Consider the following 115,343-nt stretch of genomic DNA (forward strand, 5'->3'; position numbering starts at 1 on the left):
CCAACGTCCTGGAGCCGGAACTCGACCAGAACTGACAAGGAAATCTACAATCGACACCGCGCAACGCCCAACCCCGCCGAATCGGTCACGTTCCCGAAATCGGCGGTCACGTTCGCCGAAATCCGCACCGACTGCTTGAGCGTGGCCGCGAGGGGCACCACGAAACTCTCCTTCAGATAACGGTTAAAGCGCTCGACCTTGCCCTTGGTCTTGGCTCGATAGGGTCGGCATACCTTCGGCGTGAAGCCGTAGGTCTCGGCCAGGGCGAGCAGGTGCGGGTTCCATCGATGCTGGCCGTCGCCGAATGCATCGCGCTCGATAACCACCGACTTCGCATTATCGAACAGTACCTGCTCGGGCGTACCGCCGAAGTAGACGAACGCTTCGCGCAGGCACTCGCACAACGTCGTGGCGTCTTCGCCGGCGGTGAAGCGCACGAAGCTCGCGCGGCTGTATCCGAGCGTCGCCACCAGCGCCAGCAGTGGCGCGCGGCCACGACGGATGACCGTGAAATCGGCTTGCATCTGTTTGCCCGGCGCCGTCTCGAACCGCACCACCGGCTCGGATTCGGCACGCTTGTACGGCACGAGAAACGCCTTGAGCTGGCTGACGCCGCCTTCGTAGCCGGCTTCCTGCAGTTCCCGAAGCAGCACCGTCGCCGGAATCCAGTGCGGCCGCGCAGCGGCGACACGCTCGAGCAGGTAATCCTTGAACGGGTCGAGCTTCGTCGGACGTGGTTCCCGTTGCTTGTAACGCCCCGCCTGCTCGTCGCGCAGATAGCGGCGCACCGTGTTGCGCGACAAGCCCGTTTGCCGCGCTATCTCCCGTACCGCCGTCCCCCGTCTTGCCAATACCTTGATTTCCACTGCTTGCTCCTGAGTCAGCATCGGCGGCAAAAGCCGCCATCCTCTCCCAGGTGGGTCAGGTTTACTTCGGCGGGTGGGTCAGTTTTACATCGGCGCTAACAGATTCATGCCGGCAATGCTGCTCTTGGTGTGTGGCTGGTTGGTCAGAGAGCAAATTTTGAAGCCGGTATTTTTGATTTCCGCGGCGCCCCGAGCTGCCTAGAGTGGCAGCCTTGCGCGCCCAAGCTCGCCGCTCAACAGCTCGCCGGCTCCTGCGCGATTCGACCTCTGGACGGAGAGACACTCGCGATTATTCATACGAGCGTCGATGAAGTTCGACGCGCGGACCTAGCAAAAGCCATCTACGCGACTACAGTTGAACCTATTGGAGGCAAAACCGAACGCAACTTCTACGAGAGCCTCAGGACGCGAAGCGGTATTGAAAGGGTCAATGCCGTTCTCGACCTGATGGGGACGGCCTACGTGGGTGTTGGCGCTTCAAACAAAAGAAAACGCGTCGAATCATTGCTGGCAAATCCTACGCGCATCAAGACGCCGGCCACCCCAGCGGAGCTCGCTTTGACCGCGGTGGCAGCAAGCGATTCGTTTGCAAACGTCTTGGACGCAATTCGATGCGTCGAGAACGAAACCGGCGTAACGATGGCACGCCCAGAATTAGTCTCTTGTATCAAGTCTGCATTACAGCTGTGTTCGGAAAATCCTACGTTGCAACTCGACGACGCGGCATTCCAGGTTGCAAATGCGCGTCGCGAAAAAGGCCGTGTTCTTAGAAACAGGGCAGTTGGTAGCACACTGCTCATGAAAGGCCTAGAGTTCGACCATGTGGTCATCACGCCAGACGCGTGCGAGAACCGCCAACATTGGTACGTGGCCCTGACGCGAGGAACAAAGTCAGTTCGCGTTTTGTCGCCAAGCGTGAGCTTCACCGTTTAACGATACGAGTTCGTTATGCAACAGTTTCTGAGCATCAAAAATATTCTTTATGACGAAAACGCTCCTCTCGCATAATGATTGACGTAAGGGAAGAGAATCGAGACGGCTTCGCTACGTCTGCTCGATTGTAAACACACTCGCGTGTCACTCCTCTATCAGCTCAAAGCCACCATTGCAGAAGTCATCGCTTTCCGCTAGGCATCGGTAAAGAACTGCCATCCATCCATTTAAGTTTGCCTCAGACCTAGTTTCGGCTACTTGCCGCAACTCCTCACGCAGAGCTTCCGGGCCAGAAGCGAAGTTGTTTCGAAAAGTTCGTTTGTTTTCTGCGAGTTCCGACGCAGCGTAGCTGACATAAAGCTCGTTAAGCTCAAGGAGGTCGAAGTGATTACGAGCGCGTTGCACATCGACAGCGGACATTGCCGGTGCGGTGAGAACCTGATACGAGACCGTTAGGCTCTCGCCAAATTCAAGCGATGCCCCGAGCACACAATATTCGCTCCAATCATCAAAGTACGGGTGGAAAGTCTCTTCGGCACGGCTTTCGGCGACGTGAGCGAGTTTCGATTTGTTGCAATCCGCGCAGGCGGGAACCAGATTTGCAGGAAACACAGCAAGTTCAGGAAATCTTGTTTGTGGCAAATAGTGGTCTAGGGTCTTCACAACACGGAGACCACAGAGGGGACAACGCTTGAATTTCGCACTGGCCTTGATTCGGTCGTAAATCGGTCGCCCGTATCCACCCACCAGCACGCGGTCGTACACGCCTGAGAGTTGGCCGCTGGTCACCCCGACCGGCTCCTCTCTATCGAAGGCTGAAAGGTCGCCCACTTCTGCAAGCCTTAAATATTCGCGAGCTCGGCGCTCCACACGTGGACCTTCAGCAACAAGTGCAGCACGCAATACCCGGTCTTGAGTGTGCTCAGCTAGCTCTTCAAATAATTCTCTCGGGTCGTCCCCCGGGCATTCCATACCAATCATGCGTCGCGCCCCCTCAAAAGTGAACGCGCCACCGAACGTCCCTCGGCGCCAAGTTGGTCGTTAAAGGCTGTAAGGACCTGCTCAAAGTCGTGCGATTGCCCCACCACCTTTGAAATCAAGGCATGGTGAGAACTTTCCGTCATTTCAACCCGGAAGATTTCCCGTGTGAGTGTTCCCAAGTTCTCCGCGAACGTCTCCGTTTCTGGACGCTCGAGTTCCACCTCATCCCCAGTCCTGAAGAAAAGGGTCACGCACGCAGCTGGAATTTCCTGGACAACAACCGGCGAATGAGTCGCCAATAGTGCCACGCCATTACGGGCAGCGAGAAGGTTCGAAAGCGCTCGCACAAACGCTGCGACAAGAGGAGGGTGGAGATGCGCCTCTGGCTCGTCAATTACCACCAACGTCCGTTCTGTAACCAACTCGACAAGTTTGGTCATCGTAAGCAAGACGACTTTATGCCCCGAACTCGCCCGGTCAAAAAGCTCTCCAGCTTCCTGCGCAAATCGATTCTGTTCTGAATCGGCTAACTTGACTAACCCGAGTGCTGCAAAAAGCGGGTCCGTCTCCAGGACCCGCATTGCGGCGCGCCAGCGCGGTACACGCGCACTGCGCAAACACGCAAGCGTACTATCTATGAATTCTTTCTTGAGCTCAGATGTTCTTTTGAGGCTGCTTGCCTCGCCGTCCTTTCTTCGCTCCTTCTTCAGCCCGACATACGTGTACCTTATCCCAGTGCCGGTTCCCTTATTTGAGACAGGAGGGTCAAATTCGTCGAATGCGCTGAAAGCAACGGCAACAAGGTTGGCGAAGCTTGTGCGTTCAGTACTCCCACTTGGCTTGCGCATTTGCAACTCGCCGCCTCGCGCGGTGCTCCCATCGCGCAAGGTCTGTACAAGCGACCTAAGCAGTGTCGTTTTGCCAACACCGTTCCGGCCAATGATGGCATGGATGTTTGTAGGGGGATTTGAATCCGGCTTGACATTGACTCGAAGGCGAGCATCACTATTCGCTGAAAGTGAATAGCTAAACCGGAATGCGGTCGGCGTGGCGCGTTCTAAAAGGATATCGCTCATCTTTTCGATGTCGTCTGGCCAATGCCCACGCATCAACGACTTTTGGAATGCTGGCTCGTGCTCCACGCGTGCTCGGATATCAGCGTCCCATATTACGTCCCGCATCGCGCGCAGGATGGCTACGCGCTCATCCTCGCCGAGACTAATGAGATTTTCATAGTATTCGGCACTTCCGCCCAACGAAGCATAGTCTTGCGGAAGTTCAGGGAATGAATCCTCGACGCTCACCCACCCTTCTTCCATGCCATCGCTCATGACTTTCACTGACCCAATGTCGTGCCTCGTCCCTTCTGAGTCGAAGTAGACAAGCCGGAAGGTAGTCTTTAATGTGTAGTCGTCCCAGTTATCGCGCAGCAGATAGCATTCGTTCATGCCCGCTAGGGTCCGGGACCTGCGAGGAACATCTTTGTACTGCACAACAGTAAAGAGCATAAACCTCTCCAACGAATACGGCCAAAGAAATAGGGTTTATCCGGCGTCTCCTGCTCGAAGCGCTTGCGATTGGAGGGTATTCTCGCCTGCGCCCGACACCATTGAGACTTCCGGGTATCTAAGCGCGGGAACTACGCTTGGTGAGCCAGAAGAAAGATTACCGTCCCGGCTCGTTCGACGAGCGTCAGCTTCAGACCGCCTAGCAGCCGCAACGGTGGTGGAGTATCACCGCAGCCTATTCATCCCTTGCTATGATTGCCACCCCTCTGGAATGAGCGCCTCCCCGTTACGGAATTCAGGAAGGATATGCACGTATGCCATGTCCTTGAACGTTTCGCTCGGCACGTGCTCGAACACAATCATCTGGAACTCGGTCTCGTAGTCCCTATTCATCCGTGCGATGAAATTGTTGAGCAGATTGAAGGCAATCGATACCTTCTCCGTATCGCTGTTCTTAAGCGCCACACTGTCGTCGGCCTTGTTGTCTGGATAGTAAGGCCTGCTGGGCTGGTCGATGATGAGGAAGCTAGGGATAAACATCGACTTGTGACTGATGGCAACCTCGTGCAATGCGAGGAAATGCAGCAGATGCAGGAACATGTGGTTCGAGCTGCTGCCCACGTTTTCAATCAGCTTCGAGCGAGGCTTCCGTAACCGTAAGCGCTTTTCCTTGTAGGCAAAGTCGGTCTGATAGGATGCGTAGTTCGCGAGCGCGTCTCCAGTTTCTTTGAGAAGGTCGAGCGCAATCTCGTTAATCATAGAGACGACGGCCTCCCGAGTTTCTTCCACATCGCGCACCTCGATGGCGTCCATCTGCCTCTGCAGGTCATCTTCGTCGGAGGCTGTAGTCTGCAGAACATTAGGAGCACGCGCTCCCTCATACGCTCTGAATCGCCCCATCGCCTCGCCCACAAACATCCATTTCTCGCGCTGAGAAGCGAAGGACTTGGGTTCTTGCGGAAGTCCGGAGAGGTCCCGTTGCAGCGCATCGCGCTCACCCTCGAGCGATTTGACCATTGCGCCAATCTGGCCATCCACCGGTTGCTTGCCAGTGATTGATTTCTTGACCGCCGACAGGTCTGATTTGAGGCTGCTGATGAGGTCGTCAAAAATCTCCGACTTGACTAGGCTCGGTGCCTGCTTCATCAACTGCTCGATTGGTCGCAGACTGTCTTCAGCGTTCTTGAAGATGTCTTTGTAGGACCGATATTCAGACGAGAACTGCCTGAGTTTTCGAAGGCGACGCTCCACAACGAACAGCTTGGCACTGGTCTCGACGTACCTGTTCAGGGCCTGCCCGGTCTCCGGCGACGCCGCGTCGCTGATAGCACGCCGAACGTTGTCCATGGACAGGCTCGCAAGGTCGCTATCTATGAGACCGTATTCGGCTGCCTTGACGGCAATATCGCGCACCTCTTCATCAAAGGTCTCCCTCCCTTGGCCAAGGTGTGCCTCCTTGCGCTGGAGCCTTGCAATCTCCTTCCTCAGAGCTTCCTTTTTCTCGCGCGCAGCGATGTTAGAGAGGTCATCAATACCGAGAGCCATGTCGAAGATGCGCGGCAAAGCTTCCTGGTATCGCTCCTCTGACTGCTTATCGAAGAACACCTTGCTATTGGTGATGATGTCTTCGGAGATAGTGTTAAACAGGAAGAAGTATCGGAACGACACCTTCGAACCAGTCTTCAGCGCGCGCCCACCATAAGCGACCGTAACCTTATCGGTGATATGAAACTCTGCTTCGAGTATCGTTCGGATGTCGTCTTCTTTCGTATTCGACTCGGGCATATCCGGCACCATCCCAGTGGTCGAAAAATAGTAGTCGCTCGAGACCTCGTTATCCCTGGGGCTCCTACGTGCAATCGTGTACGTTTTGTCGTTCACGTAGAACGTCAGTCCATACCAGCCGACGTTCTCATTGATGATACTATCCGGGAGCTTGTGGGAACTCGCCAGAAAGCAATAATCGATGATGTCGAGCAACGCGCTTTTGCCGGTGTGACTTTCGCCGGTAATTACGTTCAGGCGGTTGCGCTTGAAATTGAGACTGCGACGCTCGCCTGTGCGTGACCACAGCGTGATGGAATCAAAGCCGAAATTCAAAGCTGCACCCTGAAGTTTAAATACAGCTCCTCGACCGGACCAGTGAGGAGCGAAGCGATATGACCCGCCGCTTTGGCGATTTTTTGCGCTCGTTTGCCAAACGCGGAGTCTACCTCTAGTGACTTCAGCAACGCCAAACCGCCATCGAAGCGAACAAAGCCCACTTCGACGAGAAGCTGTATCGCGTTAACTGTCATGGCGAGACTGTCGTCATACCTCGTCGCGAAATTGGCAAACAAATCGGGCCGCTGCGCAACCAGCGCCGCCGCCTCTCGCCGTGCGACTCGTGAGTCGCCAAGATAACGCACAGTCGCATCGTGCATTACCAGAGGCATCACGAGGAGCGCTTTCGGGAGAGTCACACTTTTTGAGTGTTCAAGGACGCTCATCAACGCGATTGCGCATATCCCAACATTGTTATATCCCGACCATCTACTGCTCATTGGCACTCCAGTCTCTATGCCAGCCTATCTGACCGGCGTCTGACAGATAATAGAGCTCACCGTTGCTAAGCGTCGTCGATAACTCGGTATCGCCGAGCTTGAACTGCTCCCGCCGCAGCGTAATCAGCAAGGTCATCGCAGCGTCAATAATCTGATGTGGCGTATTACAGCCCCGAAACGCCGCCCGAAACTCGTTTCGCCAGCGCACGAATACCTCCTCGTGGAAAGCTTCAATCTCCTCGCTTACGAGGTCTCCCTCCTGGACCCACTGCTGGAGGTAACGAGAGATACGCAGTTTGTACGTGGTGTAATCGATGGCGAGTTCTTCGTCAGATTCGGAAATATCACCAATCTCCAATAGACGTCTGATAAATCTCTGAGCAAAGATATCGCTTGGCAGCTCCGGAGTAAATTTCGGATAGACCAACTTCTTCGTACGTCCATCGTCGAAAATACGGCGATAGCGCTTCATGAAGTCGTCGAAGCTGATGAGTATTGCCTCTCCGCGCTTAACAGCAATGAAATTATCGGTCCGGATACTCGAATCCAATCGACCAAAAACCGTGTCGACCTTATCCGGGTCGATAATCTTTTCAAGCAGCGAACGCTTCACTCGACCGACAATGTCATCAAGCCCCAGCTCGACCTTGATGTGGCGAAAGAACGCCTCTATAACCTCGGTCTCGAGCTTCAACACGCCGTCGATGTATCCTTTGATGCTCTGGTCGACGGTTTTGCTTTCAAGAGATTTTAGGTGGTCAAGCAGTGTCTGAAAATCGTCTCCGCCCAAATTAAACCTATCTAGAATCTGAAGAAATTCGTTGGTCTTAGACTCGGACTTATTCGATACCAGATGGAATTCTGTTTTCTCCACGAATCGAAGCTGCTGCGAGAGCTCCTCTCGCCCTTCTGCTTTGTCACCAATAACCTGCGACCAGTTAGAAATCGTCTTCCAGAGGTCTGAATCGAGTTCCGTCAACGCAACGGGGTCACCCTTCGCATTACTGCGAACGGTATGTTTGAGCTGAACAAGGATATTGAAGTCAGCGTCGAGCGTCGTGTGAACGTCATCTTCGACTTCCAAACCGACGGTTTGACCTGATTTCAAATTAAGAAGGCGGTCCAGAAAATAGTAATATTGATATTCAAACCCAATACTCTTATCGTCTGCACTGGTCTTCTCGGTGAAACTCTTTTCGTTTGACACGTGCTACGCCCAGTTCTTTTGCTGACTACGCACACACTCGCCATCGCACTTGAACGCTTAAAAGCGCAGAATGGCAGCATCCCCGGAATCGAAAGCCTACAAAGCCAACAACAGCTTTCCGATAGCGAATCATACTTCGTTCCTACGTCTTTTTGTTGACCGTGTAAGGGTTTGTCTGAGTAGCCTTGAAAAAAGGTACGTCTGACCCTGAACCGTAGGAATCAACGAACGCATTCGCACTGGACCCGTATCAAACGTCCACCTATTCGAAACGCGCGACAACTCTTCCTAATAATGCCTCTTCCCATTTGGTCCGTCAGAGCAGTGCCGATTCCCCGTGTGCACAACTCCGCTGTCCACACCACAAGGGTATGGACAGCCGCCCGATGGGCGGTTCCGGAGTTGCACACACTCGAAGACTGACGCGCCGGCGCCGCCGGCTTGCCCTAAAAATGAAAATTATTCGTATGCCCGTCTCTCCGGACAAACTGGGTTAGTGACAAGAAAAGCAGCAAAAAGATGTAACAGTGCTAACTGGGTCGCCGCACAGCCCGTCAGCAAGCTGCTTGTGCCGACCGAAGCCAGAAGAACTGCCGTAAGTGCAAGTTTGTTCAACTTCATAACTTCCCCTGTGTTTCTGCAGCAGATCACTACGGTCCTCTGCTGCACGCTGGCCAATCATTGGAATTTATTTCTTGTAGATGCCCGCCTCTCCTTTCATGTGAGGAAAGGAAGGGCATGTGAATGTCGGCTGCTGTTCGAGAAACTTGAGGGTAAGTCGAGAAATTATGCTGATTGAATGGGGGCATGGTCGATATAACCGCGCCTAGAACGCAAAAAGCCCGGTCGGTGACCGGGCTTTTTGCTTGAATCTGGTGGTGGGGCGTGAGTGACTCGAACACTCGACCTACGGATTAAGAGTCCGCTGCTCTACCAACTGAGCTAACGCCCCAACAGAAGCGAAATTATGCAGGATCTTTTTGAGATTGCCAAGCCCTATTCGCAGTTTTATTAAAAAAATATTGCCCCAACTTGAGCGTTCCCTCGACAAAGCCGCAGTCCAGAAAACATCGTCGCGTCCAACGCGGCCGGTATCATGTCGCGGACACTACGCCGCATGCAGCATTGAGGCTTTCGACCGGGATTCCCATGGACGACAAAGAGATTACCCAGTTGCTCGACCGAGTTCTCGCGCCATGGGTCCGGGCGCTCACGCTGACGCCGATCAAGGTCGACGAGGAGAGCGCCACGCTGCGTCTGCCGTTCTCTGGCGAGTGGCGTCACTCGGGCGGCATGATCAGCGGCCAGGTGTTCATGGCGGCCGCGGATACGGCGATGGTCGTCGCCATCACCGCCGCGCTCGGCGGCTTCAAGCCGATGAGCACGGTCTCGCTGAACATCAACTTCATGCGCGCGGTCCGCAAGGGCGATGTGCTGATCAAGGCGCGCGTGCTGCGCATGGGCCGCAATCTCGTGTTAGGCGAAGTCGAACTGTTCGACGAAGGCGGCAACATGGCCGTTCATGCCACCACGACTTACGCGCTGCTCGGGTGAACGCCTGCCGGACCGGAGCCGGCTGGCCACACAATCCGCCCGTAGCAAGAGCAAAGGAAAGCAAGGAAAAGCAGCATGTTCGATCAGGTCGTTTTCGCCGGTGGCGGCAACCGCTGTTGGTGGCAGGCGGGTTTCTGGGACGTCGTGCAGCCGCGGCTCGACATCCGTCCGCGCGTGATCACCGGCATTTCGGCCGGCGCGGCCACCGCGTGCATGATCTACACACGCGGCGATTCCGACTGGGTCATGCGCTATTACGAGGACGCGCTGCGCCACAACACGCGCAACGCCTACTGGGGCAACCTGTTGCGCGGCGAGTCGGTGTTCCCCCATTACCGGATCTACCGGCAGGCGCTGCTCGATATCTACGGCGACAAGTTTTCCAGGCTCGCACAGGCGCCGGAGATCCGCATCGGCGTGTCGCATCTGCCGCGCTGGCTCGGCGCGCGAAGCGCGGTCGCGGCGGGACTGGTCGCGTACAACATCGAAAAATATCTGCGCAAGACGCTGCATCCGACCCTCGGTCGGACGCTCGGCTTTCATCCTGAATTCGTGCGTGCGCAGGATTGCGCGAGCGTCGACGAGTTGGCGGACCTGATCCTGCAATCGTCGAGTACACCGCCGTTCACGCCGGTTCTGCGGCGCAACGGCCGGCCGGTGCTGGACGGCGGCATGGTCGATAACGTGCCGGTCGGCGCACTAGATGCCGACACCCCCGGCAACGTGCTCGTGATGGTGACGCGTCTTTATCCGCGGCCGCAGATGTTCGTCGTGCCGCACGGCGTGCAGCAACGGCTGTACGTGCAGCCGTCGCGCAAGGTGCCGATTTCGAGCTGGGATTACACGAGTCCATCGCAGATGGTGCACGCCTATAACCTTGGCCGAGCCGACGGCGAGGTCTTTCTTGAACGCATCCCTGCATTGATGGAGGCGGGAGCGCACGAAGCGCGGTGAGTGAATGCGGCAGGGCGGGGCGGGACACACCTGACCCGCCGGCCATCACCCAAGAATTACCGCCGACGCCCGCCCTGCAGGGCTTCCGGATTCGCGACACTGGCGGTATCGCCAGCGTCGAACGCGAGGATGTTCTTGAACGCCGCCGAAAAATACAGCTCGTAGCTCTCGCGCTCCACGTAGCCGATGTGCGGCGTGCAGATCACGTTTTCCATGCGCAGCAGGCTGTAGCCCTGCAGGATCGGCTCGCTCTCGTAGACGTCGATCGCGACCATCCCCGGACGGTTGTGCGACAGCGCGTTGACCAGCGCATTCTCTTCGAGCAGCTCGGCGCGGCTCGTGTTCACGAGCAGCGCGGTCGGCTTCATGCGCATCAGATCGTCCTGCTTGACGATGCCACGCGTGTCGTCGTGCAGACGCAGATGCAGCGACAACACATCGCTGGTCTCGAACAGTTCCTCACGACTCGCTGCGACGCCGTAGCCATCGGCGCGAGCGGCTTCGCGCGAATGCTCGCGGCCCCAGATCAGCACGTTCATGCCGAACGCCTTGCCGTACCCAGCGAGCAGCCGGCCGATCTTGCCGTAGCCCCAAATTCCCAGCGTCTGTCCGCGCAGCACTTGCCCCAAACCGAAGTTCGGCGGCAGCGCCGACGTCTTCAGCCCCGACTGCTGCCAGGCGCCCTGCTTAAGGTTTGCCACGTATTGCGGAATACGACGTTGGGCGGCCATGATGAGTGCCCACGTCAGTTCGGCTGGCGCGACCGGCGAACCAGTGCCTTCGAGCACGGCAATGCCGCGCTCGGTACAGGCCGCCAGATCGATGTGGCTCGCCACTTTGCCGGTCTGACTGATCATGCGCAAACGCGGCAGCTTATCGAGCAATTGCGACGTAATGCGCGTACGTTCGCGGATCAGGACGAGGGCGTCGACTTCCGCAAGACGGCTCGCAAGTTGTCCGAGACCGCGCACGGTATTGTTGAATACTTTGACTTCCTGGTCGGCCAGCAATTGAAAGCAGTCGAGCTTGCGAACGGCGTCCTGGTAATCGTCGAGGATGGCAATCTTCATGGTATGTAATTTGCGGCGCACCCGGCTGGTGCGAACCGAATGTTATGCTGACTGTCCCATCATGTGACTTAGGTCACACGCTGGTCTGGCTAGGTGCCCTACCGTAGAAGTTGCCGCACTAAAAAAGAACGGCAACGCTACGTGAAGGCGAATTGAGAACGTTTTTAGCAGTTTGTTGCGTGTTGAGGCAAGCCGCTTTACACAAGGTTGCAGAAGCCTTGTAGAAAGCGGGCCTCCGCCTGGCAAGCTGTGTGGCCCGGGACGATCTGCGCAATCATGCGCCGGCAGTCGGAAGTTGGCACGTCGGCGTGATGAATTCAATGCCTCTCGCATGCAGCGTCCCAGGGCTTGTACCGTTTTTCTTTGCTTCAAACGGAGACAAGTCGATGAATCTTCCCTCGTTCGAAGGGCACCCCACTATCGAGGCGCCCACATGGGTCAAACACCGTAAGCTGATCGACTGGGTCCAGCGCGTCGCAGCGCTGACCAAGCCCGAACAAGTGGTCTGGTGCGACGGCTCGCAGGAAGAATATGACCGCCTGTGCGCGCAGATGGTTGAAGCCGGAACCCTGAAGAAACTCAACCCCGCCAAGCGTCCCAATTCCTATCTCGCCTGGTCCGATCCGTCCGACGTCGCGCGCGTCGAAGATCGCACCTTCATCTGCTCGCAGCGCGCCGAGGACGCCGGCCCCACCAACAACTGGATCGCTCCGGCCGAAATGCGCGCCACGCTCGACGGCCTGTTCGACGGCGCGATGCGCGGCCGCACGATGTACGTGGTGCCGTTTTCGATGGGTCCGCTCGGCTCGCCGATCGCGCACATCGGCGTCGAGTTGAGCGACAGCCCGTACGTCGTGACCAACATGCGCATCATGACGCGCATGGGCCGCAAGGTGTATGACGTGCTCGGCGAGGACGGCCAGTTCGTGCCGTGCGTACATTCGGTCGGCGCACCGCTTGCGGCGGGCGAGCAGGACGTGTCTTGGCCTTGCAACAAGACCAAGTACATCGTGCATTTCCCCGAATCGCGCGAGATCTGGAGCTTTGGCTCGGGTTATGGCGGCAACGCGTTGCTCGGCAAGAAGTGCTTCGCGCTGCGCATCGCATCGACGATGGGCCGCGACGAAGGCTGGCTCGCCGAACACATGCTGATCCTCGGCGTCACGTCGCCCGAAGGGCGCAAGCATCACGTGGCGGCGGCGTTCCCGTCGGCGTGCGGCAAGACCAACTTTGCGATGCTGATCCCGCCGGCCGGCCTGAACGGCTGGAAAATTTCGACGATCGGCGACGATATCGCGTGGATCAAGCCGGGCAAGGACGGCCGCCTGTACGCGATCAATCCGGAAGCCGGCTACTTCGGCGTTGCGCCGGGCACGAGCGAAAAGACCAACTACAACGCGCTCGCCACGTTGAAGGAAAACGTGATCTTCACGAACGTCGCGCTGACCGACGACGGCGACGTCTGGTGGGAAGGCATGACGGACGAGCCGCCCGCGCACCTGATCGACTGGCAGGGTAAGGACTGGACGCCGGCCGACGCAAAGGAAACCGGCCGCAAGGCGGCGCATCCGAACGCGCGCTTCACGGCGCCGGCTTCGCAGTGCCCGTCGATCGATGCGGACTGGGAAAACCCGGCCGGCGTCGCCATCGACGCGTTCATCTTCGGCGGCCGTCGCTCGACCACCGTGCCGCTCGTGACCGAGGCGCGCAATTGGGTCGAGGGCGTCTACATGGCCGCGACGATGGGCTCCGAAACCACCGCCGCGGCCGCTGGCCAGCAGGGCGTGGTGCGCCGGGATCCGTTCGCGATGCTGCCGTTCTGCGGCTACAACATGAGCGACTATTTCAGCCATTGGCTGAAGACCGGCGAGCGTCTTCAGCAGTTGAGCGCGAAGCTGCCGAAAATCTTCTGCGTCAACTGGTTCCGCAAGGGTCCGGACGGCAAGTTCGTGTGGCCCGGCTTTGGCGAGAACATGCGCGTGCTGAGCTGGATGGTCGGTCGTATCGAAGGCACCGCGCAGGGCGAAGAGCATGCGTTCGGCATTTCGCCGCACTATGGGGACATCGACTGGAGCGGTCTGAACTTCACCCGCGAACAGTTCGAGCAGGTGATTTCCGTGGACGCCGCTGCATGGCGCGATGAGCTCGTGTTGCACACGAAGCTGTTTGACACACTGCAACACGGTCTGCCGCCGGCGCTAAGCGAAGCCAAGCGGGCGCTCGAGGAAAAGCTCACGACTTGACTATGTGAGTGCCCACTCAGCATGAAAAGCCGCCCTTGAGCGGCTTTTTCTTTTGGGCCACGCCAATTGCGATCCTTTCGATTTCCGCAACGCCGGAACGACCGTTGCATCTGTTCGAACAAAAAAGACAGTGCAAGCTGCAGCGCAGCAGATTGTTTTCGGTTTGGGAACAATCGCTGGTCCGGCCCGGTTTTATCGGCGCAGTCGTACCAGAATTGACAATATTTCCTGTTTTGCGGGCAACTTCTGCACGATATTGCGAGTCGTAGGAGAATTCCAAGTTCGCTTCACTGGTTTTCACCAATTGTCAGGAAGCAGTAACAAGGCAGGGAGTTGCTCTATGGATCATTTGCAGTCGATGCGAGTTTTCGTCAAGGTGGCGGATCTCGGCAGTTTTGCCCGCGCCGCGAGCGCGATGGATATTTCCAACGCGGTTGCCACCCGTCATGTTGCCGACCTCGAAGGCCGTCTTGGTACGCGGCTGCTCAATCGCACGACCCGCAGCTTGTCGCTGACCGAATCCGGCCAGGTCTATCTCGAGCGCGCCCGTCAGATTCTCGACGAACTGGAAGACGTCGAACAGATGGTGGTCGCTCGCAATCACGAACCCGTCGGCACGCTGCGCATCGTCGCGCCCGTCGTGTTCGGGCTGCACAACCTCGCGCCCGTGCTGCAAACGTACGCGGAGCGCTATCCGAAAGTCATTCCCGACGTGACGCTGGTCGATCGTCAGGTCGATCTCGTCGAGGAAGGCTTCGATGTCGGCATCGTGATCGCGCGGCAAATGCGCAGCGCGAGCATCGTCACGCGGCGTTTGACCACGGGCTGTATGACCGTCTGCGCGACGCCGGCGTATCTGGAAAAGCATGGCACGCCGACGCGTCCGGAGCACCTGCTCGAACACCCGTGCCTGAGCCTGCCGTCCGAATACTGGGGCGATGAACGCGTGTTCACGGGGCCGGAAGGCGAGGTGCGCGTGCGGCCGTCGAACGTGATCGTCGCGAACAACACTGAAATGCTGCGGCAGTTTGCGTTGCTGGGCATGGGCATCGCGATTCTGCCGAGCTATCTGATCGGTCGCGACATGACGCGTGGCCGGCTCGTGCGTTTGCTCGGCGATTACCGTTTGCCGCAAGTCGAGATCAACATTGCATACCCGAGCCGCCGTCACCTGCCGGCCAAGGTGCGCACGTTCATCGACCATCTGGTCGAGCACTTCAGCCAGACGCCGAACAGCGTGCTCGGCGAACAGTGGATCAAGGACGGTCTGGAGCGCCCGGCGACGTCGGCCGCGTTCGAGACTGCCGAGTCCCGCGCCCCGGAAGCGTTCGATGGCGCGGAACCGCTGTCGCGGCTGCTCGATAGCGAGCTGTCGCCTGCCGTGCCGAAGCCGATGACGAAGTCGTCTAACCGCAGCCGCCCGACGGCCTTGTCGCCGCTGTAAATCGCTGAATGTCCAAGCCCGCAGCGATGCGGGCGGACAATAAAAATAAAAAGGCGCAGTCACCTGAAGTGACTGCGCCTTTTCTATGGACAGATGCGGATGCGGAGCAAACCGCGGGCTATGCACGGATTGTCGACCCCGGCGGCGGAATGAAGCTATTTCCGCTACCCCCGCGAGCCGCCGATCCGAATCCCCGCCTTATTAGCCGATTTTTCGCGCCGCGGTCTTTTTCGCCGGTGCCTTCTTGGCCGCCGCGGTCTTGGCGGCGGGCGCCTTCTTCGCCGCCACCTTCTTTTCCGCCGGCTCGGCCTTCACTGCCACCGCGGTATCGCCTTCGTCCGCTTCCGGCATCGCCTTCGCCGCCGAGCGAGCACCTGAAGTCTTCGCCGCCGCGGTCTTCGCCGCCGCCGGCTCCTTCTTCTCGAATTCGAAGCCGATCTTGCCGTCGTTCTGCTTGACGAGGAACGCCTTGAAGTTGCGGCCGGTACGCGACGACTTGAAGTTCGTCAGCAGATCGGTGCGCCCTTCCTCGAGCAGCTTGGCCATCTGCTCGCGGGCGATTTCCTGCTGCAGGATCACCTTGCCGGAGCGGAAGTCGCACGACTTCGGGCTCGCCACCGAGTTTTCGCAGACGTAGCTCATGCCGTGCTCGAACACGCGGCCCTGACACTTCGGACACGCGCCGACCGGCTGCTGATCGGAGAAGTCGGGCGGTTCGCCGTCTTCGCCGGCAGCGTCCTGGCCAAAGTCGAACTCGAGCTTGTAATTCTTGATCTCGTCGTCGAGCGACAGTTTCAGGATCGCCGAGAACGGCCGCCCCATCTTGCTGCGGAAGCCAGACAGCGGTCCGATCGTCTTGTTCTGCAGCAGTTCCTCGACTTCGGCGATTTCGAACTGACGGCCGCCCGGAATCTTCGAGATCGAGAACTCGCACTTCGAGCACGCGAAGCGCCGGTAGTTTTCCTTCACCTGGCCACCGCAATTCGGGCAAGGCGTCTGCAACGTCGCGTAATCGCCCGGGATCGTATCCGAATCGTATTCCTTCGCGCGTTTGACGATAGTTTGCGTCATGCGCGCGATTTCCTGCATGAACGCGTCGCGCGGCAGGTTGCCACGCTCCATCTGCGACAGCTTGTATTCCCATTCCCCGGTCAGCTCCGGCGCGGTCAGCTCCTTCACGCCGAGGCCTCGCAGCAGCGTCATCAGCTGGAAGGCCTTGGCGGCCGGAATCAGATCGCGGCCTTCGCGGATCAGGTACTTTTCGGTCAACAGACCTTCGATGATTGCCGCGCGCGTCGCCGGCGTGCCGAGCCCCTTGGCAGCCATCGCTTCGCGCAATTCGTCGTCTTCGACGAGCTTGCCCGCGCCTTCCATCGCCGACAGCAGCGTCGCTTCGTTGTAGCGTGCGGGCGGTTTGGTGACCAGTTGCTGCGCGGCGATCTTGTCGGTCTTGACCTTTTCGTCCTTCTGCACCGGCACGAGGTTCGCATCTTCGCCGCTGGTTTCGCGGCCGTAGACCTGCAGCCAGCCCGGCTCGACGAGCACCTTGCCTTCGGTCTTGAAGTGATGGCCGACCACCTCGGTGATGCGCGTCGTCACACGGTATTCGGCGGCCGGGAAGAACACCGCGAGGAAGCGTTTGACGACGAGGTCATAGAGCTTCTGTTCCGGCTCGGACAGATTCTTCGGCGCCTGCAGCGTCGGGATGATGGCGAAGTGGTCGCTGATCTTCGAGTTGTCGAAGATGCGCTTGTTCGGCTTCACCCAGCCCTTGTCGAGCACCTGTTTTGCGAACGGCAGGTAGTTGTTGCTCTCCTTGAGCATGCCGAGCGTCTGCTTGACGGTGTCCAGGTAGTCTTCCGGCAGCGCGCGCGCGTCGGTTCGCGGATAGGTGAGCACCTTGTGCTTTTCGTACAGCGCCTGAGCGAGGCCCAGCGTATTCTTCGCCGAAAAGCCGAAGCGGCCGTTGGCTTCACGCTGCAGGCTGGTCAGGTCGAAGAGGGCAGGCGACAGCTGCGTCGACGGTTTCGACTCCTCGGTCACCACGCCCATCTGGCCACGGCAGGCCGCGACGATCGTCTCTGCCGCGGGCAGCGACCAGAGGCGCGAATCGCGCTTTTCCGGATCGAACTCGTCGCGCTTGAATTTCGGGTCGAACCAGCGGCCTTCGTAAAAGCCGGCCGCACAGACGAACTCCGCCTTCACTTCCCAGTAATCGCGCGGCACGAAGCGTCGAATCTTCTCTTCTCGCTCGACGACGATCGACAGCGTCGGCGTCTGCACGCGCCCGACCGTGGTCAGGAAAAAGCCGCCGCCCTTGCTGTTGAACGCGGTCATCGCGCGGGTGCCGTTGATACCGACGAGCCAGTCCGCTTCCGAGCGGCAGCGCGCCGCGTCGGCGAGCGGCTGCATCTCTTCGTCGCTGCGCAGGCGTGCGAAACCCTCGCGGATCGAGCCGGCCGTCATCGATTGCAGCCACAGCCGTTGCACCGGCTGTTTGGCCTTCGCGTGCTGCGCGATCAGGCGGAAAATCAGCTCGCCCTCGCGCCCCGCGTCGCATGCGTTGATCAGACGGTCGATATCCTTGCGCTTCATCAGCTTGGTCAGCACCTTCAGGCGCGACTCGCTCTTCGCGATCGGATTCAGATCGAAATGTGGAGGAATGACGGGTAGGTTGGCAAAGCTCCACTTGCCGCGCTTGACTTCGTATTCGTCGGGTGCGGCGATTTCCAGCAGATGGCCCACTGCCGACGAAAGAACGTAGTCGTCGCTTTCGTAGTACTCGTCATGCTTGGTAAAGCCGCCCAAAGCGCGCGCGATGTCGTTCGCGACAGAAGGCTTTTCGGCGATGATCAGTGCTTTGGACATGACTCGATGTGAGGTTGGTAGATCCGGGTTGGTGGCCTTGAGCGCCAACATGGCGCGCGACGCTCGCTTGAGACCTCTTTCGACCCAATAACGACCGCTTTATAGCACAAGGCGCGAACCCAACGGGTCAAGTGCGATAAAAGCGCGCAATCATAATTGCGCGTCCGGCGGTTGATCAACTGCGGCAAACGCCGCGTGCGGACAGCGATGCCAGCGGCGATGCTGTCCCAGAAATGGTCGGCGACGGCCCGTGCCGCAAGCCGCGCTTCGCGAGGCTTTCCGTCTGGCCGTGCGGCGCGCGAAGCCGCCTTCAGGCGACCGCCAGCGCCGGCCGCAGCTTCGGCGCACCGGTCACGCCGGGCAGTGCGGTCAGATCCGACAGCATCCGCTCGACGATCGACACCTGTGGCAAAACCGTACCGAAAAACCGTGTCGTCACCGAGTCTTCGATCAGGACGGTCGGGAAATTCTCGACGTCCAGATCGTCGAACCGATCCGCATGAGTTTCGATGTCGATCCATGCGAAACAGACTTCCGGGTGCCGCTCGGCCAGCTGGTTGAAGGCGTCCCGGTACTCGCGACACGTTCCGCACCACTCCGCGCACAGGCATGCAACGAACAGTGTGTCGGGTTCGTTGACGCGCTCGGCGATCCGGTCCTGGTCGGTGTCGAGGTTCAGCGCGGGCATGAAGTGATTTCCTTGTGTGCTTTGTCGGATGCTTTGGCGCGAATGTAGCATGGCCGCTCGCGAAAAGTTGCCAATCCGCGTTGATGCCGGTCAGTCTCGGCTCAGTCATGATGGGCTCGCATGAAGCGGCCGCCGGGCAGCAGCGTGACCTCGCCGGCGAGTTCGAGCCGGAGCAGGGCGGCGTGCAGGGCCGCGTCCTCCATCTCGGTGCGGGCGGCGAGAATTTCAAGCGTGGTCGGTGAATGGCCCAGCGCGGCGAGCAGACGTTGGGAGTCGGGCGCGAGCTCCGGCAGTGGTCCCGGCTCGGACGACCGTGTCTCGGCGAAGGCGGCGCTCGCAGCTTGCAAAGCGGTCCCGCTCGACGAAACGCGCGAACGCGCCCGATCCGGCGGAACGGCCTGCTTCGCCGCGCGTCCCGCGTTGCTCGCCGTCCGTCGGACAAAACCCAGTTCTTCCAGCACCTCGTCCGGCGTTTCCACGAGCCGCGCCCCCTGCTTGATCATTCGATGACAGCCGCGCGACAACGGCGCGTAAATCGATCCGGGCAACGCGAACACGTCGCGGCCCATCTCGTTGGCAAGGCGCGCGGTAATCAGCGAACCGGAGCGCATAGCTGCCTCGACGATCACGACTCCGCTGACGAGCCCGGCGATCAGCCGGTTGCGCTGCGGGAAGTTGGCGGCGCGCGCCGGCGTGCCGAGCGGCCACTCCGACAGAATCGCGCCCTGCGCCGCGATTTGCCGCGCGAGCGCCTGATGCGCGGCCGGATAGACCAGATCCGCGCCGGTGCCGACCACCGCGACCGTTCCGCCGACACCTTCCAGCCCGCCCCGATGCGCGGCGCCGTCGATGCCGAGCGCGAGTCCCGATACGACCGTCACGCCCGCCGCCGACAGCTCGCGCGCGAACCGCCGCGCATCCTCGATGCCCTGCGGCGTCGCGCTGCGGCTGCCCACCAGCGCGACCGCACGCGTATGGAGCAGGTCGAGCCGGCCCTTTATATATAGCAGCGGCGGCGGATCGGGCATCGTCAGCAGCGCGGGCGGATAAGCGGGGTCGTCGAGCGTGACGATCTGGTTGCCCGGCTGCTCTCGCCATGCGAGCACCGCGTCGAGTTGGCCGTCGAACGCCGGACCCGGCGGCGCCAGCACGGCGCGCGCCGCGGCCTCACCGGCGACCTCGGCGAGCGCATCCGGCGACTGCGCAAACAGCGCTTCCGGCAGCCCGAATGCGGCTAGCAACAGGCGCAACGCCGCGGGTTTGAGGCCCGGTGCAAGCGCCAACCGCAGCCAGGCGGTCAGTTCGATACGGGTTGCGGGCAACGTGTGCATGCGGGTCGCTCCTCTGGCGGGGCCTGCGGGCAGGCGGGCGCCATGCTAAAATTTTCATGATCTGAAATAAAACCGTGCATATAGAACGGCAATGAGCCGCGAATAGCCGCGGCGCCGCGCGTGAGCGCGGGTTCGTCGTCGGGCGCGCGAGGCGCGTTGAATCGAACCGGTTCGACACCATCTATCCTCTGCGTATTACGACGGGCTCACAACCTGGCCAAATGGCCAACGCGAGCCTCCAATGGTTAGCGGCGTCTGAAATCACACTCGAAATCATGGCTTTACTGAACATCCTCAATTACCCCGACAAACGGCTGCACAAGGTGGCGAAGCCAGTCGAGGAGGTCAACGACCGTATCCGCCGCCTCGTCGCCGACATGGCCGAAACGATGTACGCGGCGCCCGGCGTCGGCCTCGCCGCCACCCAGGTGGACGTGCACGAACGCGTGATCGTGATCGACGTGTCGGAAACGCACGACGAACTGCTCGCGTTCATCAACCCGGAAATCATCTGGTCGAGCGATGAGAGGAAGTTGTCGGAAGAGGGGTGCCTGTCGGTGCCCGGAATCTACGACAACGTCGAGCGTGCCGAGAAAGTGCGCGTGCGTGCGCTCAACGAGAAGGGCGAAACGTTCGAGCTCGATTGCGAGGGGCTTCTCGCCGTGTGCATCCAGCACGAGATGGATCACCTGATGGGCCGCGTGTTCGTCGAATATCTGTCGCCGCTGAAGCAAACGCGCATCAAGAGCAAGATGAAGAAGCTCGCCCACGCGATGTAACGCGCTTTCAACTTGCCCGCCGCTCATTCATGACTCATTCGTTGCGCGTCATCTTCGCCGGTACGCCGGAATTCGCCGCGGCCGCGCTGGCCGCGATTCATCGCGCCGGGTTTGCCGTGCCGCTCGTCTTGACGCAGCCGGACCGGCCCGCGGGACGCGGCATGAAGCTGCAGGCAAGCCCGGTCAAGCGTTACGCACAGGAACATGGCCTCGCAGTCGCGCAGCCCACATCGCTGCGCCGCGCCGGCAAGTACCCCGAGGAAGCCGCCGCCGGCATCGAGCAACTGCGCGCGACGCCGCACGACGTGATGGTGGTCGCCGCCTACGGGCTGATCCTGCCGCAGGAAGTGCTCGACATTCCGCGCTTCGGCTGCATCAACATTCACGCTTCGCTGCTGCCGCGCTGGCGCGGCGCGGCGCCGATTCATCGCGCGATCGAGGCGGGCGACGCCCAAACCGGCATCACGCTGATGCAGATGGACGCCGGCCTCGACACCGGCGCGATGATCTCCGAAGTCCGCACCCCGATCTCCGCCGACGACACCACCGCCACGCTGCACGACCGCCTCGCTGAGCACGGCGCACAACTGATCGTCGACGCGCTGATCGAGCTCGAGCGCAGCGGCAAGCTGGCCTCGACCCCGCAACCGGCCGACGGCGTGACCTACGCCGAGAAAATCGCCAAGCACGAAGCGGCGCTCGACTGGCGCCGCCCGGCCGAGGCGCTTGCGCGCCAGGTACGCGCGTTCGATCCGTTCCCCGGTGGCGCCGGCACGCTCGACGACGGCAACACCGTCAAGATCTGGGCCGCCACCGCCGTTGCCTCGCCGGCGTCGGGCAGCAGCAAGGCGCCGGGCACCATCACCGAGGTTTCTGCCGACGGCGTGCTGGTCGCTTGCGGCGAAGGCGCACTGCGTCTGACGCAATTGCAGAAGCCCGGTGGCAAGCGCCTGCCGGTGCGCGAATACCTTGCCGGTTCGCCGCTCGCCGCAGGCCAGCGCTTCGAGCTTCCCGAGGCGCAATAAGCGCGGCGCGCACGCCAGAGCATCGTCGATTCCGCCGGCGTTCCCGGCGCCCGCCGCGAGCCAGCCGCGCGTTAGAATCCTCATGCAGCAGACCAGGTTTTCGAGGGTTCATCACATGTTCGGCATCGTCCATTTCGAGTTTTTCATCGTCGCGGTTTTTCTCCTGAACATCACGCCGGGGCCGGATACCGCTTATATCGTCGGGCGCAGCGTCGCCCAGGGCCGCGGCGCGGGGCTGATGTCGGCGCTCGGCATTTCGGCGGGCTGCTGCATTCACTCGCTGGCCTGCGCGTTCGGCCTGACCGCGCTGCTGGCCGCGTCGGCCACCGCGTTCACCATCGTCAAATTCGTCGGCGCGATCTATCTGATCTATCTGGGTGTGCGCCTGATCTTCACGAAGCCGGCCGCGGGCGCACCCGCCAGCGACGCGCGTGCGCCGTCCACGCCGAAGTCACTGCGGCAGTTGTTCCTGCAAGGCTTCTGGACCAATGTGCTGAACCCGAAGGTCGTGCTGTTCTTCGTGTCGTTCTTCCCGCAGTTCGTCGCAACGGGCAGCGAACACAAGACCTTCGCGTTTTTGACGCTCGGCGCGGTCTTCGTGCTGATGAGCATGGTTTGGAACAGTTTCGTCGCGTGGATTGCGGGCAGTGTCACGCAGCGTTTCTCGGGCAAGCCGACGGTGAAGCGTTGGCTCGATCGCGGCGTCGGCAGCGCGTTCGTGGGCCTCGGCATCAAACTCGCGACCGCCTCGCGATGATTGAATTTTCCCGCATCGCCCATATCTAACATTTCTCTTACAATCTGGCGCCGCAATCGCGCGGCACGGAGATGAAGGCCACGCTCAGGGCAAGGAGTCGCAGACATGTTCAATTGGGTGAAAACCGCGATGTTGATGGCCGCGATTACGGCCCTTTTCATCGTGATCGGCGGGATGATCGGCGGGTCGCGCGGCATGATGCTCGCGCTCGTGATCGCCCTTGGGATGAATTTCTTTTCGTACTGGTTCTCCGACAAGATGGTCCTGCGCATGTACAACGCGCAGGAAGTCGACGAAAACAGTGCGCCGCAGTTCTATCGGATGGTGCGCGATCTCGCCACGCGCGCGAACCTGCCGATGCCGCGCGTCTACCTGATCAACGAAGACGCGCCGAACGCATTCGCCACCGGCCGCAATCCGGAGCACGCGGCGGTCGCGGCGACCACCGGCATTCTGCGCGTGCTGTCCGAGCGCGAAATGCGCGGCGTGATGGCGCACGAACTTTCGCACGTGAAGCACCGCGACATTCTGATCTCGACGATTTCTGCGACCATGGCCGGCGCGATTTCCGCATTGGCGAACTTCGCGATGTTCTTCGGCGGCCGCGACGAAAACGGGCGTCCCGCGAACCCGATCGCGAGCATCGCGGTTGCGCTGCTCGCGCCGATTGCGGGCGCGCTGATCCAGATGGCGATTTCGCGTGCGCGCGAATTCGAAGCCGACCGTGGCGGCGCGCAAATTTCGGGCGACCCGCAGGCCTTGGCGTCGGCGCTCGACAAGATCCATCGCTATGCGAGCGGCATCCCGTTCCCGACGGCCGAGGCGCATCCGGCCACCGCGCAGATGATGATCATGAATCCGCTCTCGGGCGGCGGTATCGCGAACCTGTTCTCGACACACCCTGCGACCGAAGAACGCATCGCGCGTCTGATGGAAATGGCGCGCACCGGGCGCTTCGACTGAGCCGCAGCCTCGTTCGGCGCGTCGAGTCTGAAGTATTGAAGAGCGGGCCCGCGAGGCTCGCTTTTTTTTCGCACCGTTCGTCGCCACCGCGCGACAGCGTCTGCCGCCGCCCCCGCACGGCGGCGCCCCACCGGCGCCACGCTACAATGTGCGCTGATTGCGCCGCGCGCACCGTGCGGCTGGCCCTTGCTCCCTTCATGACTTCAAAGCCTTCTTCGCGTTCTGCTTCCTCGTCGGCGCGCTCGCGCGAATCCCGTTTGTCGGCGCTGCATCTGTCGCCCGAATCGCTCGGGTTCGCGCTCGACTGCGCGGCTCAGGCCGTCGGCGCCGTGCGTCTCGGCGCGGCCTTGCCCGCGGCGCTGCAGAGCGTGCTCGTGTCGATGCCCGAGGGCAACGCCGCGGCGGCGCGCGGCGCGGTGCAGGACATCGCCTATCGCACGATGCGCCGTCTCGCGACCGCCGAGTGGCTGATTGCGAAGCTCGTGAAGAAAGCGCCGCCGCCGCACGTCGCGCATGTGCTGGCGTGCGCGTTCGCACTGCTCGTCGACGACGAAGCGAGCGCCGCTTACACGCCGTTTACGGTCGTCGATCAGGCGGTCAGGGCGATTGGCGCACGCCGCGAGTTCGGGTTCGCGAAGGGGCTCGTCAATGCGGTGCTGCGTAACTTCTTGCGCGAGCGCGACATGTTGCTCGCCGCCGTGCAAGCCGACGAAGCCGCGCGCTGGAACTATCCGGCGTGGTGGATCGACGCGGTGAAGCGCGCATGGCCGGAGGCATGGCAATCGGTGCTGGCCGTCGGCAACACGCAAGGTCCGCTGACGTTGCGCGTGAACGCACGCCATTCGACGGTCGACGCCTATCTGCAAGAGCTGCAACGCCAGCAGATCGCCGCGAGCAAGACGGGCGAGCACGCGGTCACCCTCGCCACGGCGATACCGGTCGAGCGCATTCCGGGCTTCAGCGAAGGGGTCGTGTCTGTACAGGACGCGGGCGCGCAACTCGCCGCGCAACTGCTCGGCGTGCGTGACGGCATGCGCGTGCTCGACGCATGCGCGGCCCCTGGCGGCAAGACCGGCCATCTGCTCGAACTCGCCAACATTCAACTCGTTGCGCTCGAAAGCGATGCGTCGCGCGCGCGCCGCATCGGCGAAAACCTGCGGCGTCTGAAGCTCGAAGCGGAAGTGCGCATCGGCGACGCGGGCAACCCCGCGCAGTGGCACGACGATCTTGATCAGCCGTTCGACCGCATTCTCGCCGACGTGCCGTGCTCTGCGTCGGGCATCGTGCGGCGTCATCCGGATATCCGCTGGCTGCGTCGCCAGTCGGATATCGCCGCGCTCGTCGCCGAACAGCGCCGCATTCTCGACGCGCTGTGGCCGCTCGTGAAACCCGGCGGTGAGCTGCTTTACGTTACCTGTTCGATCTTCCCCGAAGAAGGCGAGTTGCAGGCTCAGTGGTTTGGAAACCAGCATCAGGATGCGGTACGATTGGACGCGCCGGGGCAGCTTTTACCCTCAGTTGCCCGCGCGCCCGCCGACTCATCGGCCGGTTCTCATGCTGGACGACCCGCTGATTTCAGCGCCGGCACGAACTCAGACCACGACGGATTTTTCTACGCGCGCTTTCAGAAACGGTGACCATAAAACGCTTCTTCCCGCTTCGGCTCGCTGCCGTGCTCTGGATCGCGCTGGCCGTCTGGCTTGCAGCGCCGGGCGCGGCGCACGCTGACTCGATCGCGGTGCAGCGGGCGTCGCTGCAGGCCGACAGCGGCGGCTGGAGTCTCGATGCGCATTTCGAATTCGAGCTGAACAGCAATCTCGAAGACGCGGTCAACAAAGGCATCCCGCTTTATTTCACGACCGATTTCGAACTGAGCCGGCCCCGCTGGTACTGGTTCGACGAGCAGCCAGTCAGCGTATCGCAAAGCTTGCGGCTGTCGTTCCAGCCGCTCACGCGCGAATATCGCGTGTCGAGCGTGCAATCGGGCGGCTTGCAGCTCGGCTTTTCCACGCTGAAGGACGCGCTCGCGGTGATCAAGCACGTGACCTCGTGGCACGTGATTGACCGCAATGAGGTGCGTGTCGGCGAAACCTATAACGCGTCGGTGCGCATGCAACTCGATATCGGGCTGATGCCCAAGCCATTCCAGATCGACGCGGTGAACAACCGCGACTGGAACCTCGCCTCCGATTGGAAGCGCTTCACTTTCACGGCGGCAGATCGTGCTAAATAAAGTGCGCTCATCTTCCACCAGTGTCAGCAGCATCGTCGTGCGCGTGCTGGTGTCGACGGTCGCGGTCACGGCCGTGCTGCTGCTCGTATTGCTGGCCGCCGCGAGCGCGAACACCGAATTTTTCGACCGCTACTACCAGTGGCTGTACGCGGCCAACGTCGCGGTCGCGATGATCTTTCTGCTGGTGGTGGCGACGCTCGTCGTCATCATCGTCGTGCGATTACGCACGGGCAAATTCGGTACACGGCTGCTCGCGAAGCTTGCGTTCTTCATGGCGCTGGTCGGCGTGGTGCCGGGCGGCATCATCTACATCGTGTCGTATCAGTTCGTGTCGCGCAGCATCGAGTCATGGTTCGACGTGAACGTCGAAACCGCGCTCGCGTCCGGCCTCAATCTCGGGCGCGGCATGCTCGACGCGTCGCTGTCCGATTTGCAGACGAAGGCGCGTCTGATGTCCGAGCAGATCGCGAGCGCGGATGCGGCCGGCACCACGCTGACGTTGCTGCGTCTGCGCGACCAGTTCGGCGTGCAGGACGCGACGATCGTCGAGCCGACCCGCAGCATGTCGGGCGCGACGCCGGACATGCACGTGGTCGCGCAGGCGTCCAGCAATTACGCGATGCTGCTGCCGAACGATCTGCCGACACCGCTGATGATCGAGCAGGCGCGCGGCCACGGCTATGCGGCGATCGAAGGCGAGGTGGACGGCGACGCGCATGCGCAGGGCGGCAAGGGCGCGCTGCGTCTGCGCGTGGTGCAGCGTATTCCCGATGCGAACGCATCGCTATTGCAGCCCGCCGAACGCTTCCTGCAACTGACGCAGCCAGTTTCGACGACACTCGCGCGCAACGCCGACGCGGTGCAGCGCGCGTATCGCGAGTATCAGGAGAAGGCGCTCGGCCGTACGGGCCTGCGCAAGATGTACATCGGCACGCTGACGCTGTCGCTGTTTCTCGCGACCTTCATCGCGATGATGCTCGCGCTCGCGCTCGGCAATCAGCTCGCGCGGCCGCTGTTTCTGCTCGCGCAGGGCACGAAGGAAATCACCGAGGGCGACTACACGCCGAAGCGCGAGATCAAGTCGCGCGACGAACTGGGCTTCCTCACGCAGTCGTTCAACGCAATGACGCGGCAGTTGGCGGAAGCGCGCGGGGCGGTCGAGAAAAATCGTATCGCGCTCGAGCATTCGAAGGCGTATCTGGAGAGCATCCTCGCGAACCTGACCGCGGGCGTGTTCGTGTTCGACCGACAGTTCCGGCTGACCACTGCGAATCGCGGCGCCGAGCGGATTTTCCGTCAGCCGTTCCAGACGGTGCTCGGATCGTCGCTCGATCAGATCGGCGTGCTCGGCGAATTCGGCGCGATGGTGCGCAAGGCATTCGCCGATCGCGAAGCGGCGAGCGAAGACGGCCATGACGATAACGGCCATTGGCAGCAGCAGTTCTCGGTGCCTGTACCCGGCGAGACCGAGCCGCTCACGTTGCTCGTGCGGGGCGCGCGCCTCGTCGCGGCGAACGAGCGCGATGCCGAAGACATCCAGACCTCTGGCTACGTGGTCGTATTCGACGACATCTCCGACGTGATCTCCGCGCAGCGTTCGATTGCATGGGGCGAAGTCGCACGGCGCCTTGCGCACGAGATCAAGAATCCGCTCACGCCGATTCAATTGTCGGCCGAGCGTTTGCAGATGAAGCTCGCCGACAAGCTCGCGCCGTCGGATGCGGACGTGCTGAAGCGCGGTGCGACGACGATCGTCAATCAGGTCGCCGCGATGAAGCAGATGGTCGACGATTTCCGCGACTACGCGCGCACACCGCCCGCGGTGCTCGCGCATCTGCAATTGAACGATCTGGTCAGCGAGGTGCTCACGCTGTACGGTATCGAGGAAGGCAAGGGCGCGATCCAGATTGAGCTCGCGGCCCTGCCCGCGATACGCGGCGACGCGACGCAATTGCGTCAGGTGATCCACAACCTGCTGCAGAACGCGCAGGACGCGGTCGCCGAAGTCGCGCATCCGCGTGTTTTGCTCGAGACGAGGACAGTAGAATACGGAGACCCCGACGTGCAAGGCAAGGCGCGCGTCGCGGTGCGTCTGACCGTGTCGGATAACGGACCGGGCTTTCCCGCGCGTATCCTCACGCGCGCGTTCGAGCCGTACGTGACGACCAAGGCCAAAGGTACGGGTCTGGGACTTGCGATGGTCAAGAAGATCGTCGACGAACATGGCGCGCGCATCGACATTCGCAATCGCATGAAGGCTGGCGACGTGATCGAAGGCGCGCAGATTTCGATTCTCTTCCTTCAACTGGCGGACGACCCCGCGCAGCCGGGTGCACCTGGTTCGGGTGCGCATCCGGCGCATGGTGGAGCGTCGCAGGGAACGACAAAAGCAACAGTGCAGACAAGGGCAGCGTAAATGGCAACCATCCTGGTGGTAGATGATGAAATGGGCATCCGGGAACTGCTCTCGGAGATCCTCAGCGACGAAGGACACGTCGTGGAGGCCGCTGAAAACGCGCAGGAAGCGCGCGAGTTCCGGCTGCGTCAGGCGCCGGACCTCGTGCTGCTCGACATCTGGATGCCGGACACCGACGGCGTGACGCTGCTCAAGGAATGGGCCGCGCAAGGTCAATTGACGATGCCCGTCATCATGATGTCCGGTCACGCGACGATCGACACCGCGGTCGAGGCCACCAAGATCGGCGCGCTCAACTTCCTCGAAAAGCCGATCGCGTTGCAGAAGCTGCTGAAGGCGGTCGAGCAAGGACTCGCGCGCGGCAACTCGGCGGCCGTGCCAGGCGGTGTGGCCGCGAAGCCGGCGTTGCCCGTCAGCGCATCGTCGGTCGCGTCGGCGGCCGCGTTGCCGATGCTGTCGGCCGATGGCGTCGGCGGCGGCGCGCTCGCCGCGCAAACCGCGTCGATCTCGTTCGACATTCCGCTGCGCGATGCGCGCGACGCGTTCGAGCGCGCGTACTTCGAATATCACCTCGCGCGCGAGAACGGCAGCATGACGCGCGTCGCGGAGAAGACCGGTCTGGAGCGCACGCATCTTTATCGCAAGCTGAAGCAACTCGGCGTCGATCTCGGCAAGAACAAGGGCGAGTGAGCGCCACCTGTTGCATGCGAACGCGGCTAGGCAAAATTTTTTATGAAAGGGCTTGCTGAACTGCGGATCGCTTGATATAGTTTCGTTCTTCGTTGGCCCGGTAGCTCAGTTGGTAGAGCAGCGGATTGAAAATCCGCGTGTCGGTGGTTCGATTCCGCCCCAGGCCACCAGGATTCAGCCCCAGGAAATCGCAAGATTCCTGGGGCTTTTCCGTTTGGCGGACAAGTCGTCACTTTGGCTCGCCATGCTGTTGGAACCGCGCGTAGGACAGCAGGCGTCGGTGACATTCGGTGTCGCGTGATAAAATCGCGCCAGTTCAAGGACTTGCCTGCAGGCGTCGCACGCGGTCGTACACCGCGCGAATGCGGTGCCGAGCGTATCGCACCGAAGCACCCAACCCTTCGCCCGACGATCGGCGGTATAAGCGCCCAGCCACGTTCACGCGCAACGCGCGACCTATACTGCTTTGGGCCGGCACAATGCCGGCACACGTCGCGCCGCGTTGCTCGCATAGCGCACCTCGCGCAGCGCGACGTGGCACTCTCATTCACGGAGTATCACGGTGATCCGCAAAGACGCTAAGCGTAGCGCGCTCGTGCTGTTTTCCGGCGGCCAGGATTCCGCCACGTGTCTCGCGTGGGCGCTCGATCGTTACGACACGGTCGAAACGATCGGCTTCGATTATGGTCAGCGTCATCGCGTCGAGCTTGAATGCCGCGAGGGGTTCCGCCAGGCTGTCGTGCGTGCGTTTCCTGCATGGGCCGATCGTCTCGGCGACGATCACACGATCGACCTGTCGCTGCTCGGCGCGATCAGCGACACCGCGATGACGCGCGAGATCGAAATCGAAGCCACGGCCAATGGGTTGCCGAACACGTTCGTGCCGGGCCGCAATCTGATGTTCATGACGATTGCCGCGGCTATCGCATATCGGCGCGGTTTGCAGGTGCTGGTCGGCGGGATGTGCGAGACGGACTTCTCGGGCTACCCCGATTGCCGCGACGACACGATGAAGGCGCTGCAGGTCGCGCTGAATCTCGGCATGGACACGCGCTTCGCGCTTGAGACACCGCTGATGTGGCTCGACAAGGCCGACACATGGCGTCTCGCACACGAGCTCGGCGGCGACGCACTGGTCGAACTGGTGCGCGTCGAAACGCACACGTGCTACCTCGGCGAACGCGCCGAGCTGCATTCATGGGGCTTCGGCTGCGGCGAATGCCCGGCATGCCGGTTGCGCAAACGTGGCTATGAGGCTTACCTCGCCGGTGAAAAAGTCACCGAGCCAGTGTGACGGTTCGCGCAAGAGCGCGCATCATTGATTCAGGAACACAGGACAGATAGCAGCATGACGTACGCGGTCAAGGAAATCTTCTACACGTTGCAGGGCGAGGGCGCGAATGCCGGGCGGCCGGCCGTGTTCTGCCGTTTCGCGGGCTGCAATCTGTGGTCGGGCCGCGAAGAGGATCGCGCGGAAGCGGTCTGCCGTTTCTGCGACACCGATTTCGTCGGCACCGACGGCGAGAACGGCGGCAAGTACCGCACACCTGACGAACTCGTCGCGATGATCGCGTCGCAATGGCCGCAAGGCGAGGGCGAACGCTTCGTCGTGTGCACCGGTGGCGAGCCGATGCTGCAGATCGATCAGCCGCTCGTCGACGCGCTGCACGCGGCCGGCTTCGAGATCGCGATCGAGACCAACGGCTCGTTGCCGGTGCTCGACACGATCGACTGGATCTGCGTGAGCCCGAAGGCTGACGCGCCGCTCGTCGTGACCAAGGGCAACGAACTGAAGGTCGTGATCCCTCAGGACAACCAGCGCCTCGCCGACTACGCGAAGCTCGACTTCGAGTATTTCCTCGTCCAGCCGATGGACGGTCCGTCGCGCGATATCAACACGAAGCTCGCGATCGACTGGTGCAAGCGTCATCCGCAGTGGCGCCTGTCGATGCAGACTCACAAGTATCTGAACATTCCCTGATTTGCCGTGCTGACGATTACCCGAAAACTCGAATTCGACGCGGGCCACCGCATCCCCGATCACCGCAGCCAGTGCCGTAATCTGCACGGCCATCGCTATGTGCTCGAAATCACGCTGCAAGGCGATCTGGTCGACACCGAAGGCGCGCCCGACCGCGGCATGGTGATGGACTTCGCCGACGTGAAGTCGCTCGCAACCGAACACCTGGTCGACAAGTGGGACCACGCGTTTCTCGTCTACGAAGGCGACACGCAGGTGCGCGGCTTTCTCGACAGCATGGCGGGTCACAAGACGGTCGTGATCGATCGCATTCCCACGGTCGAAAACCTCGCCGCGATTGCGTTCGATATTCTCGCGAACGTCTACGACGCGCACTACGGCGTGAATCTGCGCCTGCATAAAGTGCGTCTGTACGAGACGCCGAACTGCTGGGCCGACGTGGTCCGCGACTAGCTTCCAGCCCGAAGCCACACCCCGGCGCGCGAGCAAACTCTAGCGTTATTGTCACGGTATGATCGTTCCGACCAACACACGGAGCGAGACATGCCGGTCACCGCATCGCGTCGCAGCAGGCATCGAGGCCGTCAGCGCCCCGGTGCCTGCCTGATTCGCTATCTGGCCCCGCTTCGAATTGCAACCCTGCGCGAGGCCAGCCGATGAGCACCTTCACCAACTCCCTCAAACAACGTCTGAAGGACAACGCGCCGCTATTCGGGCTGTGGTTGTCGCTCGGCAGCGAAGCCGGCGCCGAAGCGCTCGCGCACGCCGGCTTCGACTGGCTGCTGATCGACATGGAGCACGCGCCGAACGATAGCGGTGGTGTCGAGTCGCAACTGCGCGCGATCGCCGCCGCCCATCTGCCGAGCGAGCCGGTGGTGCGCGTGCCAGCGAGCGAGCTGTGGCTCGTCAAGCGCGTACTCGACGCCGGCGCGCGCACGCTGATGTTCCCGAACATCGAATCCGCTGAAGACGCGGCACGCGCCGTGCGGCTCACCCAATATCCGACCGCCGAGGCCCTCGACGGACTGCGCGGTGTCGCGGGCGTCGTGCGTGCGGCCGGCTACGGCATGCGACGCGACTACGTGCAGACGGCCAACGCACAGATCGCGACGATTGTGCAGATCGAATCGGCGCGCGGCTTGCGGGAGGTCGAGCAGATCGCGGCGACGCCGGGCGTCGACTGCGTGTTCGTCGGGCCGGCCGATCTCGCCGCGAGCCTCGGTCATCTGGGCGACGCGAAGCACGCGGACGTGCAGGCAGCGATGGCGCGTATCGTCAGCGCGGCGGACAAGGCCGGCATTGCCGCCGGCATCTTCGCGATGGACGTGGCCAGCGCGCGGCAGCATCGCGACGCGGGCTTTCGCTTCGTGGCGCTGGCCGCCGACGTGATCTGGATGTTGCGCGCGACGCGTCAGGCATTACAGGAGGTGAGGTCATGAACGGCAGAGTGCAGGGGGGCGCCGGGCCGAGGATTGCGCGGGTGACCGCGCAAGTGACCATTACGGCGGCAGCGCTGCTCGCGAGTACCGCATGGAGCGCCGCGTACGCACAGGATCACGTCGCAAGAGCGAACGATCCGCAGACGCAATCCGCAGTGGCCGATTACAACGCCGGCAACCTCGCCGCTGCGCTGACCGAATTCCGCGAGGCCGCCGAGCGTGGCAGCCGGCTCGCCCAATTCAACTACGCGATGATGCTGCTCAACGGCGAAGGCACGCCGGTCAACGTCGACGAAGGCAAGAAGTGGCTGCGCAAGGCCGCCGACGCGAACATGTCGCACGCGCAATATGTGTACGGCAAGATGTACGACGATGGCGAGTTCGTCGAGCGCGACCCGGTGGAGGCGCATCGCTGGTTCATGAAGGCGGCTGCGCAGGGTCATGTGCAGGCGGAGCTCGCGCTCGCGAACCAGTTCCTCGACGGACGCGGTACCGAGCGCGACAACAAGCAGGCGTTCGTCTGGTACAAGAAGGCGGCGCAGGGCGGCGACATGACCGCGCAGTATGTGACTGGCTCGTTCTACGAGCGCGGCGGCGATGGTGTCGACCGGAATCTGAATGTGGCACGCGCGTATTACGCGGCCGCGGCGGCGCAGGGCGATCCGGCCGCGCGCCTGAAGTATCAGCAGTTGAGCGCGCAGTTGCGCGATCAGAAGGAAGTGAAGCCGCAGTAATGAGGTAGCAATAAAGCAAAAGGGCGCTCGCAACGAGCGCCCTTTTGCATTTTCGATTGCTGCGTGCCGCTAGCGACGCTTAGCTCTGCATCAACCGCTTCTGTCGCGCGACACTCATGATCAGCCCGGTCGCGACACCCAATGTAGTCAGCGCGGTGCCACCGTAACTCATGAACGGCAACGGCACGCCGACCACCGGCAGAATCCCGCTCACCATGCCGATATTGACGAACGCGTACGTGAAGAACGCCATCGTCAAAGAGCCGGCCAATAATCGCCCGAACAAGGTCGCGCCGTTGGCCGCGATGTAGAGCCCGCGCGCGATCAATAGCATGTACAGCGTGAGCAGCACGATCCCGCCCGCCAAACCGAACTCTTCCGAAAACACCGCGAAGATGAAGTCGGTGTGCTTCTCGGGGATGAACTCCAGATGCGCTTGCGTGCCCTTCAGCCAGCCCTTGCCGAGCGGGCCGCCCGAACCGATCGCGATCACCGCCTGAATCGTGTGGAAGCCTTTGCCGAGTGGGTCCGAGGTCGGATCGAGCAGCGTGCAGATACGGTGCTTCTGATAGTCGTGCATCAGCGGCCACTGCACTTCGGGCTGACAGATCTTGTCCTGGAACGCCGCGATCGACGCAACCGCGATCACGCCTGCGATCAGCACCGGTACGATCAGCTTGAAGCTCAGCCCCGCGAAGTAAATCACGAACAGGCCGGCGGCGAACACGAGCACGGCCGTGCCGAGGTCGGGCTGTTTCGCGATCAGGCCGACCGGCACGATGAGGATCGCGAAGCCGACCAGGTAGTCGTACCAGCGCATCACACCTTCGCGGCGCTGGTAGTACCAGGCGAGCATCAGCGGTGTCGCGATCTTCAGTATTTCCGATGGCTGGATCACCACGCCGACGTTGATCCAGCGCTTCGCGCCCTTGCGCGTGAGACCGAACATCGCGACTGCGACCAGTAGCGCGATCCCGAACGTGTAAAGCGGGACCGCGAAGCGCATCAGCGTATTGGGCGGCACATTGGCGAGCCCCCACATCAGCACGAAGGTGAGCAGGATGTTGCGCAGCTGGTCTTCGACGCGGCCCGGCACGTCGAGGCTCGCGCTGTACAGCGTGACGATGCCGACGCACAGCAGCAGAAACACGATCAGTGCGAGCGGACGGTCGAAGCCCGCGAACATCCGCTTGATGCGGTCGAGCCAGGCGCGCTTGTCGAATTGCATGCCTTTCTCCTTATTCGTCGATACCGCCGGTGGCGGGCTGGCGCGGTGACGCGCCCTGGACGCTGTCCTCGCGCGAGGGGGCCGCGACGCTCGGCGCCGGCTCACTGGCCGGACGGGGTTTGTGCGGGGCGCCGGACGTACGCGACGCGGATTGCTTTGCCGCGGCCGAAGCCGATGCCGGCCTGGCCGCCGACGCCGCCCGCGCCGCGCCGGCCGAAGCCGCTGCCGGTGCGCTGGCCGGCACCGTTGCCGCCGCGCCAGCCGATGCCGCCACCGGCACGGACGCGCCATTCGCGTCCGAAGCCGCAACAGCCGCCGACGCACCCGAGGCCGCCACGGCAGCCGCCGCCCCCGGCACCGGCAGTGCCTTGAAGCCCGCCGCAATCCTCAGCGGCTGGGCGCCCTCATGCTGCGTCGGCGTCTCACCGACCTGTGGCGCGGACGCTTCGGCGGTGTTCGATGCCGCTGCCGCGACGGCGGCTTCCACCACGCCGGGCTTGTTCTTGCCGACCAGGTAATAGTCGAGCACCCGGCGCGCGATCGGACCGGCCGCCTCCGCGCCCCAGCCGCCGTTTTCGACGATCAGCGCGAGCGCGATCTTCGGTTGCTCGACTGGCGCGAACGCGATGAACAGCGCGTGATCGCGCAAATTCTCGGCGATCGCGTGACCCTTGTAGTTCGCGCCCTGCAGCGAGTACACCTGCGCGGTACCGGTCTTGCCCGCCGCCTGGTACGCGGCGCCCGCGAACACCTTGGCCGCCGTGCCGTTCGTGACCACGCCTTCCATCGCGTGCTTGATGAAGTCGATATCCTGCTGCTTGACCGCGATCTTGTCGCTCGGGTCGCGCACCACCGGCCGCGTGTCCTTCGTGATCGGATTCTCGATGTCGCGCACGAGGTGCGGCTTCATCACGACGCCGTTGTTCGCGAGCGTTGCGGTGGCATGCGCGAGCTGCAGGATCGTGAACGAGTTGTAGCCCTGACCGATGCCGAGGCTGACCGTTTCGCCTTCGTACCACTTCTGCTGCTCGGGGCGGCGATACGCATGGCGCTTCCAGTCGGTCGACGGCAGGATGCCTTTCGCTTCGCCGGCGATGTCGATGCCGGTGATCTGTCCGAAACCCCACGGCTTCATGAAGTTCGCGATGTTGTTGACGCCGAGATCGTGCGCGAGCATGTAGAAGTACGTGTCGTTCGACACGACGATCGCGCGATTCATGTCCACCCAACCCTGGCCCGAGCGCACGTCGTTGCGGAACGTGTGGCCGCCGAACGTGTAGTAGCCGGGGTCCTGGAAGCCCCAGCTCGGCGTGCGCTTGTGCAGCGACAGCGCGGCGAGCGCCATGAACGGCTTGTAGGTCGAGCCCGGTGGGTAGGTGCCGTGTAGCGGCCGGTTCAGCAGCGGATGGTCGGGCGAGTTGTTCAGCTCGTCCCAGGTCTGCTGGTCGATGCCGTCGACGAATGAATTCGGGTCGAAGCTCGGCGCCGACACGAACGCGAGCACGTCGCCGGTGGACGGCTCGATCGCGACGAGCGCGCCGCGACGTCCGGCGAACGCCTGCTCGGCGACCTGCTGAAGGCCGATGTCGAGCGACAGCACGAGGTTGTTGCCCGGCGTCGCCTGGGTGCGCGACAGCGTGCGCACCGGGCGGCCGCCCGCCGTCACCTCGACTTCCTCGAAGCCGGTCTGGCCGTGCAGCTCGGTTTCGTAGCTCTGCTCGACGCCGATCTTGCCGATGTAATCGGTGCCCTTGTAGTTGTTCGCGTCCAGACGCGGATCGTAGTGGTCCGGATCGCTGTCGTTCTGATCGCTGGCGTCGTCGATGCGGTCCTGGTCGCGCTGCGAAATCCGTCCGATGTAGCCGATCACGTGCGCGGCGGTCGGCCCGAGCGGGTACTGGCGGAACAGCCGCGCGCGCACTTCGACGCCGGGGAAGCGGAAGCGCTGCGCGGTGAAACGCGCGACTTCGTCGTCGGTCAGGCGCGTGCGGATCGGCAGACTTTCGAAATTCTTCGAGTCTTCCTGCAGCTTCTTGAAGCGGCGGCGGTCGCGCGCGTCGATCGAGACTACCGTGCCGAGGTTGTCGACCACGTTATCGAGCGTGTCGTTCAGCTTCGACGGTGTGATTTCGAGCGTGTAGGCCGAGTAGTTCTTCGCGAGCACGACGCCGTTGCGGTCGGTGATGATGCCGCGGTTCGGCACGATCGGCGCGACGGAGATGCGGTTTTCATCGGCCTGCAGCGAGTACTTGCTGTAGTGCCAGACCTGCAGGAACAGGAAGCGGAAGCCGATCAGCCCGAAGCAGACGAACACGAACAGGCCCGCCGCTGCGACGCGCAGGCGGAATTTCGTGAGCTGCTGTTGAGTGTCCTTGAATTCGGTCATGCGATTCTGCAAAAGGCCGGCGTGCGGCCATCAAGAGTGTGCGCCCAAACTGGCCGCGGGCGGCGGGCCCGATGCGGGATCAAATGGGGCGCGTATCGTCCGGGTCAGCCGGGCGGCGCTGCGGCATCAGCAGCAAGATGCTCGCGAGCGGCCACAGCGCGGCTTCGACGAAACCGTCGATCAGATAACTCCAGCCCGGAAACGCCGCACCGGTCAACAGGCGGATCACGAACGGCACCAGTTGCGCGACGACGAGCAGTGGCATCACCGCGAAGGTTTGCACGCCGAGCGACATCCACAACACGCGGCGGTGAATCGTGATCGCGCCGTACGACAGCAGCGTGTAGGCGAGCGCGTGTTCGCCGAGCAGGCTCGCGTTGTGCACGTCCATCAGCAGGCCGAGAAAAAACGCGATGCCCATGCCGACCTTGCGCGGCTGATGCACATTCCAGAACAGCAACACGAGCGCGACGAAATCGGGCACGCCGGCGAGACGCCCCCACGGCATCAGGTTCAGCAGGAACGCGGAGGCGAGGCTGAACGCGATGAAGTACGGGTTGACTGGCTGCAGGATGTATTGCGGGCGATTCATGGCTGAGCCCCCGGCTCGGCTTGCGGCTTCGCGTTCTTCGCGGCGGCCGGTTTTTCGGCTTTTCTGTCGGCTGCGGGCTTTTCGGGCTTCTTGTCGGCGGCGGGTTTTTCGGACTTCTTGTCGGCGCTGGGTTTGGCCGGCGCCTTCTCCGTGGATTTGGCTGGCGGCTTTTCGGCCGCGGCTTTATCGGCGGCGTTCTTGTCCGCCGACTTGCCGGTGGATTTGTCCGCCGCGCCCTTGCCTTCCGCGGCTTTGACGCCCTTCTTCGCTTTCGCCTCTTTCGCGACGGTTGCCGCGTCGGGTTCGTCGGCCGGGCGCGGCGGCGCGGTGTTTTGGACGTGCAGCACCAGCACCTGACGCGCGCCGCGCACCGCCGCGACCGGCAGACTGACCACGCGGGCAAACGCGGTGTCGGCCTGCTTGTCGACGCGTACGACCTTCGCGACCGGCAGCCCCGGCGGATACACGCCGTCGAGACCGCTGGTGACGAGCTCGTCGCCGGTTTGCACGTCCGCGCTGATCGGCACGAAGCGCAGATCGAGTGTGTCGCCCTTCGGCGTGCCGTAGATCACGCTGCGCAAGCCGGTGCGCAGAATTTCGACCGGCACCGCCTGGTCCTTGTCCGTCAGCAGCGTGACTTCGGCCTGCAGCGGGAACACGCGTGTGACCTGGCCGATCACGCCGTCCTCGTCGACGACCGGCGAGCCGTTCTGGATGCCTTGTTGAGCGCCCCGTCCGATCACGACCTTCTGCGTGAACGGATCGCGCGTGTCGTACTGGATTTCGGCGGGAAGCGATTGCGTGGTCAACTGCTGCGACAGTTGCATCAGCGCGCGCAGATGGCTGTTCTCGGCAGCGAGCGACGCGGCCGTGTTGGCCTGCTGCGACAGTTGCAGATCCTTCTCGCGCAGCTTCGCGTTTTCGTTGCGTAGCGTGGCGCTCGTTACGGCGAGATCGGCGGCGCCCACGAAGATGTCGCGCGGCACGAGCGCCGCGCGCTGCAACGGATAAAGACCCGCGCCGAGCACGCCGCGGACGATTTCGAGCGTCTGGAAGCGGGCGTCGGAGATCAGCAGGGCGAGCGCCAGCACGACGAAGAAAACCAGTCGCGCGAGAGCGGAGGGGCCTTGCTTGAACAGGGGCGGCGGACTGTATTCCATGGTCGGCGCCGGGGGCGTGAGCGGTTGGGTGAGACGGCGGCGCGCTAGGCAAGCGCGGTCAGCGCGCGGAGGCTGGTCGGCCCAGCCAACGACAAAGCGGCCCGCAAGGGGCCGTGTGCCAGATCCGCGCTACTGACATTGGAGGAAGGCTCGCTTACTCGTACGAGAAGATGCTGCCGAGCTTGTCCATGCGCTCGAGCGCCATGCCCGATCCGCGCACGACGCAAGTCAGCGGATCTTCGGCGACGAGCACCGGCAGGCCGGTTTCTTCGGCCAGCAGTCGGTCGAGATCGCGCAGCAGCGCGCCACCGCCGGTCAGCATCATGCCGCGCTCGGCGATGTCCGCGCCGAGTTCCGGCGGCGTTTGTTCCAGTGCGATCTTTACCGACGACACGATCTGGTTCAGCGGATCGGTCAGCGCTTCGAGGATTTCGTTGCTGGAGATCGTAAAGCTGCGCGGAATGCCTTCCGACAGATTGCGGCCCTTCACTTCCATTTCCTTGACTTCGGAGCCCGGGAACGCGGAGCCGATTTCCTTCTTGATGGCTTCGGCGGTCTGCTCGCCGATCAGCATTCCGTAGTTGCGGCGGATGTAGTTGACGATCGCTTCGTCGAATTTGTCACCGCCGACGCGCACCGAGCCCTTGTACACGATGCCGCCGAGCGAGATCACGCCGACTTCGGTCGTGCCGCCGCCGATGTCGACGACCATCGAACCCGTTGCTTCCGACACCGGCAGGCCCGCGCCGATCGCGGCGGCCATCGGCTCCTCGATCAGGTATACCTGCGAGGCGCCCGCGCCGTGCGCGGCTTCCTTGATCGCGCGACGCTCGACCTGGGTCGAACCGCACGGCACGCAGATGATGATGCGCGGCGACGGCGAGAACATGCGCGATTCGTGAGCAGTCTTGATGAACTGCTTGATCATCTGCTCGGTGACGGTGAAGTCGGCGATCACGCCGTCTTTCATCGGGCGGATCGCCTCGATGTTGCCCGGCACCTTGCCGAGCATCTGCTTGGCTTCCTTGCCGACTGCCTGAATGGTCTTCTTGCCGTTCGGGCCGCCTTCCTGGCGGATCGACACGACCGACGGTTCGTCGAGAACGATGCCCTTGCCGCGCATGTAGATAAGCGTGTTGGCGGTGCCGAGGTCAATGGCCAGGTCGTTGGAGAAGTAGCTGCGCAAAAAACCGAACATTCAAAATCCTGTCTCGCTGGGGGCCGGGCCTCGCACCGTATGCGTAGGACGGCAGCGGAATAAATAACAGCTTCAACCGGGCGGTAGCGACGCCACATGAACTTGAAGCCGCGGGGGAGTCTACCGGAGGCCGTTGCAAAGCCAGGGCGGAAAACGCCGGACGTTCTTTGAATTGTCCGTAAGGCCTTGGTAAGTCGGTCCGGGTTTGGGTCGAACGCGTAATGATACCTTATAATTTTGGATGTTTTGAAGGAAACGGAGCGTACATTTTTCCGTTGCCGCTTCTTTTTTCAGATTGCCTATCTTGTCGTAACCCGCTGTTACAGCGCGACTTTTTAACTGTTGTGGGATTCCACCCTTTCCGGTGACTGCATGGCTCTGACACTGACCGATGTAAAACGCATCGCGCATCTCGCGCGGCTCGAACTGGCCGATTCCGACGCAGAGCACACGCGTGCCCAGCTCAATGATTTTTTCGGCCTCGTCGAGCAGATGCAGGCGGTCGATACCACCGGCATCGCCCCGCTTGCCCACCCGATCGAGCAGATCGAAGACGTCGCGCTGCGTCTGCGTGACGACGCCGTCACCGAGACGGTCGAGCGCGAGGCTTTCCAGCGCCCCGCGCCGGCCGTTCAGGACGGCTTGTACCTCGTGCCGAAGGTGATCGAATAAGACCCGCCGGGCAGACCCTCGGCCCGGCGTCGGCGCGAGTCTTTCGTGCCGCAGCCGCGCGGCGTCGCCGCGTACCTTGCCGGGCCGTCTGCCGACGGGCAACCGAACGCCTCCACGGCAGCGTCACTACGCTGCCGCGCTTTCCAGGATAAAACGCAATGCATGAAAAAAGTTTGACCGAACTGCGCGCCGCGCTCGCGGCCAAGGAATGCTCCGCAGTCGAACTGGCGCAGTTGTACCTCAAGCGGATCGACGCGGCCAACAGCCTGAACGCGTTCATCCAGGTCGATCCCGAACTGACGCTCGCGCAGGCGAAAGCCGCCGACGCGCTGCTGCACACCGGCCACGCCGGCCCGCTCGTCGGCGTGCCGATCGCGCACAAGGACGTGTTCGTCACGAAGGGCTGGCGCTCCACGGCCGGCTCGAAGATGCTCGCGAACTACGAGAGCCCGTTCGATGCGACCGTGGTCGCGCGTCTGCAGAACGCCGGCATGGTGTGCGTGGGCAAGACCAACATGGACGAGTTCGCGATGGGCTCGTCCAACGAGAATTCGTATTTTGGCGCCGTGCAGAATCCGTGGGACCGCAAGGCCGTGCCGGGCGGTTCGTCGGGCGGCTCGGCGGCCGCCGTAGCCGCGCGTCTCGCGCCCGCCGCGACCGGCACCGACACTGGCGGCTCGATCCGTCAGCCGGCGTCGTTCTCGGGTATCACGGGCATCAAGCCGACGTATGGCCGCGTGTCGCGCTACGGCATGATCGCGTTCGCGTCGTCGCTCGATCAGGGCGGCCCGATGGCGCAAAGCGCCGCGGACTGCGCGACCCTGCTCAACGCGATGGCCGGCTTCGACGAGCGCGACTCGACGAGCCTGTCGCACGAGCACGAGGATTACACGCGCTACCTCGGCAAGTCGTGGCGGGACGGCGGCGCGGACAAGCCGCTCGCTGGCCTGCGCATCGGCCTGCCGAAGGAGTACTTCGGCGCCGGTCTCGCCGACGACGTGCGCGCGTCGATCGACGCCGCGTTGAAGCAGTACGAAGCGCTCGGCGCGACGCTCGTCGAGGTGTCGCTGCCGAAAACCGAACTGTCGATCCCGGTCTACTACGTGATCGCGCCGGCCGAAGCCTCGTCGAACCTGTCGCGTTTCGACGGCGTGCGCTTCGGCCACCGCGCGGCCGAGTACCGCGATCTGCTGGACATGTACAAGAAGTCGCGCGCCGAAGGCTTCGGCCCCGAAGTGAAGCGCCGCATTCTGGTCGGCACTTACGTGCTGTCGCACGGCTACTACGACGCGTACTACCTGCAGGCGCAGAAGATCCGCCGCATCATCGCGCAGGACTTCCAGGAAGCGTTCAAGCAGTGCGACGTGATCATGGGACCGGTCGCGCCGTCGGTGGCGTGGGACATCGGCGCGAAGGGCGACGATCCGGTGCAGATGTATCTGGCCGACATCTACACGCTGTCGGTGAGCCTCGCTGGCCTGCCGGGCATGAGCGTGCCGTGCGGTTTTGGCGCGGGCACGAATGCTCAGCGCCCGGTCGGTCTGCAGATCATCGGCAACTATTTCAATGAAGCCCGGATGCTGCAGGTGGCCGACGCGTTCCAGCGCGCGACCGACTGGCACCGTCAGGCACCGGCAGGAGTGTGAGCACCATGACGAAACAATGGGAAGTCGTGATCGGTCTGGAGACCCACACGCAGTTGTCGACGCATTCGAAAATCTTCTCGGGCACCGCGACCCAATTCGGCGCCGCGCCGAACACGCAGGCAAGCCCCGTCGATCTGGCCTTGCCGGGCACGCTGCCGGTGATGAACCGCGGCGCGGTCGAACGTGCGATTCAGTTCGGCCTCGCGATCGGCGCAACGGTCGCGCCGCGCAGCATCTTCGCGCGCAAGAATTACTTCTACCCGGATTTGCCGAAGGGCTACCAGATCAGCCAGTACGAAATTCCCGTCGTGCAGGGCGGTCAGGTGACGATCCAGGTGCCGGCCAATGAAAAGGCGGGCAAGGAAGCGTACGAGAAAACCATCAACCTGACGCGTGCCCACCTCGAGGAAGACGCGGGCAAGTCGCTGCACGAAGACTTCGCTGGCATGACCGGCATCGATCTGAATCGTGCCGGCACGCCGCTGCTCGAAATCGTCACCGAGCCGGAAATGCGCAGCGCGGCCGAGGCCGTTGCCTACGCGAAATCGCTGCACACGCTCGTCGTGTGGCTCGGGATTTGCGACGGCAACATGCAGGAAGGCTCGTTCCGCTGCGACGCGAACGTGTCGGTGCGTCCGCTCGGCCAGAAAGAATTCGGCACGCGCGCCGAGATCAAGAACCTGAACTCGTTCCGCTTCCTCGAAGAAGCGATCCAGTACGAAGTGCGTCGCCAGATCGAGCTGATCGAAGACGGCGGTACGGTGGTGCAGGAAACGCGTCTGTACGATCCGGACAAGCGCGAAACGCGGTCGATGCGCAGCAAGGAAGACGCGCACGACTATCGCTATTTCCCCGACCCCGACCTGATGCCGCTCGTGATCGACGCAGCATGGGTCGAGCGCGTGAAGAGCGAGATGCCGGAGCTACCCGAAGCGATCCAGCGGCGCTTCGTGTCGCAGTACGGCCTCACGCCGTACGACGCGAACGTGCTGACCTCGAGCAAGGCGACGGCCGCTTACTATGAAGCGGTGGTCGCGAAGGTCGGTCCGGCCAACGCGAAGGTCGCGGCGAACTGGGTGATGGGCGAAGTGTCGTCGCAGCTCAATCGCGAAGGCCTCGACATTGCCGCGTGCCCGGTCTCGGCCGCACAGCTCGCGCTGGTTCTGCAACGCATTGCCGACGGTACGATCTCGAACAAGATCGCGAAGGAAATCTTCCTCGCGATCTGGGAAGAGAAGGCCACCGACGAAGCCGCCGCCGATCGCATCATCGAGGCGAAGGGCCTGAAGCAGATTTCGGACACCGGCGCGCTCGAAGCGATCATCGACGAAGTGCTCGCCGCGAACCAGAAGTCGGTCGACGAATATCGCGCCGGCAAGGAAAAGGCGTTCAACGCGCTGATCGGCCAGGCGATGAAAGCAACCAAGGGTAAGGCCAACCCTGCTCAGGTCAATGAATTGCTAAAGAAGAAGTTGTCCTGAGTTGAAGTGCCGCGGCCGGGCGTGGTCACGCCCGAGTCATCACGGGCCGTTGCCGGATCGAAGCAGGGCAACGGCCCGTTTTATTTTGCGGACCCGCTTCAGCCGGTTAAGCGCAGACCACGGAGTGTGTGCATGACAAAGCATCCCGATCTCGACGATTTCCGCGTGCCGTACTTCGACGACGGCAAGAAGAAAAACCATTTCTCGCTAGACCATTTCGATCCTAAGGCCAAGCCGTTTTCGAGCGGCTCGAAAGACGCGGACCGCGCGCGTCTGTCGGAAGTGGGCCTGCTGCTCGACAACCTGCAGGAGCGGCTGCACGCGCAGCGCAAGCGTCGCGTTCTGCTGGTGCTGCAAGGCATGGACACGAGCGGCAAGGACGGCACGATTCGCGCGGTATTTCACGAAGTCGACCCGCTCGGCTTGCGCATCGTGCCGTTCAAGGCGCCGACGCCCGTCGAGCTCGCGCATGACTTCCTGTGGCGCGTGCATTCGCAGGCACCCGCGGCTGGCGAGCTGACGATCTTCAATCGCAGTCACTACGAAGACCTGCTCGTTCCGACCGTGCAGGGCGAACTCGACGCCGACGCCTTCCAGCAGCGCTGCTGCCACATCCGTCAGTTCGAGCAGTTGCTCGCCTACAGCGGCGCGACGATCCTCAAGTGCATGCTGCACATTTCGAAGGACGAGCAGCGTGTGCGTTTGCAGGAGCGCATCGACGATCCGCTGAAGCACTGGAAATTCGACGTGTCGGATCTCGAAGCGCGCAAGCAGTGGGACGCATATCAGTCCGCGTATCGCGACGCGCTGGCCGCGACGTCGACCGAATACGCGCCGTGGTACGTGATTCCGGCCGACTCGAAGACGCATCGCAACGTGATGGTCGCCGAACTGCTGCTGCGCACGCTCAATGCGCTGAGACTCGAATATCCGTCAGCGAAGGAATCGCTGAAGGGCGTCAAGGTCGAGTGAACGCGACCTCGCCCTTTGGCCCCAGAAACGAATCGAACAAAAGAGGAACGACATGTTGCGTGTGATTACCGCCAACCTCAATGGCATCCGCTCGGCGGCCAAGAAGGGCTTTTTCGAATGGTTCGGCGAACAAGGCGCCGATGTGCTGTGCGTGCAGGAAATCAAATGCTCGCAGGACGACATGACGCCGGAGTTCATGGCGCCGCACGATTTCACCGGCTATTTCCAGCACGCGGTGAAAAAGGGCTACAGCGGCGCGGGCGTCTATACGCGTCATGAGCCGGACGAAGTGGTGATCGGCTTCGGCAGCGAGGAGTTCGACCCGGAAGGGCGCTATGTCGAGCTGCGTTTCGGCAAGCTGTCGGTGGTTTCGGTGTATGTGCCGTCGGGGTCCAGCGGCGACGAGCGCCAGCAGGCCAAGTTCCGTTTCATGGACGAGTTCATGCCGCATCTCGCCGAGCTGGCGAAGGAGCGCGAGGTGATCGTATGCGGCGACGTGAACATCGTGCACAAGGAAATCGACATCAAGAACTGGAAGAGCAACCAGAAGAATTCGGGCTGCCTGCCCGAAGAGCGCGCGTGGCTCGATAAACTGTTCGACGAAGTCGGTTATGTGGACGTGTTCCGCACGCTCGACCCGCGGCCCGAGCAGTACACGTGGTGGAGCAATCGCGGTCAGGCGTATGCGAAGAACGTCGGGTGGCGGATCGATTACCAGATCGCGACGCCGGGCATCGCAAGCAAGGCGAAGCGCACCGATGTGTTCCGCGACATCAAGTTCAGCGACCATGCGCCGCTGACCGTCGACTACGACCACAAGGTCAGCAAGTAAGCCCATCGGCCGCCGGCGCGTGCAGCGCCGTCGACTGCCAGCAGCCGGTAGAAACGGCGTCTCAGTCGCGCGCCGTCTTGCGCGCCGGACGGCCGATGCCCGCGTAATCGGGCAACTCGTCGACGTTCTTACCGATTGCTTTCGCGTACAGCGACAGCATGTCCGGCAGCCGCTTGATGATGTCGTCGCGGCGCGCCGGTGTGAACGGGTGCACGTAGATGAAGCCCTGCTCGCGATTGCCGCGCGTCGCTTGCGCGAGCTTGTCCCAAAGCGTGACCGCCGCGCGCGGATCGAAGCCGGCGCGCGACGCGATATCGCTGCCGATCACGTCGGCTTCGGTTTCGTCGGTGCTCTCGTACTTCATTTCCAGCAGACGCGAACCGATGCCGAGCGGCGCCATGCCCAGGTCGGCGAGACCGAACAGTTGCGGGATCGTGCCGGACGAATCGAGCTGGCTCGCCTGCAACTGACCGAGCCGCATGCGCGCGTGCTCGCGCAACGCGTGCGCGATCTCGTGGCCGATCAGCATGCCGACCTCGTTGTCGTTCAGGCGCACGCGATCGAGTATCCCGCTATAGACGACGATCTTGCCGCCCGGCAGGCAATACATGCGGATGTCGTTCGAGCGCACCACCGCGACTTCCCACTTCCAGCCCTTGGCTCGCTCGTTCCATTTCAGCGAGTACGGAATCATCCGGTCGATGATCGAGCGCACGCGCGTCACGCGCGCGTCCGTGTCGCCATACAGGCGGTTCGCGTGGCTGGCGCCGTAGACGATCTGGTTGAACTCCTCTGCGGCCTGCGCCTCGAGCATCGACGACGGGATCAGGTTGCGGAACACCATGTAGCCGCCGTAGCGAAGCTGCGGGCTCACGTAGTAGGGCGGCGGGACGGCCGGGGGGGGCGACGCGCCGGCGCTCGGAGCGCTGCCGCTAGCGCCGGACGCGCCCGCGGCACCGGCGTTGGCGCCGGTGCTGTTATTCGCGCCAGGATTGGCGCCGCCGGTGCCGCTGTTGCCGGCCGCAGACGAGGTTGCGTTTTCTGCGCTGGCGCCGCTTGGCGCGGACTTGGCCGCAGGCGTCGGGGCCGGGTTGGCTGCTGCACCGCTCGTGGTCGCAGCGGCGGCAGCCGGCGCAGGCGCTTGCGCGCCGCTCACCGGGCTGGCGCCAGTCGCTGGGGCGCCGGTCGCATAGGCGCCCATCGGCATCGCCAGCGCGACGCTCGCACAGCCGAGCACACGTACCGCGCTGAGTGAGGCGCGGCGCGCGCGGGCCGGAAACGGTACCTTCACGACCGCTCCCTCCACGGCGCGATGCGCACCAGCAGCAGCATGCCAGGCACCGCGAGCGCGGTACAGAGGATGAAGTAGTCGAACCAGCCGATCCGGGCGACCACGAAGCCGCTCGCCGCCGACGCGAGCGTGCGCGGCACCGACGCGAGGCTCGTGAACAGCGCGAACTGCGTCGCGGTATAGCGCGGATCGGTGGTGCTCGCGATGTAAGCGGTGAACGCGGCCATCGTCAGACCGGTGGCGAAGGTCTCGAAGCCGTAGACGAGCGCGAGCGCGACCGAGCGCGGATCGAGCTGCACGCTCCAGTCGATGCCGATCAACGACAGCAGCTTCGTTGTTCCCTGGCTCAGCGCGACGGCGATGTTGTAAATCGCGGCAAGTCCGGGCGAATCGGGACCGAGATGCGCGAGCCACGCGAAGCCGAGCGTCGACACCATCTGCAGCAAACCGAAGATCCACAACCCACGGCCGATGCCGATCCTCATCAGCCAGATGCCGCCGACGATGCCGCCCGCGAGACTCGCGCCGAATGCCGTGGTCTTCGCGATCACGCCGATCTGCGTGCGCGAAAAGCCGATGTCGAGGAAAAACGACGTGGACAGCGTGGTCGCCATCGTATCGCCGAGCTTGTAGAGAAAGATGAAGCCGAGTACGAAGAGTGCACCGCGCCAGCCGTCGCGCTGAATGAATTCCCTGAACGGCTCGACGATCGCCTCGCGCAGATTCTTCGGCGGCTGGCCGTGCACCTCGGGCTCGCGCACGACCAGAGTCATCAGAACGCCAGGCAGCATGAACGCGGCCGTCACGATGAACACGGTGCTCCACGGCAGATGATCGGACAAAATCAGCGCGAGCGAACCGGGAACGAGCGCCGCGATCTTGTACGCGTTCACATGCACCGCGTTGCCGAGGCCCTGCTGCGTGTCGCTGAGCAATTCACGCCGGTACGCGTCGATCACGATGTCGGAGCTCGCGCCGAAGAACGCGACCAGCGCGGTCAGCGCGGCGACGCTCCAGATCGCTTCGCGCGGCGACACGAAACCGAGCGTCGCCATCGCGCCGGCCACGAGCAATTGTGTGACGAGCATCCAGCCGCGCCGTCTGCCGGGCCGCCAGCCGGGCACGCGCGGCACGTAACGGTCCATCAGCGGCGCCCACACGAATTTCCAGGTGTACGGAAACTGGATCAGCGCGAACAGGCCGATTTCCTTCAGATTGACGCCTTCCGAGCGCAGCCACGCCTGCACGAGGTAGACGAGCGTAAACAGCGGCAATCCCGACGTAAAGCCAAGAAAGACGCAAATCAGCATGCGCGTATTCAAAAACGCGCGCCAGCCGGGGTGTTCTTCGTGAGCGGTAAGTGCGGGCGCCTCGTGCGGCGGGTTCGACATGTGGATAACTGAGGTTAGCTTTTCTTGACGCGATAGACCGCAAGACTACCACGCCAGTTCACGCCCCACCGCACCACCTGTCCGTCGTGCAGCACGACACGATCGAGAATTTCGATGCCGACTTCGGGCGCGAGCGCTTCGAAGTCCTTGATCGTCAGCACGCGCACGTTCGGCGTGTTGTGCCATTGATAAGGCAGCGACTTCGACACCGGCATGCGCCCCTGGAGCACCGACAGCCGATGCGCCCAGTAGCCGAAATTCGGAAACGACACAATGCATTGCTTGCCGACCCGCACCGTCTCGCGCAGGATCGCCGCGGTCTGATGAATGGTCTGCAGCGTCTGCGACAGCACCGCGAAATCGAAGCTGCCGTCTTCGAACAGGCGCAGGCCGTCTTCGAGATTCTGCTGGATCACGTTGACGCCGTTCTGCGTCGCGGCGAGCACGCCGGCGTCGTTGATCTCGATGCCGTAACCCTGCACCTCCAGTTCCTCGTTCAGCAGCGACAGCAGCGAGCCGTCGCCGCAGCCGAGATCGAGCACCGTTGAATGCGGTTCGACCCAGCGGGCGATCGCGCGGAAGTCCGGGCGCGATGCCAGGTAATCAAGTGCTCGCTGGTTCATGCGTTGACCTCGTTTGCAATGCGTTCGTAGTAGGCGCGCAGCAGGTTGTGATAGCGCGCGTCGTCGAGCAGGAAGGCGTCGTGGCCATGCGGCGCGTCGATCTCCGCGTAGGTGACCGTGCGCTTGTGGTCGAGCAGCGCCTTCACCAGTTCACGTGAGCGAGCCGGCGCGAAACGCCAGTCGGTCGAGAAGCTCGCGATCAGATACTTCGCGGTGGTGTGCGCGAGCGCGGCGGTCAGATCGCCGTCGAAGGCCTTGGCGGGATCGAAGTAGTCGAGCGCGCGCGTGATCAGCAGGTAGGTGTTGGCGTCGAAGTAGTCGGCGAATTTGTCGCCCTGATAGCGCAGATACGATTCCACTTCGAACTCGACGTCGAAGCTGAAGTTGTAGTCATCGAGCGCGCCTTCCGCGCGACGCAGCGAGCGGCCGAATTTCTCGGCCATGTCGTCGTCCGACAGATAAGTGATGTGGCCGATCATCCGCGCGACGCGCAGGCCGCGCTTCGGCTTCACGCCGTGCGCGTAGTAGTTGCCGCCGTGGAAGTCGGGGTCCGACAGGATCGCCGAGCGCGCGACCTCGTTGAACGCGATGTTCTGCGCGGACAGCTTCGGCGTCGATGCGATCACGATGCAATGCGCGATCCGCTCGGGGTACATCATGCTCCATGCGAGCGCCTGCATGCCGCCGAGGCTGCCGCCCATCACGGCGGCGAAGCGCGTGATGCCGAACGCGTCGGCGACGCGCGCCTGCGCGTTGACCCAGTCTTCGACGGTGACGACCGGAAACGTCGCGCCATACGGCTTACCGGTGGCGGGGTCGATGCTCATCGGCCCGGTCGAGCCGAAGCACGAGCCGAGGTTGTTCACGCCGATCACGAAGAATTTGTCGGTATCGAGCGGCTTGCCGGGGCCCACCATGTTGTCCCACCAGCCGATGTCCTTCGGATTGTCGGCGTACACGCCCGCCACGTGATGCGATGCGTTTAGCGCGTGACACACGAGCACCGCATTGCTGCGCGCGGCATTGAGCGTGCCGTAGGTCTCGACCATCAGGTCGTAGCCCGCGAGCGAGCTGCCGTTGCGCAAGCGCAGCGGCTCGGTGAAATGCATTTTTTGGGGAGCGACGATGCCGATGGAGTCCATTCATTCCGCCATTGAGTCAACAGGGCGGCTAAACGGCGTCGGCGAAGCACGGAGAGAAGGGCGGTGTGCGCAGCTGACGACCTCTTTAGCCGCATTTATAGTGAACCGCGGGCCTGAGGCCCAAGGTTCGCGCGCCCGCAATCGAGTCAGCAAATCGGCGCGTGAAAGGGTGTGAAACCGGGTGCAACGTGTTCGTGATGCCTTGGCGCGGTCTGTTGTTCATCGTGGGACCGCGGCGGCGTCAGGCGCAAAGTATAGCGGAAAATTCCACGCGGCAGCGGCGCGGACGGCGCCGCGCGAAGGAGGGCGAGTCCTCGCGGACTACTGAAGAATCAGCAGCAGTTGCTCGTCCGCGTGTTCGGCGGGCGGCCGCGCGAAACCGCTGCGCACATAGCGATGCCAGCGGCCGATCACGTAGCTCACCAGCAGGCTCGCGCGAATCGCGGGATCGTAGCCGGCGGGCAGTGCGGCGGATGGCGGCGCGGTCTGCGGGTCGGTATGGCCTGTGGCGTGGTTATCAGCACGGGCAAGCGCTTCGGTTTGCGCGAGCCGCAAGCACTGCTTCAGCGATGCCTCGACCCGTTCGAGCATCTGGTTCACGCGCTCGGTCAGCCGTTCGTGCTCGCCGACCAGCGCCTCGCAGGTCAGCACGCGCGTCATGCCGGGATTTTTCGCGGGGAAGTTGAGCAGCATCAGCGCGATCGAGCGCGCCTGCAGCACGCCGTTGCTTTCGTGACCGGTGATCTGGTTGATGAGCCCGAACAGCGTCTGCTCGATGAACTCGATCAGCCCTTCGAACATCTGCGCCTTGCTGGCGAAATGGCGATACAGCGCGGCTTCCGACACACCGAGCCGGGCGGCGAGCGCGGCGGTGGTGACCTTTTCGCTCTTCGGCGCCTCGAGCATGCTGGCGAGCGTTTGCAGGATGTGCACGCGGCGCTCGCCCGGCTTCGGACGCGTTGCGCGTGTCGCGGCGGGCGCCGCGGGGGAGGCTGCGGCTGAGGCTTCGTCAGGCTTGTCGATCGGCTGCATGGCTGTCGTCCCCCGGCTGATGTCGTTGGCGGCTTTCGTCCCTACTGTCCAGGCTTGCGTCCCTTCCATCGAACCGAGCGCGTGCCCAGTCGTAGCGATTTTAGCGAACGAATGCTGCGGTCGACATAATGCGGCCGGCCGGTGCCCGGCAGGCGCGTCGGTACGCCGGCCGCGTGCGGCTTGCGCGGCAGGTGCCCGGTGATCCACACGGTGCGGATGCCGAGCCGCCGATAATTTTTCAGGTGCGAACGCGTGTCCTCGACGAGGATCGCGTCTTTCAGCGACACGTGCGCGTCGCGCATCGCGCGGCGCAGCATCGCGTGATCGGGCTTCGCGCGCCATTGGCGGCGATCGCGCATGTGCTCGATCGCGATCACCCGCTCGAACAGCCGCTCGATGCGCAGCTCGGCGAGCACGGCGCGCGCGTAGGTTTCGGGCGCATTGGTCAGCACGATCTTGCGGCCCGGCAGCGCCGCGACCAGCCGCGCGACGCCGCGCTCGTGGCGGATCATCGAACCGAGGTCGGGGAACGTGTGCACGACCTTCAGGAAGTCGTGCGCGTCGAGCGGATGGTGGCGCGTGAGCCCGAGCAGTGCCGCGCCGTAGCGCAGCGTGTAGCCGGTGCGCAGACGGTTGGCTTCGTCGATGTCGACTTGCAGCGCGTCGATGATGTACTGGGTCATGCCGCGATTGATCGCGGGAAAAATGGCATGCGACGCACGATGCAGCGTGTTGTCGAGGTCGAACAGCCAGACTGGCTTGCCGCTCGCGATGTCAGGACGGCGGCGCCGCGAAGTGGGGGTGCGCATGTTGGAGGTCTTCAGCCGCTGACGGGCGTTTCATGCTGCGGATGCGGATGCGGGAAGTGTGTCGCAGCGACGCTCGGCGGCGCGCATAGGCTGCCAGCCGCGAGGTGGAGCACAGGGGGCGCGCCACAGTGACGCAACCCCTGTGCCGGGGATGCCGCAACGCTCAATGCGAGCGGATCATCGTGCCGAACGGCTGTTCGGTCAGAATTTCGAGCAGCACCGAGTGCTCGATGCGACCGTCGATGATGTGCACCGAGCGCACGCCGCTCTTCGCTGCATCGAGCGCGGACGAAATTTTCGGCAGCATGCCGCCGGAGATCGTGCCGTCTTCGAACAGGCCGTCGATTTCGCGCGCTGACAGGTCGGTCAGCAGATTGCCTTCCTTGTCCATCACGCCGGGGATGTTGGTCATCATCACGAGCTTTTCGGCGTTCAGCACGACCGCCAGCTTGCCCGCGACGAGGTCCGCGTTGATGTTGTACGACAGACCGTCTTCGCCGAAGCCGATCGGCGAGATCACCGGAATGAACGCGTCGTCCTGCAGTGCCTTCACGACCGCCGGGTTGATCGCTTCGACTTCGCCGACCTGGCCGATGTCGACGTACTGGCCGGGCTTTTCCCGATCCGGCATCAGCATCTTGCGCGCGTGGATCAGGCCGCCATCCTTGCCGGTCAGGCCGACCGCGTGGCCGCCGAAGTGGTTGATCAGCATCACGATGTCCTGCTGCACCTCGCCGCCGAGCACCCATTCGACGACTTCCATCGTCTCTTCGTCGGTGACGCGCATGCCCTGGATGAACGTGCCCTGTTTACCGATTTTCTTAAGCGCCTGGTCGATTTGCGGACCACCGCCGTGCACGATGACCGGGTTGATGCCGACCAGCTTCAGCAGAATCACGTCGCGCGCGAAGCCCTGCTTCAGACGCTCTTCGGTCATGGCGTTGCCGCCGTATTTGATGACCACGGTCTTGCCGTGATACTGGCGGATGTAGGGCAGCGCCTCGGCCAGAATTTCGGCTTTCAGGGTGGGCGCAATCTGCGAGAGGTCGGGAAGCTCGGACATGGCGGCAGGCTCGGGCACGGAACAGTTAAAACAGCGCGAATTGTACAGGACTGGCGCGCTGCAACAGGGTTTTCGGCAGCAGCGCGAGCGACGGGCGGTGCAGGTTTGGCGTACCGCACCATGACGGGTCACGGGACGGGTAAACGGCAAGCGTAACGCACTTGCGTGACGGCCGTGCATTGGCCGAACGGACGGCTGCACCCAGGCGTATCAGTCATGGCATCATGATCTGACCGATGCCCCCGGCCTTTCGCGCCCATCCGCAATGAAACCGTCTTCTACCCGTTCCGGGCGCAGCGCGCGCTGTCCGCGCTGCGGCAATGCCTTCGACTGCGGCATGCAGGGCGAGACAACATCTCCGTGCTGGTGCCGTGCTCTGCCGCCGCTGCCGGCGGAGCGGCTGAAGCCGGGCGGCCCGTGCTTGTGCCCGGAATGTCTCGCCGCTGAGTTCGCCCAGGCGACACGCGAGGCAAGTGGCGTTGAACCCCCGTAAACGCTGCTTTTGCCAACAGCCGATCCGCACCCGGCTACGCGCCGCGATGCTGCGCCGCCAGCGCTCGCAGATCGCGCGCCACTGCTTCCAGCGCCGGCTCCCATTCGCCGAACCGCGGCTGCCGATACAACGTGGCGCTCGGATACCACGGGCTGTCGCCGCGCTCCAGCAACCAGACCCAATGCGGATTGACGTCGAGCAGCACCCACGTGCGCTGACCGAGCGCGCCGCTCAGATGCGCGACCGATGTGCATACGGTGATCACGAGGTCGAGCGCGCCGACGAAGGCGGCGGTGTCGTCGAAGGTCGCGAGGCTTGCAGTGTGATCGATGATGCGCAGGCCGGCCGCGCGGGCGGCGGCGACCTCGGCGGCCGCGCCCGGCTGCAGCGAGTAGAACGTGACGTCGTCGATGCCGGCGAAATGGGCGGCATAGCGCTGCCAGCCGACGCTGCGAAACGGGTTGCGCTGATGCCCGCGGCTACCCGTCCACGCGAGGCCGACCTTCAGGCGGCGCCCGTCGGCAACGCGCTCGCGCCACGCCGCAAACGCGGCCACATCGGCGAACAGGTAGGGCGCGGCTGGAATGGTCTCTTCGCGGGTGTCGAAGATCAGCGGCAAGCTCAGCAGCGGAATTTCATAGTCCATCGGCGGCAGCGACTCGATGCCGCCGCCGGACGAGAAACCGTCGACATGAGCGCCGAGGCTGCGCGCGAGCAGCGCGCCCATCTGCGGAAACGAATTCCACACGACGCGGCCGCTCTCGCGATGCACGCGCTCTGCCAGCATCGGGATATAGCGGCTGAACTGCAGCACGTCGGCCATCCCCTGTTCGCCCCATACGAGCAGCGTCTTGCCGGCGAGCGGCTCGCCGCGCCAGATCGGCGCCGGCATCAGGGGACGGCTGCCGGCGAGCTCCTTGGAGCCGTCCCAGCGCGACTCGTGTGACGCCCACCCTTCGGCGTATCGACCGCGCAGGAGTTGCAGCATGCCGAGGTTCGAGCGCATCGCCGGGTTCTGCGGGGCGAGCTCGCAGGCCGTCGCGGCGGCCTGTTCGGCGTTGTCCCAGCGTTGCGCTTCACGTAACGTCAGCGCATAGTTGTTGTAAGCCAGCGGACTGCGAGGCGCGCACTGCACGGCCTGCGCGCCGGCATCGAGCGCGTGCGGCAGGTCCAGACTCTGGCGATACGCGTTGGCGAGGTTGATCCATGCGTTGCCATCGTCGGGGGTATCGCGGATCGCGGCTTCGAGCAGCGCGAGCTGTTCGCTCAGATCGCCGTCGGTAATTGTCAGCGCGCTCGCGAGATTGTTGCGTAATTGCGGCAGTGCCGGATCGAGCGCCAGCGCGCGACGATACGGAGCGATCGCGTCGGCATGCCGGCCGGCCATCTGCAGCGTGTAGCCGGCGCGGAAGTGCGCGACGGCGCTCCCCGCATCGAGTTTGGCAATAATGGCGGCGAGTTCGATCGCCTCCGCATGGCGCTGCTTCGCGAGCCATGCGGCGATCAGCGCGTCGAGCGAGGCGCCGTCGAGCGGATGCAGCTTGGCCGCGGCGTCGAGGTAACGGGCTTCGTCCGCCGTGGCGCCACTGGCTCGGGCCGCGGCGGCATCGCGCAGTAAAGTCAGGTATGCGGAGGAAGCGTCGGCTTCTCGAATCGCGGTGGGCGGCATGAAGGGATGGCGCGGAACAGTCGTCGATGCAGCGCGGCGGCGTGCAATGCTATTTCGAACACAGTCATGTTACCGGCACTCGGCCGCGTGGTCAGCCATGCGGGTCCGAACGGGTAGACTAGGGTCATGCAACGTATAACCAACACCGGCCGCGTCAATCTCGGTCACCTGTTCTGGCTGCGCAGCCTCGCGATCATCGGTCAGCTGCTGACGATCGCGTTCGTGCAGATCTTCATCGGCGCCAATCTGCCCTTGCCCGCGATGCTGCTCGTGATCGGGCTCGAAGTGCTGTTCAATGCGCTCACATGGTTTCGCGTGTCGCAGCAGCGTCCCGAGTCCAACATCGAGCTGTTCGGGCAGATCTGGGTCGATCTCGGCGCGTTGTCGGCGCTGCTGTTCCTGTCCGGCGGCACCACCAACCCGTTCGTGTCGCTATACCTGCCATCGCTTGCGATCGCGGCCGCCGTGCTGCCGTGGTACCTGATGGCCTGGCTCGCGGCGTTCGCGGTCGCCTGCTACGCGATGCTCAGTTTCGATTCGGTGCCGCTCAATCTCGAGAATCCCGCCAACCTGTTCGACTACTATCGTTCGGGCATGTGGGTCAACTTCATGGTCAGCGTGGGGCTGATCGCGTGGTTCGTCGCGCGCATGTCACGGGCACTGCGGCTACGTGACGCAGCGCTTGGAGAAGCGCAGCAGCGCTTGCTCCAGGACGAACGGGCGGTCGCGCTCGGTGTTCAGGCGGCGACCGTGGCACACGAAATCGGCACCCCTCTGTCTACAATCGCGATGTTGTCAGAGGAATTGCGCGACGCGGCGCGCACCGACGCGGGACTCGCGCCCTACCGCGCCGATCTCGAACTGCTCGAGCAGCAGATGACGTTGTGCACGTCGGCACTCGCGCGCTTGCGCAGCCGCGCGACGACCACGACGAACCGTGAGCCGGTCGACGAATGGCTAGAGTCGTTTGCCGAGCAATGGCGCCTGCGCCATCCGCACGTGAAGTTCGAGCGGCTCGGCACGCCGCCCGCCGATGTCAGTCTCAACGACACGGTGGCCGTCAGCCAGATACTGACGATCCTGCTCGACAATGCCGCGCGCGCGAGCCGCGATCACGTGACGCTGTCCTGCATGCTCGCACCACGCGGCGACCAGATAGAGTTCGAAGTATGCGACCACGGTCCTGGCATTCCGGTCGCGCTACGCGGCTCGCTCGGCACGATGCCCGTGGAGAGCACGCAGGGCGGTCACGGCGTCGGCCTGTATCTGGCGTTTTCGGCGGCGGCGCGTCTGAAGGGATCGATTGAACTGACCGACGCCAACGGCGGGCGGCCGCGCGGCACGCGTGCGGTGCTGCGACTGCCGCTCGGCGCGCGCAAGATTTCCGGAGCGAGCCCGCAAGGCGCCGCGCCATCCAACACGGAGAAACAGGCATGAGCGAAAAGAATTTTCTGGTGATCGACGACGACGAAGTGTTCTCCGGCATCCTGGCGCGCGGCTTGACACGGCGCGGCTACACGGTGAGCGAAGCGCACAACGCGGACGAGGCGATCCGGCTCGCGAATCAGCAGAAGTTCAGCGAGATCACCGTGGACCTGCATCTGGGCAACGACTCCGGCCTGACGCTCGTCGCACCGTTACGCGATCTGCAGCCCGATGCGCGCATGCTGGTGCTGACCGGCTACGCGAGCATCGCCACCGCGGTGCAGGCGGTCAAGGACGGCGCCGACAACTATCTCGCGAAGCCCGCCAACGTCGAGACGATCCTGTCGGCGCTGCAAAGCGAGGCGAGCGCGTTGCAAGCCGAGGAGGCGATCGAGCATCCGCAGCCGCTGTCGGTGGCGCGGCTCGAATGGGAGCATATCCAGCGCGTGCTCGCCGAACACAACGGCAATATCTCGGCGACCGCGCGCGCGTTGAACATGCATCGGCGCACGTTGCAGCGCAAGCTGGCGAAGCGGCCGGTGAGGCAGTAGGCCGCGATCGAACAGCACAAAGCAAAACGGGCTGCCTATCCGATATCCGAAGGCAGCCCGTTTTTCATGCATCAGCGCTTGGCGCTGTGACCGCGCACATCACAGCACGTAGCGCGACAGATCCTCGTCTTGCGCGACCTCGTTCAACGCGCGATCGACATACGCCGCGTCGATCTGCACTGTACGGCCCGAATGATTGCCGGCCGAGAACGACACTTCCTCTAGCAGCTTTTCGATGACCGTATAAAGACGCCGCGCGCCGATGTTCTCGGTCTTCTCGTTGACCGAGTACGCGATCTCGGCAAGACGGCGGATGCCGTCGTCGGCGAATTCGAGGTGCACGTCTTCGGTCGCGAGCAGCGCCTGGTATTGCTTGACGAGGCTCGCATCCGTCGACACGAGAATCGATTCGAAGTCGTTGACCGACAGCGAATCGAGTTCGACGCGAATCGGGAAGCGCCCTTGCAGCTCGGGAATCAGATCGCTCGGCTTCGCGAGATGGAACGCGCCGCTCGCGATGAACAGGATGTGATCGGTTTTCACCATGCCGTACTTGGTGTTGATCGTCGTGCCTTCGACGAGCGGCAGCAGATCGCGCTGCACGCCCTGACGGGACACTTCACCGCCGCCCGCTTCGTTGCGCGACGCGATCTTGTCGATTTCGTCGAGAAACACGATGCCGTTCTGCTCGACGTTCTGCACCGCCTTGGACTTCACCTCTTCGTCGTTCAGCATCTTGCCGGCTTCTTCGTCGGTGAGCACCTTCAGCGCTTCCTTGACCTTCATCTTGCGGCGCGTCTTCTTGCCGCCGCCGATGTTGGCGAACATCGAGCGGATCTGCTCGGTCATGTCTTCCATGCCCGGCGGCCCCATGATGTCCATGCCGACCTGTGGCTGCTCGACGTCGAGCTCGATTTCCTTGTCGTCGAGCTGGCCTTCGCGCAGGCGCTTGCGGAACGTCTGACGCGTCGTGCTGCCTTCATCGGCAGTATCGGTCGAACTCGTGCTCGAACCGAAGCCGACCGGCCGTGCGGTCGGCAGCAGGATGTCGAGAATGCGGTCTTCGGCGAGATCGCCGGCCTTGGTCCGCACTTTGCGCATTTCGGTTTCGCGGGTCTGCTTGACCGAAATTTCGATCAGGTCGCGCACGATGCTGTCGACGTCGCGGCCCACGTAACCGACTTCGGTGAACTTGGTCGCTTCGATCTTGATGAACGGCGCGTCCGCGAGCTTCGCGAGACGCCGCGCGATTTCGGTCTTGCCGACGCCGGTCGGTCCGATCATCAGGATGTTCTTCGGGGTGATTTCCTGGCGCAGCGGTTCGTCGACCTGCTGACGGCGCCAGCGGTTGCGCAGCGCGACGGCCACGGCTTTCTTCGCGCGGCCTTGGCCGATGATGTGTTTGTCGAGCTCGGAGACGATCTCGGCGGGGGGCATGGTGCTCATCGATGGGTCCTTACTCGATCGTCTCAATGACGCGGTTATGGTTCGTGTAGATGCACATGTCGCCGGCGATTTCCAGCGATTTCTCCACGATGTCGCGCGGCGACAGCTCCGTGTTGTCGGCAAGCGCCTTCGCGGCCGCCTGCGCGTACGCACCGCCCGAACCGATCGCGCAGATGCCGCCTTCGGGATCGAGCACGTCGCCGTTGCCCGTGATGACGAGCGTGGTGGTCGCGTCCGCGGTGATCAGCATCGCTTCCAGACGACGCAGCATGCGGTCGGTGCGCCAGTCTTTCGCGAGCTCCACGGCCGCGCGCGTCAGATTGCCCTGATGCTTTTCGAGCTTCGCCTCGAAGCGGTCGAGCAGCGAGAAGGCATCCGCCGTGCCGCCAGCGAAGCCGACCAGCACCTTGCCGTTATAGATGCGCCGGACCTTCTTCGCGCCGCCTTTCATGACGATGTTGCCGAGCGTCACCTGGCCGTCACCGCCGAGCGCCACCTTGTTGCCGCGGCGCACGGAAACGATCGTCGTGCCGTGAAATTGCTCCATATGCGTTCCTCTTTGCAAAACGGGTAGGACGCGGCAGCGCTGCGCGCTACCGCATGAATCCAGTCAGCGGACGGCGCGCCGGCTGGCGCGCTCGTGAGCGCATGTCCGATCTATTTTAGGGCGGGCGCGGTCATATCAAGATCCGCCGGAAGGCCTAGGGAGAAAAACTGAAAATCCGCTCAGGAAGCCTGAGAAATGAGGCGGGAAGGCGTGGTGGGACAGGAGGGATGGCGGAGCTCGCGCGGATGTCGCGCAAAAAGAAAAGGCGCACGGTTCACCGTGCGCCTCTCGACGAAGCAGCGTTTTCAGGGCGCCAGGCCGGAGCCGCGCCTCAGCTCATCAGTCGCCGAACAGCTTCTGGCGCAATTCGCGGCGCTCTTGTGCTTCGAGCGACAGCGTGGCCGTGGGCCGTGCGAGCAGACGCGGAATGCCGATCGGCTCGCCGGTTTCTTCGCACCAGCCGTAGTCGCCCGCCTCGATGCGCGCGATCGATTGCTGCACCTTCTTCAGCAACTTGCGTTCGCGGTCGCGCGTGCGCAGTTCGAGCGCATGCTCTTCCTCGATCGTGGCGCGATCGGCCGGGTCCGGCACGATGACCGTTTCACGCAGGTTCTCGGTCGTCTGGCCGGCATTGCGGAGAATGTCCGCCTGCAACTGTTCGAGCCTGTTCTTGAAGAAGGCGAGCTGATCCTCATTCATGTAATCCTTGTCGCTCATCTTCAGGATTTCGGCTTCGGTCAAGAGTCGTTTCGTCGTCATCTGGCTTACTTCTTCAATGTGAGGCAAAACTCATAGTGCCCGCACTTTCGTATTGCCCGCAAACGCGTCGCGCGGACGCGCAGCGCAGGGGTGGTCACGAACGTTGGGCTGTCGTGACGCCGAAGCGCCTGGCGCCCACACACCGGGCGTTGCTAGCTACGCCACTGCGGGGCCGAACTCCTCTGGAAACCGATTCACACATGCTCCTGAGGCATCGCTCGCCGACCAGCGCGTGCCCTTTCAGGCCGTGCCCGCCGGCGTTTTCGGCGTGTCTCCGGACAAGATTTTCCGGCGCCGTTTCAGGCCCGTCGCGGGATACGCGCGACCGGGCAATTCGTTGTCATTCTCCAGTGGGCACGTATTGTAACTGAATCACAATCCGGCACCGCAACTGCCGAATTCTGCCTGCGGCGCAGCGATATCCCGAAAATATAACGCGCACAAAGCCAAAAAGCGATGGTCGTGCACGCTTTAATGCGGCAGGGTTTTCACGTGTTTTTCATATAGCCGGCAATCGCGCGGTTTTGGTGCCACGGCATCGCAGTTTCTGCAGAGGATTCACCCCCGCGCAGTCGACCTCGGGTGTCTCGGCGCAATAGCAGTAGCACGACGCATGCCGCGTTACGCGCGGCATGTCGTGGGACTTCTACGGGGCTTGCCTGTGTGACTGCGCTGCACCCGCTCAGGCGAGGCAGGCGTCTAGACCGTCGGTGATCAGGTCGCGCGGCAGTTCGATGCCGATGAACACCATCTTGTTGGTCTTCTTTTCGGCCGGTTGCCATTTGGCGGCGAGGTCGCTGCCCATCATTTGATGCACGCCCTGAAACACGACCTTGCGATCGACGCCCTTCATGTACAGCACGCCCTTGTAGCGCAGCAGGTGCTCGCCGTAGATCTGCAGAATGCCGCCGAGGAAGTCTTCGAGCTTGTTCGGATCGAACGGACGATCGCTGCGGTACACGAACGACTTGATCTTGTCGTCGTGATGCGCATGGTGGTGATGCCCATGATCGTGGCCTTCGTGATCGCAGTGGCCATGGTCGTGATCGCAATTCGCGTGATCATGATCATGGTCGCCATGCGTGTGGCCGTGTTTGTCGTGCGCATGCGCGTGGCTGTGCGCGTGTTCGTCTTCGGCGAGGAAGTCCGGGTCGATTTCGAGCTTCGAGTTCAGGTTGAAGCCGCGCAGATCGAAAATTTCCTTGATGTCCGCTTCGCCGAAATTGACGACCCTGATCGCCGCCTTCGGGTTCATGTGCAGCAGACGGTGGCGCAGATCGCCCAGTTGCCGCTCATCGACGAGATCGGCCTTGGTGATGAACAGGCGGTCGGCGAAACCGACCTGGCGCTGCACCACTTCATGCTCGTCGAGCTGACGGTCCGCGTGCTTTGCATCGACCAGCGTGATGATCGCGTCGAGCAGGAAGTCGCTCGCAATCTGATCGTCCATGAAGAAGGTTTGCGCGACCGGGCCCGGATTCGCGAGGCCGGTGGTTTCGATCACGACACGGTCGAAGTCCACTTCGCCCGCCTGCTTCTTCGCGGCCAGATCGTTGAGCACGCGCGACAGGTCGCCGCGAATCGTGCAGCAGATGCAGCCATTGCTCATCTGGATGATCTGCTCGGTCGTGTCCTGCACGAGGATCTCGTTGTCGATGTTCTCTTCGCCGAACTCGTTCTCGATGACGGCGATCTTCATGCCGTGCTTTTCGTTCAGGATGCGCTTGAGCAGGGTGGTTTTACCGCTGCCGAGGAAGCCGGTCAGGATGGTGACTGGAATCATGTGGGTCGCCTGTAAGTCGTGAAACGGTGCGTGATCGAACGCTAGCGCAAGGCTAGCCAGAAGCGTGAGGCCGGCCGCCGCAGCCAGATGGCGCGGCCCTGTCCAGCCGGTTATTGAAACATATTTGCCTGGCGGGCGCAGGGCGGCCGCCTTGCGGCCGGCCGATGGCGGGCTGCGCGGAGGGTGGCCGCTGCCGCCGCCGGCACGCGCAATTGCCCACGAAATATGGGCGATCAGGCGATTTGCAACAGCAGCCCCTTCAGATACTCCCCCTCGGGGAACGCCGTGAGCAGCGGATGATCGACGCCCGCGCCCAGCCGCTTCAGGATGCGAGCGTCGACGCGGGCATCGGCAGCAGCGCCGGACACGATCTTCTGGAACAGTTCGGGATCGATCGCGCCCGAGCACGAGTAGGTGAACAGCAGTCCGCCCGGACGCAGCAGCTTCAGGCCCGTCAGATTGATGTCCTTGTACGCGCGCGACGCGCGATCCACGTGCTCGCGCGATGGCGCGAACTTCGGCGGATCGAGCACGATCAGGTCGAAGCGCTCGCCTTCGTCGTAGAGGCGTCGCAGTGTCTTGAACGCGTCGGCGTCGAGCCAGCTCGCGCGATCGGCGTCGAAGCCGTTGGCCGCGACGTTCTGCTGCGCGAGCGCGAGCGCTTCCCCCGACGAATCGACCGACACCACGCGCTTCGCGCCACCCTTGAGCGCCGCGAGCGAAAAGCCGCCGGTGTAGCAGAAGCAGTTCAGTACGTCGCGATCTTTCGCGAACTGCTGCACGAGCAGTCGGTTATCGCGCTGGTCGACATAGAAGCCGGTCTTGTGGCCGTTGCGCACGTCGACGTGATAGCGCACGCCGTTTTCGCTCGCGATCAGCTGCTCCGAAGGCGGCTCGCCCGCGAGCACGCCGGTGATCTGTTCGAGCCCTTCCTTCTGACGGATCGACACGTCCGAGCGCTCGTAGACGTTCGAGCAGCCGGTCGCGCCGATCAGCGCCGCGACGATCGCGTCCTTCCACGCCTCGACGCCGGCCGCCATGAACTGACAGACGATCTGGCTGCGCTGACCCGCGTCCTCGGCGACGTAGTAATCGACGATCAGGCCCGGCAGACCGTCCGCCTCGCCGAAGATCAGCCGTACGGCGCCGGTGTCGCGCACCATCGCCTGACGATGCGCGAACGCGCGCTGCACGCGGCGCTTGAAGAACGCGTGATCGATCGGCTCGGCTTCGTCGAAGCTCCACACCCGTGCGCGGATCTGCGAGTGCGGGCTGTAGGCGGCGCGCGCGAGAAAGCGGCCATCGTGCGCGCGCACGAGCACGGTCGCGCCGGGCGCGGGGCGACCGTCGACATGTTCGATCGCATTGGCATAAACCCACGGATGGCGGCGCAGCAGCGATTTTTCTTTCGACGGTTTGAGCGTAACGGTATTCATCAGGTGTCGGTGAGGTACTAGCGATGGGGCGGCGCGTGGTGGCGCGCGGCGGCAGTCGCGTGATCAGTTGCGTTTCTTCGCGCGAGGATGCGCGCTGTCGTAGACGTGAGCGAGGTGCTGGAAATCGAGGCCCGTATACACCTGGGTCGCGGTGATGCTCGCGTGTCCTAGCAGCTCCTGCACGGCGCGCAGATCGCCGCTCGACTGCAGCACGTGCGTCGCGAACGAATGACGCAGCACGTGCGGATGCACGTTGGCAGGAATGCCGGCCACGAGCGCCGCGCGCTTTACGCGCTCGCGCACGACGTTCGGCGACAACCGGTTGCCGCGCGCCGACAGGAAGAGCGGATGCGGATCGTGGCGGACCATCCGTTCGCGCACCGCGAGCCATGCGTTCAGCGCCGCGATGGCCTTGCTGCCCACCGGCACGACGCGGCGCCGGTTGCCTTTGCCGAGTACTTCGACTTCGGCGGAATCGAGCTTCAGCCAGCCGGCCGAGCGATAGCCGTCGACGTCGGCGAAACGCACGTCGAGGCCGACCAGTTCGGCGAGGCGCAGGCCCGACGAGTAGAACAGTTCGAGCATCGCGTGATCGCGCAGGCCTTCGGGGGACTCGGCGGGCGGGTTGTCCATCAGGCGTGCGGTGTCGTCGACGGAAAGCGCCTTCGGCAGCATTTTTGCCTGCTTCGGCGCGCGCACCGCGGCGACCGGATTGGCCGGCAGCTCGACATGGCCCGCGAGCCAGCGATAAAACGCGCGCCACGCCGACAGCCGATGGCCGATCGAGCGCGCGGTGAGGCCGCCCGCATGCGCGCGCGCGACGGCGCCGCGGATGTCGACGGCGGTGAGGCTTTCCAGCGGTCGGCCTTTGGCGAGTTGCTTCAGTTCCGCGAGCTCATGCGTATAACCGCGCAGCGTATGCTCCGACAGCCGCCGCTCGTGCTCGAGATGCGACAGGTAGGCGGCGATCGGGTCGGCGGCGGTCACGGTGGGCGGTGATGTTGTATGGCGCGGCTCAGCGCGGCAGCAGCCGGCTCAGCGCGGCACTCGCGAGCGCGCCGATCTGCGTGAGGAAATCGGTGGCCATGCCTTCGTGGAAGCGGCGCGGGTCGGATGAGCCCATCACGAGCAGGCCGAACGTCGGCGCGTCTTCGGCGCCTTCGGGGTCGCGCAGCGAGAGCAGCGCGATCGATTCGGTGGTCTGCGCCGTTTCGCTCGATGCGGCGTTGGGGTCGTCGGTCGCGCTCATTGCCACGTTCGTCGCCGGGGTGGCCGCTCCGTTGGCAGCGCTCGCCGCTTGCGGGAGCCATTGCGCGGCCTCGAAGCCGGTGTTCGCGCCGCAGTACGGCGTGCTCAGGCTGCCCGCGAAAATCCGCACCTCCTCGCTGACGTGGCGCGCGAAGTCGGCTTGCGCATACGGCTCGGCGACGTCCCACACGCGCAGTGCCGCTTGCGGCACGTCGAAGATATCGCGCAGGCCGCCGGCGATCGTGCGCGGCAGCGCGTACGGATCGCGCTCGGCCATCACCCGGATGGTCCAGCGGTTGAACTTCGCCGCGATGCTGTCGTTCTCGTGACCGTAGCGCAGCAGTTCGGCCAGACGCCGCTCGAGATGCTTGTTCTTGTCGCGCAGCATTTCCATCTGCCGCTCCTGCAGCGACACCGCGGCTTTGCCGTGCGGGTTCGCGAGCCGGATGGTCGCGAGCGTTTCCGCGTGTTCGACGAAGAATTCGGGATTGGCGAGCAGGTATTCGGCGACTTCGCGATCGTTCATGGTTTCGGCTAGAGGACTACGGGAGGGCCGCCTCACGGCGGCGCGTCGGTCAATGAGTTAGACGGAGGGCGCCACGGCGGCCGGGCTGGACGGGTTGTGCTGCGGCGAGTCCGGCGACGCGCTCGCCGCCTCTTCTGCCAACTCGATCTCCCCTTCGAAGACGGTGGCCGCGGGGCCGGCCATCAGCAGCGGCGCGCCTGGTTGCGCAATGTCCCACGTGATCGTCAGATCGCCGCCGTGCGTGTGCACGAGCACCGGCGAATCCAGCAGCCCGCGCCGGATACCGGCCGCGACCGCCGCGCACGCGCCGGTGCCGCACGCGAGCGTTTCGCCCGCGCCGCGTTCGTAGACGCGCAGCCTGATCTCGTTGCGGGTGACGATCTGCATGAAGCCCGCATTGACCCGCTGCGGGAAGCGCGTGTGCCGCTCGATAGCCGGACCTTCGACCAGCACCGGGAACGCCTCGGCATCGTCGACGACCTGCACCGCGTGCGGATTGCCCATCGACACCACCGACATCCAGCGCGTCGTGCCGTTCACGTCGAGCGGCCAGAGCGTGTCCGCGCCTTCGCGGCGGCCTTGCAGGCCTTTGGTCGCGAATGGCACGAGTTCGGGATCGAACACGGGCGTGCCCATGTCGACGATCACCTCGCCGTTGTCCTGCATCGTCAGCGTGATCGTGCCGTTCTGGACTTGCACGCGCACACTGCGCTGGTCAGTGAGACCGCGCTCGCGCACGAACTTGACGAAGCAGCGCGCGCCGTTGCCGCAATGTTCGACCTCGCCGCCGTCGCAATTGAAGATGCGATATCTGAAATCGACGCCTTCGACGGTCGGCTTTTCGACCAGCAGCAACTGGTCGGCACCGACGCCGAAATGGCGATTCGCGAGCGCGCGAACCTGTGCCGTGGTCAGTTCAAGCGGTTGGGTATAGCCGTCGAGTACGACGAAGTCGTTACCCGCGCCGTGCATTTTGGTGAATTTGAGCTTCACGTTTTTCGTGTATCCGTTGCTGCGTAGGGCTTCGCGCGTGCGGGCGGAGCCGAAAATCCGGGCCTTGCCGGCCGTCGGGTGAATCACCCTTTCGAGCCGGGTTGGGCCAATAGCAGATGATACACGTTGGCCCATCGGAAACGGTATGGCGGGCAAGGGCCGAGATGCCGCCTCACGTGCACTGATCGACGTGCTCCGACTGCTGGGAGCCCGGTGCCAGCGCCATCTTCAATATACCCCCGGCACTCCCGGCGGCCGCGTCTTGAACCGCTTGTGCACCCAGTAATATTGCTCGGGCATCAGCGGAATCTGCTCTTCGAGAAATTCGTTCATGCGTCGCGCATCGGCGTCATCATCGCCGGTCGGATAGTTGTCCCAAGGTTTGAAGACCTTGAGCCGGTAGCCCTTGTAGTTCGGCAGCACTTCGCCGATGAACGGCACGACCTGCGCGTGCCCGACCTTCGCGAGACGGCCGACCGCGGTCAGCGTGCAGGTCGGCACGCCGAAGAACGGCACGAACGTCGAATTGCGCGCGCCGTAGTCCATGTCCGCGCCGAGCATCACCGGTTTGCGTTCGCGCAGCCAGCGCAGTACGACGCGCGCGCTGTCCGCGCGGCTCGCCATGTCGGCGCCGAAACGCGCACGCGCCGCTTTCGCGACTCCCTCGAGCTCCTGATTCGACATCGGCTGATACAGCGAGCCGCACCGGCGCTTCAGTGAGTAGTTCAGAAAAATCGAACCCGCCTCGATGCCGACAAAATGAAAGCCTAGAAAGAGCGTCGGCGGCAGGTTCGGGTCGGTCAGGTCGATCGCGCTGTCGAGTTGGATCAGCTTTTCGAGCTTCTTCGCCGGGCCGAACCACTGCACGCTGCGCTCGAGATAGCTGCGGATCGCATGACGGAAGTGCTTCTGCGCGACGTCCTCGCGGTGCTCGTCGCTCCAGTCGGGGAAGCACAGCTTCAGATTCGTATGAACGATGCGCTTGCGACGGCTCGGGATTTGATAGAGCAGCCAGCCGAGCCCATCACCGAGACGGGCGACGAATCCATACGGCAACAACGCAAAGAGTTTGAGCAGCCCGACCGCGAGCTTCGCGCCGTAGCGGCTCAGCATGCAGCCTCCGGGCGAGCGGCGCTGATGGGGGCGGAATTTTGGTGGGCGGAAAAATTGGCGTGATACCGCACTCGTGGACACTCTGTGACATTCAAAGGAAGTCGCTATAATAAGGGCTTCGCCGAGTTAATAGACAACTTGCGGGGCGAAGCCGGCGGGTGCGGTCCATGGATTCCATGGGTTGCGTCCATCGGTAAGGTAATCCGCTAAAGCGTCGCCGCTTCAGACTCCCGAAGTCGGCTACGTGGAACGCAACCGTAACCACTAACAGGAGTCTGCAACGTGGCAAACGACTATTTCTTCACTTCCGAATCCGTCTCCGAAGGCCATCCCGACAAAGTCGCGGACCAGATCTCGGACGCGATCCTTGACGCCATCCTCGCTCAGGACAAGTACTCGCGTGTCGCGGCCGAAACGCTGTGCAACACGGGTCTCGTCGTGCTGGCCGGTGAAATCACCACCACCGCGAACGTCGACTACATCCAGATCGCGCGCAACACGATCAAGCGCATCGGCTACGACAACACCGACTACGGCATCGACTACCGCGGCTGCGCGGTGCTCGTCGCCTACGACAAGCAGTCGCCGGACATCGCCCAAGGCGTGGACCGCGCGCACGACAATAACCTCGATCAAGGCGCAGGCGACCAGGGCCTGATGTTCGGTTACGCGTGCGAAGAAACGCCGGAACTGATGCCGCTGCCGATCCATCTGTCGCACCGCCTCGTCGAGCGTCAGGCGAATCTGCGCCGCGACGGCCGTCTGCCCTGGCTGCGTCCGGACGCGAAGTCGCAGGTCACCGTGCGCTACGTCGACGGCAAGCCACATTCGATCGACACCGTCGTGCTGTCCACCCAGCATGCGCCGGACATCGAGCTCGACACGCTGCGCGAAGCGGTGATCGAAGAAGTGATCAAGCCGACGCTTCCGGCCGAGCTGATCAAGGGTGACATCAAGTACCTCGTGAACCCGACCGGTCGCTTCGTGATCGGCGGTCCGCAAGGCGATTGCGGTCTGACGGGCCGCAAGATCATCGTCGATACGTACGGCGGCGCGGCACCGCACGGCGGCGGCGCATTCTCGGGCAAGGACCCGTCGAAGGTCGACCGCTCGGCAGCATACGCCGGCCGTTACGTCGCGAAGAACATCGTGGCCGCGGGCCTCGCGTCGCGCTGCCTGATCCAGGTGTCGTACGCGATCGGCGTCGCTCAGCCGACCTCGGTGATGGTCAACACGTTCGGCACCGGCCGCGTGTCGGATGCGACCATCACGGAACTCGTGCGTCAGCATTTCGACCTGCGTCCCAAGGGCATCATCCAGATGCTCGACCTGCTGCGCCCGGTCTACGAGAAGAGCGCAGCGTATGGCCACTTCGGCCGCGAAGAGCCGGAATTCACGTGGGAAGCCACCGACAAGGCGCTCGCACTCGCCGAAGCGGCAGGCACCGAGCCGGTCGCGGCGATCGCGTAACTAGCGCGGGTCGATCATTACCTGAAAGCAAAAAAACCCCGCCGGCGTGAGCCGGGCGGGGTTTTTTCTTTGTCCGTCGATGGCGCGGCGATGTCAGCAGATCAGCGGTCTAGCCACTCAACGCGCAACTGCAACTCACCGGTCCAGCAATCTCACCGGCTCGCAAACGCAAACGCGAACCACCCGCTGCTGCTCGTCGACAGCCGACGCGGTCGGCGGCTCGCAGGCGTGCGCACCTCCGGCGCGCGTTTCGCGACCGCGAGGTGCAACGGTGTCGGCTTGCGCAGCAACGTGCGCAGCGACAGGCGGCGCGTGCCGCTCTGCTGGCGCAGCGCCGAGAAGAACGTATGGAACCAGGTGCGAAAGCCGTCGACGGCCTTCGCGTCGCGCCACTGCTCGCCGAGCGCACGGGTGCGCGCGGCATGGTGGCGCAGCGCTCGCATCATATGACGGCGCGCGGGACGCGCCGCTTTCAGCGCGGCGCGGGTAAGACGGGTGCTCAAAAGAGTATGCATGGCTTCACATTTAGGCAATGAACCGCACGTCGGCGCGTGCATCGGATGTGCACGGACAAACAGCACCATATGTGCCAATGACGGGGTTGCGATGAACGGCCTGAAAGCCGGAAATTCGGTGCGCGTCGTGTCGCGGGAGATCGCGACGCGAAACAAGGCGCGCAGCGCTGCGAAGGTACAACGCGGAGAATCCGACGGCACGAGCCTTGACGGGCTGCGCACAATAGAAAACTGCGTAAGCGGCGATCGACATGCGAGCAGGCTACACGGGAATCGTGACGTCAGAAAGTCGGGTTAGTACCCTGCGAGGTCGAATCTCCTCTGGATCGAATCGTCGCCGACACCAATCTGGTCTCACTTTTGACGGGCGATTTACGTGCATAGTTGCCCTGCGAATGTGCGATGCGGATGTACTCCACGCCTGAAACCGGTGCATCGGCGCGCCGCGAAACAACGCACCCCGATCGCGCCCGTTTTACAATCGGACATCAGTTAGTCGACAGTAACGGAACGCCATGTCACTCCATTCGAAGAAAGAGCAGATTCAAACGTTGCGGGAGCAGGGTTTTGTCGTCGTGCCAGGACTCGTGTCGCCCGAACGTTGCGACGAGCTGAAGCGGATCGCACAGCGGCAGCTGCAGGAAGCGGCGGCGCCGATCGAATTCGAAGCGGATCTGAAGTATCCGGGCGCGCCGTCATCGAAGGATGCGCCGGGCGGACACACGGTGCGGCGCCTGCTCGACGCGTACGGTCGTCACCCGGCGTTCGCGCAATGGGCGACCGCGCCCGAAATCCGTGGCTGGATGGAACTGTATTTTGGGGAGGAGCCGCGACTGTCGCGCGCGCATCACAACTGCATGATGACCAAGCACCCCGCGTACGGCAGCCTGACCGGCTGGCATCGCGACGTGCGCTACTGGTCGTTCGAGCGCGACGACCTGGTGTCGGTGTGGCTCGCGGTCGGCCCGGAAACGATCGATAACGGCGCGCTGTGGTTCGTGCCGCAATCGCACGGCGCCGCCTTCACGTCGGATCGTTTCGACGAAGCGAAATTTTTCCGCACGGATATCGCCGAGAACGAGGCGGCGATCCGCACCGCGGTGTCGCCCGAGTTGAAGACCGGCGACGTGGTGTTCTTCCACTGCAACACGCTGCACTCGGCCGGCAAGAATCTTAGCGATCAGGTGAAGTTCTCGCTGGTGTTCACCTATCACGGCGTAAGCAACGTGCCGCTGCCCGGCACGCGCTCGGCCGCGAAGCCCGAGATCGCGTTCTAGCTATTTTCGTCGCGGGGCTCGCGCGGACGCTCAGCGCTTGCGCCCCGACATCGCGATTCCCGTCAGCCCGGCAAGCGTCGCCACCACGCCCGCGACGATCAGCACGATCGCCTTGTTGCTCGGGGAACCGGTAAAGAAGCGCGACACGTCGCTGCTCACCGAATTGAACGCCTGCCCGCCGAAATACAGCAGCACGATACCGCCGACAATCAGCGCGATCGAAATCGCTTTGGCCATCTGCACCTCCCATCAACTTGAACCGGCCAGAGTGTAGGTGAGCCGCGCGTGCTCGTCCATCCCGCATACTGGTGCCTGCAAGCGCCGCGTCGATTGGCTAACATAGCGGTCTAGCCGCACCACGGCGACATCACAACAATAAATTCCCCGAGCAGCACGCCTCCCGCAACGCGCGAATCCTCACGCCCGGAATTCTCGGGCGATCTCATCGACAAGGACACTAGCAATGGCTTACGAAGCAGCTTCAGAACGCTATTCGGACATGCAATACCGCGTCTGCGGCAAGTCGGGTCTCAAACTGCCGGCGTTGTCGCTCGGCCTGTGGCACAACTTCGGCGACACCACGCCGATCTCGACGCAGCGTGACATCCTGCGCACGGCCTTCGACCTCGGCATCACGCACTTCGATCTGGCGAACAACTATGGCCCGCCGTACGGCAGCGCGGAAACCAACTTCGGCCGCCTTTTCAAGGACGATTTCAAACCGTATCGCGACGAGCTGCTGATTTCGTCGAAGGCCGGTTGGGATATGTGGCCGGGTCCGTACGGCCAGGGCGGCGGCTCGCGCAAGTACGTGCTCGCGAGTCTCGATCAGAGCCTGAAGCGCATGGGCCTCGAATACGTCGACATCTTCTATTCGCATCGCTTCGACGCGCACACGCCGCTCGAGGAAACCGCGGGCGCATTGGCGAGCGCGGTGCAGCAGGGCAAGGCGCTCTACATCGGCATCTCGTCGTACTCGTCGGCGAAGACGCGCGAAATGACGAAGCTGCTCGCCGAATACAAGGTGCCGCTGCTGATCCATCAGCCGTCGTACAACATGCTGAACCGCTGGATCGAACACGACCTGCTCGATACGCTCGACGAAGTCGGCGCGGGCGCGATCGCGTTCACGCCGCTCGCGCAAGGGCTGTTGACCGGCAAGTACCTGAACGGCGTGCCGGCCGATGCGCGCGTCAACAAGCCGGGCGGCGGTTCGCTGAAAGACGAGCATCTGAGCCCGCAGAACATCGAGCACGTGAGGAAGCTCAACGACATCGCGCAGCGCCGTGGTCAGAGCCTCGCGCAGATGGCGCTTGCGTGGGCGTTGCGCGATCAGCGCGTGACGTCGGTACTGATCGGCGCGAGCCGCGCGGAGCAGGTCCGCGAGAACGTCGGCGCGCTGAAGAACCTCGCATTCTCGGCCGACGAGCTCGCCGAGATCGATCGCTATGCGACCGAAGGCGGGATCAACCTGTGGGAAAAGCCATCGACGGACCAGGCGATCTGATCGCGTGAGGAGCCGTCCGCGCAACTGGCAGACGGAACGAAGGGCAAAACGAAGCCGCACGCTCAGCGTGCGGCTTTTTCGTTGATACTTCGCCGCGCCGCTACACGAGCGCCGGCAGACCCTCGACCAGCGCCACCGCGCACATCACACCGATCAGCGCGCCCAGCACACGCAGCGCGTTGTGTCGCAACTCGGTTTTGCAGGGCAGCGCGCCGACGAATAGCGCACCCGCCAACGCCATCGGAATGACCAGGATGAAATCGCCGATCGTGAAGTACGTCATCTTCGTCTCCTCCCATGCAGGATGGATGCTATGCCGTTCCGGCAGAGGCTGCGGCTTTGAAATCATGCAGTACCAGTGCACGAATCGAGTATAGGAGACGGATGGAGCGGCGCGGCGGCGCGAGCTTGCGCGCCGTCGCTTATTCGCAAGCCGCTGAACCTCGGCGCGACGGGCGCGCGGCGATTGGCGCGGCGCAACAAAACACGGCGGAAAATGTCGAGCGTTCGCTTGCGAAAGCCTTTCGTTTTGCGCCGATCCATGCGGGGTGAATGATCGCCTGCGGCTATGCGCGGGCGCGCAGGTGCGTCGCCGCGATCAAGCCGATCACGAGCAGCGCACCGACCAGTCCGACGACCCCGTTCCAGCCATGACCGGCCCACACGTGGCCCCCATACGAGCCGACCAGGCTCGAGCCGATGTAGTATGCGAGCAGATATAGCGCAGCGGCCTGGCCTTTCGCATCTTTCGCCAGACGCCCGACCCAGCCGCTCGCGACCGAATGCCCGGCAAAGAACCCGAACGTCACGCATGCGATGCCGGTCGCGACCGCCGCGAGCGGATGCAGCATCGTCAGCGCGAGGCCGAACACCATCAGCAGCAGGCTCCCGATCAGCACGCGCGCGCGGCCGAACGTATCGGCCATGCGCCCGGACCACGGCGACGCGACCACACCGACCAGATAGACGATGAAGATCGCGCCGATCTCCGTCTGATTCAGCCGATACGGCGGCGCGAGCAGCCGGTAGCCGATGTAGTTGTACAGCGTGACGAAGCTGCCCATCAGCACGAAGCCGAGCAGGAACAGCAGAGGCAAGCCCGGTCGCGTGAACTGCCGCAACAGCAGCGTGCGGTGATGCGCGAAGCCGAGGCCGCGGCGCGGCACGAAATGGCGCGATGGCGGCAGCAGCGCGCGGAACGCGAGCATCGACAGCAGGCCGAGCACGCCGATCGTGCCGATTGCGACGCGCCATGAAAACAGATCGGCGACCACGCCGGTGATCACCCGTCCGGCCATGCCGCCGATCGCCGTGCCGCCGACGTACAAACCCATCGCGAGGCCGAGACCGTCGGGATGCACTTCCTCGGCGAGATAGGCCATCGCGACGGCCGGCACGCCGCCGAGCGCAAGCCCTTCGAGCGTGCGCAGCACGAGCAGCTGATTCCAGTGCGGCGCGACCGACACGCCAATCGTCAGCACCGACGACACCGTCAGCGACAGCGTCATCAGCTTGTGCCGGCTCCAACCCTCGGAGACGAAACCGGCGACGAAAATCGCCAGCGCGAGCGCCGCGGTGGATAGCGACAGCGACAGACTGCTTTGCGCCGGCGTCACGTCGAACGCTTCGGAGAACGACGGTAGCAGCGGCTGCACGCAGTAAAGCAGCGAGAACGTCGCGTAGCCGGCGAACAGCAGCGCGAGGCTGGCGCGCCAGTACGCGGGCGAGCCGCGTTCCAGATAGGGGATATCCGACACGGTGGTGGTGCGGGCGGAAGGAGCCGAAGCTGCGGCGGGGGAGGGAACGGCAGAAGCAGTCCGCTGGGATTGCGGCGGCAGGTTCACAACTGAACTCCTTGGGTCACACGGAAACGCGCAAAAGATGTTAAGGATACGCTGAAAACGCGTTTCGAGCCGGCGGCGCGGCAAACGCGGCGTGCCGCGTCACCCGAGCATGTCGCGCGCCCGTCTCCCTGCGCTAGCCGTGCGCCCCGGCTTCGCTGGCCGGCGTCGGCGTCTGCGTCGAACCGGAAGTCGCCGCAGGCCGATGCACAAGCGAATCGTCGCCCGGCGAATCGTCGCCCGGCAAATCGTCGCCAGGCAGTACCGACGTATCCCAGCCGCCGCCGAGCGCCTTCACGAGCGCGACGCTCGCGGCCATCCGGCGGCGTGCGATCGACACGGCGTTGCGCTCGTTGGTGAGCGTGGTCGTCTGCGCGACGACCACGTCGAGGTAGGTGATCGCGCCGTTCCGGTAGCGGTCCGACACGACCGCGAGCGCGCGCCGCGCGGCCGCGACCGCGTCGTCCTGGGCAGCCGCTTCCTGTTCCAGCACGCGCAGCGCGGCGAGATTGTCCTCGACCTGGCCGAACGCGTTCAGCACCGTTTGCCGATATTGCGCGACGCTTTCGTCGTAGCGCGCGCGCGCCTGATCCTTGGCGGCCGCGCGGCCGCCGAAGTCGAGCAGTGTGCCCGCGAGCGTCGGCCCGAGCGACCACAGCCGGCTCGGCGCGAGCAGCCATTGGCTGTAGTTGGTCGCTTCGAGTCCGCCCGTCACGGCCAGCACGAGATTCGGGAAAAACGCCGCGGTGGCCACGCCGATCTGCGCATTCATCGCGGCGACGTGCCGCTCGGCCGCCGCGATATCGGGACGCCGCTCGAGCAAGCCGGACGGCACGCCGGCCGCCGCGACGACCGGCACCGCGACGAGCGGCGCGACCGGCAGCGTGAAGGTCGACGGCGGCTGGCCGATCAGGATCGCGATCGCATGTTCGAGCTGCGCGCGCTGCACGCCGAGGTCGAGCGCCTGCGCCTGGGTCGTCTTCAGCTGCGCTTGTGCCTGCGCGACATCGGCATCGGTCGCGATGCCGCCGGCGTAGCGATGCTGCGTCAGTTCGAGCGCCTCCTGGTAGGCCTTGATCGTGTCGTCGAGGAGTCGGCGCTCCTGATCGAGTCCGCGCAGCTCGAAGTAATCGGTGGCGAGCTCGGCCTGCATCGACAGCAGCGCGGCGTCGACGTCGGCGGCGCTCGCCTGCGCGCCAGCCTTCGCGCCTTCGACGCTGCGCGACACGCGGCCCCACAGGTCCGGTTCCCACGACGCGTCGACCTGCACCAGATAGTCGTTCAGCGCGAGACCGGCGGTCGATTTATGCAGCACGTTCTCCGAGGTCCGCGTGCGCGAATACTGGACGCCCGCGGTGACCACCGGGAAGAATTGCGAGCGATATTGCGCGACGCTCGCGCGCGCCGCGCGAAAGCGCGCTTCGGCGGCCTGCACGTCCTGGTTCGCGCTCGCGACCTGCGCTTCGAGTGCATCGAGCGATGCGTCGCCGTAGATGCGCCACCACGCGCCGCGCGTGAGCGTGTCGGCCGGTTGCGCGGGCTTCCAGCCGGTGCCTTCGAGTTCGCGCCAGGTCGCGGGTGTGACGGCGGCGGGCTTCACGTAGTCGGGGCCGACGGTGCAGGCGCCGAGCGCGCCGGCGAGAGCCAGCGCGACTGCCGACGCGCGAATGGAAGCGCTCGCCGACCCGCGCGCGAAATCAGCCGATGACGCAAGCACGCGCCGCAAAGCCGACATCTTCATGATCACGTCCTCGCGCCCGACCGCGCGCCGGCTTGCGCCGCCGGCGAGCTGGCCGCCGCGCCGGTCGCACCGGCGGCTCCAGCCGTGCCTTCCGGCGCCGCACCGCCTTCCGCCTTGCGCGGCACGATCCGCACCGGCGCGCCATCGACGATCGAATCCTGCGGATTCAGGATCACCTGCTCGTTGCCCTGCAAACCCGCCACGATCGCGACGCGCGTGCCGAAGTCCGTGCCGAGCGATACCGGCAGCAGCTTCACCTTGTGCTGCGGATCGACGGTCGCGACCTTGACGCCGTCGGGACGGAACAGCAGCGCGTTGCCCGGCAGCGTGAACGACGCCGTGCCCGCGCCGAGCGCGAAATGCACCTGCGCGTACGCGCCCGGCAACAGCTCGCCGCTGCGATTGTCGACGTCGACTTCGACGAGCATCGTGCGCTGCTGCGGATCGACCGCACCTGCGGTGCGCGCGACCGTACCCGGGTAGTGCCGCGACGGCGTCTCGGTCAGCGTCAGAAACGCGCTTTGCTGCGCGCGCACCTGCTGCGCGTACGCTTGCGGCACGTTCACGTAGACGCGCAGCCGATCGGCCTGGGCAACATGGAACAGCTCCTTCGCGGGGCCGCCCGAGCTGCCCGCGTCGATCAGCGCGCCGACGTCGACGTTGCGCGCGGTCACGGTGCCGTCGAACGGCGCGTAGACCTTCTGGAACGACTGCGTCTTTTCGAGTCGCGCGACGTTGAAACGCGCGGCGTCGAGCGTGGCTTTTTTCGCGAGCATGTCGCCGACTTTCTCGTCGGTCTCCTGTTTCGACACCGACTTGCTTTTGAACATATCCGTCCAGCGATCCGCGGTGCTCTTCGCCAGCGCGTAATTCGCTTCGGCGTTCGCGAGATCGGCGCGGGCGGCGCGCAACTGGTCGTCGATTTCGGGCGTGTCGATTTCCGCGAGCAACTGGCCGCTCTTCACGCGCGCGCCGATGTCGGCGTACCACTTCTTCAGATAGCCGTTGGTGCGCGCGTAGATCGGCGTGTCGAGGAAGGCCTGCACGTTGCCGGGCAACGTCAGATCGAACCCGGCCGAGGACTTTTGCGGCTGCACGACTTCGACGCTCAACTGGCTCGTGTGCTCGGCATCGCGTTCGAGCGCCGCATGCGCATCGTGGCGCGACCAGATGCCTTGCGCGGCGAGCGCGAGCACCGCGACGGCGGCGGCAATCATGATCAGGCGCGTGCGCCGCGCTTTCGCCGGATCATGCGCGGCGTGGCCGCCAGAGCCCGATCCTGAACCCGAGCCGCCGGGACGTTGTGCTTCCATCAAGCTTCCCCTTCGAAATTGCATGGGCAGTCGAGGCTGCCTCTTGTGTCGTGGCATCGCATGATGCGCGTGCCGGCCGGAACGGTTATCGCGTGCGGGATGTTCATGGCTTCTGCACCACGTGTTCCGCGGCGCGCTGATGCCGCGCCGCCAGCCGTCGATAGATCATCGAGAACACGACCGGCACGAAGATCAGCGTGGCCAGCGTGCCGACCGCGAGCCCGCCGATCACCGCGCGCCCGAGCGGCGCATTCTGCTCGCCGCCTTCGCCGAGACCGATCGCCATCGGCACCATGCCGATCACCATCGCAAGCGCGGTCATCAACACCGGGCGGAAGCGCGTGAAGCCCGCTTCGATCGCCGCGCGGGTCGCGTCGCCGTGCAGCAGCAATTGTTCGCGCGCGAAGCTGATCACCAGAATCGAGTTCGCGGTCGCGATGCCGATACACATGATCGCGCCGGTGAGAGCAGGGATCGACAGTGTGGTGTGCGTGAGGAACAGCATCCACACGATGCCCGCGAGCGCGCCCGGCAGCGCGGTGACGATGATGAACGGATCGAGCCACGACTGGAAATTGACGACGATCAGCAGATACACGAGCAGCACCGCGAACAGCAGACCGGCGAGCAGGCCCGAGAACGACTCGTTCATCGTTTGCACCTGGCCGCGCAGTTCGATCGTCGAGCTCTTCGGCAACTCGGCTTTCGATTCGTCGATGATCCTGCGGATGTCGTCGGACACGCCGCCGAGGTCGCGGCCGTCGGCGGTGCCGTAGATGTCGATCGTGGTTTGCGCGTTGTAGTGCGTGAGCACCGCGTTGCTGGCTTCGCGGCGCATTGTCGCGAGCGAGCCGAGAATGTTGTTGCGGCCGTTGGCGTTCAACGGAATGTTCGCGAGCGATTGCAGCGAATCGATCGTGTATTGCGGCGCTTCCGTGATCACGTTGTAGCTGACGCCGTTGCGCGGATTGAGCCAGAACGTCGGCGTGGTCTGCTGGCTGCCCGACAGCGTGATCAGCAGATTGCTCGCGATATCGCGCTGCGAAAAACCCGCTTGCTGCGCGCGCGTGCGATCGACGTCGATGAAAATCCGCGGCAGATCGGCGGGCTGCTGGATGCGCGCATCGACGAGGCCCGGCACCGTGCGCAGACGGTTCAGCAGCTTCGCGGCGAACGCACGATTGGCGGCCACCTCACGGCCGACGATCTGGATGTCGATCGCCGACGGCATGCCGAAGTTCAGCGTCTGACTGACGATATCGGCCGGCAGAAACGCGAACTGCACGCCGGGGAATTCGTCGGTGAGCGTGCGCCGCAAGGTGCGCACATAGCCGGCGCTCGGATGATGTTCGGGGTTCAGCGTGATCAGGATGTCCGAGTCGGAGGTGCCGATCGTGCCCGTGTTGCTGTACGACAGGTTGATACCCGACACCGGCAGGCCGATGTTGTCGATGATCGAATGCAGTTCGCCGGCCGGAATCAGCTGACGGATGCGCGCATCGACACGATCGGTCAGCACCGCCGTTTCCTCGACCCGCATGCCGGTTTTCGCGCGCATGTGCAGTGCGATCGTGCCGGCATCGACGGCGGGGAAAAAGTCGCGGCCGATAAACGGCAACAACAGCAGCGACGCGCCACAGCACACGAGAAACAGCGTAACGAACAGGCCCGGCCGCGCCACGCGCGCTTCGAGAAACACGCGATAGCGCTCGCGCAAACGCGAGAAACCGCGTTCGAACGCGTAGTGCACGCGCATGAACGGATTGCGCGTTTGCGCCGGCGCGTGATGCAGATCAGCGGGCTTGTGGTGATAGCGCAGCAGATACTTCGCGAGCGTCGGCACGAGCGTACGCGAGAAGAAGTACGACGCGAGCATCGCGAACACCACCGCTTCGGCGAGCGGAATGAACAGGTAGTGCGCGACACCGGTGAGCAGAAACATCGGCACGAACACGATGCAGATCGACAACGTCGACACCAGCGTCGGAATCGCGATCTGATGCGCGCCGTCGAGGATCGCCTGTTCTAGCGTCTTGCCCTGTTCGAGCTGATGGCTGATGTTCTCGATCGCGACGGTCGCATCGTCGACCAGAATCCCGACCGCGAGCGCGAGCCCGCCGAGCGTCATGATGTTGATCGTCTGGCCGAGCGCGGACAACGCGATGATCGACGTGATCATCGACAACGGAATCGATACCGCGATGATCAGCGTTGCGCGCCAGTTGCCGAGGAACAGCAGAATCATCAGGCCCGTCAGACACGCGGCGATCAGCGCTTCACGCAGCACGCCCTCCACCGATGCACGCACGAACAGCGACTGGTCGGCGACAGGGTCGATATTCAGCGACGGCGGCACCAGATTGCGCAGCGTCGGCATCATCGTCTTGATACGGTCGACGATATCGAGCGTGGACGTGTTGCCGCTTTTGTTGATCGTCAGCAGCGCGGCGCGCTGGCCGTTCACGCGCACGATGTTGGTCTGCGGCTGGTAGCCGTCGCGCACGTGTGCGACGTCGCGGATATAGACGGTGCCGTTTGCGGTGGTGCGGATCGGAATGTTGTTCAGCCCGGCGAGCGAATCGGGGCTGCCGTTCATTACCACAGAGTACTCGGTCGAGCCGATCTTCGCGGTGCCCGAAGGCAGAATCAGGTTCTGCGCGGAGACCGCGCTGACCACGTCCATCGGCGACAGATTGCGCTCCTGCAACTTGCGCGAATCGATATCGATCATGATCTGCCGTTGCTTGCCGCCATACGGCAGCGGCGCGGATGCACCGGGCACGGTGGCGAGCTGCGTCTTCAGGAAGTTATTGCCGAAGTCGAACAGCTCCTGCTCGGTCAGCGACGCGGACGACAACGCGAGCCGCAGAATCGGTACCGTCGACGCGTTGTAGCGCAGGATGAACGGCGGCGTGATGCCGGGCGGCAGCGAGCGCACTTGCGACTGCGACAGCGCGGTGACCTGCGCGAGCGCTTCGTCGATATTCGCGCCCGGCTGGAAAAAGATCTTGATGACCGTGATGCCGTTCAGCGACGTCGATTCCGTGTGTTCGATATCGTTGACCGCCACCGACAAGCCGCGCTCGTAGTTCAGCGCGATGCGCCGCTCCATTTCGTCGGCGGGCAGGCCGTTGTACGACCAGATCACCGACAGCACCGGAATATCGATGTTCGGAAAGATGTCGGTGGGTGTGCGCAGAATCGTCAGTGGCCCGACGATCAGCAATAGCAACGCCAGCACGACGAACGTATAGGGGCGCCGTAGCGCGAGACGAACGATCCACATGACTAGCGCAGACTAATGAAATCAGCGGCGGCCGCGCCGCGCGGATCGGAAACGCAGGCGCGCCCGTCGGCGCGAAGGCAGGTGCGAAGCTGCGCGTTAGCCGCATCTTGCAGATCGTTCTGGTAATGCACGTTTTTGATGTCTCCCCCCGACAGGGTTTATGATGGTCTTCATTACGACGTCTGACGCCGAGATCATCGGCCGTGCGCAGCGCAATGGGAATAGGGCGAAACGACTGGTAAAAGCCTTCTATTCGCCTTCCCAAAGCCCCGCAAAGCGGGAACAATGACTCGAACCTCTCACGCGCCATGCGCGCGACAGATTAAGTGCGCACGCAACGTCCAATGCGAAGCGGCGTTTTTATCATCACCTCGACCGGCGTGAAATCATAAAGCCGGCTAAGGGAAGCGGGGAATTATCATGGAAGTCGGTTCCATTGTCCGATCGGTACATATCGCCGTGCCGCAAGGCGCGCGCGGAATCGTCATGCGCATTCTTGGCGACATGGCGATGGTGGCGTGGTACGCCGGCGAGCCCGGCGCATCGCGGCAGCTCAACACCGAACCCTTTTTCCTCGAAGATCTGATCGATACCGGCGACCTGATACGTCCGGCCGGCGCGCAGACGCATTGAACGAGAGGCTTATCTGTTGCTCATTGTCGTTGTGTGACACGCAGGAGCGGGCTGTAGTGATGTTGTAAGGTGAGATCGGCTCGCCGGCATCGCTGCGGGTCGATGCGCGCGTCGATCCACGGCGCGCCGCAAATCAGCCCGTATTTCTAGCGATGCCCCGCACGTATTACGAGCCGTCGCCCTCGTCTTTAGCCGCGGCGCGGCGCACAATGCGGGGCATGAACGACACCATTCCCGATAATCCCCATCCTGAGGCCGGCGCCGATGGCGCCGTGCCGTTCGCGCGGCTCACGCCGAAAACCGTGCTGGACGCGATCGACGGCGTTCTCGCAACGACCGGCGTGCGGACCGACGGCCGTCTGCTGCCGCTCAACAGCTACGAAAATCGCGTGTATCAGGTCGGCGTCGAAGACGGTCCGCCCGTGGTCGCGAAGTTCTATCGTCCCGAGCGCTGGAGCGACGCGGCGATTCTCGAAGAGCACGCGTTCGTCGCCGAACTCGCCGCGCGCGAGATCCCGGCCGTGACCGCGCGCGTGCTCGATGGCCGCACACTGCATAGCTTCGACGGTTTCCGCTTCTCGGTCTTCGAGCGACGCGGCGGCCGCGCGCCGGACCTCGACCGGCGCGACACGCTCGAATGGCTCGGACGTTTCATCGGGCGCATTCATGCGATCGGACAGACCCAGGACTACGCGGAACGTCCCACGCTGAACATCGACACGTTCGGCTACGAGCCGCGCGACTTCCTGCTCGCGCATCGTTTCGTGCCCGACGACTTGCGCACCGCGTGGGAAACCGTCGTGAATCTCGCGCTCGAAGGTGTCGCGCGTGCGTTCGAGCGGGCCGGCGAGATTCGCACGTTGCGTCTGCACGGCGACTGTCATCCGAGCAACGTGTTGTGGACCGATGCGGGCCCGCATTTCGTCGATTTCGACGACAGCCGCATGGGTCCCGCGATTCAGGACCTGTGGCTGCTGTTGCCGGGCGAACGCGCGGAGGCGTCGCGCGCGCTCGCCGATCTGCTCGCCGGCTACGAGGATTTCTGCGAGTTCGAGCCGCGCGAACTGCATCTGATCGAAGCGCTGCGCACGTTGCGGCTGATTCACTATCAGGCGTGGCTCGCGCGCCGCTGGAACGATCCGGCGTTTCCGGCCGCGTTTCCATGGTTCAACACGCAGCGCTACTGGGAGGATCGCATCCTCGAGATGCGCGAGCAGATCGGCGCGATGCAGGAAGGGCCGTTGTGGCCGGTTTGACGCGTTGACGCGTTGACGCGTTGATGTTCAAGGCGCCTGCGACGCCACGTTCGACGACTCCACCAGCGTCGACCTGACGATCACCTCCGCGCGCACGTCCCGTCCGATCGCTTCGATCGCGGGACGCATGCGCGTGAAATCATCGGGCGTGCAGACGTCGCTGTCGAAATGGGTGGCGCCGTCGCGCGTCATCGTGACCACGTTGCTGAGCGGATCGAACGCGTACTCCGACGTGAAATCGACGAAGCGGTCCTGCGTGCGTTGCGCCTCCGGCATGTCGAGCACGCGGAAGTTGGCCGGCAGCTCGATGCGCGCGCGTTCGTGGATCGCGAGGTTGTGACACACGAACGGCTGCGTGCGCTTGCGTTCGCCGAGCCAGTAGCGCGTATCAGCCTCGACGCCGCCGCCGAGGCTCGTCAGGGCCGGGATCGATGCGGTCATGCCGGTCACCACAAGACTTTCCAGTGTGCCTTTCATCGTCAGCGTGAGCGGGCCGTCGGCCGCGCTGAGGTCGCTCGTCATCAGCGTCGCGGTGCCGCGCAGATTCGCGTTGCGCAGCTCGGCCTGAATCGATTCCTCTCGTTGCGCGGGCGTTTGCGTGCGCAGCCGCGCGCGGGCCTGCTCGGCGTACGGTCCGGCATCTTGCAGCCGATACGTGAAGCTCGCCGAGCCGTCAGGTTCGATCTTGATCGCGAGATCGGTGCTGCGCGACATCTGCGCGGTGGCCGGTGTTTGCGCGAGTACGCCGTCGTCGATCAACACGGTAGGACGGTCCATATCGGACGAAGGCAGAAAACCGAACTCGACGTTCGACGCGGTCGAATCCGCGTACATCTGCAAATCGGGCAGCCACGTGATCGCATGATTGATGACGCCGTAGCCGGGCACACTCGGCAGCGTGTAGATCGTGCCGCTGCTGATCAGCGCCGGCTCGTTGCGCACGCCGACCGTGTCGAGCAGCGCGCCGTAGAGCGCGACGTGGTCCTTGCAATCGCCATAGCGGTTCGCGAGGATGGCGCTCGCGCTGTGCGGCACGACGGAGCCGCGTCCGACGTAGATCGCGACATAGCGGATGTTGCGGCGCACCCAGTCGTATAGCGTTTTGGCTTTGTCGCGCGGGGTGTGATCGTGCGCGGTCAACTTTTGCGCGAGCTGGGTGATCGCGGCGTCGTGCGTGCCCGGGTCGGCTGCGGAACTGCGATAGGACGCGGCGAACGCGGCATAGCTCGGAAAGGTCGACACCATCAGCCGATCCCCGTACGACACGTATGCAATCGAGCCGCGTTCGAGCCGGTCGAAATGCGCCTTGTCGTAGCGGAATTCGTAGCGCGTGCGGCCGTCGCGCGTGATGGGCGTCACCGCGCTGAAGCCACGGGCGTCCGCGTACAGCGGCTTGTCGGCGGGCAGGTCGTAGATCAGGCGGAAGTTGCGGGTCGGCGCGAGATCGGGCGGCGTGAAGTCGCTGAATTCGCCCGGCACGATCGGCTGATGCTGCGTCTTGCGGTACGTCAGATGCACGCGCGCGCCGGGTTCGACCGCGGGGAACACGATCACCTTTTCCTGGATGTCCTGGAACATCGGCGCGTCGAAAGAGCGGACTTCCTGCACGTCGCGGATCTGCTCGGGTGCTACGTCGTGACGTTTGCCGTCGGCGGTGACCGTGTAGGCCTCGAGGATCTGCACGTCGGCCATGTTGCGGTTGAACCAGACGTATTGCTGCGCGACCCGCTCGACACCGGCTTCGTTGTTCACGCGCAGCGTCATCGAATCGAGCTTCGCATACGAGCCGTCCGCGTTGATGGTGAAGGTCTGCGTCTCGCCCTCGTTGGTATAGGGGTCGTCCAGTTTGACCGGCGCGCTCGCGCTCGCGGCATCGATGCCGGCCAGCCAGCCGGCGGTGGCAAGGACCACGAAGCAGAGTCGCATGACGGCAGGTATCCCCGGACGGCGGCGTTGACGGCATCGCCAGCTAGCGTCGTTTCGCGCCGCGCGGATGTCAAGCGGCTGGCGCGCATTGGGAGGCGACTCGAAGATTGCCCGGCGGGTATGCACTGCGCGCCCACGGCGTCACGACATTGAGCCAAACACTTAATTGTGTAATGATAATGTTTCTCAATTGAAAGGCATCGCAAGCTTTTTGTCACGCTACTCCCCTGTGACTCGCCAGCCAGCCCTTCGCGCGGATCGCCCGGATCACAAGCCGGCCGGTCCGCCTGTTCTCACTCGAATTCTTCCTACCGCTCTAGCCTGGAGTCCGTTTTGAACGCGCCTGAATCGATCGATCTGAAACCTACCGTCGCCGCGCCGGGCGTCCCCAGGCCGGGCGCCGCCGCGCAACAGGCGCCGCGGCGGCAGCGTTCGCGTCGTGCGACCCTCATCAAGTGGCTGCGCAACGTGCATGGCTGGATCGGCTTGTGGGGCGCGGTGCTCGGGCTGATGTTCGGCGTGACCGGCTTCCTGCTCAATCATCGCGCTGGTCCGCTGAAAATTTCGACGGGCGCGCCGCAGGTCGAGGAAATGCAGATCGCGGTGCCTGAGAAGCCGCTGCACTCGCCGGCAGAGATGGCGAAGTGGCTGCAACGCGAGTTGAAGATCGACGGCAAGCCGGGGCGCGCGAAGCGCGAGCCCGCGCATCCGGTCGCATGGGGCGATCACCGCACCATTCAGCCTGAGCAATGGCAGGTCGGCATCATGGGCCCGGGGCAGAGCGTGCAGGCCGAGTACTGGGTCGGCAACGGCTTCGTGACGGTGAAGCACACGCGCAACTCGTTTTTCGCGACGCTGAGCAATCTGCACAAGGGCGTGGGTCTCAGCGTCGGGTGGGTGCTGTTGATCGACACGATCGCGGGCAGCCTGATTCTGCTGTCGCTGACCGGCGTGCTGCTGTGGACCGAATTGAATAAACGCCGCGTGGTGGGCGTGGTACTGGTGAGCGGATCAGTGATCGCGGCAGTGGTTTGCGGCTTGATGTGAGCGCGGAAGGCACGCCGGGTTCCCTCCGCCTGGTTCGTTGAACGCGGCAGGCTACACGCTGCAGGCGGCGCCACCCGACGCCGCAATCTCCCGCGCAGCCTTCGCCCCTTCGACCTGCAATAGCGTCGGCAGCGACACGCCATTCTTGGCCGCCGTCACCTCCGCCAGAATCGACACCGCAATTTCAGGCGGCGTCCTGCTGCCGATATAAATGCCGACGGGCCCATGCAAACGGGCCAGTTCGGCTTCCTTCAGATCGAACTCCTTCAGGCGCTCGCGCCGCGCTTGATTGTTGCGGCGCGAGCCGAGCGCGCCGACATAAAACGCCGGCGTCTTCAATGCTTCCATCAGCGCGAGATCGTCGAGCTTCGGATCGTGCGTGAGCGCGATCACCGCGCAGCGCTCGTCGAGCTTCATGTCGATCACGGTATCGTCCGGCATCGTGCGGACGATCTTCGTGCCCGGCACGTCCCATTCCTCGGTGTATTCCTCGCGCGGATCGCAGACCGTCACCTGATAATCGAGCCCCACCGCGATGTGGCACAAGTAGCGCGACAACTGCCCGGCGCCGATCACGAGCATCCGATAGCGCGGACCGTGGATCGTCAGCAGACGCTCACCGTCGAAATGCACGCCGTCGGTCGCCTGCGCGTTGTCGAGCCGCACCGCGCCCGTCGCCATGTCGAGTTCGCGGGCGACGAGCCGGCCGTTTTCGACCGCATGACACAGCTCGGCGATGCCGCTTTGCCGTGTCAACGGTTCGAGCACGAGCTGGATCGTGCCGCCGCACGGCAGCCCGAAGCGATGCGCTTCCTCGGCCGTGATGCCGTACTTCACCGCTTCCGGATGCGTCTGCTCGATGCCCCGTTGCCGTACGCGGTCGATCAGATCGTCTTCGATGCAGCCGCCCGACACCGACCCCACCACGAGGCCGTCGTCGCGCACTGCGAGCATCGCGCCCTCGGGACGCGGCGACGAGCCCCACGTCTTCACGACCGTCACGAGGAGCGCGCGATGTCCGTCCTCCAGCCAGCGGGCGCTGGTTTTCAGAACTTCGAGATCCACGCTGTCCATGATTTCTTCCCCTTCTTTGCTTCGTCGCCGGACTCTCCGTCCGCGGCGTCGTTCGATTCCGCTTGCGCAGACGCTGACGCGGCTTCCGCCTCGGTAACCACCGAAGCGTCGCCGTCCGTTGCTTCACCAGCGCTATTCTCACCCGAGAGCTGGGCGCTGAAGCGCTTGAAAAACTCCCCGGCAATCTTGCGCGCCGCACCGTCGACGAGCCGCGAGCCGATCTGCGCGAGCTTGCCGCCGACCTGCGCGTTGGCGGTGTAGGAGAGCTTCGTCGCGGCATCGCCGTCGGCTTCGAGCGTGACCTGCGTATTGCCCTTCGCGAAGCCGGCCGCTCCACCCTGGCCTTCGAACACGATCGTGTAGGCGTTCGGTGCGTCGATGTCGGTCAGTTGCATGCGCCCCTTGAAGCGCGCCTTGACCGGGCCGACCGCCGCGCTCAGCGTGACCAGGTACGCGTTTTCGCCGTCCGGGTCGATGCTTTCGCAACCGGGGATGCACGCGCGCAGAATTTCGGTGTCGTTCAACGCGTCCCACGTTTGCTGCTGCGCGACCGGCAGCGTATGAGTTTCGCTCAATTCCATGACGTTGCTCCTGCGAGTGTCGTCGCGGCGACGGCGTGGCGAGGCGTGCGCGTCAATTGCGCGAGATCGCGGCCGAACGCTGCGAGACTGTCTAGATTATGAACCGGACGATGCGCGTCGACATACGGCAGGATCGCCTGCACGCCGCGCGCCTTGGGAGTAAAACCGCTGAACCGCAGCAGCGGATTGAGCCAGACGATGCGATGCGCGAAACGTGCGAGACGTGCCATTTCGGCATCGAGCACGTCGATCGCTTCGTGATCGAGACCGTCGGTGACGAGCAGCACCGTTGCACGACCGGTGAGCACGCGGCGCGCCCAGCGTCGGTTGAATTCGGCGAGCGCCGCGCCGATGCGCGTGCCGCCCGACCAGTCGACCACCTGATCGCTGAGCGTCGCGATCGCGACATCGGGATCGCGTTCGCGCAATGCGCGCGTCGCGTTCGTGAGCCGCGTGCCGAACAGAAACACCTGCAGACGTTCGCGCGACTGCAACAACGCGTGGCAGAAGTACAGCACCGCGCGCGAGTAGTTGCTCATCGAGCCGGAAATGTCGAGCAGCAGCACGAGCGGCGGCTTGCGCTCGACCCTCGCGCGATACTTCCACACGGTCCAGTCGCCACCGGCGCGCACCGCGTGCCGCGCGCTCGCGCGCAGGTCCGCATGGGTGCCGTGCGAGGCCGCCTTCAGGCGCCGCGTCGGTTCCATGGCGAGCGGCAGCCGCTGGCCGCGGATCAGATGACGCAGCGTGCGCCATTCGTCGGCGCCCAGTGTGTCGAAATCGCGATGACGCAGCCGCTCCTCCGCGCTGAACGTCAGCTGCGCATGCAACTCGTGCTGCTCGGTTTCCTGCGGCGCATTCAGATGCGGCGACGGCGGCATGCGTACCGCGAGCGCATCGGCGAGACGGTTGTTGCGCTTCGGCGGCGGCAGCCCGTCGCGCACTTTCGGCAGCAGCAGCGCGCGCAGCTTGCCTTCCCAATCGGGGTCGCGCCAGAACAGATCGAATGCGGCATTGAAGAGCTCGCGTTCGTCGGGCGCGGTGACGAGCAGCGCGGCAAGCGCGGCGCGCACGTCATCGCGGCGGCCGAGATCGATCCACTGCAACGCGGCGAGCGCGTCGACGGCCTGTGCGGGCGACATCGGCAAACCGGCGCCGCGCAACACGCGCACGAAATGAACGACGTTGCGCGCGAGCATGGGCGCGGACTGCTGGTTCGCGCCGTCGTGTCTGCCTATGCCGATGTCGTTCGCCATTGCCGACGACCCTCACCCGGCCAGACACTGCGCGATCTGCGCGGCATCCACGCGCGCAAGATCGTCCTGATACTTGAGCAGCACCCCGAGCGTGTTCTGCACCGATTGCGGATCGAGCTCCGTGACCGACAGCGCTTCGAGCGCGCGGCACCAGTCGATCGTTTCGGCGATGCCGGGCGCCTTGAACAGGTCCATGCCGCGCAGCCGATGCACGAAGTCGACCGCGCGCCGCTGCAATTGCGCCGACGTTTGCGGCGCGCGCGCAGCGACGATCTCGAGTTCGCGCTCGCGATCCGGATAGCCGATCCATTGATACAGACAGCGACGCTTCAACGCGTCGTGCACTTCGCGCGTGCGGTTCGACGTCATGATGACGAGCGGCGGCTGTGCGGCGCGCACGGTGCCGTATTCGGGAATCGATACCTGAAAATCCGAAAGCAGTTCGAGCAGGAAGGCCTCGAACGGTTCGTCGGCGCGGTCGATTTCGTCGATCAGCAGCACGCGTCGCGCGCCGGGATGGTTTTCGTCGGGCATCAGTGCCTGTAGAAGCGGACGCTTCAGCAGGAATTCGCCGCGATACAGCGTGTCGTTGTCGGGGCGCTCGCCGCTCGCTTCGGCGAGCCGCAGCGCCATGATCTGGCGCGGGTAGTCCCACTCATAAAGCGCGCTCGCGGTGTCGAGGCCTTCATAGCATTGCAGCCGCAGCAGCGTGGTGCCGAGCATGCCGGCCGCCGCTTTCGCGAGCTCGGTCTTGCCGACCCCCGGCTCGCCTTCGACGAACAGCGGCCGCTCCATGCGCAGCGCGAGATACAGCGCGGTCGCGAGTTCGCGGCTCGCGAAATAGCGCTGGGCGGCGAGTTGGGCGAGGGTGTCGTCGATCGAAACCGGCTGCATGATGGTCCTGAGTCTGCGCGACAGGCCATGACACGGCGCGGCGCGAGTGAAGAGCGCAATGGGCGCGAACTCGGCGTCGAATTCTGGCGCCGGCTCGCGAAAGGAACGAAGCCGGCTTGCGCGCGCCGTGATGCGCACGAACGCAAGCCGGGCCGCCTAGCGAGTATCGCTAGGCATTTGCCTTCGTGACCGCGCGCGCGGCGAGCAGCGGAATCAGATGCGCGCGATACGCGGCGCTCGCGTGCATGTCCTCATTGAGCTCGTCGGGCGACACGCTGACCGCGCGTGCCGCCTCGGGCGTGAAGTTCGCCGACAGCGCGCTTTCGAGCTCGGGCACGCGAAATACCGACGACGCCGCGCCCGTTACCGCGACTCGCACACCGCTCGCGGACTTCGCGACGAACACGCCGACCAGCGCGAAGTGCGAGGCCGGATTGCGGAATTTCTCGTACGCGGCACGCTCGGGCACCGGAAACTCGACGGCGACGATCAGCTCGTCGGGCGCGAGCGCGGTCTCGTACATGCCGACGAAGAAATCGCCCGAGGCGATGCGCCGCCGGTCCGTGACGATCGTCGCATCCAGGCCCATCGCCGCGGCCGGGTAACACGCGGCCGGATCGTTGTTCGCGAGCGAGCCGCCGATCGTGCCGAGCGCGCGCACCTGGCGATCGCCGATGTTCGAAGCCAGCTCCGCGAGAGCGGGCAACACGCGCCGCACGTCCGCGTGGTCGGCGACGTCGGCGTGACAGACGGCCGCGCCGATCGTCACTTTGTTCGCGTCGACGCTGATCGTCTTGAGCGCGGGAATGCGCGTGACGTCGATCAGCTGCGACGGTTGCGCGAGGCGCAGGCGCATCGTCGGCAGAAGGCTCTGGCCGCCGGCGAGGAACTTCGCTTCGCTGTCGGCGGTGAGGGCTGCGGCGGCCGCTTGCGGATCCGTCGCGCGTTGATACTCGAATGAATACATGTCGAATGCTCCGCTCAGGATCGTTGGGTCAGGCTTGCTTCGCCGCTTGAATCGCGGACCACACGCGATGCGGTGTGGCCGGCATCTGCAGATTGGTCACGCCAAGCGGCGCGAGCGCGTCGATGATCGCGTTGATCACGGCCGGCGGTGAGCCGATCGCGCCCGCTTCGCCGCAGCCTTTGACGCCGAGCGGGTTGTGCGTGCACGGCGTGCCCTTCGAGGTCTCGACCGTGAAGTCGGGCAGATCGGACGCATGCGGCATCGCGTAGTCCATGTACGAGCCGGACAGCAGCTGGCCGCTGTCGTTGTCGTACACGCAGCGCTCGAGCATCGCCTGGCCGATACCTTGCCCGAGCCCGCCATGCACCTGGCCTTCGACGATCATCGGATTGATCACGTTGCCGAAATCGTCGACCGCGGTGAACTTCTGGATGCGGCTCTCGCCGGTGTCCGGATCGACTTCGATCTCGCAGATGTACGCGCCCGATGGATACGTGAAGTTGGTCGGATCGTAGAACGCGCTTTCTTCGAGGCCCGGTTCGAGCACGTCGAGCGGATAGTTGTGCGGCACGTAGGCGGCGAGTGAAATTTCCGCGAACGCCTTCGTGCGGTCGGTACCCGCGACGCGGAACACGCCGTTCTTGAACTCGATGTCTTCCGCCGACGCTTCGAGCAGATGCGCGGCGATCTTCTTCGCCTTCGCTTCGATCTTGTCGAGCGCCTTCGAGATTGCCGAGCCGCCGACCGCGATCGAACGCGAGCCATACGTGCCCATGCCGAACGCGATGCGACCCGTATCGCCGTGCACGATTTCGACGCTGTCGAGCGGAATGCCGAGGCGATCTGCGACCACTTGCGCGAAGGTCGTCTCATGGCCTTGGCCATGACTGTGCGAACCCGTGAACACGGTGACCGAACCGGTCGGGTGCACGCGAATCTGGCCGACCTCGAACAGGCCCGCGCGCGCACCGAGCGCGCCCGCGATGTTCGACGGCGCGAGACCGCATGCCTCGATGTAGCACGAGTAGCCGAGGCCGCGGCGCTTGCCGTTCTTTTCCGATTCCTGCCGGCGCGCGGCGGAGCCTTCGACGTCCGCGAGCGTCAGCGCGCGCGACAGAATCGCGTTGTAGTCGCCGGTGTCATAGGTGAGGCCGACCGGGGTCGCGTACGGGAACTGCGTGATGAAGTTGCGGCGGCGAATTTCCGCGGGGTCGAGCTTCATCTCGCGCGCCGCGGCTTCGACCAGACGCTCGACGACGAACGTCGCTTCCGGCCGGCCCGCACCGCGATACGCATCGACGGGAACGGTGTTGGTGAAGACCGCCTTCACTTCGGCGTAGATCGCGGGCGTTGCATATTGGCCGGCGAGCAGCGTCGCGTACAGGATTGTCGGCACGCTCGACGCGAACGTCGACAGATATGCGCCCATGTTGGCGATCGTATGCACGCGCATCGCGAGGAACTTGCCGTCGGCGTCCATCGCGAGCTCCGCCTTGGTCACGTGATCGCGGCCGTGCGCGTCGGAGAGGAACGCCTCGGAGCGCTCGGCTGTCCATTTGACCGGCCGGCCGATCTTCTTCGATGCCCACGTGAGCGCGACGTCTTCCGCGTACAGGAAGATCTTCGAGCCGAAGCCGCCGCCGACGTCCGGCGCGATCACGCGCAGCTTCGATTCCGGCAGCGACAGCACGAACGCGGCCATCAGCAGCCGCTCGACGTGAGGATTCTGATTCGCAACGTACAGTGTGTAGCTGTCGTCCTGCGCCGAATAGCTCGCGTTGACCGCGCGCGGTTCGATCGCGTTAGGCACGAGGCGGTTGTTGACGATGTCGAGCGTGGTCACGTGCGCGGCTTTCGCGAACGCGGCGTCGGTCGCGGCCTTGTCGCCGTGGCCCCAGTTGTAGCAGACGTTGTCGGGCACTTCGTCGTGCACCGCCGCCTGACCCGGGTCGGCCGCATGCGCGGTATCGACGACGGCCGGCAGTTCTTCGTAGTCGACCTCGATCAATTCGGCCGCATCTTTGGCGGCCTTGATCGATTCGGCGATCACGAGCGCGATCTGGTCGCCCACATGCCGCGCCTTTGTATGCGCGATCACCGGATGCGGCGGCTCGTTCATCGGCTTGCCGTCGGTGCTGTGGATCAGCCAGCCGCACGGCAGTCCGCCGACCTTCTCCGCCGCGAGGTCCGCGCCGGTGAAGATCGCGACCACGCCCGGCGACTGTCTGGCCGCGCTCGTGTCGATGCTGTTGATCTTCGCGTGCGCGTGCGGCGAGCGCAGGAAGACCGCGTAGGTTTGCTGCGGCAGCACGATGTCGTCGGTGTACTGGCCTTTGCCGGTCAGGAAGCGATAGTCTTCCTTGCGTTCGACGGCGGCGCCGATCAGGCTCTGTGTATCGGGTGCGTTCATCGTCGGCTCCTCAGGCGGTTGCGCCGGTGGCATTCGCGCCGGCATTTGCGCTCGATGCTGCGGACGCCTTCATACCCGCGGCGCCTTCGAGCACGGCCTTGACGATGTTGTGATAACCGGTACAGCGGCACAGATTGCCGTCGAGCTGTTCGCGCACTTCGTCGCCGGTCAGATCGGGTTGACGCTGCACCAGCGACACCGCGCTCATCACCATGCCCGGCGTGCAGAAGCCGCATTGCAGACCGTGGCAGTGCTTGAACGCTGCCTGCATCGGATGCAGCGCGCCGTTGTGCGCGAGCCCTTCGATGGTCGTGACTTCGGCGCCATCGGCTTGCGCGGCGAGGATGTTGCAGGACTTGATCGCGCGGCCGTTTAGATGCACGGTGCAGGCGCCGCATTGCGCGGTATCACAGCCGACGTGGGTGCCGGTCAGACGGAGTTGATCGCGCAGGAACTGGACAAGCAGGGTGCCAGGGTCGACTGAGGCGCTCACGGGTGCGCCATTGACCGTCAGACTGATGCTGATCGCCATGAAGCTGTCTCCTTTGTCGACCGCGGTTAGCGCTTTAGCGCTTACCGCGGTCCCATGCGGTTTAAACGCGATTGATCGGAGCGAGCGCTTCGGCGTATCGATCCCCGCCTCCACGCTGACCACGATCCCATGCAAGATAGTTGCTGTGGGTGAGACCGGACCTGTGATTGTTGTTGCCCCTGCTTTTGCTTCGACTGCGAGTGACTGCGGTTCGCGAGGTCCGATGAGGGTGCTGCGGGTTTTACGAGTCTGCCGAAAAGTAAAGCACAAATCGCGCGGACGCGCTATGAGGGGAAGTGTGTCGGCGCGCGCGAGCGCACGTAGAGAAGATGGGGGCCACGGAACGGGACGCCGCAAAGACAAGCGCCCCGTCTGCAGGGCATGACGGGGCGCTTCGATAGATCAGCGGAAAGCGATGCCGCGCTCGCGAGCATTCAGCTCATTGGCGCGGCCTCGTCGAAAACGGCGCTTTACTTTGCCAGTTTCGAATGACGGCGCGAGTAGCCGAAATAGACGACCATGCCGATCGCGAGCCAGATCAGGAACGCGCCCCACGTGATGCCTTGCAGGTTCAGCATCAGGAACAGGCACGATGCGACCGCGAGCACCGGCACGACCGGTACGCCCGGGCAACGGAACGCGCGCGGCAGCTCGGGGTGGGTCTTGCGCAGCACGAGCACCGCGATCGACACCATCGAGAATGCCGCGAGCGTGCCGATATTGATCAGTTCAGCCAACACATTGAGCGGCACCAGCGCGCCGATCAGGCCGAAGAAGATGCCGACGAGCCACGTCGTGAAGAACGGCGTCGCGAAGCGCGGATGCACTTTCGACAGCTTCGCGGGCAGCAGGCCGTCGCGCGACATCGCGAAGATCACGCGCGTCTGACCGTAGGCCATCACGAGAATCACGGTCAGCATGCCGAGCACGGCGCCGAGGTCGATGAAGCCCGCGACCCAGTTTTGCCCCGCGAGCTGCAGCGCGTACGACACCGGGTGCGAAATGCCCATGAACTTCTCGGACGGCACGATGCCGGTGACGACCGCGGCCACGGCCACGTACAGCACCGCGCACACGCCGAGCGACGCGATGATGCCGATCGGCAGATCGCGCTTCGGGTTCTTCACCTCTTCCGCCGCCGACGACACCGAGTCGAAGCCGATGAACGCGAAGAACATCACCGCGGCCGCGCCGAACACGCCGCTCCAGCCGTGCGGCATGAACGGGTGCCAGTTGGCCGGCGCGACGTGAAACACGCCGACGCCGATCACCAGCAGAACGACCACGACCTTGATCGCCACCATGATGTTGTTGATGCGCGCGGATTCGCGCACACCGACCGACAGCAGCGTGGTGATCGCCATCATCACGAGGAAGGCGGGCAGGTTGAACAGCGTTTCCTGTCCGGGGACGGCGCCGGGGGCCGCGGTCAGCGCCATCGGCAGCGACACGCCGAAGCCCGACAGCAGCGACTGCAGATAGCCGGACCAGCCGACCGACACCGCCGAGGTCGCGAGGCCGTACTCGAGCATCAGGTCCCAGCCGATGATCCACGCGGCCAGCTCGCCGAGCGTCGCGTACGAGTACGTGTAGATCGAACCGGCGACCGGAATCGTCGATGCGAATTCGGCATAGGCGAGCGCGGCGAAGCCGCAGGCGATCGCCGCGATCACGAACGAGATCATCAGCGCGGGGCCGGCCTGCAAGGCGCCCGTGCCGGTCAGCACGAAGATGCCGGTGCCGATGATCGCGCCGACGCCGAGGAAAGTCAGGTCGAGTGCGCCGAGCGCCTTTTTCAGGCCGGCGGTCTGAGCGCTCGCCGCAAGCATGTGCTCGACGCTCTTTTTGCGAAACAGGGACATTGGCGTGGGTCTCCAGTGGTGCACGCGTGTTGCGCGCCGAATGTCGGGAAAACCCGCAATTCTAGCGGATGCGTGCCACTGGGCCGGTTCAAGGCGGCACTTCGTGGATTAGGGCGATGGGCGGAAACTCCCGCCAGGAGGGGGCTTCGGCGTGGTCTTGCGGTGCCGCGAGCGGGGCGGCAGTCAAGCTTTTACTGAATAGCCGATGGACGGGGACGGAATTTCTTCGTTTGCGCCGGTGCCGCGGTCGGGTCGGGCGACTGCGGCACAAGGCCGCAGGCACGGCAGGCGGCGCTTGCTGGCCTAGCCGGCCATCGCGGGATTCAGATCGACGAGGCGGTTGCTCATCACATAGAACGTGAGCTCGGCGTTGTTGCGCAGCTTCATCTTGTCCAGCAGCCGCGTGCGGTACACGCTGACCGTCTTCACCGACAGCGACAGCGTGGCCGCGATATCGGTGAGCCGTTTGCCCGACGCGAGCATGCACAGCGTCTGGTACTCGCGATCGGACAGCTTTTCGTGCGGCAACTGCTCGCCGTCGAACGACACGTAGTCGGCGAGCGCCTCGGCCATCTCGGGGCTCACGTACTTGCGGCCCGCGGCGACCTGCTGGATTGCGCCGATCATCTGCGCGGCGTCGACCGTCTTCGACAGATAGCCGGACGCGCCGGCCTTGAGCGCGCGCACCGCGTACTGGTCCTCGCGGTACATCGAGAACATCAGCACCGCGACGCGCGGCGCCTTGCGCTTCAGGCGCTTGAGCACCTCGACGCCATTCATGTCGGGCAGCGAGATGTCGAGCAGCACCACGTCGAAGCTGTGATGGACGACCGAGTCGAGCGCTTCGGAGCCGCTTTGCGCCTCGGCGACCTCGCGCGCGACGCCGCGATCGAGCAGCAGCTGGCGAACGCCCTGGCGGACCACCGCGTGATCTTCGACGATCAGGATGCGCAGGCTCATGGTCGCGTGCTCACGATTGCAACGCGCGCCGGGCGGCGCGCGAGGCGGTGGCTGCCAACAGCGCGTGCCACGCGAAGCGGGCCTGGATCAAGGTGCCGCGCGGGGCGACGGCGCCGCTGCTGCGAGTGCCGCCGTCCTCGCCGCGACCAACCCGCGCGCGCCGCGCGCCGACCCGCAACGTGCCGTCGAATGCGGCGCAGCGCGCCTGCATGCCGGCGAGGCCGAAATGAGCGCCTGGTTCTTTCTGGCCACCGCGTTCCCGCGCGCCGCGCGGCAGGCCGATGCCGTCGTCGCTGACGATGAGCCTCAGATGACGCGTACCCGTTTCGATGCGCACATCGGCGCAACTCGCGCGTGCGTGCTTCGCGACGTTGTTCAGTGCTTCCTGCGCGACGCGGAACACGGCGAGCGCGGCATCGGCGGGCAGGCGCGCAAGGCGCGCGTCGTCGGTGCAGGCGAAGGTGGTGCGCAAGCCGGTGCGCGTGGAGAAGTCGCGCACCCAGCACTTCAGTGCGCCGGCGAGGCCCGTCTCGAACGACGGCGCGTGCAGTTGCGCGATGGCCTCGCGGCTCGCCGCGTGCACGGCGTCGAGCGAACGGTTCGCGACTGCCAGCGTGGCCGCGCATTGCGGCGGCGCGTCGGCGGGCAGCCAGGTTTCGATGCCGGCGAGCGCGAAGCGCGTCGCGGTCAGCTCGGCGCCGACGCCGTCGTGCAACTCGCGCGCGACGTGGCGGCGTACGCTTTCCTGCGCGTCGACCAGTTCGGCCGACAGCTCGCGCACCCGCGCGCGCAGCCGCTCGATCTCGCGCGCGGCGTGCGACGGCATGTCGAAGCCATCACGCTGGGCGGCCGAGGCCAGCGCAGCGTTGAACGGGACGGCAGTCGACGTATCCATGAATTTCCCTCTCAGGAAGCGGAGTGGACAGCGAAGCGGGCGCGCAGACGAAATCAGCGCCTGCGAATCACGAGGTTTCGCGTCGGACGAAACACGATGGCCCAACGTAACGAAATTTACATTCAGTAACAACTCGGGTTGACGATGTTCAGTGCATGAATTCGCCTGATCTCGCGGCGCGATGATATCCCAAAAAGATTAAAAAAGCAGTCGCACCAAGGGTTAGCGCGTGGTTTGTAGAAATTACTTGATGTTTGTCATGCGCCCGCCGTGTCAGAGGAATTCTGACAGCGAAGGTGATTTAGCGGGGGGCAATTTGTAACGGAGCAACAAAAAAGGAGCCCGGAGGCTCCTTTTGTGGAATTCGCGGCGCGTGGGCCGCGAGAGGGAATGACGGTTTAGCCGACGAAGGCCTTTTCGACCACGTAATGACCAGGCTCGTTGTTGCTGCCTTCCTTGAAACCGGCGTCTTCGAGCAGCTTGCGCGTGTCGCGCAGCATGTGCGGGCTGCCGCACAGCATGACGCGGTCGTTCTCGAGCGAGAAACCCGGCACGCCGAGGTCGGCGAACAGCTTTTCGGTTTCGATCAGCTCGGTGATGCGGCCGCGGTTCTGGAACGCTTCGCGCGTGACGGTCGGGTAGTACAGCAGCTTTTCCTGCACGAGCTCGCCGAGGTGTTCATGCGCCGGCAGGTGCTCGGTGATGTATTCCTTGTACGCGAGTTCGTCGACGAAACGGCAGGTGTGCGTGAGCACCACGCGCTCGTAGCGGTCGTAAATGTCCGGATCCTTGATGATCGACATGAACGGCGCGAGGCCCGTGCCCGTGGACAGCAGCCACAGCGTCTTGCCCGGCAGCAGGTTATCGGCCACCAGCGTGCCGACCGGCTTCTTGCCGATCAGCACTTCGTCGCCGACCTTCAGATGCTGCAGACGCGACGTGAGCGGACCATCCTGCACCTTGATGCTGAGAAATTCGAGGTGTTCTTCGTAGTTCGCACTCGCGAGGCTGTAGGCGCGCAGCAGCGGCTTGCCGTCGACCTGCAGGCCGACCATCGTGAACTGGCCGTTTTCGAAGCGGAACGACGGATCGCGCGTGCAGGTGAAGCTGAAAAGCGTATCGGTCCAGTGATGGACGCTCAGGACGGTTTGTGAATTCAGGTTGCTCATGGCTTCTTGGATAGTGCGAAAACAAAGGCGGCCAGTCGTCTGAGCCGGCCGGCACGGCAAGGGCGATGCTGCGCTGATCCGTGGTCGGGACTCCCGCGCAATCCAGCATTTTACCGTGCCCGCCGGGCGGGGCCGCAGCGCGGCGCTCGAGCGTGGTAAAGCGGGTTGCCAAACCGGGAAGCGGCGGCGCCGGCTTGCTGGCGCCGCGAAGTACGTTGGCGTGAGTGCGGCCGTGCTTCAGCGGGGTACGGCGATTCGGCGAACGCCGCGCAGGGCGGCTGCCATTGGCTGTCCGGCAGGCGTGAAAGCAACGCGCCGCGTGGGCAACAATTTCAAGATGATACCCAAACGCGGCGTGCGCTGCAGCATTGACCTTGCTAGTAAGGCTGGCAAATGGGGCGGAACCGTCCCGGCGCCATCGGGATCGCCTCGCGTTCGGCTACCGGTTGCACGGCGCGATTTGTGGGGGAATACGCCTGACGTCACCTCGTTTACGCAGGACGCGAGTCGCGCGAAGCAAGGCAGTGCGGTGGGCTGCGCGACTCGTCCTGGCGGCTGCGACCGCCCCTGCGAGTAGGAGGTGTCAAATGGAAACTTCTCGTGCGATGTCTGCATTCGGTTCATATGCAGACTTCAACGGATTGGTGATACGGGCACGTGCATCGCGCCGCTTACGTCGTGCGGTGTGTCGAGCCGGTCTGCTGGTTTTATCGTTGGGGGCGGTCGGGGCCGGGGCGCAGCAGGTGATTTTGCCGCCGCAGTCCGTGACCTCGTCGACCGTTCCGTCCAACGGGGATGTCAATCCATATGGCATGGCGTTCGTGCCGTTCGGCGTGCCGTCCTGGAGCACGCTCAAACCCGGCGATGTGGTGGTGTCGAACTTCAATGCGCAGTCGAACCTGCAGGGAACCGGCACGACGATCGTCAAGCTCGTGTCCAATAGCAATCCGGTGACCTTCTTCCAGGGAAGCAATCTCGGCCTCACGACGGCGCTCGCGGTGCTCCGAAGTGGCTTCGTGCTGGTGGGCAATGTGCCGACAACGGATGGCAAGAACGTCGTCCCACCGGGCTCGCTGCTCGTCATCAATCCGCAAGGCGGGCTCGTCACGGAACTGAAAGATAAGAAGCTGCTGGACGGCCCCTGGGATCTCACCGTGATCGACGGGGGGCAATTCGTCCGGGTCTTCGTCTCCGATGTGCTGAACGGAAAGGTCGCGCGGATCGATCTTGCGATCGGGGAGAACGGCGTTCAGATGCTGCCCAGCTCCACCATCATCGCCTCAGGCTATCTGCACCGCACCGATCCGGCGGCACTGGTGGTCGGCCCGACCGGACTGGCATACGACCCAACGCATGACGTGCTGTACGTCGCCTCGACCGGTGACAACGCGGTGTTCGCCATCTATGGCGCCGCGGGCGCGAATCACGATGGCGGCGTCGGCCGGATGATTTACCAGGACAACAAGCACCTGCACGGCCCGCTTGCGCTGGCACTCGCACCCAACGGGCATCTCGTCACCGCAAACGGCGACGCGGTCAACCCCGACCCGAATCAGCCCAGCGAAATCGTCGAGTTCACCGTCGACGGACAATTCGTCGCCCAATTGCAGGTCGATCCTTCGCCGGGCTCGGCGTTCGGCCTCGCCTTCGGCCTCGATAGCAACCGCCACCTGCAGTTCACGGCGGTGGACGACGCCACCAACACCGCGACGGTCTGGACGTTGCGCACGAACAATCAATAAGGAAACCGAGGACGACGATCGGGGACGTCCTGACGCGTCGGGGACACGTCACGGTCACACGGTTTCACGGCGGGTCTATCGGTACACAGATATGGGTCGGGGGCGGCGATTGTAGCGGCAAGCCTCAGTCAAATAAGGAAAATCTGTCCGATGGCATCGATGACGCCAATTCGCGGGTGCCGCTTGCTCACGCCGCCGCCGCCCGCCTTTTTCCACGCTGTTTCAACACGCGCGCCTGCAGCACGATCACGAGGAGCAGGAACACGCCGCGAATCACCGATTGCCAGTACGCGGATAGACTGATGAAGCCGAGCCCGTTCTCGAAGTTCAGCAGATTGAACACGAGGCCGAGCAGCAGCACGCCGGCGATCGTCATCGCGACGGAACCTTCGCCGCCGGTCAGCAGCGTGCCACCGAGCACGACCGCCGAGATCGCGAACAGCTCCCAGCCGACGCCTTCGTTTGGCTGCCCCGCGCCGAACTGCGCGGCGAGAATCACGCCCGCCATGCCGGCGAGCAGCCCGCTGACCGCATAGGCCATCACCAGCGTGCGGTCGACGTTCAGCCCCATCAGCCGCGCGGCCTCTTCGCTGCCGCCGATCGCGAGCGAGTGCCGCCCGAAGCGCGTGCTGCGCAGCGCGAGCCAGCCGGCCACCGCGGCGACCAGTGCGACCAGTCCCGGAATCGGTAATCCAAACAGGTCGCCCTGACCGAAGTTGCCGAAGTTCGAATCGGCCGCGATCGAGACCGCGTCGTTCTTGCCCAGCAACAGCGCGACGCCGTGCGCGCCGAGGCTCGTCGCGAGCGTGACGATGAACGGCAGGATCTTGAGCCGCGTGATGATGATGCCGTTCAGCACGCCGACCGCGAGGCCGGCCACGCAGCCCGCCAGCACCGCGACCCAGCCGCCGTAGACGCTCGTCAGCGCGGCGACCACGCTCGCGAGCGCTGCGACCGTGCCAACCGACAGATCGATACCGCCCGTGATGATCACGAAGGCCATGCCGATCGAGATCAGCGCGAACATCGAGTTGTAGCGCCAGAACGACGTGATGTTGTACGCCGAGCCGAAGTGGTCATAGCGCACGAGGCCAAACACGACGAGCGCCGCGAGCGCGAGCAGGATGGGTAGGTTCTTTTTCATCGCATCGGATCCGGAAAGGTTGTCAGCGCGAGCGCCGCTGTACATAAACCGCCGCGACGATGATGCCGGCCTTCACGACGAGCGCGGCCGCATCGGGAATGCCGTGCGCGAGCAGCGTATAGCGCAGCAACTGGATGATCAGCGCGCCGATCAGCGTGCCGCCGATATACGCCTTGCCACCCGTCAGCGCGGTACCGCCGACCGCGACCGCCGCGATCGCATCGAGTTCGACGCCCAGCCCCACGACGTTCGCGTCCGACGACGAATTCACCGAGATCGAGATCAGCCCCGCGAGGCCCGCGAGCGCCGCACACAGCGTGTACGCGATCATCTTGACGGCAGCGGTCGGCACGCCGCACAGATACGCGGCTTTCTCGTTGCCGCCGGTGATCAGCAGATACTGGCCGAACAGCGTCTTGCGCACGACCCACACGAATACGCCGACCAGCGCGAGCATCAGCAGCACCTGGAACGGCACGCCCGCGATCTTGCCGAGCGCGATCCATTGAAAGGCTGGCGTGTTGAACGCTTGCAGGCTGCCGTCGGTGACGACCTGCGCGATGCCGCGTCCGGCGATGAACAGCACGAGCGTCGCGACGATCGGCTGCACCGATAATCGCGTGACGAGCAGGCCGTTGAACACACCGCACAGGGCGGCCGCCAACACCGGCAGCACGAACGCGAGCGCGATGCCGAGCGGTCCCGCGATGTTGAGGAACAGCATCGGCGCGAGCGCGCCCGCAATCGCCATCGACGCGCCCACCGACAAATCGATGCCGCCGGTCGCCACGACCAGCGTCATGCCGATGCCGACGATCACGATCGTCACGACCTGCGTCATGTTCACGTTGAAGGTCTGCAGCGACCAGAAGTGCGGCGTGAAGATCAGGTTGAACAGCACCATCCCGAGCAGCACGATCACTTCGCGCTGCATCGCGAGATGGCGCCACTTCTGCACGGTGCTCGCGGACCGTGCGGGCGGCGTATCGGTCGATTGCATCATGGTGTCGGCGCCCTGCGCAGCGGCGCCCGGCGCCTCGCCGCGCAGCGGATTGGAATGCAGCTTAAGCGCCATGACGGTCGCCCTCCAGCGCGTCTTCGATGTGTGCCGATCGCGCGGCTTGCGCGAGCGCCGATTGGCCCTCGCTGCCGTAGGCGATCGCATCCATGATCGCGGTCTCGCTCATCTCGGCTCCGTTCAGTTCGGCGACCGTGCGGCCGTCGCGGATCACCACCGCACGGTCGGCGACCGCGGTCAGCTCTTCGAGCTCGGAGGCCGACAGCAGCACCGCGAGCCCCGCGTCGCGCAACTCGCGCACGATCTTCGCGACGTCGGCCTTCGCGCCGACGTCGATGCCGCGCGTCGGCTCGTCGAGCAGCAGCAGCGCGGGTTCGGCCGCAAGCCAGCGCGCGAGCAGCACTTTCTGCTGATTGCCGCCCGACAGTTCGCGGATCGGCTGATCGGCCGAGCGCAGCTTGATGCCGAGCGACGCGATGAAGCGATCGACGATCACCTGCTGCTTCTTCACGTCGACGATGCCGTTCTTCGCGAGCGTGCGCAGGCAGACCAGCGTCAGGTTGTCGCGCACCGACAGTTCGGGGACGATGCCTTCGCCCTTGCGGTCTTCGGTCAGGTACGCGAGGCCGCGCGCGATAGCGTCCTGCGGCGATTTCAGCGCGACCGTCTCGCCGTCGATCGCGAGCGAGCCTTGCGCCAGCGGATCGGCGCCGAATATCAGCCGCATCGTTTCGGTGCGGCCCGAGCCAAGCAGGCCGGCCAGACCCACCGCCTCGCCCGCGTGCACGTCGAGCGATACGCCGTTGACCTTTGGCGGCCGCCCGAGCTGCGTAGCGCCGATCAGCTGCTTGCCGCGCTTCGCGAGATTCGCTTCGCGCGCGGCCGGCTCGTCCTGCACGACCGCGGCGAGCGAGCGGCCGAGCATCGTGGTGACGAGCTGCAGCTTGTCCATCTCGGCCATCGTGCTTTGCGCGACCGTCTGGCCGTCGCGCATCACGGTCACGCGATCGCACAGCGCGTACAACTCGTCGAGCCGGTGCGACACGAAGATCACCGCGCGGCCGTCGTCGCGCAGCTTGCGCACGACGGTAAACAGCAGCTCGACTTCGCGCTCGTCGAGCGACGACGTCGACTCGTCCATGATCACCATCTTCGCGTCCGACGACACCGCGCGCGCAAGCGCCACCATCTGCTGGATCGCGGTCGAGTATCGGCCGACCGGCTTTTTCACGTCGATCTGCAAACCGAACGAATCGAGCAGCGCAGCCGCGCGCTGCTGCACCGTGCGCCAGTCGATCAGACCGAAGCGGCGCGGCTCGCGGCCCAGAAAGATGTTTTCCGCGACCGAGCGGAACGGCACCAGGTTGATCTCCTGGTAGATCGTGCTGATGCCCGCTTCGCGCGCCTGCTTCGGCGTGCGGAAATCGACCTCGCGGCCTTCGAACCGCACGCTGCCCGAGCCGCGCCGATAGGCGCCGGTCAGGATCTTGATCATTGTCGATTTGCCGGCGCCGTTCTGGCCGATCAGTGCGTGCACTTCGCCGGCTGCCACGCTCAGATTCGCGCCGCGCAACGCGGGCACGCCGCCGAAGCCGATGCCGATGTCCTGCATCTCGAGCAGCGGCGAACGGGAATGGGGGGAGGGTGGCGTCTCTTTGCCAGATTCCGTCACGGGAGTTCTCCTGATGCGGATGCTGCCGATATTGCCGACTGCGCTGTTGCTGGCGACGCGGTCAAGCCGCTCCAGCGCGCCCGGCCCATGTTACGCCCGCATAAAAGCGAAGCGACGGTCCGTCGGTCACGGGCGCGTCGCTTCGAAGCCTTCCGGCCACCCGCCCGACGAGGAGACATTCATAGAAGGCGGGTGACTTCCTGCTACAACGCCGAAGGGAGTGCCCGGGAACATACCGCCCCGGGGCACATCCCGATGCTTGCGATCAATAGCCGTACTGCATGTTCTGCTGCACGTTTTCCTTGTCGTAGAAGCGGTCGGATACCTTGACCCAGGTGGGGATTTTTTCGCCCTTCGCATAGCGCTGCGCGACGTCGCACGCGAGCGGGCCGAAGAACGGGCTCGATTGCACGCTCGCGCCGAGCTCGCCCGCCGCGATCGCGTCCATGCCGCCCTTGGTGCCATCGATCGTGACGATCTGGATGTCCTTGCCCGGCTGCTTGCCGGCCGCCTTGATCGCGGCGATCGCGCCGAGCGCCATTTCGTCGTTGTGCGCGTACACGGCGGTCACGTCCGGATGCGCCTGCAACAGCGTTTCCATCACCTTGCGGCCGGTGTCGCGCGCGAAGTCGCCGCTTTGCGACGCGATAATCGTCATGCCGGGGTTCTTCGCGATCACTTCGTCGAAGCCCTTCTTCCGATCGTTCGCGGCCGACGCACCCGTCGTGCCTTCGAGTTCGATGATCTTCGCCTTGCCGCCCGTCGCCTTGACTAGCCAGTCGGCGGCGCGGTGACCCTGATCGATGAAGTCCGAGCCGATGAACGTGATGTAGTCGCGGCCCGCCTTCGCGACCGACTGGTCGACGTTGCGGTCGACGAGGATCACCGGAATGCCGGCCTTCTTCGCCTGCAGCACGACCGGCGCGAGCGGTTTTTCTTCACGAGGCGGGAATACCAGCAGATCGACGTGCTGGGCAATCATGCTTTGAATGTCGGAGACCTGTTTGGAGTTGGAGCCGTTGGCGTCGGTCATCACGACCTGCCAGCCGCACTTCGCGGCGATGTCCTTGAAGCTCCTGGTTTCCGCGAGACGCCACGGGTTGTTGCTTTCGGTCTGCGCGAAGCCGACCTTCAACGGGGTCTTGGTCGCGAGCTTCGGCAACGCGTCGTCGGCATGCGCGGCCACCGCGCCGACACCGATTGCCAGAGCCAGCAGCGAAGCTGCGAGCGGACGAATCTGCTGCTTGCGCGCGTGCATGCGCGACTGCGTAATGAGCGACGCCATGTCTTCCTCCAGTAACCGGTGGACGGTGTATTTTTTGTGCTGCTCGGGATTGTCTTTGCCCAGCCGGGGACCCGGCGCTGTTTCAATGGCGAGGATGCGGTTGGCTATGACCCACCGGTGCGCGTTCTTCCCGACCCGACGTGCCGATTATTCCACTCGGAATTATTATCGGTCAATCACTAATAATATTAATTGTCGCCGGTTTCGCCTCGGTAATTACCCTGACCGAGGCGCGTTCGACCAGTGGTCCGTCGAGCTTCACCGTGCGATGGCGCACCGGTGCGCCGGCCGCGCGGTTGTGCTCTTCCTGCAGCAGCGTCTCGACGGCCCAGCGGCCGAGTTCGTAGTTGGGCAGCACCACCGTCGACAGCGGCGGGTGTGTGTGACGCGCGATTTCCTGGTCGTCGTAGCCGAGCACCGACACGTCCTCGGGCACGCGCAAGCCGAGTTGCTTGAGCGCCTCGATCGCGCCGATCGCGGTCAGGTCGTTCGCGCAGAAGATCGCGGTGGGTGGATTGGCTTCGCGCATCAGCGACAGCGTTAGCTCGAAGCCGAGGCCCGAGCTCCAGTCGCCGTCGCGCACCAACTCGGGCGCGAACGGCAGATCGGCGGTCGCGAGCGCGGTGCGGTAGCCCTTCAGCCGGTCTTTCGCGGCGTCCTGCCACGGCTCGCCGTTGATGTAGCCGATGCGCCGGTGGCCGGCTTGCAGCAGATACTCGGTCGCCAGATGGCCGCCCGCGACCTCGGCCGGCACCACCGACGAAAACGTGGTGTCGCCGGTGTAGCAGTTCAGCAGCACGGTCGGCACCTGCGACAGCGCGGCCGGCGGCGCGACCTTGCGCGTGTAGACGGTCGCGTAGATCACGCCGAATACGTGCGGATTGGTGAGAACAGTATCGAGTACCTGCTTTTCGATGTCGGCGTTGCCGTGCGTCGAGTAGACCGCGAGCATCTTGCCGCTCGCGTATGCAGCGTCGCGCGCGCCGTCGATGTTGACGACAGGATGAGGGCTCGTCGAGATTTCGTCGGCCAGATAGACGATCAGATTGCGCTCGTCGCTCGATGCCGCGACCGGTTCGCGCAGCGACAGCCGGTAGCCGAGGTCGTGCGCGGCTTTCAGCACCTTATTGCGGGTTGTTTCGGAGAATTTCGCGCCGGCCGCGTTGTTGAGCACGAGCGAGACGGTGGATTGCGACACGCCGGTGAGCTTGGCAATGTCGGTCATGGTGGGACGGCGTTGAGTCGATTTTTTCATTGTGCGGGCCGCGTTGAGGCGGCGCTGAAGCAGGGGAATGCCAGCGGCATCATGCTGCTGACGGTACCACTAATAATATGCGCGCGGCAACGCGCGCTAACCCGCCATTTGGGAATTGAGCTTACGCTCCGTTACGGCCATCTTTGAGCGACGTTATTACTAATAATATTGACCATTGGTGCGGTGTCGTGCGATTCTCGCTCGGGGCGACTGCCGTAGTGCGCCGGCCGCGGGGTGCGCGGCACATCAAAGGAGATATGAATGCACGTTTCTGTTGCCGCTTTCCGCTCGCGGTTTCGCCTCGTCTGACTATGCGCGACGTTTCCCTGAATCCTGCCCCGCCGCGCGAGGCATATGCCGTGACCCGATCGGCGGCGCAGCTGTCGTGGCTCGACGATCCCGCGATTGTCGCGCGCCTCGTTACATTGTCCGCCGGCGCATTGCGCGCGGTGCTCGCGCCGGACATTGGCGGCGCGCTCGCGGCGTTCTACGAGGTCACGCCGGAAGGTGCGTTGCACTGGCTGCGGCCGGCGCTGCCGGAAGCGTTCGAAGCGCGCGATTCGCTGCGCATGGCGAGCTTCCCGCTGTTCCCATACTGCAACCGGATTCGCGATTCGCGCTTCGCGTTCGACGGCGCGACGATCGATCTCGGCGGCAACGATCCGCATTTTGCCCACGCGCTGCATGGCAACGCGTGGCGTCGTCCGTGGCGCGTCGGCGCGCGCAGTGAAAGCGCGGTGGACTTGCACTTCGAGCACGAGCCCGATGCGAGCGTGACCGGCGACTGGCCGTTTCGCTATCGCGCGCGGCAGCGTATCGAGTTGCGCGGCGGCGCGCTCCACATCACGATGTCCGGGCGGAATCTCGCCGATCGGCCGATGCCGTTCGGCATGGGCCATCACCCGTACTATCCGCGCACCGCGGCGACGCGCATCCATGCCGACGTGCAGGCGATGTGGCACGCCGACACCGATGTGCTGCCGACGCACCTCGGCCCGCATCCGGCCGTCGACGCGCTGCGCGCGGGCATGTCGCCCGACGCGTTCGCTCTCGACAACAACTTTTCGAACTGGTCGCGCGTGGCGACGATCGCGTGGCCCGACGAGCGCCGCAAGCTGACGATGCGTGCCGACGCGCCGTTCGATCACCTGGTCGTGTTCGCGCCGGCCAACGATCCGCAGCTATGCGTGGAGCCGGTCACGAATACGACCGATTGCTTCAATGCGGTTGGTACACAAGAGCACGTCGGCGGCTGCGTGTTGCAGCCGGGGGAAGAGATCGAAGCGGCGTTGAGCTGGACACCGCATCGCGAGTGATGGGGGCACGCGCTTTCCGTCGGCGGAAGCGCAATGACCGAAAACGTTTACTCCAGCCGCAACTTCGCCATATACGGCAAATGATCCGACAGCCACGCGGTCTCCTGCGTCGGCTGGATCCATTCGACCGGCTGCATGCCGCGCACGAACATCTTGTCGAGCGACAGCGCCGGCGAGAACGCCGGGAACGTGCGCGCCGGTTCGCCAAGCAGCGTCGCGACTTCCTGCAAGCCGTGCTCGCGAAAGAGCGGCACCGAGTCGTTGCGCCAATCGTTGAAGTCGCCGGCCAGCACGAGCGGACCGTCCGGGGCTTCCTTCGCGATCCAGTGCGCGATCCAGTTCATCTGCCGCAAGCGAGCCGGACGCGTCAGCGCGAGATGCGCGCACAGCAGCGTGACGAGCCGCCCGCCGAACGTCGCACGCGCGACCAGCAGGCCGCGCTTCTCGAAGCGATGCGCGGAAATGTCCCAGCGGCCGCCGAGATCCAGCGGATGCGGCGAAAGAATTGCATTGCCGTGCCGCCACGAAGGCTTGAACACGTTCGGGCCGAGCGCGACTTCGAGTTCGAGCGCGCGCGCGATTTCGGTTGCCTGACAGTGCCAGACGTCGGTCAGTGGATCGTCCATCGGTGCGCCGAAACTGCTTGCCAATACCGGCGACGGCATGCGCCGCGCCATCGCTTCCTGCAGGAAGTACGCGTCCGCGTGAGTCGATTGAACCCAGCGCTGCATCGCCTGCCAGGCCTGAAAACCGAGCGGGGTGCGGCCCTTGTGAAGGTTCCAGCTCACAGCGACGAAATCGTTTGGCGCGAGGCTCTCGCGGATCAATTCTTCTGGGTTTCGCATGCCGCGTTATCCACGTGTTCTGTTTGAGCGCGCTGGTCAGGCGCGCGGTTCCTGTCAGTTTGGATTGTTGCCGCCAGTCGCGGCGCCATTGCCGCTCGTGCCGCCATTCGTACCGTTGGCATTCGCACCGTTGCTCACGACGCTTGCGCGCACGCGGTACACGAGGTTCGGATTGCGATCGACGATCGTCCAGCTCGCCCATTGATCCGGCGGAACAACGAGACCGGGATGGCTCGCGCTCACCTGGCGCGGCTGCGGCGGCAGCTTGCAGCCGATGTCGGTGCGCGCCGCGCTGTTGTCCTCGAGCGTTTCCTGCGTGTCGATCGAAAACATCACGCCCTCGGGATCGACGCGCAGCGGCGACACCGTGATCGTGCGCGACAGATCGATGCTGCCGGCCGGCTGGTCCTTGCAGCCGACATTGTGTTGCACGACCTGGTGATGCGTATCCGTGCGCGCCTGGCCGACGGTAGTGGTGCCGTCGAACGAATCGATCTGCTGGCCATCTTTCACTACCTGCAATTGCCATTGCACGACCTGCTGCGCCGGCCGTTGTTGCGCGTGGGCGAGCAACGAAGCGCCAAGCAGCATGGCCACGATACTGGTTTTCCACATAAAAGGTTCTCCGCTCACGCGTCGGTTGCGGGGTTGCCTTGCCTCTCGCCGCAGCAGGTCAGAGAGCAATCTTACCCCCGATGGCCGCAACGATTTCTGACACGGTCGACGAGGGCCGGTTCAGCAACAATCCATTCCAGATAAGGCGCGGAATGCCAGCGATGGTTAGCAGCAGAGCCGCGCGACTGCTGGCTTGCACGCGTTTGTGTCCTCGCTACACTGGACTGGAATCGGCGCTCACAAGGCGCCGCCGCTGCAGGATCAGCCAGACGGGGTGAGCGATGACGACAGCAATGGTCAAACAGGAAATCGCCGTGGCCTCGTTCAGCCGGGTGTATGACCTCGATGAGGTCGAAAGCGCGCTGAACGGTCTCGGCGAGGGCGCGAACGAGGCGCTGCGCGCCACCTACGAAAAGATGCTGAAAACCGGCAATCTGCGCTTCTGCGTGAAACCGAACCGGATGCCATCGATCGACGATCTGATCGATGCGCTGCCCAATTTTTCCTCACCGCTCGACGACATTCGCAAGCAGGTCGCGCTGTGCCTCGAAACCGAGGATCGGCTCGAACTGATGCCGATCCTGCTGCTTGGCGAACCCGGCATCGGCAAGACGCATTTCGCGAAGCAGTTGGCGCGCCTGCTCGGCACCGCGTACCACTACGTCGCGATGAGTTCGCTGACGGCGGGCTGGATTTTGTCGGGCGCGTCGTCGCAATGGAAGAACGCGAAGCCGGGCAAGGTGTTCGATGCGCTCGTGAACGGCAGTTATGCGAACCCGGTGATCGCCGTCGACGAGATCGACAAGGCGACCGGCGATTCGCAATACGACCCGCTCGGTGCGCTCTACGCGCTACTCGAACACGACACCGCCCAGAGCTTCGTCGACGAGTTCGCCGAGATTCCGATCAACGCGGGCAACGTGATCTGGATCGCGACCGCCAACGACGAACGCGCGATTCCCGAGCCGCTCCTGAACCGCATGAACGTCTACGAGATCCCGCCGCCGGACCACGCCGGCGCGCGACGCATCGCGCAGTCGATCTACGACGAAATCCGCGGCGCGCACAACTGGGGCCTGCGCTTTCCTGAGACGCTCGGCGACGCGACGCTCGATGCGCTCAAGCGGGCATCGCCGCGCGAGATGCGCCGCGCGATCCTGAACGGCTTCGGCGCGGCGCGCATCGCGGGACGCGACCGGATCGAACCCGCCGATATCCGGCTCGGCTACGGAAACCGGCGAAAACCGATCGGATTTTGACGTTTTCGGCCGGTTTTTTGCACCAAACTCCCGCTTTTCGTCATTCGGGTGGCTGTCGCGGCAATTCGTACAATGTGTGTGGTGAATGCAACGGCAATTGTTGCTGTTTTCGACGTGGATCGTCGGATCAAGCCAGTTTGGGCCGCCATCACCTGGTCGATGCGCACGAGCGTTTGTCAGTTCTGTCTGTACCGAGTCGTACAATTTTCCGTGGGGGTGATAAAAAGACATAAGCAGACCCAGCGGACAGATACGTTCGACAATGAACGGAACGCGGCGGCGAGGTGCCGTTCCTGTCTTCCTTCCATCGGCTGAACGAGGCAGCGCGCGGCGCGATGCGCCGCGTCAACGGATATGGATCAAATCGAATGTGTAGTGATCGGTGCCGGCGTGATCGGCCTCGCGACGGCGCGCGCTCTCTCGGCGCGCGCTCTCTCGGCGCGCGGGCGCGAAGTGATCGTGCTGGAGGCCGCCGACGCGATCGGCGTGGGCACGAGTTCACGCAACAGCGAAGTGATTCACGCGGGCATCTACTATCCGCGCGGATCGCTGAAGGCGACGCTGTGCGTGCGCGGCCGCGAAATGCTGTATGACTACTGCGCCGAGCGCCACGTGCCGCATTCGCGCTGCGGCAAGCTGCTCGTCGCGACGTCGCGCAACCAGATTCCGCAGCTCGAAAGCATCATGGCCAAAGGGCGCGACAACGGCGTGCTCGACCTGATGCGCATCACCGGCGATCAGGCGCAGGCGCTCGAACCGGCGCTCGAATGCGTGGAGGCGGTGTTTTCGCCGCAGACGGGGATCGTCGATAGTCATCAGTACATGCTCGCGCTGCAAGGCGATGCCGAGCGCGACGGCGCCGTGTACGCGTTTCATGCGCCGGTCGAGGCGATCGAGGCTCACAACGGCCGCTTCACGATCGCGGTCGGCGGTGCGGCGCCGACCACGATCAGCGCCGCCTGCGTGATCAACAGCGCGGGTCTGCATGCGAACGCGCTCGCGCGCAAGATTCGCGGGCTCGACCCGCGCCACGTGCCGCCGCTTTACTTCGCGCGCGGCAATTACTTCAGCATCTCGGGGCGCGCGCCGTTCAGCCGCCTGATTTATCCGATGCCGAACGAGGCCGGCCTCGGCGTGCATCTGACGCTCGATCTCGGCGGCCAGGCGCGTTTCGGTCCCGACGTCGAGTGGGTCGACGCGATCAATTACGACGTCGATCCACGTCGCGCGGAGTCGTTTTATGCGGCGATTCGCGCGTACTGGCCGGCCTTGCCCGATAACGCATTGCAGCCGGCTTACGCGGGGATTCGTCCGAAGCTTTCAGGTCCTGGTGAACCCGCCGCCGATTTCGTGATTCAGGGGCCGGCCGCGCATGGCGTGCGCGGGCTCGTCAATCTGTTCGGCATCGAGTCGCCGGGTCTGACGGCATCGCTGGCGATCGCGCAGCGGGTCTGCGAGTTGGCGGGGCGCGCGTAAAGCCGCGGTTACACCGTACCGAACTGCTTATCTCCAGCATTTGGAATATCACCGGAGACGGCTTCGTTGCTATCCTTGGCGAACGCTGTCATCAGAACGGCGTTGATTCCAATATAAATGGAGTGAGTCCCCATGAGATCTTCCCGTCGTACGTTTTTGATCACCAGCATCGGTGTGGCATCGACACTCGCACTGTCGCGCCAGGCGTTCGCCGACGCGCCGAAAGTCTCCGAAACCGATCCGACCGCGCAGGCGCTTGGCTACAAGGCGGACGCGAGCAAGGTCGACAAGGCGAAATTCGCCAAATTCCAGCCGGGCCAGCAATGCAGCAACTGCAGCTTCTTCCAGGGCAAGGCGGGCGATGCCTACGGCGGCTGCCCGATGTTCGCGGGCAAACAGGTCGCGGCCACGGGCTGGTGCAGCGCCTATAACAAGAAGACCTGATCGAGCCTGTGTTCGATGTGCTCGCAGGCTTTGCGCGGGATGCGCGGCGACATTGCTGCGCATCCCGCGACTGCGTGCATCGTGGCGTTTTGCGCCGCATGCGGATTGCAGCGCGCCGCTGGATATTTTAGCGGCGCGCTTTCATCAATGGCGGGCGCCTGTCGAACCACGGCCGTGCCGCCTCGAGTTGCGCGGCGAGTCTGAACAGCGTCGCTTCGCCGCCGACACGCGCGGCGAACTGCACACCGATCGGCAGCCCGCGCGCGTTCCAGTACAAGGGCACCGACATCGCCGGCTGGCCACTCAGGTTGAACAGCTCCGTGCAGCCGGCCCACGCGAATGCCTTGTTCGACGCTTCGAACAGCAGTTTCTTCATCAATCGTTCCAGCGGCATCGTGGTGACCGCGCGCATCTGCATGCGCTCGACCGAGCTCGGCCGCATCTCGCCGATCTTGATCGGCGCGGACGCGAGCGTCGCGCACAACAGCACGTCGTAGCGGTTCAGCAGATCGGTCAGACGCGCAGTGATGCGCCGCTGTTCTTCGAGCGCGGCCGGCAAACCCTGTTCGCCGATCTTGCGGCCGACATGCGCCATCGCCCACGTCGAAATTTCGAACTCGGCGCGCGCCGGCTTGTGCCCTGTGATGCGCTCCGCGTTCAGCACGAGGTCTTCGGCGGTCACCGACCACAGCGTCAGGAACGCGTGACGGACCGCCGCGAAATCGACGCCGAGCGTCACCGGCTCCAGACGATGGCCGAGTGAGCTCGCGAGTTTCGCGGCGTCGTCGAGCGCGGCGCGGGCATCGGCCGATAACGACGGCGCGAGCATCGGCTCGGTCACGTAGGCGATCGTCAGGGGCTTGCATGGCTCGCGGGTCGCGCCGAGAAAGGTGCCGGGGGCGCCGGCCGGCCGTTCGGCGTTGCCCGCCAGCAGGTCGAGCAGCAATGCGCTGTCGCGCACGCTGCGCGATACGGCGTGATCGATGCCGAGTTCGCCGGCACTGGCCTGCGCCGCGCGCGGCACGCGACCGCGAGACGGCTTCAGACCGAACAGTCCGCAGCATGACGCCGGAATCCGGATCGAGCCGCCGCCGTCCGACGCATGCGCGAGCGGCACCGCGCCGGCGGCGACCGCCGCCGCGGCGCCGCCGCTGGAACCGCCCGGCGTGTGATCGAGATTCCACGGATTGCGGCACGCGCCGAATAGTTCGGGCTCCGTATAAGGCATCTGGCCGAGCTCTGAGGTGCTGGTCTTCGCGAAGATGTTCAGACCCGCCGCTTTCGCGAGCGCGACGACCGGCGCGTCCTGCGTCGGAATGAAGTGGCGGTAGTGTCGGCTGCCCATGGCCATGCGCAGCCCCGCCACGGGCGCGCCGAGATCCTTGATCAGGAACGGCACGCCGGCGAGCGCCGCGTGAGCGGAGGAGTTCTCCGTTCCGTTCACACCGTCGACGCTTTTCGCGCGATTTGCGTCGTCGCGCGACGCGCGCTGGCGGGCCGCATCGTAGTCCTTCAGGACGACTGCGTTGATGGCCGGATTGACGGCCTCGGTGCGCGAGATCGCAACGTCGATCAGTTCGCGCGCGCTAACCTGGCGTGTGCGCACGAGTTCGGCGAGGCCGATGGCGTCATGAGCGAGATAGTCTGATAGCACGTCGGTTGAGCCCTCGCGGTCGGTTGGCATGCTGCGTCGAATTTGCGGCCGGCCATGCACGCGCGACAGCGTCGTTTCGCTCGATTTCGCGTTGCTCCGCCCGGGCGTCGCGCATGTGAAAAGACGGCGTGTCGGCTGACACGCCGTCTTCCACAGAGTACCTGAGTTGAGCGCCGACGTGACTGATGTGAATTCGGATGCTCACTCTATATGCGTGAGCTCCGCGAATTACATCCGCTCGCCGAGGAACGTCAGCGTGCGGCCATGCGCCAATGCCGACGCGTGCTGGTTGTAGGACGCACGATCGGAGCAGTTGAAGCCGTGATCCGCGTTCGGGTAGATGTTGAATTGCACGTCGGCGCGACCCGCGAAGCGCTCCTGAATCTGGCCGATGTCCGACGGCAGAATATGCGCGTCGAGCTCGCCGTAGTGGAACTGCATCGGCACTTTGACGTTCGCGGCCTTGTCGAGATGGTTGTGGATGCCGCCGCCGTAGTAGGCGACAGCGGCGTCGACCGAACCGGCCGCCGCGGCGAGATAGGCGAGACGGCCGCCGAAGCAGTAGCCGATCGCCGCGACCTTGCCGGTCACTTCCGGCAGCGCACGCAAGGCGGCCGCGGCGGCGCCGATGTCGGCGACCGCGTCGTCGACTTTGGTCTTCTGCATCAGTTCGATGCCCTTTTCGCGATCCTTGCCCTCATACGTCAACTCGACGCGCGGCTGCACGCGCCAGAACACGTCTGGGGCGAGCGCGACATAGCCGTCCTGCGCGTACTGATCGGCGACCGAGCGAATATGGCTGTTCACGCCGAAGATTTCCTGAATGATGATGACGGCCGGCCCCTTGCCGCCCTTCGGCAGCGCGAGGTAGCCGCCGAAAGTGTCGTTGCCGGCCGGGATGTCGATCCATCGGGAAGTCGTGCTCATGTTGTTCTCCATTGACTCGCGCGAACGCCGCGCGAGGTCGGTGTGTACGAAACGCTCAAGGCCACGCGGCCCTGCAACGGGCGATTAGTTTGCCATCAAAAGAACCGGCTTGCAGCGAGGCGGGACGGGGACTTCACGGCCGATGCGGCAGCCGCTCGCGCACTATGCGCCTGACTTTCGCGCACAGCTGGAGGCACTGATCGAATTGCGTGGGGCGGTCGCCGGCTTTACGTTCGGGCCGTTATCGGCGGCTGACGTCGAGCGTTTGCATGAAAGCGGCAGCCATGTAGTTGGGACTGCGACGCATGTGCCGAAGGTGTCGCGTGGCGCGATGCGGGCGCCGATGCCGTCGCCCGCGCAGGGCGCAGAGGCAGGCGCGCATCGCGGCACGTTCATCGGCGTATTCGAAGATGCGCTGGTCGGCATGATGGCGCTCGTGCCGCAACTGGTCGACGCGACCGGGCTGCCGGTGCTCGCGGCCGGCGGCATTATGGACGGTCGCGGCATCGTCGCGGCACGCGCGCTCGGCGCGCAAACCGCGATGATGGGCATCGCATTTCTGACCACCCGCGAGAACGCGATCGCCGAGGTATGGAAAACCCGCGTGCGCGGCATGTCCGATACGCCGACCACGGTGACGCGCGCGATCACGGGCCGTCACGCGCGCGGCATCCGCAATCCGTTGATGCAACGTTTGCGCGAATCGGCGGAAAGCACCACGCCGTATCCGGTGCAAAACGCGTTGACGCAGGCGCAGCGGCAAAGCGCGGCGCGCCGAAGCAATCGGCGCGACCGAACTGATGACGCAGCTCGAGCGGGAATGGCGAGCGCCCTCCGCGCGAATCGCCGAGTTCATGCGTTGATTGCGTGGCCGATTTAAGGCTGATTTAAGTTTTTTACCGCTGTCACATTCCTGTGCTGCACGCCACATTTTTGAGTTGAAAAACCCTTCGAATCTTATGTGACAGAACCCGGAAAAAGACTAAATCCGCGCCTGCGGAGAAACTTCCCAATTAGCGGAAACCCGCATGGGCTGGGGCTTTTCGGCTCGCTCACCCAGGCCGCGAGCGGCTCGCGTACGAACTGCGCTATTAGTGTAGTTCCCACTTTCTCAAAAAATTCCCGCAAATTAATTTGTTGGCCTACACTTGCGCGCAAGTACGGTTTGCCAACTGTCACAAACAGTCCGGTAAACGTACTGGCCAAGTGCATGAACGATGCAACCGGCGTGGTCGTCCACGGGACTGAGCGACACGTGTAGGGGAAGCGGGGCACAGGGCGATTACGTTGTTTTGACCGAAACTGGAGACTTACATGAGCATCAAAATTCAAAAGCTGTTGCCGATCAGCGCTGCCGCTCTGCTGTTCGCGACGTTGGCAACATCGGCCGCGGCCGACACGGTCATCAAGATCGGTCACGTTGCGCCGTTGACTGGCGGTATCGCTCACCTGGGTAAGGACAACGAGAACGGCGCGCGCCTGGCCGTTGAGGAAATCAACGCGAAGGGTCTGACGATCGGCGGCCAGAAGGTCACGCTGCAACTCGACGCGCAAGACGACGCGGC

Annotated in this window: 101 protein-coding genes, 2 tRNA genes and 1 pseudogene (1 of these 104 running past the window's edge); 41 read left to right on the forward strand and 63 right to left on the reverse strand. The window is 64.0% G+C overall.

The genetic code is table 11. The annotated features are described in order from the left end of the window. Positions 1-128: 128 nt before the first annotated feature. Positions 129-887, reverse strand: a pseudogene (gene istA, locus ACLFKU_RS23800) (IS21 family transposase); the annotation flags it as partial. A 108-nt stretch (positions 888-995) separates the two neighbouring features. On the opposite strand from istA, the gene ACLFKU_RS23805 reads away from it, so the two are divergent. Beyond that, positions 996-1,799: a hypothetical protein gene (locus ACLFKU_RS23805; protein ID WP_410850686.1), complete on the forward strand. Its 804-nt coding sequence runs from the start codon at positions 996-998 to the stop codon at positions 1,797-1,799. Between the two features lie 144 nt (positions 1,800-1,943). On the opposite strand, the gene ACLFKU_RS23810 is transcribed toward ACLFKU_RS23805, so the two are convergent. The 6 genes from ACLFKU_RS23810 to ACLFKU_RS23835 all read right to left on the reverse strand — a co-directional run bounded on the left by ACLFKU_RS23810 (position 1,944) and on the right by ACLFKU_RS23835 (position 8,990). Further along, positions 1,944-2,780 carry an HNH endonuclease gene (locus ACLFKU_RS23810; RefSeq protein WP_208206877.1) on the reverse strand — a complete coding sequence of 279 codons (837 nt, stop codon included), beginning with the start codon at positions 2,778-2,780 and terminating at the stop codon, positions 1,944-1,946. Continuing rightward, entirely contained in the window at positions 2,777-4,228 is a 1,452-nt protein-coding gene (locus tag ACLFKU_RS23815; RefSeq protein WP_257744510.1) for an ATP-binding protein, read from the reverse strand. Before ACLFKU_RS23815 ends, ACLFKU_RS23810 begins: the two co-directional genes overlap by 4 nt. 309 nt (positions 4,229-4,537) lie before the next feature. Continuing rightward, positions 4,538-6,388 (reverse strand): DUF3732 domain-containing protein, encoded by a 1,851-nt coding sequence (locus ACLFKU_RS23820; RefSeq protein WP_410850687.1) that lies wholly within the window; start codon positions 6,386-6,388, stop codon positions 4,538-4,540. Continuing rightward, the gene (locus ACLFKU_RS23825; protein WP_410850688.1) at positions 6,385-6,831 is read right to left on the reverse strand and encodes a three component ABC system middle component; all 447 of its coding nucleotides are present in this window, start codon (positions 6,829-6,831) and stop codon (positions 6,385-6,387) included. The genes ACLFKU_RS23820 and ACLFKU_RS23825 overlap by 4 nt, the downstream gene beginning before the upstream one ends. Next, positions 6,821-8,038: an ABC-three component system protein gene (locus ACLFKU_RS23830; RefSeq protein WP_410850689.1), complete on the reverse strand. Its 1,218-nt coding sequence runs from the start codon at positions 8,036-8,038 to the stop codon at positions 6,821-6,823. The genes ACLFKU_RS23825 and ACLFKU_RS23830 overlap by 11 nt, the downstream gene beginning before the upstream one ends. Before the next feature lie 876 nt (positions 8,039-8,914). Then, positions 8,915-8,990, reverse strand: a tRNA-Lys gene (locus ACLFKU_RS23835). 197 nt (positions 8,991-9,187) lie between these two features. Here ACLFKU_RS23835 and ACLFKU_RS23840 point away from each other — a divergent pair. Both ACLFKU_RS23840 and ACLFKU_RS23845 read left to right on the forward strand, forming a co-directional pair. Then, entirely contained in the window at positions 9,188-9,592 is a 405-nt protein-coding gene (locus ACLFKU_RS23840) for a PaaI family thioesterase (protein ID WP_410850690.1), read from the forward strand. 75 nt (positions 9,593-9,667) lie between these two features. Beyond that, positions 9,668-10,546, forward strand: a complete 879-nt coding sequence (locus ACLFKU_RS23845; RefSeq protein ID WP_368587352.1) for a patatin-like phospholipase family protein — start codon at positions 9,668-9,670, stop codon at positions 10,544-10,546. Between the two features lie 56 nt (positions 10,547-10,602). Here the strand turns inward: ACLFKU_RS23845 and ACLFKU_RS23850 are convergent, their stop codons facing one another. Next, entirely contained in the window at positions 10,603-11,616 is a 1,014-nt protein-coding gene (locus ACLFKU_RS23850) for a D-2-hydroxyacid dehydrogenase family protein (RefSeq protein WP_176109845.1), read from the reverse strand. A 386-nt stretch (positions 11,617-12,002) separates the two neighbouring features. Between ACLFKU_RS23850 and ACLFKU_RS23855 the strand changes: the two genes are divergently transcribed. After that, entirely contained in the window at positions 12,003-13,859 is a 1,857-nt protein-coding gene (locus ACLFKU_RS23855; RefSeq protein ID WP_410850691.1) for a phosphoenolpyruvate carboxykinase (GTP), read from the forward strand. Positions 13,860-13,875: 16 nt separating this feature from the next. Here ACLFKU_RS23855 and ACLFKU_RS23860 read toward each other — a convergent pair whose 3' ends face one another. Further along, positions 13,876-14,160, reverse strand: coding sequence for a hypothetical protein (locus ACLFKU_RS23860; protein ID WP_410850692.1), 285 nt, complete (start codon positions 14,158-14,160; stop codon positions 13,876-13,878). Positions 14,161-14,199: 39 nt separating this feature from the next. On the opposite strand from ACLFKU_RS23860, the gene ACLFKU_RS23865 reads away from it, so the two are divergent. Continuing rightward, complete coding sequence (locus tag ACLFKU_RS23865; protein ID WP_368587355.1) at positions 14,200-15,303, forward strand: LysR family transcriptional regulator; 1,104 nt, start codon at positions 14,200-14,202, stop codon at positions 15,301-15,303. A 201-nt stretch (positions 15,304-15,504) separates the two neighbouring features. On the opposite strand, the gene ACLFKU_RS23870 is transcribed toward ACLFKU_RS23865, so the two are convergent. The 3 genes from ACLFKU_RS23870 to dprA all read right to left on the reverse strand — a co-directional run bounded on the left by ACLFKU_RS23870 (position 15,505) and on the right by dprA (position 20,190). Further along, positions 15,505-18,171: a DNA topoisomerase III gene (locus ACLFKU_RS23870; RefSeq protein ID WP_368587356.1), complete on the reverse strand. Its 2,667-nt coding sequence runs from the start codon at positions 18,169-18,171 to the stop codon at positions 15,505-15,507. A gap of 310 nt (positions 18,172-18,481) precedes the next feature. Beyond that, positions 18,482-18,859: a thioredoxin family protein gene (locus ACLFKU_RS23875; protein WP_013088044.1), complete on the reverse strand. Its 378-nt coding sequence runs from the start codon at positions 18,857-18,859 to the stop codon at positions 18,482-18,484. Positions 18,860-18,960: 101 nt separating this feature from the next. Further along, positions 18,961-20,190, reverse strand: coding sequence for a DNA-processing protein DprA (gene dprA, locus ACLFKU_RS23880; RefSeq protein ID WP_410850693.1), 1,230 nt, complete (start codon positions 20,188-20,190; stop codon positions 18,961-18,963). A 275-nt stretch (positions 20,191-20,465) separates the two neighbouring features. On the opposite strand from dprA, the gene def reads away from it, so the two are divergent. From def to ACLFKU_RS23950, 14 genes are all read left to right on the forward strand, one after another. Beyond that, on the forward strand, positions 20,466-20,969 hold the full coding sequence (gene def / locus ACLFKU_RS23885) for a peptide deformylase (RefSeq protein ID WP_176122366.1): 504 nt from the start codon (positions 20,466-20,468) through the stop codon (positions 20,967-20,969). A 29-nt stretch (positions 20,970-20,998) separates the two neighbouring features. Next, positions 20,999-21,994 carry a methionyl-tRNA formyltransferase gene (fmt, locus tag ACLFKU_RS23890; RefSeq protein ID WP_368583214.1) on the forward strand — a complete coding sequence of 332 codons (996 nt, stop codon included), beginning with the start codon at positions 20,999-21,001 and terminating at the stop codon, positions 21,992-21,994. 115 nt (positions 21,995-22,109) lie between these two features. Next, a complete protein-coding gene (locus ACLFKU_RS23895; protein ID WP_410850694.1) occupies positions 22,110-22,751 on the forward strand; it encodes a LysE family translocator in 642 nt (213 codons plus the stop codon). Between the two features lie 105 nt (positions 22,752-22,856). Then, complete coding sequence (gene htpX / locus ACLFKU_RS23900) at positions 22,857-23,714, forward strand: zinc metalloprotease HtpX (RefSeq protein ID WP_013088049.1); 858 nt, start codon at positions 22,857-22,859, stop codon at positions 23,712-23,714. A gap of 197 nt (positions 23,715-23,911) precedes the next feature. Beyond that, positions 23,912-25,351 carry a 16S rRNA (cytosine(967)-C(5))-methyltransferase RsmB gene (gene rsmB / locus ACLFKU_RS23905; protein WP_410850695.1) on the forward strand — a complete coding sequence of 480 codons (1,440 nt, stop codon included), beginning with the start codon at positions 23,912-23,914 and terminating at the stop codon, positions 25,349-25,351. Further along, a complete protein-coding gene (locus ACLFKU_RS23910; protein WP_368583217.1) occupies positions 25,348-25,947 on the forward strand; it encodes a DUF4390 domain-containing protein in 600 nt (199 codons plus the stop codon). The genes rsmB and ACLFKU_RS23910 overlap by 4 nt, the downstream gene beginning before the upstream one ends. After that, positions 25,937-28,363 carry an ATP-binding protein gene (locus tag ACLFKU_RS23915; RefSeq protein ID WP_410850696.1) on the forward strand — a complete coding sequence of 809 codons (2,427 nt, stop codon included), beginning with the start codon at positions 25,937-25,939 and terminating at the stop codon, positions 28,361-28,363. Before ACLFKU_RS23910 ends, ACLFKU_RS23915 begins: the two co-directional genes overlap by 11 nt. Next, complete coding sequence (gene esaR, locus ACLFKU_RS23920; RefSeq protein ID WP_176109833.1) at positions 28,364-29,053, forward strand: response regulator transcription factor EsaR; 690 nt, start codon at positions 28,364-28,366, stop codon at positions 29,051-29,053. It begins immediately after the preceding gene. 94 nt (positions 29,054-29,147) lie between these two features. Continuing rightward, positions 29,148-29,223: transfer RNA gene (locus tag ACLFKU_RS23925), tRNA-Phe, on the forward strand. A 392-nt stretch (positions 29,224-29,615) separates the two neighbouring features. Further along, complete coding sequence (gene queC / locus ACLFKU_RS23930; protein ID WP_026228978.1) at positions 29,616-30,347, forward strand: 7-cyano-7-deazaguanine synthase QueC; 732 nt, start codon at positions 29,616-29,618, stop codon at positions 30,345-30,347. Between the two features lie 54 nt (positions 30,348-30,401). After that, entirely contained in the window at positions 30,402-31,034 is a 633-nt protein-coding gene (queE, locus tag ACLFKU_RS23935; protein ID WP_013088055.1) for a 7-carboxy-7-deazaguanine synthase, read from the forward strand. A gap of 9 nt (positions 31,035-31,043) precedes the next feature. Next, complete coding sequence (queD, locus tag ACLFKU_RS23940) at positions 31,044-31,487, forward strand: 6-carboxytetrahydropterin synthase QueD (RefSeq protein WP_368583353.1); 444 nt, start codon at positions 31,044-31,046, stop codon at positions 31,485-31,487. A gap of 203 nt (positions 31,488-31,690) precedes the next feature. Continuing rightward, positions 31,691-32,473, forward strand: coding sequence for an HpcH/HpaI aldolase family protein (locus ACLFKU_RS23945; protein WP_410850697.1), 783 nt, complete (start codon positions 31,691-31,693; stop codon positions 32,471-32,473). Continuing rightward, a complete protein-coding gene (locus ACLFKU_RS23950) occupies positions 32,470-33,207 on the forward strand; it encodes a tetratricopeptide repeat protein (protein WP_410850698.1) in 738 nt (245 codons plus the stop codon). The genes ACLFKU_RS23945 and ACLFKU_RS23950 overlap by 4 nt, the downstream gene beginning before the upstream one ends. A 79-nt stretch (positions 33,208-33,286) precedes the next feature. On the opposite strand, the gene rodA is transcribed toward ACLFKU_RS23950, so the two are convergent. From rodA to ACLFKU_RS23975, 5 genes are all read right to left on the reverse strand, one after another. Beyond that, a complete protein-coding gene (rodA, locus tag ACLFKU_RS23955; RefSeq protein WP_410850699.1) occupies positions 33,287-34,435 on the reverse strand; it encodes a rod shape-determining protein RodA in 1,149 nt (382 codons plus the stop codon). 10 nt (positions 34,436-34,445) lie between these two features. Next, positions 34,446-36,821, reverse strand: a complete 2,376-nt coding sequence (gene mrdA / locus ACLFKU_RS23960; protein WP_410850700.1) for a penicillin-binding protein 2 — start codon at positions 36,819-36,821, stop codon at positions 34,446-34,448. Positions 36,822-36,900: 79 nt separating this feature from the next. Further along, positions 36,901-37,413, reverse strand: coding sequence for a rod shape-determining protein MreD (gene mreD, locus ACLFKU_RS23965; protein ID WP_176109827.1), 513 nt, complete (start codon positions 37,411-37,413; stop codon positions 36,901-36,903). Next, a complete protein-coding gene (gene mreC, locus ACLFKU_RS23970) occupies positions 37,410-38,573 on the reverse strand; it encodes a rod shape-determining protein MreC (RefSeq protein ID WP_410850701.1) in 1,164 nt (387 codons plus the stop codon). The genes mreD and mreC overlap by 4 nt, the downstream gene beginning before the upstream one ends. Before the next feature lie 154 nt (positions 38,574-38,727). Further along, entirely contained in the window at positions 38,728-39,771 is a 1,044-nt protein-coding gene (locus tag ACLFKU_RS23975; protein ID WP_004189550.1) for a rod shape-determining protein, read from the reverse strand. A gap of 372 nt (positions 39,772-40,143) precedes the next feature. On the opposite strand from ACLFKU_RS23975, the gene gatC reads away from it, so the two are divergent. From gatC to ACLFKU_RS24000, 5 genes are all read left to right on the forward strand, one after another. Next, positions 40,144-40,443 (forward strand): Asp-tRNA(Asn)/Glu-tRNA(Gln) amidotransferase subunit GatC, encoded by a 300-nt coding sequence (gatC, locus tag ACLFKU_RS23980; protein WP_013088063.1) that lies wholly within the window; start codon positions 40,144-40,146, stop codon positions 40,441-40,443. Positions 40,444-40,601: 158 nt separating this feature from the next. Then, on the forward strand, positions 40,602-42,089 hold the full coding sequence (gene gatA, locus ACLFKU_RS23985; RefSeq protein ID WP_410850702.1) for an Asp-tRNA(Asn)/Glu-tRNA(Gln) amidotransferase subunit GatA: 1,488 nt from the start codon (positions 40,602-40,604) through the stop codon (positions 42,087-42,089). 5 nt (positions 42,090-42,094) lie between these two features. Continuing rightward, complete coding sequence (gene gatB / locus ACLFKU_RS23990) at positions 42,095-43,570, forward strand: Asp-tRNA(Asn)/Glu-tRNA(Gln) amidotransferase subunit GatB (protein WP_368583225.1); 1,476 nt, start codon at positions 42,095-42,097, stop codon at positions 43,568-43,570. Between the two features lie 132 nt (positions 43,571-43,702). Next, positions 43,703-44,542: a PPK2 family polyphosphate kinase gene (locus ACLFKU_RS23995; protein WP_410850703.1), complete on the forward strand. Its 840-nt coding sequence runs from the start codon at positions 43,703-43,705 to the stop codon at positions 44,540-44,542. A 52-nt stretch (positions 44,543-44,594) separates the two neighbouring features. After that, on the forward strand, positions 44,595-45,374 hold the full coding sequence (locus ACLFKU_RS24000) for an exodeoxyribonuclease III (protein ID WP_368583227.1): 780 nt from the start codon (positions 44,595-44,597) through the stop codon (positions 45,372-45,374). 61 nt (positions 45,375-45,435) lie between these two features. On the opposite strand, the gene ACLFKU_RS24005 is transcribed toward ACLFKU_RS24000, so the two are convergent. The 7 genes from ACLFKU_RS24005 to argB form a co-directional block, all read right to left on the reverse strand. Further along, entirely contained in the window at positions 45,436-46,680 is a 1,245-nt protein-coding gene (locus tag ACLFKU_RS24005; RefSeq protein WP_410850704.1) for a M48 family metallopeptidase, read from the reverse strand. Beyond that, entirely contained in the window at positions 46,662-48,056 is a 1,395-nt protein-coding gene (locus tag ACLFKU_RS24010) for an AmpG family muropeptide MFS transporter (protein ID WP_368583229.1), read from the reverse strand. Before ACLFKU_RS24010 ends, ACLFKU_RS24005 begins: the two co-directional genes overlap by 19 nt. 14 nt (positions 48,057-48,070) lie before the next feature. Further along, the gene (gene metW / locus ACLFKU_RS24015) at positions 48,071-48,679 is read right to left on the reverse strand and encodes a methionine biosynthesis protein MetW (RefSeq protein ID WP_368583230.1); all 609 of its coding nucleotides are present in this window, start codon (positions 48,677-48,679) and stop codon (positions 48,071-48,073) included. Continuing rightward, positions 48,676-49,821, reverse strand: coding sequence for a homoserine O-succinyltransferase MetX (locus ACLFKU_RS24020; RefSeq protein WP_368583231.1), 1,146 nt, complete (start codon positions 49,819-49,821; stop codon positions 48,676-48,678). Before ACLFKU_RS24020 ends, metW begins: the two co-directional genes overlap by 4 nt. Before the next feature lie 321 nt (positions 49,822-50,142). Beyond that, positions 50,143-50,853: a nucleoid occlusion factor SlmA gene (gene slmA / locus ACLFKU_RS24025; protein WP_410850705.1), complete on the reverse strand. Its 711-nt coding sequence runs from the start codon at positions 50,851-50,853 to the stop codon at positions 50,143-50,145. A gap of 41 nt (positions 50,854-50,894) precedes the next feature. Next, positions 50,895-51,662: a pyrimidine 5'-nucleotidase gene (locus tag ACLFKU_RS24030; RefSeq protein WP_368583233.1), complete on the reverse strand. Its 768-nt coding sequence runs from the start codon at positions 51,660-51,662 to the stop codon at positions 50,895-50,897. Between the two features lie 163 nt (positions 51,663-51,825). Continuing rightward, on the reverse strand, positions 51,826-52,725 hold the full coding sequence (gene argB / locus ACLFKU_RS24035; protein WP_013088074.1) for an acetylglutamate kinase: 900 nt from the start codon (positions 52,723-52,725) through the stop codon (positions 51,826-51,828). A gap of 265 nt (positions 52,726-52,990) precedes the next feature. On the opposite strand from argB, the gene ACLFKU_RS24040 reads away from it, so the two are divergent. After that, positions 52,991-53,218, forward strand: coding sequence for a cysteine-rich CWC family protein (locus ACLFKU_RS24040; protein WP_410850706.1), 228 nt, complete (start codon positions 52,991-52,993; stop codon positions 53,216-53,218). Between the two features lie 34 nt (positions 53,219-53,252). Here ACLFKU_RS24040 and ACLFKU_RS24045 read toward each other — a convergent pair whose 3' ends face one another. After that, the gene (locus tag ACLFKU_RS24045; protein ID WP_410850707.1) at positions 53,253-54,887 is read right to left on the reverse strand and encodes a hypothetical protein; all 1,635 of its coding nucleotides are present in this window, start codon (positions 54,885-54,887) and stop codon (positions 53,253-53,255) included. A 126-nt stretch (positions 54,888-55,013) separates the two neighbouring features. On the opposite strand from ACLFKU_RS24045, the gene ACLFKU_RS24050 reads away from it, so the two are divergent. Both ACLFKU_RS24050 and ACLFKU_RS24055 read left to right on the forward strand, forming a co-directional pair. After that, on the forward strand, positions 55,014-56,324 hold the full coding sequence (locus tag ACLFKU_RS24050; RefSeq protein ID WP_410850708.1) for an ATP-binding protein: 1,311 nt from the start codon (positions 55,014-55,016) through the stop codon (positions 56,322-56,324). Continuing rightward, positions 56,321-56,863, forward strand: a complete 543-nt coding sequence (locus ACLFKU_RS24055) for a response regulator transcription factor (RefSeq protein WP_013088076.1) — start codon at positions 56,321-56,323, stop codon at positions 56,861-56,863. The genes ACLFKU_RS24050 and ACLFKU_RS24055 overlap by 4 nt, the downstream gene beginning before the upstream one ends. Positions 56,864-56,962: 99 nt before the next feature. Here the strand turns inward: ACLFKU_RS24055 and hslU are convergent, their stop codons facing one another. The 9 genes from hslU to ACLFKU_RS24100 all read right to left on the reverse strand — a co-directional run bounded on the left by hslU (position 56,963) and on the right by ACLFKU_RS24100 (position 66,714). Further along, entirely contained in the window at positions 56,963-58,309 is a 1,347-nt protein-coding gene (hslU, locus tag ACLFKU_RS24060; RefSeq protein WP_410850709.1) for an ATP-dependent protease ATPase subunit HslU, read from the reverse strand. Positions 58,310-58,319: 10 nt separating this feature from the next. Continuing rightward, positions 58,320-58,856 (reverse strand): ATP-dependent protease subunit HslV, encoded by a 537-nt coding sequence (hslV, locus tag ACLFKU_RS24065; RefSeq protein ID WP_013088078.1) that lies wholly within the window; start codon positions 58,854-58,856, stop codon positions 58,320-58,322. Between the two features lie 339 nt (positions 58,857-59,195). Beyond that, positions 59,196-59,615: an RNA polymerase-binding protein DksA gene (gene dksA / locus ACLFKU_RS24070; RefSeq protein WP_008923580.1), complete on the reverse strand. Its 420-nt coding sequence runs from the start codon at positions 59,613-59,615 to the stop codon at positions 59,196-59,198. Between the two features lie 682 nt (positions 59,616-60,297). Beyond that, on the reverse strand, positions 60,298-61,398 hold the full coding sequence (locus ACLFKU_RS24075) for a CobW family GTP-binding protein (RefSeq protein WP_410850710.1): 1,101 nt from the start codon (positions 61,396-61,398) through the stop codon (positions 60,298-60,300). A gap of 233 nt (positions 61,399-61,631) precedes the next feature. Further along, positions 61,632-62,834 (reverse strand): class I SAM-dependent rRNA methyltransferase, encoded by a 1,203-nt coding sequence (locus ACLFKU_RS24080; protein WP_410850711.1) that lies wholly within the window; start codon positions 62,832-62,834, stop codon positions 61,632-61,634. A 63-nt stretch (positions 62,835-62,897) separates the two neighbouring features. Then, positions 62,898-63,821 carry a tyrosine recombinase XerC gene (xerC, locus tag ACLFKU_RS24085; RefSeq protein ID WP_410850712.1) on the reverse strand — a complete coding sequence of 308 codons (924 nt, stop codon included), beginning with the start codon at positions 63,819-63,821 and terminating at the stop codon, positions 62,898-62,900. A gap of 28 nt (positions 63,822-63,849) precedes the next feature. Further along, a complete protein-coding gene (locus ACLFKU_RS24090; RefSeq protein WP_368583239.1) occupies positions 63,850-64,608 on the reverse strand; it encodes a DUF484 family protein in 759 nt (252 codons plus the stop codon). A 57-nt stretch (positions 64,609-64,665) separates the two neighbouring features. Further along, positions 64,666-65,601: a diaminopimelate epimerase gene (gene dapF, locus ACLFKU_RS24095; protein WP_410850713.1), complete on the reverse strand. Its 936-nt coding sequence runs from the start codon at positions 65,599-65,601 to the stop codon at positions 64,666-64,668. A 228-nt stretch (positions 65,602-65,829) separates the two neighbouring features. Continuing rightward, entirely contained in the window at positions 65,830-66,714 is an 885-nt protein-coding gene (locus tag ACLFKU_RS24100) for a lipid A biosynthesis lauroyl acyltransferase (RefSeq protein ID WP_410850714.1), read from the reverse strand. Positions 66,715-66,996: 282 nt separating this feature from the next. On the opposite strand from ACLFKU_RS24100, the gene metK reads away from it, so the two are divergent. After that, entirely contained in the window at positions 66,997-68,184 is a 1,188-nt protein-coding gene (gene metK / locus ACLFKU_RS24105) for a methionine adenosyltransferase (RefSeq protein ID WP_368583242.1), read from the forward strand. 152 nt (positions 68,185-68,336) lie between these two features. Here the strand turns inward: metK and ACLFKU_RS24110 are convergent, their stop codons facing one another. Beyond that, positions 68,337-68,699 (reverse strand): hypothetical protein, encoded by a 363-nt coding sequence (locus ACLFKU_RS24110; RefSeq protein WP_368583243.1) that lies wholly within the window; start codon positions 68,697-68,699, stop codon positions 68,337-68,339. Between the two features lie 515 nt (positions 68,700-69,214). Here ACLFKU_RS24110 and ACLFKU_RS24115 point away from each other — a divergent pair. Beyond that, a complete protein-coding gene (locus ACLFKU_RS24115; protein WP_368583244.1) occupies positions 69,215-69,976 on the forward strand; it encodes a phytanoyl-CoA dioxygenase family protein in 762 nt (253 codons plus the stop codon). A gap of 30 nt (positions 69,977-70,006) precedes the next feature. Here ACLFKU_RS24115 and ACLFKU_RS24120 read toward each other — a convergent pair whose 3' ends face one another. Further along, the gene (locus ACLFKU_RS24120; RefSeq protein ID WP_152851698.1) at positions 70,007-70,213 is read right to left on the reverse strand and encodes a DUF3185 family protein; all 207 of its coding nucleotides are present in this window, start codon (positions 70,211-70,213) and stop codon (positions 70,007-70,009) included. Positions 70,214-70,439: 226 nt separating this feature from the next. Between ACLFKU_RS24120 and mgrA the strand changes: the two genes are divergently transcribed. Then, positions 70,440-71,483, forward strand: coding sequence for an L-glyceraldehyde 3-phosphate reductase (gene mgrA / locus ACLFKU_RS24125; protein ID WP_018436920.1), 1,044 nt, complete (start codon positions 70,440-70,442; stop codon positions 71,481-71,483). Between the two features lie 100 nt (positions 71,484-71,583). Here the strand turns inward: mgrA and ACLFKU_RS24130 are convergent, their stop codons facing one another. Then, positions 71,584-71,766, reverse strand: coding sequence for a hypothetical protein (locus ACLFKU_RS24130; RefSeq protein WP_008923386.1), 183 nt, complete (start codon positions 71,764-71,766; stop codon positions 71,584-71,586). A gap of 101 nt (positions 71,767-71,867) precedes the next feature. Between ACLFKU_RS24130 and ACLFKU_RS24135 the strand changes: the two genes are divergently transcribed. Further along, positions 71,868-72,035, forward strand: coding sequence for a hypothetical protein (locus tag ACLFKU_RS24135; protein WP_368583245.1), 168 nt, complete (start codon positions 71,868-71,870; stop codon positions 72,033-72,035). Positions 72,036-72,049: 14 nt separating this feature from the next. Here ACLFKU_RS24135 and ACLFKU_RS24140 read toward each other — a convergent pair whose 3' ends face one another. From ACLFKU_RS24140 to ACLFKU_RS24155, 4 genes are all read right to left on the reverse strand, one after another. Continuing rightward, positions 72,050-73,240, reverse strand: coding sequence for an MFS transporter (locus ACLFKU_RS24140; RefSeq protein ID WP_368583246.1), 1,191 nt, complete (start codon positions 73,238-73,240; stop codon positions 72,050-72,052). A gap of 220 nt (positions 73,241-73,460) precedes the next feature. Continuing rightward, complete coding sequence (locus tag ACLFKU_RS24145) at positions 73,461-75,059, reverse strand: efflux transporter outer membrane subunit (protein ID WP_410850750.1); 1,599 nt, start codon at positions 75,057-75,059, stop codon at positions 73,461-73,463. 8 nt (positions 75,060-75,067) lie between these two features. After that, positions 75,068-76,378: an efflux RND transporter periplasmic adaptor subunit gene (locus ACLFKU_RS24150; protein WP_410850715.1), complete on the reverse strand. Its 1,311-nt coding sequence runs from the start codon at positions 76,376-76,378 to the stop codon at positions 75,068-75,070. Between the two features lie 103 nt (positions 76,379-76,481). Next, positions 76,482-79,664: an efflux RND transporter permease subunit gene (locus ACLFKU_RS24155; RefSeq protein ID WP_410850716.1), complete on the reverse strand. Its 3,183-nt coding sequence runs from the start codon at positions 79,662-79,664 to the stop codon at positions 76,482-76,484. Between the two features lie 420 nt (positions 79,665-80,084). Here ACLFKU_RS24155 and ACLFKU_RS24160 point away from each other — a divergent pair, with 420 nt between their 5' ends. Then, on the forward strand, positions 80,085-80,297 hold the full coding sequence (locus ACLFKU_RS24160; protein WP_176109797.1) for a hypothetical protein: 213 nt from the start codon (positions 80,085-80,087) through the stop codon (positions 80,295-80,297). 209 nt (positions 80,298-80,506) lie between these two features. Beyond that, on the forward strand, positions 80,507-81,553 hold the full coding sequence (locus tag ACLFKU_RS24165) for a serine/threonine protein kinase (protein ID WP_410850717.1): 1,047 nt from the start codon (positions 80,507-80,509) through the stop codon (positions 81,551-81,553). A gap of 27 nt (positions 81,554-81,580) precedes the next feature. Here the strand turns inward: ACLFKU_RS24165 and ACLFKU_RS24170 are convergent, their stop codons facing one another. Continuing rightward, positions 81,581-83,479: a DUF3857 domain-containing transglutaminase family protein gene (locus ACLFKU_RS24170; protein WP_410850718.1), complete on the reverse strand. Its 1,899-nt coding sequence runs from the start codon at positions 83,477-83,479 to the stop codon at positions 81,581-81,583. 333 nt (positions 83,480-83,812) lie between these two features. Here ACLFKU_RS24170 and ACLFKU_RS24175 point away from each other — a divergent pair, with 333 nt between their 5' ends. Continuing rightward, the gene (locus ACLFKU_RS24175; protein ID WP_410850719.1) at positions 83,813-84,526 is read left to right on the forward strand and encodes a PepSY-associated TM helix domain-containing protein; all 714 of its coding nucleotides are present in this window, start codon (positions 83,813-83,815) and stop codon (positions 84,524-84,526) included. Positions 84,527-84,577: 51 nt separating this feature from the next. Here the strand turns inward: ACLFKU_RS24175 and ACLFKU_RS24180 are convergent, their stop codons facing one another. The 11 genes from ACLFKU_RS24180 to ACLFKU_RS24230 form a co-directional block, all read right to left on the reverse strand. Next, positions 84,578-85,600 (reverse strand): XdhC family protein, encoded by a 1,023-nt coding sequence (locus tag ACLFKU_RS24180; protein ID WP_368583252.1) that lies wholly within the window; start codon positions 85,598-85,600, stop codon positions 84,578-84,580. Next, positions 85,573-86,181 (reverse strand): CoxG family protein, encoded by a 609-nt coding sequence (locus ACLFKU_RS24185; RefSeq protein ID WP_410850720.1) that lies wholly within the window; start codon positions 86,179-86,181, stop codon positions 85,573-85,575. The genes ACLFKU_RS24180 and ACLFKU_RS24185 overlap by 28 nt, the downstream gene beginning before the upstream one ends. Continuing rightward, positions 86,172-87,437 carry a vWA domain-containing protein gene (locus ACLFKU_RS24190; protein ID WP_410850721.1) on the reverse strand — a complete coding sequence of 422 codons (1,266 nt, stop codon included), beginning with the start codon at positions 87,435-87,437 and terminating at the stop codon, positions 86,172-86,174. The genes ACLFKU_RS24185 and ACLFKU_RS24190 overlap by 10 nt, the downstream gene beginning before the upstream one ends. Positions 87,438-87,449: 12 nt before the next feature. Beyond that, positions 87,450-88,331, reverse strand: coding sequence for an AAA family ATPase (locus ACLFKU_RS24195; RefSeq protein WP_410850722.1), 882 nt, complete (start codon positions 88,329-88,331; stop codon positions 87,450-87,452). A 169-nt stretch (positions 88,332-88,500) separates the two neighbouring features. Then, positions 88,501-89,298 carry an FAD binding domain-containing protein gene (locus tag ACLFKU_RS24200; RefSeq protein WP_410850723.1) on the reverse strand — a complete coding sequence of 266 codons (798 nt, stop codon included), beginning with the start codon at positions 89,296-89,298 and terminating at the stop codon, positions 88,501-88,503. A 28-nt stretch (positions 89,299-89,326) separates the two neighbouring features. Continuing rightward, the gene (locus ACLFKU_RS24205; protein WP_410850724.1) at positions 89,327-91,708 is read right to left on the reverse strand and encodes a xanthine dehydrogenase family protein molybdopterin-binding subunit; all 2,382 of its coding nucleotides are present in this window, start codon (positions 91,706-91,708) and stop codon (positions 89,327-89,329) included. Between the two features lie 10 nt (positions 91,709-91,718). Continuing rightward, on the reverse strand, positions 91,719-92,240 hold the full coding sequence (locus ACLFKU_RS24210; RefSeq protein ID WP_410850725.1) for a (2Fe-2S)-binding protein: 522 nt from the start codon (positions 92,238-92,240) through the stop codon (positions 91,719-91,721). Between the two features lie 470 nt (positions 92,241-92,710). After that, complete coding sequence (locus tag ACLFKU_RS24215; RefSeq protein WP_410850726.1) at positions 92,711-94,102, reverse strand: amino acid permease; 1,392 nt, start codon at positions 94,100-94,102, stop codon at positions 92,711-92,713. Between the two features lie 303 nt (positions 94,103-94,405). Continuing rightward, positions 94,406-95,062, reverse strand: coding sequence for a response regulator transcription factor RqpR (gene rqpR / locus ACLFKU_RS24220; protein ID WP_176109785.1), 657 nt, complete (start codon positions 95,060-95,062; stop codon positions 94,406-94,408). Between the two features lie 10 nt (positions 95,063-95,072). After that, positions 95,073-95,957, reverse strand: a complete 885-nt coding sequence (locus tag ACLFKU_RS24225; protein WP_410850727.1) for a sensor histidine kinase — start codon at positions 95,955-95,957, stop codon at positions 95,073-95,075. A 398-nt stretch (positions 95,958-96,355) separates the two neighbouring features. Then, the gene (locus ACLFKU_RS24230; RefSeq protein WP_018436901.1) at positions 96,356-97,126 is read right to left on the reverse strand and encodes a ferredoxin--NADP reductase; all 771 of its coding nucleotides are present in this window, start codon (positions 97,124-97,126) and stop codon (positions 96,356-96,358) included. A 605-nt stretch (positions 97,127-97,731) separates the two neighbouring features. Between ACLFKU_RS24230 and ACLFKU_RS24235 the strand changes: the two genes are divergently transcribed. Further along, positions 97,732-98,868, forward strand: a complete 1,137-nt coding sequence (locus ACLFKU_RS24235; protein ID WP_410850751.1) for a hypothetical protein — start codon at positions 97,732-97,734, stop codon at positions 98,866-98,868. 187 nt (positions 98,869-99,055) lie between these two features. Here the strand turns inward: ACLFKU_RS24235 and ACLFKU_RS24240 are convergent, their stop codons facing one another. The 5 genes from ACLFKU_RS24240 to ACLFKU_RS24260 form a co-directional block, all read right to left on the reverse strand. After that, positions 99,056-100,012, reverse strand: coding sequence for an ABC transporter permease (locus ACLFKU_RS24240; RefSeq protein ID WP_368583261.1), 957 nt, complete (start codon positions 100,010-100,012; stop codon positions 99,056-99,058). A 22-nt stretch (positions 100,013-100,034) separates the two neighbouring features. Beyond that, the gene (locus tag ACLFKU_RS24245; protein WP_410850752.1) at positions 100,035-101,015 is read right to left on the reverse strand and encodes an ABC transporter permease; all 981 of its coding nucleotides are present in this window, start codon (positions 101,013-101,015) and stop codon (positions 100,035-100,037) included. 61 nt (positions 101,016-101,076) lie between these two features. After that, the gene (locus ACLFKU_RS24250) at positions 101,077-102,642 is read right to left on the reverse strand and encodes a sugar ABC transporter ATP-binding protein (protein WP_410850753.1); all 1,566 of its coding nucleotides are present in this window, start codon (positions 102,640-102,642) and stop codon (positions 101,077-101,079) included. A gap of 325 nt (positions 102,643-102,967) precedes the next feature. Next, complete coding sequence (locus ACLFKU_RS24255) at positions 102,968-103,987, reverse strand: ABC transporter substrate-binding protein (protein WP_410850728.1); 1,020 nt, start codon at positions 103,985-103,987, stop codon at positions 102,968-102,970. 172 nt (positions 103,988-104,159) lie between these two features. After that, positions 104,160-105,212, reverse strand: coding sequence for a LacI family DNA-binding transcriptional regulator (locus ACLFKU_RS24260; protein ID WP_410850729.1), 1,053 nt, complete (start codon positions 105,210-105,212; stop codon positions 104,160-104,162). 341 nt (positions 105,213-105,553) lie between these two features. Here ACLFKU_RS24260 and ACLFKU_RS24265 point away from each other — a divergent pair, with 341 nt between their 5' ends. Further along, a complete protein-coding gene (locus ACLFKU_RS24265) occupies positions 105,554-106,558 on the forward strand; it encodes an aldose 1-epimerase (RefSeq protein WP_410850730.1) in 1,005 nt (334 codons plus the stop codon). Positions 106,559-106,605: 47 nt separating this feature from the next. Here ACLFKU_RS24265 and ACLFKU_RS24270 read toward each other — a convergent pair whose 3' ends face one another. Beyond that, positions 106,606-107,403, reverse strand: a complete 798-nt coding sequence (locus ACLFKU_RS24270; RefSeq protein WP_176109779.1) for an endonuclease/exonuclease/phosphatase family protein — start codon at positions 107,401-107,403, stop codon at positions 106,606-106,608. Positions 107,404-107,457: 54 nt separating this feature from the next. After that, positions 107,458-108,018, reverse strand: a complete 561-nt coding sequence (locus ACLFKU_RS24275) for a hypothetical protein (protein ID WP_368583265.1) — start codon at positions 108,016-108,018, stop codon at positions 107,458-107,460. Positions 108,019-108,299: 281 nt separating this feature from the next. Between ACLFKU_RS24275 and ACLFKU_RS24280 the strand changes: the two genes are divergently transcribed. Then, complete coding sequence (locus ACLFKU_RS24280; protein ID WP_410850731.1) at positions 108,300-109,277, forward strand: AAA family ATPase; 978 nt, start codon at positions 108,300-108,302, stop codon at positions 109,275-109,277. Positions 109,278-109,631: 354 nt separating this feature from the next. After that, complete coding sequence (locus tag ACLFKU_RS24285; protein WP_410850732.1) at positions 109,632-110,753, forward strand: NAD(P)/FAD-dependent oxidoreductase; 1,122 nt, start codon at positions 109,632-109,634, stop codon at positions 110,751-110,753. Positions 110,754-110,761: 8 nt separating this feature from the next. On the opposite strand, the gene ACLFKU_RS24290 is transcribed toward ACLFKU_RS24285, so the two are convergent. Further along, positions 110,762-110,887 (reverse strand): hypothetical protein, encoded by a 126-nt coding sequence (locus tag ACLFKU_RS24290; protein ID WP_368583268.1) that lies wholly within the window; start codon positions 110,885-110,887, stop codon positions 110,762-110,764. Here ACLFKU_RS24290 and ACLFKU_RS24295 point away from each other — a divergent pair. Next, on the forward strand, positions 110,886-111,197 hold the full coding sequence (locus ACLFKU_RS24295; RefSeq protein WP_368583269.1) for a high-potential iron-sulfur protein: 312 nt from the start codon (positions 110,886-110,888) through the stop codon (positions 111,195-111,197). The genes ACLFKU_RS24290 and ACLFKU_RS24295 overlap by 2 nt on opposite strands. A gap of 127 nt (positions 111,198-111,324) precedes the next feature. Here the strand turns inward: ACLFKU_RS24295 and ACLFKU_RS24300 are convergent, their stop codons facing one another. Further along, the gene (locus ACLFKU_RS24300) at positions 111,325-112,881 is read right to left on the reverse strand and encodes an amidase (RefSeq protein WP_410850733.1); all 1,557 of its coding nucleotides are present in this window, start codon (positions 112,879-112,881) and stop codon (positions 111,325-111,327) included. A gap of 198 nt (positions 112,882-113,079) precedes the next feature. Continuing rightward, complete coding sequence (locus ACLFKU_RS24305; protein WP_013088117.1) at positions 113,080-113,778, reverse strand: dienelactone hydrolase family protein; 699 nt, start codon at positions 113,776-113,778, stop codon at positions 113,080-113,082. A 142-nt stretch (positions 113,779-113,920) separates the two neighbouring features. On the opposite strand from ACLFKU_RS24305, the gene ACLFKU_RS24310 reads away from it, so the two are divergent. Beyond that, entirely contained in the window at positions 113,921-114,658 is a 738-nt protein-coding gene (locus ACLFKU_RS24310; protein ID WP_410850734.1) for an NAD(P)H-dependent flavin oxidoreductase, read from the forward strand. A 434-nt stretch (positions 114,659-115,092) separates the two neighbouring features. Continuing rightward, on the forward strand, positions 115,093-115,343 hold the beginning of the coding sequence (locus ACLFKU_RS24315; protein WP_368583271.1) for a branched-chain amino acid ABC transporter substrate-binding protein. It continues 895 nt past the right edge of the window; 251 of the gene's 1,146 nt are visible here — the first part of the coding sequence; the start codon lies at positions 115,093-115,095; its stop codon lies off the right edge, out of view.

The organism is Paraburkholderia sp. EG304 (assembly GCF_046543485.1).
Classification (GTDB): Bacteria; Pseudomonadota; Gammaproteobacteria; order Burkholderiales; family Burkholderiaceae; genus Paraburkholderia; species Paraburkholderia youngii.

Coding starts and splice junctions, on each gene's coding strand:
- slmA (WP_410850705.1), bottom strand. CDS start 50,853: ATGCAGCCGATCGACAAGCCTGACGAAGCCTCAGCCGCAGCCTCCCCC.
- ACLFKU_RS23995 (WP_410850703.1), top strand. CDS start 43,703: ATGACAAAGCATCCCGATCTCGACGATTTCCGCGTGCCGTACTTCGAC.
- ACLFKU_RS24115 (WP_368583244.1), top strand. CDS start 69,215: ATGTCACTCCATTCGAAGAAAGAGCAGATTCAAACGTTGCGGGAGCAG.
- rsmB (WP_410850695.1), top strand. CDS start 23,912: ATGACTTCAAAGCCTTCTTCGCGTTCTGCTTCCTCGTCGGCGCGCTCG.
- ACLFKU_RS24050 (WP_410850708.1), top strand. CDS start 55,014: ATGCAACGTATAACCAACACCGGCCGCGTCAATCTCGGTCACCTGTTC.
- mreC (WP_410850701.1), bottom strand. CDS start 38,573: ATGGAATACAGTCCGCCGCCCCTGTTCAAGCAAGGCCCCTCCGCTCTC.
- ACLFKU_RS24190 (WP_410850721.1), bottom strand. CDS start 87,437: ATGGCGAACGACATCGGCATAGGCAGACACGACGGCGCGAACCAGCAG.
- ACLFKU_RS24135 (WP_368583245.1), top strand. CDS start 71,868: ATGGAGCGGCGCGGCGGCGCGAGCTTGCGCGCCGTCGCTTATTCGCAA.
- ACLFKU_RS23865 (WP_368587355.1), top strand. CDS start 14,200: ATGGATCATTTGCAGTCGATGCGAGTTTTCGTCAAGGTGGCGGATCTC.
- ACLFKU_RS23850 (WP_176109845.1), bottom strand. CDS start 11,616: ATGAAGATTGCCATCCTCGACGATTACCAGGACGCCGTTCGCAAGCTC.
- ACLFKU_RS24020 (WP_368583231.1), bottom strand. CDS start 49,821: ATGGACTCCATCGGCATCGTCGCTCCCCAAAAAATGCATTTCACCGAG.
- ACLFKU_RS24290 (WP_368583268.1), bottom strand. CDS start 110,887: ATGGGGACTCACTCCATTTATATTGGAATCAACGCCGTTCTGATGACA.
- ACLFKU_RS24100 (WP_410850714.1), bottom strand. CDS start 66,714: ATGCTGAGCCGCTACGGCGCGAAGCTCGCGGTCGGGCTGCTCAAACTC.
- ACLFKU_RS23870 (WP_368587356.1), bottom strand. CDS start 18,171: ATGTCCAAAGCACTGATCATCGCCGAAAAGCCTTCTGTCGCGAACGAC.
- ACLFKU_RS24180 (WP_368583252.1), bottom strand. CDS start 85,600: ATGGACAGCGTGGATCTCGAAGTTCTGAAAACCAGCGCCCGCTGGCTG.
- ACLFKU_RS24145 (WP_410850750.1), bottom strand. CDS start 75,059: ATGTCGGCTTTGCGGCGCGTGCTTGCGTCATCGGCTGATTTCGCGCGC.
- metW (WP_368583230.1), bottom strand. CDS start 48,679: ATGAACCAGCGAGCACTTGATTACCTGGCATCGCGCCCGGACTTCCGC.
- hslU (WP_410850709.1), bottom strand. CDS start 58,309: ATGAGCACCATGCCCCCCGCCGAGATCGTCTCCGAGCTCGACAAACAC.
- ACLFKU_RS24205 (WP_410850724.1), bottom strand. CDS start 91,708: ATGAACGCACCCGATACACAGAGCCTGATCGGCGCCGCCGTCGAACGC.
- mrdA (WP_410850700.1), bottom strand. CDS start 36,821: ATGACCGAATTCAAGGACACTCAACAGCAGCTCACGAAATTCCGCCTG.
- ACLFKU_RS23845 (WP_368587352.1), top strand. CDS start 9,668: ATGTTCGATCAGGTCGTTTTCGCCGGTGGCGGCAACCGCTGTTGGTGG.
- gatB (WP_368583225.1), top strand. CDS start 42,095: ATGACGAAACAATGGGAAGTCGTGATCGGTCTGGAGACCCACACGCAG.
- ACLFKU_RS24155 (WP_410850716.1), bottom strand. CDS start 79,664: ATGTGGATCGTTCGTCTCGCGCTACGGCGCCCCTATACGTTCGTCGTG.
- ACLFKU_RS24255 (WP_410850728.1), bottom strand. CDS start 103,987: ATGGCGTCGCTCATTACGCAGTCGCGCATGCACGCGCGCAAGCAGCAG.
- ACLFKU_RS24200 (WP_410850723.1), bottom strand. CDS start 89,298: ATGTATTCATTCGAGTATCAACGCGCGACGGATCCGCAAGCGGCCGCC.
- ACLFKU_RS23840 (WP_410850690.1), top strand. CDS start 9,188: ATGGACGACAAAGAGATTACCCAGTTGCTCGACCGAGTTCTCGCGCCA.
- ACLFKU_RS24300 (WP_410850733.1), bottom strand. CDS start 112,881: ATGCCAACCGACCGCGAGGGCTCAACCGACGTGCTATCAGACTATCTC.
- ACLFKU_RS24210 (WP_410850725.1), bottom strand. CDS start 92,240: ATGGCGATCAGCATCAGTCTGACGGTCAATGGCGCACCCGTGAGCGCC.
- ACLFKU_RS24075 (WP_410850710.1), bottom strand. CDS start 61,398: ATGATTCCAGTCACCATCCTGACCGGCTTCCTCGGCAGCGGTAAAACC.
- ACLFKU_RS24250 (WP_410850753.1), bottom strand. CDS start 102,642: ATGCAGGACATCGGCATCGGCTTCGGCGGCGTGCCCGCGTTGCGCGGC.
- ACLFKU_RS23810 (WP_208206877.1), bottom strand. CDS start 2,780: ATGATTGGTATGGAATGCCCGGGGGACGACCCGAGAGAATTATTTGAA.
- ACLFKU_RS24090 (WP_368583239.1), bottom strand. CDS start 64,608: ATGAACGATCGCGAAGTCGCCGAATACCTGCTCGCCAATCCCGAATTC.
- ACLFKU_RS24230 (WP_018436901.1), bottom strand. CDS start 97,126: ATGAGCAACCTGAATTCACAAACCGTCCTGAGCGTCCATCACTGGACC.
- ACLFKU_RS24295 (WP_368583269.1), top strand. CDS start 110,886: ATGAGATCTTCCCGTCGTACGTTTTTGATCACCAGCATCGGTGTGGCA.
- ACLFKU_RS24260 (WP_410850729.1), bottom strand. CDS start 105,212: ATGACCGACATTGCCAAGCTCACCGGCGTGTCGCAATCCACCGTCTCG.
- ACLFKU_RS24045 (WP_410850707.1), bottom strand. CDS start 54,887: ATGCCGCCCACCGCGATTCGAGAAGCCGACGCTTCCTCCGCATACCTG.
- rqpR (WP_176109785.1), bottom strand. CDS start 95,062: ATGAGCCTGCGCATCCTGATCGTCGAAGATCACGCGGTGGTCCGCCAG.
- mreD (WP_176109827.1), bottom strand. CDS start 37,413: ATGAATCGCCCGCAATACATCCTGCAGCCAGTCAACCCGTACTTCATC.
- ACLFKU_RS23855 (WP_410850691.1), top strand. CDS start 12,003: ATGAATCTTCCCTCGTTCGAAGGGCACCCCACTATCGAGGCGCCCACA.
- ACLFKU_RS24040 (WP_410850706.1), top strand. CDS start 52,991: ATGAAACCGTCTTCTACCCGTTCCGGGCGCAGCGCGCGCTGTCCGCGC.
- ACLFKU_RS24195 (WP_410850722.1), bottom strand. CDS start 88,331: ATGCAGCCGGTTTCGATCGACGACACCCTCGCCCAACTCGCCGCCCAG.
- ACLFKU_RS24160 (WP_176109797.1), top strand. CDS start 80,085: ATGGAAGTCGGTTCCATTGTCCGATCGGTACATATCGCCGTGCCGCAA.
- esaR (WP_176109833.1), top strand. CDS start 28,364: ATGGCAACCATCCTGGTGGTAGATGATGAAATGGGCATCCGGGAACTG.
- ACLFKU_RS24150 (WP_410850715.1), bottom strand. CDS start 76,378: ATGGAAGCACAACGTCCCGGCGGCTCGGGTTCAGGATCGGGCTCTGGC.
- ACLFKU_RS24000 (WP_368583227.1), top strand. CDS start 44,595: ATGTTGCGTGTGATTACCGCCAACCTCAATGGCATCCGCTCGGCGGCC.
- htpX (WP_013088049.1), top strand. CDS start 22,857: ATGTTCAATTGGGTGAAAACCGCGATGTTGATGGCCGCGATTACGGCC.
- ACLFKU_RS24165 (WP_410850717.1), top strand. CDS start 80,507: ATGCGGGGCATGAACGACACCATTCCCGATAATCCCCATCCTGAGGCC.
- ACLFKU_RS23825 (WP_410850688.1), bottom strand. CDS start 6,831: ATGAGCAGTAGATGGTCGGGATATAACAATGTTGGGATATGCGCAATC.
- ACLFKU_RS24170 (WP_410850718.1), bottom strand. CDS start 83,479: ATGCGACTCTGCTTCGTGGTCCTTGCCACCGCCGGCTGGCTGGCCGGC.
- ACLFKU_RS24010 (WP_368583229.1), bottom strand. CDS start 48,056: ATGTCGAACCCGCCGCACGAGGCGCCCGCACTTACCGCTCACGAAGAA.
- ACLFKU_RS24080 (WP_410850711.1), bottom strand. CDS start 62,834: ATGAATACCGTTACGCTCAAACCGTCGAAAGAAAAATCGCTGCTGCGC.
- ACLFKU_RS24245 (WP_410850752.1), bottom strand. CDS start 101,015: ATGATGCAATCGACCGATACGCCGCCCGCACGGTCCGCGAGCACCGTG.
- gatA (WP_410850702.1), top strand. CDS start 40,602: ATGCATGAAAAAAGTTTGACCGAACTGCGCGCCGCGCTCGCGGCCAAG.
- dprA (WP_410850693.1), bottom strand. CDS start 20,190: ATGCACACGTTGCCCGCAACCCGTATCGAACTGACCGCCTGGCTGCGG.
- ACLFKU_RS23815 (WP_257744510.1), bottom strand. CDS start 4,228: ATGAACGAATGCTATCTGCTGCGCGATAACTGGGACGACTACACATTA.
- ACLFKU_RS24275 (WP_368583265.1), bottom strand. CDS start 108,018: ATGTGGAAAACCAGTATCGTGGCCATGCTGCTTGGCGCTTCGTTGCTC.
- ACLFKU_RS24055 (WP_013088076.1), top strand. CDS start 56,321: ATGAGCGAAAAGAATTTTCTGGTGATCGACGACGACGAAGTGTTCTCC.
- ACLFKU_RS24120 (WP_152851698.1), bottom strand. CDS start 70,213: ATGGCCAAAGCGATTTCGATCGCGCTGATTGTCGGCGGTATCGTGCTG.
- argB (WP_013088074.1), bottom strand. CDS start 52,725: ATGTCCGAGCTTCCCGACCTCTCGCAGATTGCGCCCACCCTGAAAGCC.
- ACLFKU_RS24235 (WP_410850751.1), top strand. CDS start 97,732: ATGTCTGCATTCGGTTCATATGCAGACTTCAACGGATTGGTGATACGG.
- def (WP_176122366.1), top strand. CDS start 20,466: ATGGCTTTACTGAACATCCTCAATTACCCCGACAAACGGCTGCACAAG.
- mgrA (WP_018436920.1), top strand. CDS start 70,440: ATGGCTTACGAAGCAGCTTCAGAACGCTATTCGGACATGCAATACCGC.
- ACLFKU_RS24130 (WP_008923386.1), bottom strand. CDS start 71,766: ATGACGTACTTCACGATCGGCGATTTCATCCTGGTCATTCCGATGGCG.
- ACLFKU_RS24110 (WP_368583243.1), bottom strand. CDS start 68,699: ATGCATACTCTTTTGAGCACCCGTCTTACCCGCGCCGCGCTGAAAGCG.
- ACLFKU_RS23950 (WP_410850698.1), top strand. CDS start 32,470: ATGAACGGCAGAGTGCAGGGGGGCGCCGGGCCGAGGATTGCGCGGGTG.
- ACLFKU_RS24265 (WP_410850730.1), top strand. CDS start 105,554: ATGCGCGACGTTTCCCTGAATCCTGCCCCGCCGCGCGAGGCATATGCC.
- ACLFKU_RS24030 (WP_368583233.1), bottom strand. CDS start 51,662: ATGCGCACCCCCACTTCGCGGCGCCGCCGTCCTGACATCGCGAGCGGC.
- ACLFKU_RS24280 (WP_410850731.1), top strand. CDS start 108,300: ATGACGACAGCAATGGTCAAACAGGAAATCGCCGTGGCCTCGTTCAGC.
- queE (WP_013088055.1), top strand. CDS start 30,402: ATGACGTACGCGGTCAAGGAAATCTTCTACACGTTGCAGGGCGAGGGC.
- ACLFKU_RS24215 (WP_410850726.1), bottom strand. CDS start 94,102: ATGTCCCTGTTTCGCAAAAAGAGCGTCGAGCACATGCTTGCGGCGAGC.
- ACLFKU_RS24285 (WP_410850732.1), top strand. CDS start 109,632: ATGGATCAAATCGAATGTGTAGTGATCGGTGCCGGCGTGATCGGCCTC.
- ACLFKU_RS24185 (WP_410850720.1), bottom strand. CDS start 86,181: ATGGAATTGAGCGAAACTCATACGCTGCCGGTCGCGCAGCAGCAAACG.
- ACLFKU_RS24305 (WP_013088117.1), bottom strand. CDS start 113,778: ATGAGCACGACTTCCCGATGGATCGACATCCCGGCCGGCAACGACACT.
- ACLFKU_RS23875 (WP_013088044.1), bottom strand. CDS start 18,859: ATGCCCGCGCTGAACCTCGACACCGACCAGGACCGGATCGCCGAGCGC.
- ACLFKU_RS24225 (WP_410850727.1), bottom strand. CDS start 95,957: ATGGATACGTCGACTGCCGTCCCGTTCAACGCTGCGCTGGCCTCGGCC.
- fmt (WP_368583214.1), top strand. CDS start 20,999: ATGACTCATTCGTTGCGCGTCATCTTCGCCGGTACGCCGGAATTCGCC.
- dksA (WP_008923580.1), bottom strand. CDS start 59,615: ATGACGACGAAACGACTCTTGACCGAAGCCGAAATCCTGAAGATGAGC.
- ACLFKU_RS23975 (WP_004189550.1), bottom strand. CDS start 39,771: ATGTTCGGTTTTTTGCGCAGCTACTTCTCCAACGACCTGGCCATTGAC.
- ACLFKU_RS24310 (WP_410850734.1), top strand. CDS start 113,921: ATGCGGCAGCCGCTCGCGCACTATGCGCCTGACTTTCGCGCACAGCTG.
- ACLFKU_RS24270 (WP_176109779.1), bottom strand. CDS start 107,403: ATGCGAAACCCAGAAGAATTGATCCGCGAGAGCCTCGCGCCAAACGAT.
- ACLFKU_RS23945 (WP_410850697.1), top strand. CDS start 31,691: ATGAGCACCTTCACCAACTCCCTCAAACAACGTCTGAAGGACAACGCG.
- gatC (WP_013088063.1), top strand. CDS start 40,144: ATGGCTCTGACACTGACCGATGTAAAACGCATCGCGCATCTCGCGCGG.
- rodA (WP_410850699.1), bottom strand. CDS start 34,435: ATGCAATTCGACAAGCGCGCCTGGCTCGACCGCATCAAGCGGATGTTC.
- ACLFKU_RS23895 (WP_410850694.1), top strand. CDS start 22,110: ATGTTCGGCATCGTCCATTTCGAGTTTTTCATCGTCGCGGTTTTTCTC.
- hslV (WP_013088078.1), bottom strand. CDS start 58,856: ATGGAGCAATTTCACGGCACGACGATCGTTTCCGTGCGCCGCGGCAAC.
- ACLFKU_RS24240 (WP_368583261.1), bottom strand. CDS start 100,012: ATGAAAAAGAACCTACCCATCCTGCTCGCGCTCGCGGCGCTCGTCGTG.